Origin of the sequence: Micromonospora reichwaldensis (assembly GCF_031845925.1) — a bacterium.
Classification (GTDB): domain Bacteria; phylum Actinomycetota; class Actinomycetes; order Mycobacteriales; family Micromonosporaceae; genus Micromonospora; species Micromonospora reichwaldensis.
The window spans coordinates 55,891-171,233 of the sequence record NZ_JAVRFL010000013.1 but is presented as its reverse complement, the minus strand read 5'-3'; the positions used below and the strand labels follow the sequence as shown (position 1 = coordinate 171,233).

The window sequence follows — 115,343 nt, the reverse complement described above, 5'->3', positions numbered from 1 at the left end:
GCGGCTCGGGCACCACGACCACGGCCGCGCGGGCCGGGGCGCCGCAGGTCGTCATCCCGCAGGTCTACGACCAGCACTACTTCGCGCGACGCGTGTCCGCGCTCGGCATCGGCGGCGCGCACTCCGGCGCGGTGCCGACCGTCGAGTCGCTGACCGCGGCTCTCAGCGCCGCACTGCGGCCGGAGGTGGCCGACCGCGCCCGGGCGTTCGCCGCCGCCATCAGCACCGACGGAGCCCAGCTCGCCGCGGAGCGGTTGACCACCACCCTGCGGAGCTGAGCCCGGTCACCGGCGGGTCAGTCGCGACGACCCGCCGGCGGGGTGGGCACTGCCGTCCGGGCGGCATCGGGGAGTGGTCAGGGCGGCGGCCGAACCAGCCGCCACCCTGACCACCGACCCTCGAGCGCGGGCGCGCCGACGACACCCGGCACAGGGTCCGGCGGGGCGCACGGCCGCGGGTACCGTGGTGTGACGCGACGACGGTGGAGGTAGCTCGTGGTGCGGTTCGGGTTGTTCGGCACCGGTCACTGGGCGGCCGAGACGCACGCCGCGGCGCTGCACGCGCACCCTGGGGTCGCGTTCGCCGGCGTGTGGGGCCGGGACCCGCGCAAGGCCGCGGCCCTGGCAGAGCGCTACGGGGTACCGGCGTTCGACGACGCCGACGCGCTCATCGACGCCTGCGACGCGGTCGCCGTGGCCCTCCCGCCGGACGTCCAGGCCGGCATCGCGGTCCGCGCGGCCACCGCCGGCCGGCACCTGCTGCTGGACAAGCCGCTCGCGTTGACCGTCGCCGACGCCGACCGGGTGGTCGACGCCGCGCAGGCGGCGGGCGTCGCCTCGGTGGTCTTCTTCACCGGTCGCTACCGGCCCGACGTGGCCGCCTTCCTCGCCTCGACGGCCGCCGTCGGCGGGTGGCACACCGCCAGGGCGCTCTGGTTCGCGTCCATCTTCCATCCCGGCAGCCCCTACGGGGCCTCGTCCTGGCGCCGGGAGCACGGCGCGCTGTGGGACATCGGCCCACACGCGCTGTCGCTCGTCCTGCCGGTGCTCGGCCGGGTCACCCGCGTCGCCGCGATGGACGGGCCGAACGGGCTCGTCAACCTGCTCCTCACCCACGACGGGGGCGCCACCAGCACGGTGTCGCTGACCCTGGACGGCCCGCAGGAGGCGGTGGCCCGGGAGTTCGTCTTCTACGGCGAGAACGGCGTCGAGACCGCTCCGGCGGGCCAGGGCGACGCGGCGACCGCCCTCGGGGTGGCGATCGACCAGCTGCTGGAGGAGATCGGCTCGGGCACCCGGGACCACCGCTGCGACGTGCGCTTCGGCCGCGAGGTCGTGGCCGTGCTCGCCGCCGCCGAGACCGCCCGCGCCGAGGGCCGCACCGTCGACCTGGCGGGCTGAGGGCCGCACCGCGGAGGCGGAAAAGTGGTCGCCTCCCGGGGACGGGCGCGGCTAGGGTCGCCGCATGTCCGCACACGCTCTGATCGAGAGGGTCGGCACGCCGGCCGTCCTCGGGTCGCTTCTGGCGGCCCGTCTGCGAGTCCGGCGTCCGGCCCTGGCCGGCGCGACCCGCGACTGACCCCGCACCGCACCCGCGGCGCCACCGCCTGGGCATCCCCGGGCGATATGCCGCCCCCGCCACGCATCCGGGTGCCGTCCCGGGGCTGAGTGCCGCCCGTCGGCACCACTCCGGTCGTCCGCTCCGACGTGGCGCTTCGCCGTGCGCCGCCGATCCCGCGTTCCGCGTCACGCCCAGGGCCGTCCGAGTCCCCGAACCCTCGGACAGGCCCCGTTCGCGGCTGCCTGTCCGCTCCGTCGCCGCACGGCGACAGACAGGACGACGACCCGTGGCGCCCCGCCGTACCCGAGCAACCGAACGCGACCGGTCCCGTCGCGTACTCTCCCAGAACTTCCTCGCCGACCCGGCCGCGATCGCCCGGATGGTGCACGCCGCCCGCCCCCGGCCCGACCGGCTCCTGCTCGAGGTGGGCGCGGGCCGGGGCCAGCTCACCCGGCCGCTCGCGGCCCGCTGCCGGCACCTGACGGCGTACGAGGTGGACCCGGCCGCTGGCGCCGAGCTGGCGAGGGTCTGCGCGGCTCTGCCGAACGTGACGCACCGGCAGGTCGACTTCCTCACCGTCACCCCACCGCCGGAGGAGTTCGATGTGGTCGGCAACATTCCCTGGTCGCTGACCTCGGCCGTGGTGCGCTGGTGCCTGGCCGCGCCCAACCTGCGCGCGGCCACCCTGCTCACCCAGGTGGAGTACGCCCGCCGCCGCAGCGGCGACTACGGCCGGTGGTCCAGGCTGACCGTGCTGACCTGGCCGGAGTTCGGCTGGCGGCTCGCCGGGCGGGTGCCCCGCACCTCGTTCCGCCCGGTGCCGGGGGTGGACGCCGGCATCCTGCGCGTCGAGCGGCGGCCGGAGCCGCTGCTGGCCGCGTCGGCGCTGCCCGCGTACCGCCGGATGGTGGAGATCGGCTTCGACGGGGTCGGCGGCTCGCTCGCGGCCTCGCTGGCCCGGCACCACCCGCGGGCGCGGCTGGCGGCGGCGCTGCGGGCGATCCGGCTCGACCCGGCCACCCCGGTCGGGCACGTCTGGCCCGAGCAGTGGCTGGTGCTGTTCCGGCTGCTGCACGCCCGCTGAGGACTCAGGCCAGCGGGTTGAGGGCCTCGTTCAGCTCGGCGGGGGAGTCGAACTCCTCCGCCGGCAGGGCCCGGAGCGTCTGGAGCATCGCCGTGCTGACCCCGTTCTCCTGGCCCCAACGGATCAGGTCCTCCCGGGAGACCGGGTAGTCGAGCCCGGCCAGGTACTCCTGCAACTGCACGCCGGTGACGGTCATGCCGGCGGCCTACCCGCTCAGGCCGCCGGCACACGCCCGCCGATCGACGTCCGGCGGTTTGCCCCGGCGGCGCGCCGGGTAGCCGCCGGCATGCTGGTTCAGCGGCTCGGCGCGCCGAGCGACTTCGACCCGTTGCTGGAGCGCGTCCGGGACGCCCGGATCGTGTTGATCGGCGAGGCGACGCACGGCAACTACGACTACTACCGCCTGCGCGAACAGCTCACCCGCCGGCTGATCGCCGAGTGCGGGTTCTCCTTCGTGGCCGTGGAGGGGGACTGGCCCGACTGCGACCGGGTGCACCGCTCGGTGACCGCCGCCCCGGGCGGGGCCGCCGACCCGCGCGTCGCGCTGGAGCGCTTCGAGCGCTGGCCGACCTGGATGTGGGCGAACGCCGAGGTGGCCCGCTTCTGCTCCTGGTTGCGGGCGTGGAACGTGGAGCGGCCCCAGGACGCCCGGGCCGGCTTCCACGGCCTGGACGTCTACAGCCTGTGGGAGTCCATGCAGGCGATCTTCGACTATCTCGGCGAGGAGGACCCGGGTTCGCTGGAGGCGGCGCAGGACGCGTACCGCTGCTTCGAGCCGTACGGCAAGCGGGTCGAGGAGTACGGCATGGCGAGCCGGTTCGTCTCCGCCCGCTGCGAGGAGGAGGTCGTGCGCCTGCTGGCGCGTACCCGCGAACAGGCCGCCGCGGACGGCCCGGACAGCTTCTCGGCCTGGCAGAACGCGGAGGTGGTGGCCGGCGCGGAGCGCTACTACCGGTCGATGGTGGGCGGCGGGCCGGAGTCGTGGAACATCCGGGACACGCACATGACGGACACCCTGGACCGGCTGCTGGAGCGCTACGGCCCGGGCGCGCGGGGTGTCGTCTGGGCGCACAACACGCACGTCGGCGACGCCCGGGCCACCGACATGGCCGCCGACGGGATGGTCAACATCGGCCAGCTGGCCCGCGAGCGGCACGGCGCCGACGAGGTGGTCCTGGTCGGCTTCGGTGGCTACCGGGGCACGGTGATCGCCGCGCCCCGCTGGGGTTCGCCGGCCGAGGCGATGGTGGTGCCGCCGGCCCGTCCCGGCTCGGTCGAGCACCGGCTGCACGAGCTGATGCCCGAGCGGGCCGTGCTGGTCTTCGGCGGCGACGACCAGCCCGGCTGGGTCACCGGAACCGCCGACCACCGGGCGATCGGGGTGGTCTACGACCCGTCCTTCGAGTCGTGGGGCAACTACGTGCCGACCCGGCTGGGGGAGCGCTACGACGCCCTGATCTGGTGCGACGAGACCACGGCCCTGCACCCCCTCCCGGCCCTGACCACCCCGGGCGAGATGGAGACCTACCCGGCCGGCGTCTGACCGAGACCCACCCAGGTCCCGGCGATCATGCAGTCGTGGTGCCCGTTCCAACCGGGTTCGCCGGTTGTGCGGGGCACCACGACTGCATGATCGACCGAAGCGGTGGTGGGTCAGGGGTGGGCGGGGGACCTTTCGTCCAGGTGGGCGCGGAGGCCCTCGCCCTCGATGTCGACGTTGGGCAGGATCTTGTCCAGCCAACGGGGGAGCCACCAGGCCCGCTTACCGAGCAGCGACATCACGGCCGGCACGATGGTCATCCGGACCACGAACGCGTCGATGGCGACGCCGATGGCGAGCGCGAAGCCCATCGACTTGATGACCGGGTCGTCGAGGAAGACGAAGCCGCCGAACACCGAGATCATGATCAGCGCGGCGGCGGTCACCACCCGGGCGCCGTGCCCCATCCCGTTGATGGTCGCCTGCTGCGCGGTGTCGCCGTGCACGAAGTCCTCCCGCATCCGGGAGACCAGGAAGACCTCGTAGTCCATCGCCAGGCCGAACAGGATGCCGATCAGCAGGATCGGCAGGAAGCTGACCAGCGGACCGGGCGTGTCCAGGCCGACCAGGTCGGCGAGGTGGCCCTGCTGGAACACCGCCACGGTGATGCCGAAGGTGGCGGCGACGGTGAGCAGGAAGCCCAGCGCGGCCTTGACCGGCACCAGCAGCGAGCGGAAGACCAGCATCAGCAGCAGCACCGACAGGCCCACCACCAGCAGCAGGTACACCGGCAGGGCGTCGGAGAGCTTCTCGGAGACGTCGATGCCGATCGCGGTCGCCCCGGTCAGCAGCACGTCGACGTCGCGGAACCCGCCCACCTCCGCACGGACGTCGTTGACCAGGGTCTCGGTGGCCTCGTCGGTCGGGCCGGTCTTCGGCACCACCCCGAGCAGCGCGGTGCGGCCGTCCGGGCTGAGCTGCGGCGGGGCCACCGCGAGGACGTTCTCGGTGCGCTGGATCAGCGCGGTGACCTGCGGAATGGCGGCCGAGGTCGCCTGCGGGGTGTCACCGGCGACCACCACCGCGAGCCGGCCGGTGAAGCCGGGCCCGAAGCCCTCGGTGATCACGTCGTTCGACTCCCGCGCGGCCGAGCCGACCGGTGCGGTGCCCGCGTCGGGCAGCGCCAGCCGCATGTCGGGCGCGGGCAGGGCGAGCAGCCCCAACCCGATCAGCCCGACCAGGATGACCGGCACCCGGAACCGGGTGACGAGGCGCGCCCAGCGGAACCCGAAGCCCGACCGGTCCTCGGCCGGCGGAGTGACCGCGTCGGCGGCGTCGGCGGCCCGGTCCCCGGCCGCGGAGTCCCCGGCCGGCACCGTCGAGCGCAGCTTGCGGGGCAGCACCCGGCGGCCGGCGAAGCCGAGCAGGGCCGGCTGGAGAGTGATCGCGACCAGCACCGCGATGGTGACCGTGCCGGCGGCGGCCAGACCCATCACCGTCAGGAACGGGATGTTCACCACGGCCAGCCCGGCCAGCGCGATGACGACGGTGGCGCCGGCGAAGACCACGGCCGAGCCGGCGGTGCCGACCGCGCGGCCCACCGCCTCGTCCGGTGGCAGCCCCTCCATCAGGTTCTGCCGGTAGCGGGAGGTGATGAAGAGCGAGTAGTCGATGCCGACCGCGAGGCCGAGCATCAGGGCGAGGATCGGCGCGGTGCTGCTCAGGTCGACCACGCTGCTGATCGCGAACAGACCCGCCATGCCGACGCCCACGCCGATGAGCGCGTTGAGCATCGTCATCCCGGCCGCCACCAGCGAACCGAAGGTGACCACCAGGACGATCGCGGCGACCGCCACGCCGATGGCCTCGGTCGAGCCGACCTCCGGCACGCTGCTGAGCACCTCGCCGCCGGGCGCGACCTCCCAGCCCTGGGCCTCGGCCCGCTCGCCGACCTTCTCGTACGCGTCGCGCTGGGCGTCGGTCACCTCGTCGGCGCCGGTGGCGAACTGGACCTGGACCAGCGCGTACCGGCCGTCGGGGGAGACCGCCCCCACCTGGAACGGATCGACGGCGCCGACGACGCCGGGCAGCGTGGCGGCCTCCTGGGTGAGTTCCTTCACCACGGCCTGCCCCTGCGGGCTGGCGAGCGCGCCGTCGGCCGGCGCCCTGACCGCGATCGTGCCGGTCGCGCCGCTCGCCGCCGGGAACTGCTCGGCGAGCAGGTCCAGGGCGCGCTGCGACTCGGTGCCGGGCATGGTGAAGTTGTCGGCTATCGGGCCGCGCAGGGTCGCGGCGGCGAGGCCGAGACCGACGAGTACGACGAGCCAGATCGCCGCGACGAGTCGCCGCCGGCGCATCGAGCCCCGGCCGAGCCGGTAGAGCAGGGTGGCCATGAGTTCCTTGTCCTCGGTCGTGGATGGTTGGGTACGGATCAGTCGACGGGCTCCAGTGCCCGCCGGGCGAGTGCCAGCAGGGCGGCGCGCAGCTCCTCGTCGGGCACGTCGGCGAACTCCCCGCAGGTCTCGGAGATGCCGGCGAGCAGCACCAGCGCCACGATCCGGGCGGACGGGCGTTCCGGGTGCCCGGCGAGCGCGTCGACCAGTCGCTCGGACATCCGCTGGATGTGCGCGAAGGCGGGCTGCTTGAGCAGCTCCGGGAACTCGCCCCGCAGCAGGGCGATCTCGCGGCGGAAACGGACCGCGAGGTCGACGAAGCCCTCGGCGGCGACCCGTTGGGCGTCCGCGCCGCGATGCGCGCGGATCCGCTCGTCAAGCGCCTGGAGGACGTCGATCGCCGGGGCCATCAGCTCGGTGAGGATGGCCTCCTTGTTGGCGAAGTGGTAGAGCACCGCCGCCTTGGAGCAGCCCACCTCGCGGGCGATGTCCTGCAACGAGGTGCCCCGGTAGCCGGTCGTCGCGAAGCGTCGGGCCGCCGCCGCAAGGATCTCGTCGTGCGTCTCCGGAACCATCCGCGCCATGCCGGTCCACCTCCCCGACCAGCATGCCTGACCGATCGGTCAGACCCTGACCGATCGGTCAGATCGAGGGCGTGGCGTTTCCCACACGCGGCCGAGGTTTACCCCTGCGGGACGGGCGGAAGGTCCCCGCCGTGCGCCCGGTCGTACGCGGTCCGGGCGGCGGCGATCGCGCTGCGGTGCCGTTCCGCCCAGTGGGTCAGGGCTACCAGCGACTCGTGGAGTTCCAGCGCGATCGGGGTGGCGGTGTACTCCACCTTCGGCGGGACGGTCGGGTGGACCTTCCGGTTCAGCAGCCCGTCGCGCTCGAGGTTGCGCAGGGTCAGGGTGAGCATCCGGCGGCTGATCCCCTCCACGCGGCGTTCCAGCTCCGTGAAGCGCACCGGGCCCTGGGAGGCGGCCACGAGGATGCCGATGCTCCACTTGCCGCCCACCCGGTCGAGCACCTCGCGGACCGTGCAGGCCGTGGCCTGGCCGGGGGCGAAGGACCCGTCGACCGCCCCGCACGCCTCGGACGCCCGCCCGCCGGTACCGTCGCTGTTCCCCTGCGACATGCCCATGCCTCCTCGCTCCGCCCTCATGGTCACAGAGGGTGTTCCCCGCCGACAAACCGCGTCGCCCGTGCGCCGTCGGCGGCGGGAGCGGCGAGGTCCATCGACACGGAGTCGGGGCTGCGCCCCGGGCGCCGGTCCGCCGAGAATCGGCGTATGACCGACGACCTCGCCGTCCGGGCGGCGGCGCTGCGCACGCTGCACCGGCCCGGTGACCCGCTGATCCTGCCCAACGCCTGGGACGCCAGCTCCGCCCGCCAGGTCGCCGCCGCCGGCTTCCCGGCCGTGGCCACCAGCAGCAGCGCCGTCGCCGAGGCGCTCGGCCACGCCGACGGCGAGGCCACCCCGCCGGGGGAGATGTTCGCCGCCGTGGCCCGCCTCGCCCGCGCCGTCGCCGTCCCCGTCACCGCCGACCTGGAGCGGGGGTACGGGCTGCGCCCCGCCGAGCTGGTGGAGCGCCTGCTCGACGCCGGTGCGGTCGGGCTCAACCTGGAGGACTCCGACCCGCGTACCGGCCGGTCGGTCGACGCCGGGGAGCAGGCCGACCTGCTCGCCGAGGTCCGGGCGGCGGCCGACGCGGCCGGGGTGCCGGTGGTGCTCAACGCCCGCGTCGACGTCTTCCTCGCCGGCGCCGGCGACCCCGCCGCCCTGCTCCCGGAGGCGGTCCGCCGGGCCACCCGCTACCTCGCGGCCGGCGCGGACTGCGTCTACCCGATCCTGCTCGCCGACCCGGCGATCCTGTCCGAGCTGGTGGCCGCCGTGCCCGGGGCGGTGAACGCGCTCGCCCGCCCCGGCGCCCCCACGGTGCCGGAGCTGGCCGCGATCGGCGTGGCACGGGTCAGCTACGGCGGTGGCCTGTACGCCGCCGCCCGCGGGCACACGCAGCGGATGCTCGACGTCGTCCGGGCCGGCGGCGATCCGTTCGCGGCGGTTCGCCCCGCCGCGTCCGGTTGACCGCCGGCCCCCGGCCCGCGAAGGTGGTCGGATGAGTGGCGCTGACGAGACCCGGGACGGGGTGTCGCTGACCAACCTCGACCAGCCGTTGTTCGACGGCGCCGACGCGACCAAGCGGGACCTGGTCGACTACCTCGACGCGGTGCACGAGCGGATCCTGCCGCAGCTGCGCGGCCGGCCGCTGTCGGTGATCCGGGTCCGGCCGGGGCAGCCACCGTTCATGCAGAAGAACCTGCCGAAGTACACGCCGGACTGGGTGGCCCGCACGCCGGTCTGGGCCGAGGCGTCGCACCGCGAGATCTCGTACGCGCTCTGCGACGACCGGCGCACCCTGCTCTGGTTCGCCAACCAGCGCGCGGTGGAGTACCACCCCACCCTGGCCACGGTCGACGACCTGCACCGCCCCACCCACCTGGTGCTGGACCTCGATCCGCCGGAGGGGGACTCCTTCGCGCTGGCGGTCGCCGCGGCGCGGCTGGTCCGGCAGGCGCTCGCGGACGCGGGGCTCGCCGGCGCGGTCAAGACCAGCGGGGCCAAGGGCGTGCACGTCTTCGTACCGGTGGCGCAGGGCGCCACGGTGGAGGACATGGCCGCCGCGACCCGGGCGGTGGCGGCCCGCGCCGAACGGCTCGACCCGGCGCTGGCCACCACCGCCTTCATCCGCGAGGACCGGGGCGGCAAGGTGTTCGTCGACTCGACGCGGGCCGGCGGGGCGACAGTGGTGGCCGCCTACAGTCCCCGGCTGCGGCCGGGCGTGCCGGTCTCCTTCCCGGTCGACTGGGCCGACCTGGGCGATGTGACCCCGGCCGACTTCACCATCCGCACCGCCCCGGCGCTGACCGCCGGACGCGACCCCTGGGCCGAGCGTCTGCCCGCGCCGCAGCGGCTCCCGGCGGACCTGGTCGCGGAGGGGCACACCATCCCGGTCGCCCGGGTGCAGGCCATGCACGAGGGCAAGCGCCGGGCCCGCGCCCGCCGCGCCGCCGGCTGACGTACGCGCACCAGCCCCGCCCGTCACCGGCGGCCCTGCCGGTGCCCGCCGCTGTCGCTCGCCCCGTCGCCCGTTGCCCGCCGCCGTCGCTCGTCCGTCGCCCGCCGCCGTCGCCCGTCCCGTCGCCTGTCGCCCGTCGCCCGCCCGGGCTACGTCGGGAGGCGACGCCCGGCCGCGCGGACGGGCGACCGGGCCGCGCCGCCGTACGTCCACAGGCGACCACGCCTTCACGCCGTCAGGCGGCAGACGGGCCGCGGCGGCCGACCTAGCGTCGACGGCGACCCAGCGGACGGCGCCGGGACGACCCGGCCGACCGCGCCGGGACGGCGTCGACGGATCGGCAGGAGGACCCATGACCCGCGACAGGCTCACCTGGACGGTGCTCGTCGTTCTGGTGTGGACGGCGATGATGTCGTTCGGCGGCGTCGCCGCCGAGACCGTGATGCTCTACCCGAACATCTTCGGGGACCCACCGGCGTCGCTGGACCGGGCCCGCGAGTTCCTGGTGGCGGGCGGCCCGAGTGACTACTTCCCGCCGCTCGGCGCGACCGTCGTGCTCGCCTGCCTCGCCGCGGCGGTGCTGACCTGGCGCGACCGCCGGCTGCGCTGGTGGATCGCCGGCGCGGCCGTGGTCTTCGTCGCCTGCGAGTTCCTGTTCTCCGTGTTCTTCTTCTGGCCGCGCAACGAGATCATGTTCGTCGACCCGGTCGGCACGCACTCACCGGAGTACCTGCGTCAGGTCGCGGCCGAGTTCGTCGCCGGGCACCGGGTGCGCCTGGTGGGCGGGGCGGTGACCGCCGCGCTGGCGTTCGTCGCGCTGCTGCGCTGGGCGGGGCGGCCCGGCACGGACCCGGCCGACCGGGCGGGACGGCGCGCCACGGACCCGGCCGACCAGGCGGCGTGACCCCGGCCCTGCAAGGAAACCCGGGCGGTGCTGGACATCCCGATCGCCGGCCCGCGTACCGCCGCCGCGCAGCGACCCCAGGCGGTCTCGCTCGACCCGGCGGGCGCTGCGCTGGCGGTGTCCGTGCGGCTCGCCCCGCACGCCCGCACCGCCAACGTGAAGGCCCGGCTCTATCCGCAGCACACCTACGGGCTCAAGGGCGACGGCCAGTGGCGCAACCTGGCCCCCGACGGGGCCGGCCGCCGCTACACCGGCGGGCTGGACCTCACGTCGCCAGGTCGTCGACGCGCGCACGGGCGAACCGGTGTGGCGGGTGGCCGGGAAGGGCATGTTCGCCGGGCGTGCCGCCAGCGACGGCACCCGGGTCTACGCCGGCGACGGCAACGTCTACGCCCACGACGCCCGCACCGGCGCCGTGCTCTGGTCGTTCTCCACCACCACCTACAGCCGCCTCATCTACGGCCCCTGGGCGGACAACCTGGAGGTGCTGCCCAACGGGCTGGTCCTGGTGTCCACCGTGGCCAGCGCGTTCGCGCTGGACCCCGCGACGGGGGAAACCCGCTGGTCGGTGGCCGGCTCCTACGTCTACGCCTCGAAGCTCGTGCTGGACGGCGGCGACGTGCTGATGTTCGACGACGGCGGTCGCACCGCCTCCCGGGTGGACCCGGCCACCGGCCAGGCCCGCTGGACAGGCGGGCTGGGCGCCCGCCCGGTCAGCACCGGCGCGGCGATCCACGACGGCGTCGCCTGGACCCCGACGACCACGGGACTGCTGGTCGGGCTCGACGTGGCCACCGGGGCCGTCCGCTCCCGGTTGCAACTGACGACCAGCGCCTACTGCTACAGCCCGCCGGTCGTCATCGGCGACCTGTTGCTGGTCGGCGACCAGGACGGTTTCCTGCATGGCCTCGCCGCCGACTGACCCCCGTGGCGGTGCGGCACCGCCGCCTGCTCGACGCGGTGCCGCCCGCACTGCTTCCGGCCGGGTGTCCGCGCGGCCGGCGGCTGTGGGCGCGAGGGCGGCCCGGGTGACACCGCACCCGGGCCGCAGCAGTGCATGGCTGCGGGGACCGGCCTCGCCGCAGCCCTCGACACGGGGACGCCCGACGACACCTGTCGTCGGGCGTTTGCGTGGTGGTCGTCGTTCGAAGATCGACGGAGGGAACGGTCAACCTCGGACGAGCGAGGTGTTGACTGGTGTGGTGTGGTGCCCCCGGCAGGATTCGAACCTGCGCCCCCGCCTCCGGAGGGCGGTGCTCTATCCCCTGAGCTACGGGGGCTCAGCGACTGGAGAAGACTAGCAAACGTCTCCCCGGAACGCCGAATCGGTATCCGACGCGCGCCCTCGTGTCGCCCCGCCCTGCTGGTGTCGTTCGCCGGAGGACCGGCGACGGGTGCCGCCCTGTCCCACCTGCGCCGGACGCCGCTGCCGGAAAGCCTTCCGGCCGGCACGAGTGGAACCTCACGGGTGTATCCGGGCACCGGATACACCCCTGACGTTCCACTCGCCGATGCGCGCCGGCTGGCGCGGGGGTCAGGCGGCGACGGCGCGGCCGCAGCTCGGCAGCGGGTGCAGCACGATGCGGCGGGGCAGGCGGCGGGGCCACTCGCTGCGGGGCCAGGAACCGTCGACGATCAGGTGCACGGTCCGCTGTTCCTCGCCGCTGAGCCGCAGCACGAAGTCGCGCGGGAGCGGCGGGTCGACCGACGGGGTGGTGATCATGAAGCGCACCCGGCCGCGGGAGGAGACGGCGGAGATGACGTCCGCCGCCGGCATCGTGCCCCGCAGGCGTACGCGGCCGATCCAGTAGACCTCGGCGAGGTGTTCCTGCGCCGCCCGGGTGATGGCCGGGTACTCGCTGCGCACCCAGCGTTCCACCGCGCCGACGCAGAGGCCGCAGGCCCGTTCCCGGGGCTCCCGCGGGCCCAGCCCCCAGGCCCGCAGGTACGCACCCACCGCTCCGGCGTCCATGGACGGCTCGAAGCGGTGCTGGATGAGGGCGTGCAGGCTCTGCCGCGTCCACAGCTCCTCGTCCAGGCCCAGCTCGTCGGGATGGACGCCCCGCAGGACGTCGATGAGTTCGAGCTCCTGTTCGCGGCTGAGCGTTCCCGGCTCGCCCTGCCGCTGTCCGCGACGGACGGCTGCCACCGCCCCGTCACCGCCGATGGTGTGGCGCCGGCACCAGCTGGTGACCGAACGCCGCGCGTCTCTCAGTGCAACCCCCACGTCCTGCGCAACGAGCCCGAATCGCAACTGGTCACGATATGTGTGGAGAAAACTCTCTTAGTGTCGCAATGGGGTAGATCATCCACAACGTCGCTTACCACTCAAAGCGGACAGGGGTCGTGGGGTGGCCGGCTCCCTGAAGGGGGCCGGGATGGCGAGAGGTCCGCGTCGGCCGGCTGACGCGGCGGCGCCGCGGACCTCTCGACGGGGCGACGGTGCGGTGGCGGCGGGGTCAGCCGCCCACCCGCTTCAGCGCGTTCTGGAGATTGGTGAGGTCGTTGCGCTGGGTGTTCTTCATGGTCTGCGCGGTCCTGACGACGTCGGGCTCGTCGCTGACGTCGAGGATGCCGTCGATCATGTGGATGCCGCCCAGGTGATGCTTGATCATCAGTTGCAGGAAGAGGACGTCCAGCTCCCGGCCCTCGGCCGCGTGCAGCTTCGCCATCTCCTCGGGGGTGGCCATGCCCGGCATGAGGCCGTTCCTGACCAGGCCGGCGCCGTCGGACATCCACGACATCGGCGGCTCGCTGCCCGCCGGGTCGAGCCCCCACGAGCGCAGCCACGTGTGCATGGTGCCGATCTCGCCCTGCTGGGAGGTGGCGATGTCGCCGCCGATGCTGCGGACCTCCGGGTCGCTGCCCTCGTCGAAGGCGATCAGGCCCATCTCCACCGCCTGCGCGTGGTGGGTCAGCATGTCCCGGGCGAAGCCCGCCTCCGCCGAGGCGTCGCCCGGCCGGGTGAGCCGGGGGGTCAGCATGCCACCGGCGTACCCGAGGAGCAGCCCGACCACGACGGCCAGGGCCAGCGCGGCGGTGCCCCAACGGGCCGGCGACCGCCGCTCCTCCGGAGCCGGGCTGGCCGGCTCGCTGGTCGCGGTCATGGTCGGGATGCTCATCGCTCTCCTCAGCCCTGCGGCATCTGCTGGGCGTCGTCGCGCGGCGTGGTGCCGGTGGCGGTGATGCCCTGGCTGCACAGCGCGGTCGGCCCCTCGATCGAGGCGTTGACCCGCAGCGTCTTGATGAACTCGTCGATGCGGCCGTCGTCGGCGTTGTCGACCTTGAGCTGGTAGCCCCACGCCTGGAGCGAGATCGGCTTGTCCAGCCCCTCGAACGGGCTGAGCATCAGCTTCTCCTTGCCCCGCACCTTGTCGGCGAGCTTCGTCACCTGGTCGGCGGGCAGGTCCGGGCGGTAGGTGATCCAGACCGTGCCGTGCTCCAGGCTGTGCACCGCGTGCTCGTTGGCGATCTGGGCGGGGTAGACGTCGCCCATGCAGTTCTGCCAGGCCGCGTTGTGCGGGCCGGCCACCGGCGGGAGCACCGTGTAGGTGAGGGGTCCCGTCTTGTGGTTGCCGCCGGACACGAGGTCCTTGTCCTTCTCGCGGTAGTTGACGATGCCGTCGATCGCGTCCGCCCGGTCCTCCCAGGGCTTGGCGCCCTGGAACGTCGCCCAGGCGCCGTAGCCGATGATCGCCACGGCCAGCACACCCACGGCGACGAAGAGCGCGATCGGGCCCCACGAGCGGCCCTGGCTCACCTTCACCGGGGCGATGGGCTTGCGGCCCTTGCCCCCGGCGCCGGGGCGGGTGCCCGTCGGCTTGCCGGCCCCGGGCTTGGCGCCGGTGGAACCGGTCTTCGCGCCGGTGGAACCGGGCTTGGCGCCGCCGGACCCGGTCTTGGCGCCTGCTGCCGGCCGGCCCGCTGCCGGCTTCTTGCCGGTGCTGACCACGTTCGGGCGCCGCTCGGGGCCGCCACCCGGTGTGCTGATGCTCATCGTGCCTCGTCAGGTCGGTCGGTCAGGGGATCCGGCGGGCCGGTCTCACACACTGGGTCGCCGCCGCGGGTGCCGAGTCTACCCCCGATAACATGGATCAGTGACTCCCGCAGAACTCGCCGAGGTCGTCCTATCCGCAGCCCACGCCGTCTTCACCGAGCGTGGCCTGGACCGCTCCGCCCTGCCGGAGCGGACGACGGTCGAGCGACCCCGCAGCCCCGAGCACGGCGACTACGCCTCCACGCTGGCCCTCCAGCTCAGCAAGAAGGTGGGCGTCCCGCCGCGCGAGCTGGCCACGGCCCTCGCCGAGCAGCTCGGCCGGGCCCCGGGGGTCAAGTCGGTGGAGATCGCCGGCCCGGGCTTCCTCAACATCCGGCTCGACGCGGCCGCCGCCGGCCAGCTCGCCCGCACGATCGTCGAGGCGGGTGAGGCGTACGGGCGCAGCGACCGGCTCGCCGGGCAGCGGATGAACCTGGAGTTCGTCTCGGCGAACCCGACCGGCCCGGTGCACATCGGCGGCGTCCGCTGGGCGGCCGTCGGCGACGCGCTGAGCCGGCTCCTGCGCGTCACCGGCGCCGAGGTCGGGACGGAATACTACTTCAACGACGCGGGCTCCCAGATCGACCGGTTCGCCCGGTCGCTGCTCGCCGCCGCCAAGGGCGAGCCGGCCCCCGAGGACGGGTACGCCGGGGCGTACATCACCGAGATCGCCGACGCCGTCCGGGGCGTCCGCCCCGACGTGCTGGAGCTGGACGACGCCGCCGCCCAGGAGGTCTTCCGGGTCGAGGGCGTGCAGCTCATGTTCGCCGAGATCAAGTCCTCGCTGCGCGGCTTCGGGGTGGAGTTCGACACCTACTTCAACGAGAAGGACCTGCACGACCGGGGGGAGCTGGACCTGGCCCTCCAGCGGCTGCGCGACCAGGGCCACCTCTACGAGTCGGACGGCGCGACCTGGCTGCGCACCACCGACTTCGGCGACGACAAGGACCGGGTGCTGCGCAAGTCCAACGGCGAGTGGACCTACTTCGCCGCCGACTGCGCCTACTACCTCGACAAGCGGGAGCGCGGCTTCGACCGCGTCGTGATCATGCTGGGCGCCGACCACCACGGCTACGTCGGCCGGATGAAGGCGATGGCCGCCTGCTTCGGTGACGACCCGGAGCGCAGCCTGGAGATCCTGATCGGCCAGCTGGTCAACCTGGTCCGCGACGGGGCCCCGGTCCGGATGAGCAAGCGGGCCGGCACGGTGGTGACCCTGGAGGACCTGGTCGACGCGATCGGCGTGGACGCCTCCCGCTACGCGCTCGCCCGCTACTCCAGCGACTCCCCGATCGACATCGACGTGGAGCTGTGGACCCGGGCCACCCGCGACAACCCGGTCTACTACGTGCAGTACGTGGCGGCCCGGACTGCCAGCGTGGGCCGCAACGCCGCCGAGGTGGGGCTGACCCGGGGCGACGCCGAGGCGTTCCGCCCCGATCTGCTCGGCCACGAGAAGGAGAACGAGCTGCTCAAGGCGCTCGCCGAGTTCCCCGCCGTGGTCGCTGCGGCGGCCGAGCTGCGCGGCCCGCACCGGGTGGCCCGCTACCTGGAGGAGCTGGCCGGGGCATACCACCGGTTCTACGACGAGTGCCGGATCCTGCCGCGCGGCGACGAGGAGACCACCGACCTGCACCGGGCCCGGCTCTGGCTGAACGACGCCACCCGCACCGTGATCGCCAACGGCCTGCGCCTGCTGGGCGTCTCGGCCCCGGAAAGGATGTAGGAGCGGTAATGCGTGCTCACGAGGCCGGTGCGCTGCACGGTGACATCGGCAGCCGGGGGCCGTCCTGGCTGCGTACCCCGGTCGACGTCAACGCCCTGGTGCCGGCGCTGTGGCCGCGCAACGTCACCCGCGACGGCGACGGCGTGCTCACCGTGGCCGGCCTCAACGTCCGCGACGTCGCGGACGAGTTCGGCACCCCGGTCTACGTCCTCGACGAGGACGACCTGCGGTCCCGCGCCCGGGACTTCCGCACCGCCTTCGACGGCGTCGACGTCTACTACGCCGGCAAGGCGTTCCTCTGCCGGGCCGTGGTCCGGATGATCGCCGAGGAGGGCCTGCACCTCGACGTGTGCACCGGGGGCGAGCTGGCCACCGCGCTGTCGGCCGGGATGCCGCCCGAGCGGATCGGCTTCCACGGCAACAACAAGTCGGTGACCGAGCTGACCCGGGCGCTCGACGCCGGGGTGGGCCGGATCATCCTCGACTCGTTCGACGAGATCGGCCGCCTCACCGCGCTCGCCCGCGAGCGGGGCGTCCGCCCCCGGGTGCTGATCCGGGTCACGGTCGGCGTCGAGGCGCACACCCACGAGTTCATCGCCACCGCGCACGAGGACCAGAAGTTCGGCTTCTCCCTCGCGGGCGGGGCGGCGGCCGAGGCGGCCTTCCGGGTGCTCGACGAGGGCGTGCTGGAGCTGCGCGGCCTGCACTCGCACATCGGCTCGCAGATCTTCGACGCCAGCGGCTTCGAGGTCTCCGCCCGCCGGGTGCTCGGCCTCCAGGCGCAGATCCGCGACGCGCGCGGGGTGGAGCTGCCCGAGCTGGACCTCGGCGGTGGCTTCGGCATCGCGTACACGACGCAGGACGACCCGGCCGCCCCGCAGGACCTCGCGAAGCGGCTGCGCCGGATCGTCGAGGCCGAGTGCGCCGCCGAGCGGCTGGCGGTCCCGCACCTGTCGATCGAGCCGGGCCGGGCGATCGTCGGGCCGGCCGTGTTCACCCTCTACGAGGTCGGCACGGTCAAGTCCGTGCCGGTAGGCACTGGTAGTGACGCAGCGGACGGGCGTCGTGCCTACGTGAGCGTCGACGGCGGGATGAGCGACAACATCCGCACCGCGCTCTACGACGCGTCCTACTCCGCGACGCTGGCGTCCCGGGCGTCGGCGGCAGAGCCGATGCTCGCCCGCGTGGTGGGAAAGCATTGTGAGTCCGGGGACATCGTGGTGAAGGATGAATTCCTGCCCGCCGACGTGCAGCCCGGAGATCTTGTCGCGGTGCCGGGCACCGGCGCCTACTGCCGGAGCATGGCCAGCAACTACAACCACGTGCCCCGCCCCCCGGTGGTCGCGGTGCGCGACGGCCAGGCGCGCCTGATCGTCCGGCGGGAGACCGAAGAGGACCTGCTGGCATTGGACGTGGGATGACATCACCTGTGCGCCTGGCACTGCTCGGCTGCGGCACGGTCGGTAGCGAGGTGGTCCGGCTGCTGCACGAGCAGGCGACCGACCTCGCCGCCCGGATCGGCGCCCCGCTGGAGATCGCCGGCATCGCCGTACGCCGTCTCGGCCGCGACCGGGGTGACCTGCCCGTCGACCCGGCCCTGTTCACCACCGACGCGCTCGGCCTGATCAAACGCGACGACGTCGACGTGGTGATCGAGGTGGTCGGCGGCATCGAGCCGGCACGGGGCTGGCTGGTGGAGGCGCTGCGGGCCGGCAAGAGCGTGGTCACGGCCAACAAGGCGCTGCTCGCCGAGGACGGCGCCGCCCTGCACGACGCGGCGGCCGAGGGCGGCGGCGACCTCTACTACGAGGCGTCCGTGGCGGGGGCGATCCCGCTGCTGCGCCCGCTGCGCGAGTCGCTGCACGGCGACCGGATCAACCGGGTCACCGGCATCGTCAACGGCACCACCAACTTCATCCTCTCCGCCATGGACGCCACCGGCGCCGGCTTCGCGGAGGCGCTGGAGGAGGCCACCGAGCTGGGCTACGCCGAGGCCGACCCGACCGCCGACGTGGAGGGCTTCGACGCGGCGGCCAAGGCGGCCATCCTCGCCTCGCTGGCCTTCCACACCCGGGTCGGCGCGGCCGACGTGCACCGGGAGGGCATCACCGAGGTCACGGCGGCCGACGTGGCCAGCGCCAAGGCGATGGGGTGCACCATCAAGCTGCTCTGCATCGCCGCCCGGGGCGCCGACGCGGCCGGCCGGGAGACGGTCAGCGTGCGGGTGCACCCGGCGATGATCCCGCTGGGCCACCCGCTGGCCAGCGTCGGCGACGCGTTCAACGCGGTCTTCGTCGAGGCCGAGGCGGCCGGGCCGCTGATGTTCTACGGCCGGGGCGCGGGCGGCGCGCCGACGGCCAGCGCGGTGCTGGGCGACGTGGTGGCGGTCTCCCGCAACCGGCTCGCCGGGGTGCGGTCGGCCAGCGAGAGCGCGTACGCCGACCTGCCGGTGCGGCCCATGGGGGAGGCGCTGACCCGCTACCACATCAGCCTCGACGTGGCCGACCGGCCGGGTGTGCTGGAGGCGGTGGCCGGCGTGTTCGCCCGGCACGACGTGTCGATCGCCACCGTGCGGCAGGGCCCGGCGGGCGGCGGCGCGGCGGGCCGGGGCGAGGACGCCGACCTGGTGATCGTCACCCACGTGGCGCCGGACGCGGCGCTCGCCGCCACCGTGCGGGAGCTGCGCGGGCTGGACATCGTCCGCTCGGTGGCGAGCGTGCTGCGGGTCGAGGGCGGGCTCTGAGCGGGTCGGCCCGCGGGGCCCGGTGACGGGAGCGGGACGGGCCGCGACCGCCGGCGGTGCGGGCCGGGCGGGCCGGGTCCGTCCGCCGTCCCGGCCCGGCGGGGCGAGCGCTTCCGCGTCTCGCCTGATGGTTAACTGCGGGTGCGCCGGCCGGCACACGGCGAGACTGGTCCAGGCTGGAGGCGTACCCGACTCGGCGGGACGGTAGAGGCGAGGGAGAACGACATGTGGCGGGGTCTGATCGACGCGTACCGGGACCGGCTGCCGGTCACCGACGCCACCCCGGTCGTGACCCTGCACGAGGGGAACACCCCGCTGCTGCCCGCGCCGGTGCTCTCCGCCCGGCTCGGCTGCGACGTGCACCTGAAGGTGGAGGGCGCCAACCCGACCGGCTCGTTCAAGGACCGGGGCATGACCCTCGCGGTCTCCAAGGCGGTCGAGGCCGGCAACAAGGCGATCATCTGCGCCTCCACCGGCAACACCAGCGCCTCCGCGGCGGCGTACGCGGCCCGCGCCGGCCTGACCTGCGCGGTACTCGTGCCGCAGGGCAAGATCGCGCTGGGCAAGCTGGCCCAGGCGCTCGTGCACGGGGCGAAGCTGCTCCAGGTCACCGGCAACTTCGACGACTGCCTGTCGCTGGCCGCCAAGCTCGCGCAGGACTACCCGGTCGCCCTGGTCAACTCGGTCAACATCGACCGGCTGCACGGCCAGAAGACGGCCGCGTTCGAGATCGTCGAGGCGTTGGGCGACGCGCCCGACATCCACTGTCTGCCGGTCGGCAACGCCGGCAACATCTCGGCCTACTGGATGGGCTACTCGGAGGACCTGCGGGACGGCAACGCCACCCGGGCCCCGAAGATGTACGGCTTCCAGGCTGCCGGCGCCGCCCCGATCGTCACCGGGGAGGTGGTCCGCGAGCCGTCCACGATCGCCACCGCCATCCGGATCGGCAACCCGGCGAGCTGGACCAGGGCGCTCGACGCCCGGGACTCCTCGGGCGGGCTGATCGCCGCCGTCACCGACCGGGAGATCCTGGCCGCGTACCGGCTGCTGGCCCGCGAGGTCGGGGTCTTCGTCGAGCTGGGCAGCGCGGCCAGCGTGGCGGGCCTGCTCCAGCAGGCCGCCGCCGGTCGGGTCCCGGCCGGCTCGACGGTGGTCTGCACGGTCACCGGCCACGGCCTGAAGGACCCGGAGTGGGCCATCTCCACCGCGCCCGTGCCCACCACCATCGCCAACGACCCGCTGGCCGCCGCCCGCTGCCTCGACCTCGCCTGAGCCGCCGGCGGATCGGCCGCGCCTGGGCCGCCGGCGGATCGGCCTCGGTCGAGGTCGACGGAGGAAAACCGGGGCGGCGCATACGAGTCCTGTGCATCGGACTGGGGCAGGGCCGACCGGGGCCGGTCGGGCCGGGTGGGGGAGAATCCGTACCCCCGCCAATCGCCTTTTCCAGGAGTGAGTCACGCCGATGTCGCTGCTCGCCAGATTCAGCCTCGCCAACCGAGGGCTGATCGCCCTCATCGCGGTGGTGACCACGCTGTTCGGGGCGTTCGCCGTACCGTCACTGAAGCAGCAGCTCCTGCCGTCGCTGGAGTTCCCGGCGGCCTTCATCGTGGCGGTCTATCCCGGCGCCGGGCCCGAGGTCGTCGAGTCGCAGGTCACCGAGCCGATCGAGAACGCCCTCCAGGGCATCCCCGGGCTGGACCAGGTCACCTCGACCTCCCGCGAGGGCTCCACGACCGTCCAGGTCCAGTACGAGTTCGGCACCGACCTGGACGACGTGGTCAACAAGATGCAGACCGCGCTCAACCGGATCGACGCGCAGCTGCCCGAGGGAGTCGACCCGCAGGTCATCGCCGGCAGCACCGACGACCTGCCCGCGGTGGTGCTCGCCGCCTCCGGCGGTGACGACCAGCGCGTCCTCGCGGAGAAGCTGCGCGCCACGGTGGTGCCCGAGCTGGAGGCGATCGAGGGGGTGCGGACGGTCGACCTGACCGGCGCCCGCGACGACGTCGTGGTGGTCACCCCGGATCCGGCCAAGCTGGCGGCGAAGAAGCTCCAGCCGACGGCCCTCGGCGCGGCGTTGAAGACCAACGGCGTGACGGTGCCGGCCGGCGCGGTGACCGACGGCACCCGCGCGCTCCCGGTGCAGGTCGGCACCCGGCTCGCCACGCTGGACGATCTCCGGGGCATCGTGGTCGCGCCGGCGGCGGGCCGGGCGGCCCCGGTCCGCCTCGGCGACGTGGCCACCGTCGAGCAGCAGCTCGCCCCGGCCACCGCGATCACCCGCACCAACGGCAGGGACAGCCTGGGCATCGCGGTCACCGCCTCCCCGGACGGCAACGCGGTCGAGATCTCCCACGAGATCCGGGACCGCCTCGCCGACCTGCGGGAGGCCTCCGGCGCCGAGCTGACCGTCGTCTTCGACCAGGCGCCCTTCGTCGAGAAGTCGATCGAGAGCCTGACCACCGAGGGTCTGCTGGGCCTGGTCATGGCCGTCATCGTCATCCTGGTCTTCCTGCTGTCGGTCCGCTCCACCGTGGTGACCGCGGTCTCCATCCCGCTCTCGGTGGTGGTCGCCCTGATCGCCCTCTGGATCGGCGACTACTCGCTCAACCTGCTCACCCTCGGCGCGCTCACCATCGCGGTCGGCCGGGTGGTCGACGACTCGATCGTCGTGCTGGAGAACATCAAGAGACATCTGGAGTACGGCGAGCCGAAGCGGCAGGCGATCCTCGCCGCCGTCCGCGAGGTGGCCGGCGCGGTGACCGCGTCCACCCTCACCACGGTCGCCGTCTTCGCGCCGATCGCCCTGGTGGGCGGCTTCGTCGGGCAGCTCTTCGCGCCGTTCGCGATCACCGTCACGGTGGCCCTGCTCGCCTCGCTGCTGGTCTCGCTGACCGTCATCCCGGTGCTCGCGTACTGGTTCCTGAAGCCGCCGAGCGGCACGGCGGACGACGCCGCGGTGCGCCGGGCGGCCGAGGAGAAGGAGCTGCGCAACCCGTTGCAGCGGGCGTACCTGCCGGTGATCGGGTTCGCCACCCGCAAGCGGGCCACCCGGTGGATCACGCTGGGGCTCGGCGTGCTCGTGCTGTTCGGCACCTTCGGCCTGTCCCGCCAGCTGGAGACCAACTTCATCGACGACTCCGGCCAGGACACCCTGAGCATCACCCAGGAACTGCCGGCGGGCACCGGCCTGGTCGGCACCGACGCGGCGGCCAGGCAGATCGAGGCGGTGCTGGAGCGCACCGAGGACGTCGAGACGTACCAGGTCACGGCTGGCGGCGGGGACAACCCGTTCGGCGGCGGCGGCAACAACGTCGCCAACTGGTCGCTGGCCCTCGGTGACGGGACCGACGCCCAGGAGATGCGGGAGAAGCTGCGCCGGGAGTTCGACGCGCTGGGCCCGGCCATCGGTGAGGTCAGCTTCGGCGCGGGCCAGGGCGGGGCGGCGGCCAACCAGATCGAGGTGGTCGTCCAGGGCACCGACCCGGAGGCGCTGACCCGGGCCGCCGAGGAGGTCCGGTCGGCGATGGCCGGGCTGACGGGCGTCGAGGACGTCTCCACCAGCCTCGCCACGCGGGTGCCGCGCGTCGACGTCACCGTCGACCGGGTCGCCGCCGGCCGGGTCGGGCTCACCGAGGCCGCCGTCGGCCAGGTGGTGGCCCAGGCCTTCCGGGGTTCGCCCCTGGGGCAGGTCACGCTCGACGACGGGCAGCGGGACGTGGTGCTGCGGTTCGCGGGCAAGCCGCCGACCACGGTGGAGGAACTGCGCGCGATGCCGGTCGGGCCGGTGAAGCTCGACGACATCGCCGACGTCACCCAGACCGAGGGCCCGCAGCAGGTGAGCCGGATCGACGGCGAGCGCAGCGTCTCCGTCACCGGTACGGCCACCGGCTCGAACCTCGGCGCCATCACGCAGGAGTTGCAGAAGAAGCTGGACGGCATCGACGTGCCGGGGGCGACCTTCGCCATCGGCGGCGTCAGCGCCGACCAGGAGGAGGCCTTCGCCGACCTGGGCCTGGCCGTGCTCGCCGCCATCGCGATCGTCTTCCTGATCATGGTGGCGACGTTCCGGAGCCTGGTCCAGGCGCTGATCCTGCTGATCTCCATCCCGTTCGCGGCGACCGGCGCGATCGGCCTGCTGCTGGCCACCGGCACCCCGATGGGCGTGCCGGCGCTGATCGGCGTGCTCATGCTGGTCGGCATCGTGGTGACAAACGCGATCGTGCTGCTGGATCTCGTCAACCAGTACCGGGCCCAGGGCATGGGGGTCCAGGAGGCGGTGGTCGAGGGCGGCCGGCGCCGGCTGCGGCCGATCCTGATGACGGCGATCGCCACCATCTTCGCGCTGCTGCCGATGGCGCTCGGCCTCACCGGGGAGGGCGGCTTCATCTCCAAGCCGCTGGCGATCGTGGTGATCGGCGGGCTGCTCAGCTCGACGCTGCTCACCCTGATCCTGGTGCCGACGCTCTACGCCATGGCGGAGAACACCAAGGAGTCGTTCCGCGCCCGCCGGGCCCGCCGCTCCGGCGGGGTGGCCCCGGCCACCGGCACGGGCGACGGCGACCCGGCCGGCGACGACGCTGGGGCACCCGCCGCCGGGCCGGTCCCGGTGCCCGCCGCGGGCGCCCCGTCCACCGCCGGCGCGGAGGCCACCGACGCCCCGGCGTCCCGGCCGAAGCCGTCGGGCGCGCTGGTGGACGGCACCGACCAGTTCGAGGTGCTGCGGCTGCCGAAGAGCCGCACGTCCCCGCTGCCGCCGGCCGAGTAAGGACAGTGCGCGCACACCCCCGACGGGTCCCACCCGCCGGGGGTGTGCGCGTTCGGTCAGGTACCCGCCGTACGCCCGGCCCGCCGGTCACCGCCCGGTAGGGTCCCGAACGTGCCGTCCACCGTCTCGGTCCTCACCCACAACCGCAACTTCCGTAATCTGTTCCTCGCCGAGCTGGTGGTCTTCGGCGCCGACTGGTTCGTCATGGTGCCGCTGCTGGTGCTGCTGCCGGACCTGACCGGCAGCGGCGTGTGGGGCGCGCTGGTGCTCGCCGTCGACACCGGGATCGTGGCGCTGCTGCTGCCGTACACGGGCACGATCGCGGACCGGTTCGACCGGCGCAAGATCATGATCATTTCGAACGTCGCGGCCCTGCTCGGCGTGCTGCTGCTGCTCGGCGTCCGCAGCGCGGAAACCGCCTGGCTGGCGATGGCCGGGATCGGCGTGGTGGCGGTCGCCAAGGCGTTCTACTCCCCGGCGGCCCAGGCGGCCCTGCCCAACGTGCTCGACCCCGACGAGCTGGCCGCCGGCAACGCCGTCGCGGGGTCGACCTGGGGCACCATGACCGTCGTCGGCGCCTCGCTGGGCGGCGTGCTCAGCGCCGCCGTCGGCCCGTACGCCTGCTTCTGGGTGGCGGCGGTGGGCCTGGTGGTCGCCGCGGGCCTGGCCACGCTGATCCGCCGGCCGTTGCAGGCGCCCCGCGACGCGGAGCTGCCCGTGCAGCGGACCTGGCCGGCGATCCGGGAGGCGCTGGGCTACATCGGGCACCGGCCGAGGGTGCTGGCGCTGGTCACCGTGAAGTCGGCGGTGGGCCTCGGCAACGGCGTGCTGACGGTGTTCCCGCTGCTCGCGGCCGTGTACGGCGTGGGCCCCGTCGGCACCGGGCTGCTCTTCGCGGTCCGCGGGGCGGGGGCGCTCGTCGGGCCGATCCTGATGCGCCGGGTGCTGACCAACCGCGCCTGGCTGCTGCCCGGGCTGGCGCTGTCGATGTCCCTCTACGGCCTGGCCTACCTCGGCACCTCGGTCGCCAACTGGTTCCCGCTGGTGCTGGCCCTGGTCTTCGTCGCCCACTTCGCGGGCGGCAGCAACTGGGTGATGTCGAACTTCGCCCTGCAAGGGGAGGTGCCGGACCGGCTGCGGGGCCGCGTCTTCGCCACCGACATGATGCTGGCGACCCTCGCCGTCTCGGTCAGCCAGCTCGCCGTGGCCGCCGTGGTGGACACCGTGGACGAGCGGGTGGTGCTGGCCAGCTGCGGCCTGGTCACGGTGGTCTACGCGGTCGGCTGGCGGATCGCCACCCGCCGGCTCTCGCTCACGGACCCGGCCGCGCAACCGGCCCCGAGCGCCACCCGCTGACCCGGCGGCGGCCGGCCCCGGGGGCGCGCGCTCGCACTCGCTGCCCGCCGACCCGCCCGGCGGTCAGGGTTGGTCCGTCCCGGCGCCCGCCGGCGCGTCCGGCCGGGACCGACCGCCCCACTGCGCCGGCGCGTCGGCCCCGCCCTCCCCGGTCCACCCCGGGTCGGTCGGCGGCACCGGCTGGGCGGCGGGCACCGGCGCGGTGGTCGGCACCGGCCCGCCGCCGGCGAGCGGTCGTCCGCCGAACGGGCCGGCCTCCGCGCCGCCCGCCCGCCGCCCGACCAGCACCGCCGCGATCAGCAGACCCGTCCCGATCGGGTACGCCAGGGCCTGCACCCCGCCGTAGGCCAGGTTCATGAGCTGGAAGTTCGAGTAGCCCCAGTCGAAACTGAACGCGCGGGGCAGCAGCAGGATCCAGGCCACGTTGAGCAGTGCGCTGACCAGCAGCACGCCGAGCCCGGACATCGCCAGCAGCCGGGGCTTGCGGGGCAGCCGCCCCCCGGCCGTCGCGGCCAGTACGAGCCCGACCAGCAGCACCAGCACGGTGGGCGCCTCGAAGACGACCGCCCTCGCCAGGTACTCGAATTCGCGCATTCCCGCCTCCAGCCGCCGTCGGTCGGGCCAGGCTAACGGACCGGCGGAGCCACCACCGTCCGGTGACGAGGCCGTCCGGCCCGGTCCCATCCGGCGGGCGGCGATCCGCCCCGTCGGTCCGCAGCCCTACCATGAGCCCGTGCCGACGAACTTCATCTCCGGCCCGGTCCGGGTCCGGGTCCCCGCCACCAGCGCCAACCTGGGGCCGGGGTTCGACGCCCTGGGGCTCGCCCTGGCGCTGCACGACGACGTGGCCGCCGAGGTGACGGCGGGGGGCGTCACGGTGAGTGTGGCCGGGCAGGGCGCCGGGGAGTTGCCGGCCGACGACCGGCACCTGGTCGTCCGCGCCATGCGGGCGGCCTTCGACGGGCTCGGCGGGCAGCCGCCCGGGCTGGCGGTGGAGTGCGTCAACCGCATCCCGCAGGCCCGTGGGCTGGGTTCCTCGTCCGCGGCGATCGTCGCCGGCGTGCTGCTGGCCCGTGCGCTGGTCACCGACGGCGAGACCCGGCTCGACGACGCCGCCGCGCTGCGCCTCGCCGCCGAGATCGAGGGCCATCCGGACAACGTGGCGCCGTGCCTGCTCGGCGGCTTCACCCTGGCCTGGACGGAGCCCTCCGGCGCCCGGGCGGTGTCGCTGCCGGTCGCCGACGGCGTACGGCCGACGGTCTTCGTGCCGGCGGAGCGCGGCCTGACGGCCACCGCGCGGGCCGCGCTGCCGGCCACCGTGCCCCACGGCGACGCGGCGCTCAACGCGGGCCGCGCCGCGCTGCTGGTGCACGCGCTGACCGCCGACCCGGTTCTGCTGCTGCCGGCCACGGTCGACCGGCTGCACCAGGACTACCGCGCCGACGGCATGCCGGGCAGCGCCGCCCTGGTGAAAGCGCTGCGTGAGGCCGGTGTGGCCGCCGTGATCAGTGGTGCGGGCCCCACCGTCCTGGCCCTGACCGGCCCGCCCGAGGGCTTCGACCCGGGAACAGGCTGGGAGGTCTGGCGGTTGGATCCAGACGGGCGCGGAGCACAGGTTGCCCGGGGTAGACTGGGACACGCAGAGCGGGACCCTGTTGCCGCAGGTCGGAAGAGTTGATTACGCTCTAGACTTAGCACAGCCGCGAAGCATGCGATCTCCCTGCGGGTCGGCGCACCCCCGAAGCTTTCGGCGGTCAGCCCGTCACCCCTGCCTAGGCCCACGCCGCACCGCAGTCTTCACAGGTCGCCGCAGACGGCGAGACCTGCTCACCGACCTTTGGTGAGTCGGGAAACCGACCGGCTGCTGTGTCACAGACTCCCGCGACGCGTCCATGCGAGGCGGGTGCACCGAGGCCGCCCGGCCACCTTGTTTTTCGACTCCGGGCAGTCCCGGCCTATCGAGGGAAGGAATCCATTGAGCGACACCACCGACGTGACGTCGGATGTTTCCAACGTCGCTGGCGATGCCACCACCGCCGCCGCCCCCGCCCGTCGTCGGCGCAGCGGCACCGGCCTGTCGGCGATGCTGCTGCCGGAGCTGCAGAGCCTGGCCGCGTCGCTCGGCATCTCGGGCACGGCCCGCATGCGTAAGGGCGAGCTGATCAGCGCGATCTCCGAGCGGCAGGGCGGCGCCACCGCCGGGACCCCTCGACCGCGGGCCGAGGCCGCTGCCGCTCCCGCCCGTGAAGAGGCCCACGCCGAGGTCCGCGAGAGCACCGAGCGGCCAGCGGCCGGGCGGCGTACCGCGGAGCAGGCTCCGGCGGAGCCGGCGGCGGCCGAGACCGAGCCCCGTGGCCGGACCCGGCGCAGCCGGGCCGCCACCGCCGAGGCACGGGCCGCGGAGGCCCGTCCGGCGGAGGTTCGTGAGGCGGAGGCCGTCCGTCCGGCGGAGGCCGTCCGTCCGGCGGAGACGCGCGCGGACGAGGCCGAGGCCGGAGAGCGTGCCGACCGTGGCCGTGAGCGCGGTGACCGTGCCGAGCGCGGCGAGCGTGCCGAGCGGGGCGACCGTGCCGAGCGGGGCGACCGTGCCGAGCGGGGCGACCGTGCCGAGCGGGGCGAGCGTGCGGAGCGCGGTGACCGCAACGAGCGCGGTGACCGTGCCGACCGTGCCGACCGTGCGGAGCGGGGTGACCGCGGCGACCGCGCGGAGCGGAGTGACCGTGCCGAGCGCGGTGACCGTGCCGAGCGGGGCGAGCGCAACGAGCGGGGTGACCGCGGCGAGCGTGCGGAGCGCGGGGACCGCAACGAGCGGGGCGAGCGTGCCGATCGGGGCGACCGTGACCGCAACGAGCGCGGCGACCGGGGCCAGCGCGTCGAGCGTGACAACGACGGCGACGACGACGAGAGCGGTGGCCGGCGTGGCCGGCGCAGCCGGTTCCGGGACCGCCGCCGTGGCCGTGGTGAGCGCGCCGAGGGCGGCGACGGTGGCCGCGATGGCGGACGCGACGGCGGGCGCGAGCCGCAGGTCGGCGAGGACGACGTGCTCGTCCCGGTGGCCGGCATCATCGACGTGCTCGACAACTACGCGTTCGTACGGACCACCGGCTACCTGGCCGGCCCGAACGACGTCTACGTCTCCATGTCGCAGATCAAGAAGTACGGCCTGCGGCGCGGCGACGCCATCACCGGTGCGGTGCGCGCCTCGCGCGACGGCGAGCAGCGGCGGGACAAGTACAACCCGCTGGTGCGGCTGGACACCATCAACGGGATGGAGCCGGACGAGGCGAAGCGCCGGCCGGAGTTCTACAAGCTCACTCCGCTCTACCCGCAGGAGCGCCTGCGGCTGGAGACCGAGCCGCACATCCTCACCACCCGGGTCATCGACCTGGTCATGCCGCTCGGCAAGGGCCAGCGCGCGCTGATCGTGTCGCCGCCGAAGGCGGGTAAGACGATGGTGCTCCAGGCCATCGCGAACGCGATCACGCACAACAACCCGGAGTGCCACCTGATGGTGGTGCTGGTGGACGAGCGGCCCGAAGAGGTCACCGACATGCAGCGGTCGGTGAAGGGCGAGGTCATCGCGGCGACGTTCGACCGTCCGCCGCAGGACCACACCACGGTGGCCGAGCTGGCGATCGAGCGGGCGAAGCGCCTGGTCGAGCTGGGCCACGACGTGGTCGTGCTGCTCGACTCGGTGACCCGCCTGGGTCGCTCGTACAACCTGGCGGCGCCGGCCAGCGGCCGGATCATGTCGGGTGGTATCGACTCCACCGCGCTCTACCCGCCGAAGCGCTTCCTGGGCGCGGCCCGCAACATCGAGAACGGCGGCTCGCTGACCATCCTCGCCACCGCGCTGGTGGAGACCGGGTCCATGGCGGACACGGTCATCTTCGAGGAGTTCAAGGGCACCGGCAACGCGGAGCTGAAGCTGGACCGGAAGATCGCCGACAAGCGCATCTTCCCGGCCATCGACATCCACCCGTCCGGCACGCGCAAGGAGGAGATCCTGCTCGCGCCGGAGGAGCTGGCCATCATCCACAAGCTCCGGAAGGTCCTGCACTCGCTGGACTCGCAGGCGGCGCTGGACCTGCTGCTCGACAAGCTCAAGCAGACCCGCACCAACATCGAGTTCCTGATGCAGATCGCCAAGTCGACGCCGGGGGAGTGACCCTCCCCGGGTGAGACAGCGAGAAGGGCACGGCCACGAGGCCGTGCCCTTCTCGCGTCCCCGCCCGTCGGTGTCGTGAGTGAGCTTCGGTGCCGCATGCCGGGCCTCGGGTGCCGCATGCCGCAGCCGCATGCCGTAGCCGCGTGCCGCATGCGGGGGTGCCGGGCGTCCGGTGCTGCGTATTGCAGACGGGCAGCCGGGCGGTCCACCTTGCCGGCTCGCGTCCGTGACGATCGGTAACCTCCGCCTCGGAGAGCCTTCGTTGTGACTCTACGTGACCAATTTGGGGCGCGTGAAGGGCTTGCCGCCCTGGCCGTCGCTGCTGAGAGCCTGTGACCAGGAAATTCATCGTGAGGCGTGATCCGGCCGCACCATCCTCCAGTTCCCCTTTGCTCTGCATCCACATAGGCACCGCTTACAAAACGTGTCCGGTGCGGATATGGATGCAGAGCAAAGGGGCCGGATCGAGGGGTGGAGCGGCGCAGGGTCATCCACTCTCCGTGACCGAATGTGGATGGTCGTGCGTGCCCGGGCGCACGGCGCAGAGCGGCCGCTGAGCGCACGCCGCAGGGCGACCCCCGGGCGCCCGCGCGGTGTGGGTGGCCGTGCGGCCCCGAGCACACGCTGCGGTGTGGCCCTGAGCGCGCGCTGCGGGGGAGGCGCGGTGCGGGGAGGCGCGGTGCGGGGGTCCGCGCTCCGGAGGGCGGTACCGGCAATGGCGGGGACGACCGCCGGAAGGGTGGAGTTTTCCTTCGCTTTGGCCGGCAGCTATTGAAACTTCTATTCACCGTCCGGTTGACTGTCGCCCATGCGTACCCGCAGACGATCCGCCCGGCTCGCAGGCGTCCTGCTGCTGACGCCGCTGCTCACCCTGGCCGGCACTGTGCCGGCGAACGCCGGTGCGCCGGCTCCTGCCACCGACCCGTCCCTCACCGCCGCCGAGGACGCACCGCGCGCCTCCTCGTACTCCGCGGGCTCCGTGACGCTCGCCGGCGACCCGGCCTCGAGCATGTCGGCCACCGCGGCCCCGACCGGCGTCGAGCCGGCCGGCGGACTGGAAACGGCTAAGACCACCCGCCCGGTCGCCCCGGGCCTCAAGCTGACCTCCTTCGACCGGTACGACGCCGACGGCTGGCTGCGCGCGGACGCGCTCACCGCCGACCTGACCGGCGGCCTCACCGTGGACTACGTCAACTCCGGCGCGGTCAGCCGGGCCGAGCCGCTGCGCGGCGCCGTCGACGCGGCCCGTGCGGTCGCCGCCGTCAACGGCGACTTCTTCGACATCAACAACTCAGGTGCCGCCCAGGGCGTCGGCGTCCGCGACGGCCAGCTGGTCCAGTCCGCGGTCAGCGGGCACCGCAACGCCGTCGCGATCACCACCGAGGGGCTCGGCCGGGTCATCGAGGTGAACTTCGACGGCACCGCGACCCTGCCCACCGGTCCGGTGACGCTGACCCAGTTCAACAACATGATCCAGGCGAACGGGATCGGCGTGTTCACCGCGCTCTGGGGGTCGTACACCCGGCAACGTGCGGTCGAGGGCGCGGCCCGCGTCACGGAGGTCACGGTGGTCGACGGCCGCGTCGCCACCGTCGCCGGCACGGCCGGAAGCGGGGCGGTGCCGGCCGGCACCACCGTGCTGCTCGGCCGCGACGCCGGCGCGGACGCCCTCGCCGGGCTGCGTCCCGGCGACGCGGTGACGGTCGCCTACCGGCCCAAGCCGGCCGACGGCAGCAACCTGCACGCGGCCGTCGGCGGCGGCAACGTGCTGGTCCGCGACGGGGTGGTGCAGAGCATCGCCGACGCGTCGCTGGCCCCGCGCACGTCCGTCGGCTTCTCCGCCGACGGCCGGCGCATGATCATGCTGACGGTGGACGGCCGGCAGGTCGACAGCCGGGGCGTCACCCAGACCGAGATGGGCCGCATGATGGCCGAACTCGGCGCCCACCACGCGCTCAACCTCGACGGCGGCGGCTCCTCGACGCTGCTCGCCCGGGAGCCGGGCGCGGCGGCCGTGCAGGTGGAGAACAGCCCGTCCGACGGCAGCGAGCGGGCCGTGCCCAACGGTCTGGCCATCTACGCGCCCAAGGGCAGCGGCCGGCTCACCGGGTACTGGCTGGAGACCGCCAGCGACCCGACCACCGCCCCCGGCGTCGCGCCGGTGCGCGGCGGCCGGCCCGACCGCGTCTTCCCCGGCCTGACCCGCCAGCTCACCGCCGCCGGCCACGACGAGACGTACGGCCCGGCGGCCGGCGCGCCGACGTGGCGGGCCAACCCGGCGGCGCACGGCGTCGTCGACGGCAAGGGCCGCTTCCGGGCCCTCCTGCCCGGAAGCACCACGGTCACCGCCTCGCGGGGCGCGGCCCGTGGCACCCTCGACCTGACCGTGCTCGGGCCGCTGGCCCGGATCGACTCCACGGTGGAGCGGGTCGGCCTGACCGGCGCGCAGGGCAGCGCGCTGTTCGGCGTCGTCGGCTACGACGCCGAGGGCAACACCGCCCCCATCGAGCCGGCCGACCTGAAGCTCGACTACGACAAGGACCTGCTGAAGATCGCCCCGACCGCCGACGGCAACCTCGCCGTCACCGCCCTGCGGGACACCGGCTCGGCGCTGGTCACCGTCCACGTCGGCCGGAGCAGCACCGTCCTGCCGGTCACCGTCGGGCTGACCGACGTGCCGGTGGCCGGTTTCGACGACGCGGCGGCCTGGAAGTTCAGCCAGGCGCGGGCCAGCGGCGCGGTCGCGCCCGCGCCGGGCCGCACCGGCACGGGCCTGAAGATGACGTACGACTTCAGCCAGTCCACCGGCACCCGGGCCGCGTACGCGGACCCGCCCGCCTGGATCGCGGTGCCCGGCCAGCCGCAGGCGTTCGGCATGTGGATCCACGGCAACGGCACGGGGGAGTGGCCCAGCCTGCACCTGCACGACGCGCAGGACACCCAGCACGTGCTGCGCGGCCCGCTGATCACCTGGACGGGCTGGAAGTACGTCGAGTTCGCCGTGCCCGCCGGGGTGCAGTACCCGGTGCGGGTCCGCCGGTTCTACGTGGCGGAGACCAACGCCGCCGCGCAGTACCGCAGCGAGGTCATCATCGACGACCTGGTGGCGAAGGTGCCGCCGACGGTCGACGTGCCGGCCGAGAAGCCGCGCACCGACCGGGTGGTGCTGCGCGACGGCACGGTGGACGGGGCGCCCTGGCGCTTCGCCGTCCTGTCCGACGCGCAGTTCGTCGCGGCGAACCCGGACAGCGACCTGGTCGCCCAGGCCCGCCGTACGCTCCGCGAGGTCAAGGCCGCGAAGCCGGACTTCCTGGTGATCAACGGCGACTTCGTGGACACCGCCTACCCGGCGGACTTCGCGCTGGCCAAGCGGCTGCTGGACGAGGAACTCGGCGGCGAGGTGCCGTACTACTACGTGCCCGGTAACCACGAGATCATGGGCGCCCCGATCGCCAACTTCCGGGCCGCCTTCGGCGACACCGAGCGGACCTTCGACCACAAGGGCACCCGGTTCGTCACGCTGAACTCGTCGACGGGCTCGCTGCGCGGCGGCGGCTTCGACCAGGTGCGGATGCTGCGCGAGGCGCTCGACTCGGCGGCCGGTGACCCGGCCGTCGGCTCGGTGGTCGTGCTGCACCACCACCCGCCGCGCGACCCCAGCCCGGCCAAGGCCAGCCAGCTCGGCGACCGGAAGGAGGCGGCGCTGCTGGAGCAGTGGCTGGCCGACTTCCAGCACCGCACCGGCAAGGGCGCCGCGTTCGTCGGCGGGCACGTCGGCACCTTCCACGCCGACCGGGTCGACGGGGTGCCGTACCTGATCAACGGCAACTCGGGGAAGAACCCCTCCACCCCGGCCGACCAGGGCGGCTTCACCGGGTGGACCGAGTTCGGGGTGGACCCGGTGAGCCCGGCCGAGGCTGACCGGGCCCGGCGCAACCCCCTCGTCGAGGGCCCGCGCTGGGTCGCTGCCGAGATGCACGCGCACGTCGACGCGCTCACGCTGACCGCCCCGGCCAGCGTGGCGGTCGGTGCCCCGGCGACGGTCACCGCCGCGGTGACCCAGCCCGGCGGGCGTACGGTGCCGGTGGCGGCGCCGGTGAGCGCGGACTGGTCCGCCTCGCCGAACGTGCACGTCGGCTCGATCCTCGGGCTGAAGCCCTGGCACGTGGCCCGCTTCGACCCGGCCACCGGCAAGCTCACCGCCCTGCGCCCCGGCGCGCAGGTCAAGCTCGCCGTCGCGGTCAACGGGGCGCGGGCGGAGGCCACCGTCACCCTGACGGCCGCCGCCGCGGCTCCCGCCGCCTGAGGTGTAAGGAAGGGCACCTTCCTATCGCCCAGGCGATAGGAAGGTGCCCTTCCTTACACCCGCGACGACCTCAGAAGTCGCCCTCGGCGACCTGGAAGACGGTGAGGCCGAGGGCGCGCCACATCCGCACCACCTGCTGGCGGTCGTCGAAGACGCCGACCACCCGGTAGCGGTCGGCGATCTCGCGCTCGTAGATCTCCCGCTTGACCACGGAGTCCTTCCGGTTGTCGCCGACGGCGCGCAGGTGCAGCCCGAGGTAGGGGACCCGGACGTGCCGGGCCAGCCACGCCTCGGTGGCGGCGCGGGCGGTGGCGTCCCGGCCCGAGCAGAACACCACGCCGTACCCGGCGGCGTGCATCGCCCGGACCGCCGCGACCACCGCCGGGTTGGGCTCGTCCTCGGCGACCCGGGTCATGTCGTACGGGCTGCGCGAGACGTTCAGCGCGACCGTGCCGTCGATGTCGACAAGCACGATCTCCGGCGGCTCGGTCGACGGGGCGTGCACCGTGGCGGGCCGCCCCGTCCGGGCCTGCGGCACGGGCAGCGGCAGCGTACGGCCTTCCAGGTAGCGCTCGTGCAGCCGGCGGATCCACGCCTCGCCGACCCGGTCGGCCTCGGGGCGGGCGGCGTCGCGGCGCAGGCACTCGGCGAGCGGTACGTCGGTGAAGTCGTGCACCTCGAAGCCGGCGCCGTGCCGGGCGGCCAGGTCGGCCCAGTCGCGCAGGGTCCGTGAGCGCAGGTTGGTGTCGTCGACGCAGACGTCGGCGCGGGCCCGCAGCAGCGCCTCGACCTGCGCCCGCTGCACGACGGTGACCTGCCACTCCGCCCACTGGGTGAACAGCCGCTCGCCGTGCAACATGCGGCGCAGGTCGTCGCGGTTGACGCGGACCACGGAGGGCTGGAGGGTCCGGGCGAACGTGGTCTTGCCGGAGGCGGGCAGTCCCCGGGTGGCGATCAGGCGGGCCATCGGCTCCTCCGTGTCGTACGTCGTCGGCGGTCCCGCCGTCCGCGCCGCGTGCCCCGGCCGGGGCACGACGCCGACGGCGGCCGTGCCGGGACGAATGCCCGGCCAGGCGTCGGGAATGCGGGACGTGGGGCGTGCGTTGTCGATGCCGGACCAGCCGTGCGGCCCGACTGCCGGGTCGGCGTACGCCCATGGCACACTGGTCAATCGGCCACCGGTTCCGGTTCACGCCCGAGCCCGTCGCGCGCCGCGACGGACACCGACGGCGACCCGGCGACCATCCACGAGAGGACCGAGGCGAGATGAAGTCCAACATCCACCCGGAGTACGTGACCACCGAGGTCAGCTGCTCCTGCGGTAACACGTTCACCACCCGCAGCACCGCCAAGGGCGGCTCGATCCACGTCGAGACCTGCAGCGCCTGCCACCCGTTCTACACCGGCAAGCAGCGCGTCCTGGACACCGCAGGCCGGGTGGCGAAGTTCCAGCAGAAGTACGCCAAGGTTCAGGCCAAGAAGGCCAAGTAGCTCCTCGTTCGGCGCCCGCGTCCGGTTTCGTGCCGGACGCGGGCGCCGTCCGTATCTCCCCGGATCCCGCCCTCGTCGCCGAAGGAGCCTCCCCCGCATGAGCAGCGAGCGCCTGGCCGCCCTCCTCGACGAGTACGCCGAGCTGGAGAAGCGGCTGGCGGATCCGGCCATCCACGCCGACCAGGGCACCGCCCGCCGGGTCGGCCGCCGGTACGCCGAGCTGGTCCCGCTGCACAAGGCGGCAGGGGAGCTGGAGCAGGCCCGCGCCGACCTGGCCGCCGCCCGGGAGCTGGTCGCCGAGGACGCGTCCTTCGCCGCCGAGGCCGAGTCGATCGCGGAGAGTCTGCCGGCGCTGGAGCAGCGGCTGGCGGAGTTGCTGATCCCGCGCGACCCGCACGACGCCAAGGACGTGATCGTCGAGATCAAGGCGGGCGAGGGCGGCGAGGAGTCCGCGCTGTTCGCCGGCGACCTGCTGCGGATGTACACCCGGTACGCCGAGCGGCGCGGCTGGCTCACCGAGGTGCTCGACGCCCAGGACTCGGACCTGGGCGGGGTGAAGGACGTCTCGCTGGCGATCAAGACCAAGGGCGTGCCCGAGGGCGGCAACGGCGTCTGGTCCCGGCTCAAGTGGGAGGGCGGCGTGCACCGGGTGCAGCGCGTACCGGTCACCGAGTCGCAGGGCCGCATCCACACGAGCGCCGCCGGGGTGCTGGTGCTGCCGGAGGCCGAGGACGTCGACGTCACCATCGACCCGAACGAGCTGCGCATCGACGTGTTCCGCTCGTCGGGGCCCGGCGGCCAGTCGGTGAACACCACCGACTCGGCGGTACGGATCACGCACGTGCCGACGGGCATCGTGGTCTCCTGCCAGAACGAGAAGTCCCAGTTGCAGAACCGGGAGCAGGCGATGCGGATCCTGCGCGCCCGGCTGCTGGCGGCGGCCCAGGAGCAGGCCGACGCGGCCGCCTCGGACGCCCGCAAGGCGCAGGTGCGCACCGTGGACCGTTCCGAGCGGATCCGCACGTACAACTTCCCGCAGAACCGGATCACCGACCACCGGATCGGCTACACCGCGTACAACCTGGACCTGGCGCTCGCCGGTGAGCTGGACGGGGTCCTCGACGCCCTCGTCGAGGCCGACCGCGCCGCCCGCCTGGCCGGCGACACCGAGCTGACCCGCCGCTGACCCCCGGGGCCCGACGGGGCGGCCGGGGTCAGGAGGCGCGGGGGCGGGTCTTCGCCGCCAGCATCGCGCGGTCGGCGGCCTCGAACGCAGTGCCGAGGGCGTCGCGCAGGCCGGGACCGGTGGCGCCCACCTCGGCGAAGCCGACGCTGACCCCGACCGGCGTGCCGGGGACCAGCGACTCCCAGTCCTCGGTGCGCACCGCGGCGTCGATGCGGCGGCCCACCTCGGCCGCCTCGGTCATCCCGGCGCCGGGCAGCACCACCACGAACTCGTCCCCGCCGTAGCGGGCCACGAAGTCGCCCCGGCGCATCACCCGGTTGATCACCCCGGCGATGCGCTGGAGCACCAGGTCGCCGGAGTGGTGCCCGTGCCGGGTGTTGACGGCCTTGAAGCCGTCCAGGTCGCAGACGCCGATGACGACCCGGTCGCCGTGGGCGACCAGGGTGGCGATGTAGCGCTCCAGCCGCCGCCGGTTGGGCAGCCCGGTCAGCGGGTCGGTCAACGCCTCGCCCTCGAAGCGGGCCGCCTCGCGGCGCATCTCCTCGTGGTCGATGCGGGCGGCGATGCCGTCGATGTAGACGTCGCGGAGCCGGTCGTTGCGCTGGGCGGCCAGCCGGAACGCCAGCCGGTCGGCCCGGTGCGCGCCGGCGTGGTCGCCGGCGCGGGCCAGGGCGATGCTGCGCAGCCGGGCCGGTTCGGCCGCGCCCAGCGTCTCCGTGGAGACCTGGACGGTGTCCAGCCGGGTGACGGCCTCGATCGGCCGTCCCTCGGCGACGGCCAGGCAGACCTGGCCGAGCTGGCGCATGTCGCGGGCGCGGGCGCTGTCGCCGCCGTGGCCGAGCAGCCGGGCCGGGCCGGCCTGCGGGTCGACGTCCCACCGGTCGCCGAGGGCCGCCCGCCGGGCGGCGGCGTAGCCGTACGCGGCCAGGCTGCTGGGGCGCAGCTTCCCGGCCCGCCCGCTGCCCAGGAACCGGTCCAGGTCGGCGGCGACGTCGCGCAGCACCCGCAGGCAGCCGTCGCTGTCGCCGTTGTGGTCCAAGGCGACGGCGTTGCGCAGCCGGATCCCGGGGGCGGCGAAGGTCTCCTCCGGGATCTCGGCGGCGCTGCCGAGCTGCCGCGCCCGTTCGATGGCGCCGAGGGCGTAGCCGTGGAAGCTGAGGTACGAGTAGGCCATCGCCAGGTCGTGCCAGCCCCACGCGGTGTCCCGGTCGGGGTCCGCCACGGCGCCCAACGCCCGGGCGGCCTTCACCAGGTGGGTGACGCAGCGGTCCAGCGCGCCCTGGTGGTGCGCGGCGAGGGCGGCCAGCGCGTTGAGGTGCCCGAGCAGGTAGGGCTCGGCGAGGTCGCGGACGGCGGTGGAGGCCTCCTCGACGGCCCGGGTGTACTCCGCCGTCCGCCCGAGGTTGATCACCGCGGAGAGGCGCTGCACCAGGGCGTCGGCCCGTGCGTACGGGTCGGTGGTGGTGGCGACGACCCGGTCGAGGATCGCGTACGCCTCGGCGGAGCGGCTGGACTCCTGGAGGGCCCGCGCCCGCGTCAGGGCGTCAACCTGGTCGGTGACCCGGTCGAGCCAACCCACCGCGACCTCCTGTCGGTGTGCGTCCGGACGCATCCGCTCGTGATGTCCAGCGCGACGCCCCATGATTATCTCGTGACCACCGTGCCGCAACACCCGTCCGAAGGGACGAGACGGCAGCGCCCTTCCGTGGCGTTGGCCCGGGCGTCCCGGGCCCTCGCCGACGCCGGTATCGCCTCGCCCCGCGCCGAGGCGGAGCAGTTGGCCGCGTACGTGCTGGCGGTGCCCCGGGGGCGGCTGGCGCTGGCCGACGACCTCACGGCCGAGCAGCTCGACCGGTTCGACGAGCTGGTCGCGCGGCGGGCCGGGCGGGAACCGTTGCAGCATCTCACCGGCAGCGCCGGCTTCCGGCACCTGGAACTGGCCGTCGGACCGGGCGTCTTCGTGCCCCGGCCCGAGACGGAACTGCTCGCCGGCTGGGGGATCGCGCAGGGCCGGCGCCTGGGCGCCGCGCTGGTGGTGGACCTGTGCAGCGGCTCGGGGGCGATCGCCCTCTCGGTGGCCCAGGAGCTGCCGGCGGCCCGGGTGGTGGCGGTGGAACGGTCAGCGGCGGCGCTGCCCTGGCTGCACCGCAACGCGGCGGCGCGGGCCGCCGCGGGGGACCGGCCGATCGAGGTGGTGGCGGCGGACGTCACCGCCGCCGACCTGCTCGCCGACCTGGTGGGCCGGGTCGACGTGCTGCTCTGCAACCCGCCGTACGTGCCGTCGGGGGTGGCCGTACCCCCGGAGGTGGGCCGACACGACCCGGCGAACGCGGTCTTCGGCGGTGGGGACGGCCTGGCAGTGATCCGCCCGGTGATCGCGCGGGCGGCGGCGCTGCTGCGCCCGGGCGGGGTGTTCGGCGTGGAGCACGACGACACGCACGGCACGGCGGTGCCCGACCTGCTCGCCGCGGACGGCCGGTTCGAGGCGGTCGCCGACCACCCGGACCTGACCGGACGGCCCCGGTTCGCGACCGCGTCCCGCCGGGCGGACGGCCAGCACGCCGCCGTCGCCGCGACGTGGCAGACTGACTCCTCGTGATGCTCTACGACTGCCGGTCGCCCGCCGACCGGGACCGCGGCATCGCCGCTGCCATCGAGGCGGTCAAGAACGGCGAGCTGGTCGTCCTGCCGACGGACACGGTCTACGGGATCGGCGCGGACGCGTTCACCCCGTACGCGGTCAAGGCCCTGCTGGACGCCAAGGGCGGCCGTCAGGTGCCGCCGCCCGTGCTGATCGGCTCCCGGCACACCCTCGACGGCCTGGTCTACTCGCTGCCCCAGGCGGCCCGGGACCTCGTCGAGGCGTTCTGGCCCGGGGCGCTGACCATCATCGTGACCCACTCGCCCAGCCTGCGCTGGGACCTCGGCGACTCCTCGGGGACGGTGGCGGTGCGGATGCCGCTGCACCCGGTGGCGCTGGAGGTGCTGCGCGAGACCGGCCCGATGGCGGTCGCCTCGGCCAACAAGACCGGCCAGCCGGCCGCCCTCACCGCCGAGGAGGCCCGCGACCAGCTCTCCTACTCGGTGCGGGCCTACCTGGAGGCCGGGCCCTGCCCGGATCCGGTGCCGAGCACGATCGTGGACCTCACCGGCGAGGTGCCGCAGGTCCTCCGCCAGGGCGCCGTCGGGTTGGAGAAGCTGCGCGACGTGGTGCCCGACATCCTCGTCGGCCAGGGGGTCTGAGTGCCTCCGTTCACCGTGCTGCACGTGTGCATGGGCAACATCTGCCGCTCCCCGATGGCCGAGCGGCTGCTGGCCCTCGCCGTCCGGGAACGGCTGGCCCGCCGCGAGGTCGACCCGGCGCGCGCCGATGAGCTGCTGCACAGCCACAGCGCCGGCACCGGTGGCTGGCACGCCGGCGAGGAGATGAACCCGCCGGCGTCGCGCCAGGTGACCTCCCGGGGCGGCAGCGTCGCCGGCTTCGCCGCGCGCAAGCTTCGCTCGGACCACATCGACGCCGCCGACCTCGTCCTGACCGCCACCGCCGACCAGCAGGAGTACGTGGTGGCGTTGCGCCCCGACGCCGAGTCGCGCACGTTCGTGCTGGGCGAGTTCGGCCGGCTGCTCGCCGGCGTGGACGCCGCCGCGCTGCCGGCGGCCGAGGCGACCCCCGACGCGGTGTACGCGCGCGGCGTGGCCCTGGTGGAGGCCGCCCACGCCGCCCGGCTGGGCACCACCTCGCTGCCCACCGACGATCTCGACGATCCGTGGGGGCGCGGCGACCAGTGCTTCAGCCGGGTCGCCGACGAGATCGAGGAGAGCGTCCACCCCCTCGCCGCAGTGCTCCTGCCGTAACCCGCCCGAGGTACCCGCCCGCGTGAGTTTCCTGCGGGTTTGGGGGAAAGGGGCGGTACAGAGGGGCTTTCGGGTCATTCTGAGTGGGTCCTGACCGGCTCCTGCGGGGAGAGCTGATGACCCGGGCACGCCTCGACAAAGTGTTCACGATCCTGCTCGCCGGCGTGCTGGCCGGGCTGGCGCTCGCGGTGGCGGCCCTCCCGGCCGCGCTGGTCTTCGGGATCGGGTTCTCGGCGCTCGCCGCGCCGTACTCGGAGTTGCCGAACACGCTGCGCACGCCGCCCACGCCCCAGCGCTCGAACCTCTACGCCAACGACGGCAAGACGCTGATCACCTCCTTCTACCAGGAGGACCGGGTGGACGTGCCGCTGGCCGAGGTGGCGCCGGTGATGCGGCAGGCGGTCATCGCCGCCGAGGACACCCGGTTCCACGAGCACAGCGGGGTCGACCTGCGTGGCGTGGCGCGGGCCTTCACCGTCAACCGGGGGGCCGGGGAGACCCGGCAGGGCGCGTCCACGCTGACCATGCAGTACGTCCGCAACGTGCTCAGCAACGACCCCCGGCTGAGCGAGCGGCAGCGGGCCGCCGCCACCGAGCTCAGCACCGCGCGCAAGATCCAGGAGATGCGGTACGCGCTGGCCCTGGAGCGGGAGCTGACCAAGGACGAGATCCTCGCCCGCTACCTCAACATCGCCTACTTCGGCGCGGGCGCGTACGGGGTGGGCGCCGCGAGCCGCCGCTACTTCTCGAAGCCGCCGGCGGACCTCACCCTTGCCGAGGCGGCGCTGCTGGCCGGCCTGGTCCGCTCCCCGCACACCGACGACCCGATCAACGGCGACGCGGACGCGGCGGTCGCCCGCCGGGCGTACGTGCTGGACCGGCTGGTGGAGTCCGGGCAGGTCCCCGCCGAGGCGGCGGACCGGGCCAGGGCGGAGCAGTTGAAGCTGCGCCCCAGCCAGACGCCGAACGACTGCACGGCGGTGCCGGCGGAGCACAACGACTGGGGCTTCTTCTGCGACTGGTTCACCCGCTGGTGGAACGCCCAGCCGGCGTTCGGCGCGACGGTCGACGAGCGGCAGCTCACGCTGCGCCGGGGCGGGTTCTCCATCGTCTCCTCGCTCGACCCGGCGGTGCAGCGCGCCACCACCGAGCAGGTGCGCCGGATCTACTCGGTGGACGACCGCCGGGCGGCGCCGACGGCGGTGGTCCAGCCCGGCACGGGCCGGGTCCTCGCGATGGCGGTGAACCGCAACTACGGCGTGGCCGCCAACCCGGCCGGGCAGAAGAACCACCCGAACACGGTCAACCAGTTGGTCGCCGGGGGCGGGGCGATCGAGGGCTACCAGGCCGGCTCCACGTTCAAGGTCTTCACGATGCTGGCCGCGCTGGAGTCCGGGCTGCCGCTGAGCACGGAGTTCGACGCGCCGGAGCGGATCGTGACCGACTACTCGGCGAGCGGGGCGGCGAGCTGCGACGGGTACTGGTGCCCGCGCAACGCCAGCGACCTGATGGACGGCCGGCACACCATGTGGACCGCCTTCGGCGAGTCGGTCAACACGTACTTCGCCTGGCTGACCGAGCGGGTCGGCGCGGACCGGGTGGTGGAGATGGCCGAGCGGCTCGGCATCGTCTTCCGTGCCGAGGAGGACGCGCGGCTGGCCCGCCACGGCGCGCGCGAGTGGGGGCCGTTCACCCTCGGGGTCTCCGCCACGACCCCGCTCGACCTGGCCGGCGCGTACGCCGCCGTGGCGGCCGAGGGCTCGTGGTGTGCGCCGCTGCCGGTCGTCTCGATCGCCGACGCCGCCGGCCGCCCGGTGGCCGCCGCGCGGACGCACTGCCGGCAGGCGGTGGATCCGGACGTGGCCCGGGCGGCGGCCGACGCGGCCCGTTGCGTGGTCGGCGACCAGTCGATGTACCGGGAGTGCGACGGCGGCACCGCGGAGGGGCTGCGTCGGCAGCTCGGCCGGCCGGTGGCGGGCAAGACGGGCAGCTCGGACGGGTACGCGACGGAGACCGTGGTCGCCTTCACCCCGCAGCTGGCGGTCGCCTCGATCGCCGCGAACCCCGACGACCCGCGCGACGCGGTGGGCCAGCGGGTGCAGGGGCAGCTGGTCGAGGCGGTGGGGGAGGTGCTCGCCTTCGCGCTGCGCGACGAGCCCGTCCGCGACTTCGTGCCGCCCAGCGAGGCGACCGCCTTCCAGCTCACCGGCGCCCGCGCCGGCAACTGAGACCGGCGGGCCGCAGGGGCACGGGCGTCTCAGCGGCGCGGGGACGCGGCCACGGGCCGGCGGGCCGCCTGCTCGGCCTGGCGGGCGATGTTGCGGGCCATCCCGCCGAAGACCACCGCGTGGAAGGGCGCCACCGCGCCCCAGTACGCGTGCCCGGGCAGCCCGCGCGGCAGGAACACCGCCCGCTGCTGGTAGCGGCTGCCCTCGCCGTCCACCCGGAGCACCCGCATCTCCAGCCAGGCCCGGCCCGGCAGCCGCATCTCGGCGCGCAGCCGCAGCAGCTCGCCGGGCACGATCTCCTCCACCCGCCAGAAGTCCAGCGCCTCGCCGACCTGGAGGCGGTGCGGGTCGCGCCGGCCCCGGCGCAGCCCCACGCCGCCGATCAGCCGGTCCAGCCAGCCCCGGACCGACCAGGCCAGCGGGAACGAGTACCAGCCGTGCTCCCCGCCGACGCCCTCGACGACCCGCCACAGCTCCTCCGGCGGTGCGTGCACCGCCCGCTCGCGGACGTCGGTGTAGGCGGTCCCGCCGGACCACTCCGGGTCGCTGGGCAGCGGCTCGGCCGGCGCGTCGGGGCCGCTCGCGGTCGACCAGCGGGTCGCCACCTCGCCGTCGCGGACCTTCGCCAGGGCCGCCGCGACCGCCTGGTCGAAGCCGGTCAGCCCCTCCGGCGGGTCGGGCACGTACGCGGCGATGTCGTGCTCGTGGGCGACGGCCTCGTGGACCAGGCTCTCCACCAGCGGTCGGGCGATCGCGTTCGGCACCGGCGTGACGAGCCCGACCCAGTGCGAGGAGAGCGACGGCGTCAGCGGTCGCACCGGCACGATGGTCCGCCGGCGCAGCCCGGCCACCCGCGCGTACCGCTGCATCATGTCCTGGAAGGTGAGGATGTCCGGCCCGCCGATGTCGAAGGCGCGGTTGACCTCCGGCGGCAGGTGCGCGCAGCCGGCCAGGTAGCGCAGCACGTCCCGGACGGCGATCGGCTGGATCCGGTTGCGGACCCAGCGGGGGGTGACCATGGCCGGCAGCCGCTCGGTCAGGTAGCGCAGCATCTCGAACGAGGCCGACCCGGACCCGATGATCACCGCGGCCCGCAGCACCGCCGTCGGCACCCCGCTGTCGAGCAGGATCCGCCCCACCTCGGCCCGGGAGCGCAGGTGCGCCGACGGGACCTCCCGGTCCGCCGCCGGCTCCGGCCCGCCCAGGTAGACGATCCGGCGTACGCCGGCGGCGCGCGCGGCCTCGGCGAACCGGGTGGCGGCCTCCCGGTCGGCGGCCTCGAAGCCGGCCTGGCCGAGCGAGTGCACCAGGTAGTAGGCGACGTCCACGCCCTCGAACGCGGCCGGCAGCGTCTCCGGCGCGCGCAGGTCGCCCTCGACGATCTCCGTCCGCGCCGCCCACGGCACGTCCCGCAGCCGTCCCGCCTTGCGGGCGAGGCAGCGCACCGTGTGCCCCTCGACCAGCAGCCGGGGCGCCAGCCGCCCGCCGATGTAACCCGTCGCTCCCGTGACCAGGCATCTCACGGTCTCCAGTGTGCGGCCCAATAGACTCTGGCGCTGTGGCTACTGAGACGAGCACCTTCTGGGGGCCGGATTTCGACCAGCTCCGCGCGACCGATCCGGAGATCGCCGGGGTGGTGCTCGGCGAGCTGGACCGGCTCCGGGGCGGCCTGCAACTGATCGCCAGCGAGAACCTCACCTCGCCGGCGGTGCTGGCCGCGCTCGGCTCGACCCTGACCAACAAGTACGCCGAGGGCTACCCGGGGCGGCGCTACTACGGCGGCTGCGCCGAGGTCGACCGGGCCGAGGAGATCGGCATCGCGCGGGCGAAGGAGCTCTTCGGCGCCGAGCACGCCAACCTCCAGCCGCACTCGGGGGCGAGCGCCAACCTGGCCGCGTACGCGGCGCTGGTCCAGCCGGGGGACACGGTGCTCGCCATGGACCTGCCGCACGGCGGCCACCTCACCCACGGCAGCCGGGTCAACTTTTCCGGCAAGTGGTTCCACACGGTCGGCTACACCGTCCGGCGCGACACCGAGCTGATCGACTACGACGAGGTACGCGACCTGGCCCTCGCGCACCGGCCCAAGATGATCATCTGTGGGGCGACGGCCTACCCGCGGTTGATCGACTTCGCGCGGTTCCGCGAGATCGCCGACGAGGTCGGGGCGTATCTGATGGTCGACGCCGCGCACTTCATCGGGCTGGTCGCCGGGAAGGCCGTCCCGTCGCCGGTGCCGCACGCCGACGTCGTCTGCCTCACCACGCACAAGGTGCTGCGCGGGCCGCGCGGCGGCATGATCCTGTGCCGGGAGTCGCTGGCCCAGCGCATCGACAAGGCGGTCTTCCCGTTCACCCAGGGCGGCCCGCTGATGCACGTCGTCGCCGCCAAGGCGGTCGCGCTGCGCGAGGCCGCCCAGCCCGAGTTCCGGGCCTACGCGGAGCGCGTGGTGGCGAACGCGCGGGCGCTCGCCGCCGGGCTGGACGACGAGGGGATGCGCCCGGTCTCCGGGGGCACCGACACCCACCTCGCCCTGGTCGACCTGCGCGAGGTCGGGGTCACCGGCGCGGACGCCGAGGCGCGCTGCGACGCCGCCGGCATCACCCTGAACAAGAACGCGATCCCGTACGACCCGCAGAAGCCGATGGTCGCCTCGGGCATCCGGGTGGGCACCCCGAGCGTCACCACCCAGGGCATGCGCGAGCCGGAGATGCGGCAGGTCGCCTCGCTGATCGCCCGCGCCGTGCGCACCGATCCGGCCGCCCCCGGGGGCGCCGACACCCTCGCCGGGCTCGCCGGCGAGGTCGCCGAGCTGGTCGCCGCCTTCCCGGCGTACCCCCGATGAGCGAGCCGCGCGCGGGCGAGCCGGGTGCCATCCGGTCCCGGCTGCCGCACCTGCGCCTGCCGCTGCTGGCCTGCGTGGTGCTCGCGCTGGTCGCGGTGCCGACCGCCGCCGTGCTGCGAGGCGGCACCGGCGCGGCCGGCGTGGCCGCCGGGATCGCGCTGGTCGTCGTCAGCTACCTGGTCTCCGGCGTCTCGGTGGCCTGGGCCGACGCCGTCAACCCCCGGATGATCATGTCGGTGGGGCTGGTCACCTACGCCACGAAGATCGTGGTGCTCGGGGTGGCGATGGCCGCCGTGGCGGCCACCGGCTGGCCCGGCCTGCCGGACATGGGGGTGGCGATCATCGCGGCCGTGGTGGTCTGGACGGGCGCCCACCTGGGCTGGGCCCTGCGTACGCCGCTGCCCACATTCGAGCGACGCGGTGAGTGAGCGTTCTGTCGGATCTGCGTCCGGCATTTCGGGCTGCCGCGGCGGGCCGCACGGGAGTAACCTGACCAACGACTTTCGCGCCCGCACCATGGCCCGCACGCTGTCCGCAGTGTGGGGGGTGCCGCACACTCCCGCGCGTCCCTGCTGATATTGTTCGCCACGTCATGGCCGAAGACCCACACCCCCGCAGGTCCGACGACCCTTCGTCGGAAGGCGCGGCAGGGGCCGTCCTGGGCTACCTACTCGCCGGCATCGTGGTGTGGGGCTTCCTCGGGTGGTTGGCGGAGCGACTTCTCGATCTGCGAACCGGCGTCGGGGTCGCCCTCGGCATGATCTTCGGCGCGGCCGGAGCGATTTACCTGATCATGAAGAGGCTCAGTGCTTGAGTGCCAGCACGCGCGGGTCTGTCGAGTGCGGAGGATGACACGGTGAGTGGACAGCTCGTCGCCGCCGAGGGGCTTCCCTGGCCCCCCAGCGTCGGAGATTTCTACCCGCCGGACGTGGCTGGCCCCTGGGTCACCAAGTTCGGGATCATGGTCTGGCTCGCGGTCGCGCTGCTGACCATCTTCTTCATGCTCGCCTACCGGAAGCCCAAGCTGGTCCCCGGTAAGGCCCAGTGGTACGCGGAGTCGATCTACGGCCTGGTCCGGGACAACATCGCCCGCGAGCAGATGGGCAACGCGGGCATCCGCTTCGCGCCCTACTTCACGGTGCTGTTCAGCTTCATCGTGCTGACCAACCTCTTCGCCATCGTGCCCGGGTTGCAGATCTCGCCGAACTCGCACATCGCGTTCCCCATCGTGCTCGCCGCGATCTCCTACGTGATGTACCTCTACATCGGCGCCCGCAAGCACGGCCTCGGCAAGTACCTCAAGATGAGCCTGATCATCCCGAACGTGCCGTGGCCCATGCACATCCTGCTGATCCCGATCGAGTTCATGCAGACGTTCATCGTCCGGCCCGTCACGCTGGCCCTGCGGCTCTTCGCGAACCTGTTCGCCGGCCACCTGCTGCTGCTGGTCTTCACCATCGGCGGCTTCGTGATGCTCAACTCGAGCAGCCTGTTCATCCAGGTGACCTCGGTCTTCTCCTTCCTGATGGCGATCGTGATGGCCTTCTTCGAGGTGCTGGTCGCCGTCCTGCAGGCCTACGTCTTCGTCACGCTGAGCGCGAACTACATCGGAAGTTCGCTCGCCGACGAGCACTGATCGGGCTCGGCGGGCCACCCGGCCCGACCAAGCTTCTGGTACCGACCCGCGTACGCGTGAGACCTCACGCGTCGAACAGGAGGAATACCCGCAATGACTGTTCTTGCCGAGATCGGCGGTAGCGTCAACACCATCGGCTACGGCCTCGCCGCCATCGGCCCCGGTATCGGTGTCGCCCTGGTCTTCGCGGCCTACATCCAGTCGAGCGCGCGTCAGCCGGAGTCCGCCGGCTACAACCGCACCTGGCTGATCCTGGGCTTCGCCCTCGTCGAGGCGCTCGCGCTGTTCGGCCTGGTGCTCGCCTTCGCCGTCGGCGGCTGACGAGAGTTCTCTCCCGACCCGGAGGTCTGACATGTTCATCGCCGCAGAAGGTGTGGAGCACAACCCGATCCTGCCCATCTGGCAGGAGATGGTCGTCGGGACCATCGCCTTCGCCCTGCTCTGCTTCGTCCTGCTGAAGTTCGTCATGCCCCGCATGGAGGCGATGTACCAGGCGCGGGTCGACGCGATCGAGGGTGGGCTCAAGCGGGCCGAGGCCGCCCAGGCCGAGGCGAACCAGGTGCTCGAGCAGTACCGGGCCCAGCTCGCCGAGGTGCGTACCGAGGCGGCCCGGATCCGGGACGACGCCCGGGCCGACGCCGAGGGCATCCGCCAGGACATCCTCGCCAAGGCGCGGGAGGAGTCCGACCGGATCATCGCCGCGGGCAAGGAGCAGCTCGCCGCCGAGCGCGCCACCATCGTGCGCGAGCTGCGCACCGAGGTCGGCACGATCGCGGTCGACCTGGCCAGCAAGATCGTCGGGGAGTCCCTCGCCGACGAGGCGCGCCGCAAGGGCACCGTCGACCGGTTCCTGAGCAACCTCGAGAGCGCGGGGGCCCGCTGATGCAGGCCGCCAGCCGGGAGTCGTACAAGGTCGCGGCCGAGCGCCTCGACGCGTACGTCCGCGGTGCGGAGCCGTCGGCGGTGGCCACCACCGCCGACGCCATCCTCTCCGTCGCCAACCTGCTGCGGCGCGAGCCGCGGCTGCGCCGGGCGCTGTCCGACCCGGCCCGCACCGGTGCCGACCGTGCCGGGCTGCTCGGCGAGCTGCTGCGCGGCAAGGTCGACGCCGAGGCGCTGGACCTGATCGCCTCGCTGGTCGCCGGCCGCTGGTCGGCGCCCTCGGAGCTGCTCGACGCCGCCGAGCGGCTGGGCGTCGACGCTCTCCTGGCGGGCGCCGACTCCGCGGGCGAGCTGGGCGAGGTCGAGGACGAGCTGTTCCGCTTCGGGCAGGTCGTCGCCGGTTCGCCGGGGCTGTCCAGCGCGCTCTCCGACCCGACCGTCCCGGCCGAGCGGCGGGCCACGCTGGTCGACCAGCTGCTCGCCGGCAAGGCCCGGCCGGTCACCGGCTACCTCGTCGGGGTCGCGCTCGCCGGGTTCGGTGGACGCAACTTCGCCGGGGCGCTCACCCGGCTGGTCGAGCTGGCCGCCGACCGGCGGGACCGGCAGGTGGCGTACGTGACCGCCGCGGCCCCGTTGAGTGAAGAGGACGAGCGCCGGCTGGGCGCGAGTCTCTCCGCGATATACGGTCGGGAGGTCTCCGTCAAGCAGACGGTGGACCCCTCGGTTCTCGGTGGCGTGAGCGTGCGGGTCGGTTCCGACCTGTACGACGGCACCGTCCTGCGCCGCCTCAACGAGAGCCGCAACGCGCTCGCGAAGCGCTGAGGCGGCACCCCCGCTCAGCGCCTGTGAATAGACGCCATTCGGACCGGTCGGTACTAGGTATCCCGGGCCCCTGATACTTAAGGAAGCAGAGGATGGCCGAGCTGACCATCTCGACGGAGGAGATCCGCGGCGCCCTGGAGCGCTACGTCTCCTCCTACTCGTCCGAACTCTCCCGCGAGGAGGTCGGCACCGTCGCCGACACCGGCGACGGCATCGCCCACGTCGAGGGCCTCCCCTCGACCATGACCAACGAGCTCCTGGAGTTCGAGGACGGCACGCTGGGTGTGGCGCTGAACCTCGACGTCCGGGAGATCGGTGTCGTCGTTCTCGGTGACTCCGCCAAGCTCGAAGAGGGGCAGCGCGTCAAGCGCACCGGCCGGGTGCTCTCCGTGCCGGTCGGCGACGCCTTCCTCGGCCGCGTGGTCAACGCGCTCGGCCAGCCGATCGACGGGCTCGGCGACATCGCCAACGAGGGCTTCCGCGAGCTGGAGCTCCAGGCCCCGAACGTGATGGCCCGGCAGTCGGTCGACGAGCCGCTGCAGACCGGCCTCAAGGCCGTCGACGCCATGACCCCGATCGGCCGTGGCCAGCGTCAGCTGATCATCGGCGACCGGAAGACCGGCAAGACCACCGTCGCGCTGGACACCATCCTCAACCAGCGGGACAACTGGCGCTCCGGCGACCCGAAGAAGCAGGTCCGCTGCATCTACGTCGCCATCGGCCAGAAGGCCTCCACGATCGCCTCGATCAAGGGCGTCCTGGAGGAGGCGGGCGCGATGGAGTACACCACCATCGTCGCCTCCCCGGCCTCCGACCCGGCCGGCTTCAAGTACCTCGCCCCCTACACCGGCTCGTCCATCGGGCAGCACTGGATGTACGGCGGCAAGCACGTCCTGATCGTCTTCGACGACCTGAGCAAGCAGGCCGAGGCGTACCGCGCCGTGTCCCTGCTGCTGCGTCGCCCGCCGGGCCGCGAGGCGTACCCGGGTGACGTCTTCTACCTGCACTCCCGCCTGCTGGAGCGCTGCGCGAAGCTCTCCGACGAGCTGGGCGGCGGCTCGATGACCGGCCTGCCGATCATCGAGACGAAGGCCAACGACATCTCGGCCTTCATCCCGACCAACGTCATCTCCATCACCGACGGCCAGATCTTCCTCGAGACCGACCTGTTCAACCAGGGCGTCCGGCCGGCCATCAACGTCGGCACCTCGGTCTCCCGGGTCGGTGGCGCCGCGCAGGTGAAGCCGATGAAGAAGGTCGCCGGCTCGCTGCGGCTCAACCTGGCCCAGTTCCGCGAGCTGGAGGCGTTCGCCGCCTTCGCCTCCGACCTGGACAAGACCTCCCGCGCCCAGCTGGACCGCGGTTCCCGCCTGGTCGAGCTGCTCAAGCAGGCGAACTACTCGCCGTACCCGGTGCAGGAGCAGGTCGTCTCGGTCTGGGCCGGCACCGAGGGCAAGCTGGACGACGTCCCGGTCGGCGAGATCCGGCGCTTCGAGTCGGAGTTCCTGCAGTACCTCCGGCACAAGCACGAGGGTGTCCTGGCGAGCATCGCCGACCACCAGTGGAACGACGACATCATCAACTCCCTGGACTCCGCCATCGCCGAGTTCAAGCAGGTCTTCCTCGGCAAGGAGGACGAGCGGCGGATCAACGACGCGCCGGCCGCGCCGCTCGAGGGCGAGCAGGACCGCGAGACGGTGAGCCGCTTCCGCGACGGCACGGGTGACCGCCCGGCCGAGAACCGGTAAGGGCTGATTCATGGCGGCCCAGGTTCGCGTTCTTCGTCAGCGGATCCGCTCGGCGAAGGGGATGAAGAAGATCACCAAGGCGATGGAGCTCGTGGCGACGAGCCGCATCGCCAAGGCCCAGGCCCGGGTGGCGGCGTCCCTGCCGTACGCCCAGGCGGTCACCGGCGTGCTCACGGCGCTGGCGTCCAACGCGCGGATCGACCACCCGCTGCTCACCCCGCGCGAGCGGGTGCGGCGGGCGGGCGTCCTGCTGGTCACCTCCGACCGCGGCCTCGCTGGCGGCTACAGCTCCAACGCCATCAAGATGGCCGAGTCGCTGATCGCCCGGCTGCGCGCCGACGGCAAGGAGCCGGTGCTCTACGTCATCGGGCGCAAGGGTGTCGGGTTCTTCCGGTTCCGTGACCGGCCGATCGAGGCCAACTGGACCGGGTTCTCGGAGCAGCCGACCTTCGCCGACGCCCGCGCCGTGGGCGAGACGCTGATCAAGGCGTTCACCGCCGGTGCGGACGACGTCGACGGCGGCGCCGGTGCGGACGGGGTGCTCGGCGTGGACGAGCTGCACATCGTCTACACCGAGTTCCACTCCCTGATGACCCAGACCCCGGTCGCCCGGATCATGGGCCCCATGCAGGTGGAGGACCGGCCCCGGTCCGAGGGCGCGCTGCCGGCCTACGAGTTCGAGCCGGACGCGGAGGCGCTGCTCGACGCGCTGCTGCCGAAATACATCAACACGCGGATCTACGCGGCGTTGCTGGAGTCGGCGGCGAGCGAGTCGGCGGCCCGTCGGCGGGCGATGAAGAGCGCCACCGACAACGCCGAAGAGATGATCGAGAAGTACACGCGTGAGATGAACTCGGCCCGCCAGGCCGGGATCACCCAGGAGATCAGCGAGATCGTCGGCGGCGCTAACGCGCTGGCCGCGTCGGGAAGTGAAGTGTGATGACTGCCCCAGTAGAGACCAAGACGGCCACGGGTCGCGTGGTCCGGGTCATCGGCCCGGTCGTCGACGCCGAGTTCCCGCGCGACGCCATGCCGGCCCTGTTCAACGCCCTGCACGTGGACGTGACGCTCTCCGGCGGCGAGAAGACGCTGACCCTGGAGGTCGCCCAGCACCTGGGTGACAACATGGTCCGCGCCATCTCGATGCAGCCGACCGACGGCCTGGTCCGTGGCACCGAGGTGCGCGACTCCGGCTCGCCGATCACCGTTCCGGTGGGCGACACGGTCAAGGGCCACGTGTTCAACGCGATCGGCGAGTGCCTCAACCTCACCGAGGGCGAGACGCTCCAGCCCGACGACCACTGGGGTATCCACCGCAAGGCCCCGGCCTTCGCGGACCTGGAGCCGAAGACCGAGATGCTGGAGACCGGCATCAAGGTCATCGACCTGCTCGCCCCGTACGTCAAGGGCGGCAAGATCGGCCTGTTCGGCGGTGCCGGCGTCGGCAAGACGGTGCTCATCCAGGAGATGATCACCCGTGTGGCCCGGAACTTCGGTGGTACCTCGGTCTTCGCCGGCGTGGGTGAGCGCACCCGCGAGGGCAACGACCTCATCGCCGAGATGACCGAGTCCGGCGTCATCGACAAGACCGCGCTGGTCTACGGCCAGATGGACGAGCCGCCGGGCACCCGGCTGCGGGTCGCCCTGTCGGCGCTGACGATGGCGGAGTACTTCCGCGACGTGAAGAAGCAGGAGGTGCTGCTCTTCATCGACAACATCTTCCGCTTCACCCAGGCCGGCTCCGAGGTCTCCACCCTGCTCGGCCGCATGCCGAGCGCGGTGGGCTACCAGCCGACCCTGGCCGACGAGATGGGCGAGCTCCAGGAGCGGATCACCTCCGTCCGGGGCCAGGCCATCACCTCGATGCAGGCGATCTACGTGCCGGCGGACGACTACACCGACCCCGCTCCGGCCACCACGTTCGCCCACCTCGACGCCACCACCAACCTGGAGCGGTCGATCTCCGACAAGGGCATCTACCCGGCGGTGGACCCGCTGGCGTCCTCGTCCCGGATCCTCGCCCCGGAGTTCGTCGGCGCCGAGCACTTCGCGGTCGCCACCGAGGTGAAGCGGATCCTGCAGAAGTACAAGGACCTGCAGGACATCATCGCCATCCTGGGTATCGAGGAGCTCTCCGAGGAAGACAAGATCACCGTGCAGCGCGCGCGGCGCATCGAGCGCTTCCTGTCGCAGAACACCTACGCGGCGGAGCAGTTCACCGGCGTGCCGGGCTCGACGGTCCCGATCCAGGAGACCATCGAGGCCTTCCGGAAGATCAGCGAGGGCGAGTACGACCACTTCCCCGAGCAGGCCTTCTTCATGTGCGGCGGTCTCGAGGACCTGGAGCGCAAGGCAGCCGAGCTCATGAAGAGCTGACCTGTCGGTCCTGACGAAAGGCCGCCCCGGTAACGCCGGGGCGGCCTTTCGTCCGTTTTCGTATCCGCTGGACGCCGCTGGCCGGCTCCGCGCGGTCGGCGATCATGTCATACGCGAGGTACCGTCGATCCGCCCACTCACCACGTGGGCGTCGATCCGCAACGAATCGGCCGCATGCGCCCGTCTCCTGATCGTGGGCGTGACGAACGGAGATGATCGTGGGGAAGGCCGACAAGGGCGGCGGCAAGCCGTCCAGGTGGTCGGGGGTGCCGCGCTGGGCCCGGGCCTGCACCGTGTTCGGTGCCGTCCTGATGCTGCTCAGCGGGGCCGTGCTGGTCGGTGCCGAGGCGCTGATGGCCCGTTACGAGGGCGCCGTCGGCAAGGCCGACCTCTTCGGCGACCAGGCCGCCGGGGCGAAGGAGCGCAAGAGCGACATCAAGGGGCCGCTCAACATCCTGCTGGTGGGCATCGACCCGCGCAACCCGGAGATGCCGCCGCTGGCCGACTCGGTCATGGTGCTGCACGTGCCGGCGGAGATGGACCGGGCCTACCTCTTCTCGATGCCGCGTGACCTCATCGTGGAGATCCCCGAGTTCAGCCGGGCGGAGTTCAACGGCGGCACCGACCGGCTCAACGCGGCGATGTCGTACGGCAGCCGGGTGCCCGGCGGCAACCCGGACGCGGCCCGCGGCTTCGAGCTGCTGGCGACGACGGTGCAGAACGTCACCGGCATCACGCGCTTCGACGCCGGCGCGATCATCAACTTCAACGGCTTCAAGAACATCGTCGACGCGATGGGCGGCGTCGACATGTACATCGAGCGCGAGGTGCGCTCCGAGCACCGCGAGCCGGACGGCAAGCACCGCAAGGGCAACCCCAACGGTGAGGGCTACGTCGGCCCGCAGGCGGTCTACAAGAAGGGCAACCAGCACCTCAGCGGCTGGCAGGCGCTCGACTACGTTCGCCAGCGCTACCCGAAGAACGGCGTCCCGGACGGCGACTACGGGCGGCAGCGGCACCAGCAGCAGTTCGTCAAGGCCATGGCCGGTCAGGCGCTCAGCGCCGACGTGGTCACCAACCCGGTCAAGCTGGACCGGGTGCTGCGCGCGGCCGGGCAGTCGCTGATCTTCAGTGGCCGGGGCCACGGCGTGGTCGACTTCGGCCTGGCGCTCAAGGACATCCGCCCGGAGACGATCCAGATGATCAAGTTGCCGGGTGGCTCGGTCATCCAGAACGGCGAATACCGGGGCGAGAAGTTCCAGCCCGCCGTGGACGACTTCTTCGCCGCCCTGCAGAAGGGGCAGCTCGACGCGTTCCTGGTGGAGCATCCCGACTTCCAGAACAAGGCGAAGTAGTCGTGGCGCAGGTCTCGCCACCCGCGTTGGGGGCGGGCCGGCGGCACGACTAGACTTTCGACAATCCGCCGCCGCAGCAAGGAGACAGCGTGGCAAAGCAGCTTCACGTCGAGCTCGTAGCCGTCGAGGAGAAGGTCTGGTCCGGCGAGGCCGAGATGGTCGTCGCCCGCACGACCGAGGGCGAGCTGGGTGTGCTGGCGGGGCACGCGCCCCTGCTCGGCCAGCTTGCCGAGCCCGGCGAGGTGCGCATCAAGCTTCCCGGCGGCGAGCAGGTCTCCTACGAGGTGGCCGGCGGCTTCCTGTCGGTGACCGCCGAGGGCGTCACCGTCCTGGCCGAGAGCGCCACCCCGGTCTCCGCCGCGCAGAGCCGCTGAGCCGAAACGTCGATGGAGATCGTCGAGGGGATCGGAATCGGCGTCGCCGTCATCCTCGGCGCACTCCTGATCCTCTTCGCCCGGCGGGCCGTCGTCACCCGTAGCGGTGGCATCATCCGGCTCGGCGTCCGGACCTCCACGATGCTCGACGGCCGAGGCTGGTCTCCCGGCTTCGGCCGCTTCGTCGGCGACGAACTCCGCTGGTACCGGTTGTTCAGCTTCGCCATCCGGCCCGCCCGGGTGCTCTTCCGCGAGGGGCTTGCGGTCGAGCGACGGCGGCTGCCCGAGGGGCAGGAGCGCCTGTCGATGCCCGCCGACTGGGTCATCCTCCGCTGTACGAGTGACCACGCCCCGGTGGAGATCGCCATGGCCCGGTCCACGGTCACCGGATTCCTCTCCTGGCTCGAGGCCGCCCCTCCGGGGGCGGTCTCGCCGCGTCTGGCCTCCCAGGACTGGCCCGCCGCCTGACGTCCCCTCGTCCTTGGGGGTTTCCGGGGAGCCCACCCGCTCCGGGCGGTCAGGCTTGATCCCTCCGCGGGCGGGCTCCCCGGAAACCCCGCCGTCGCACTGCCCGCGATCCGGCGCCCTCTTGCGCCACCTGCGCCGTTACCGGTCTCGTCAGGTGGACCGCTGAACTATCCGGGTGGTGAGCGACGAGTTCGACAGCTCGCCGAGCAGCCAGTCCCAGCTGCGTACGGCGGCGGCCAGATCGGGTACCCAGACCTCGACGTGGTGCAGCGTGCCCACCGGAACATCCGGTGGGCACTGACGACGGGTGGTCAGCGGTTGCCGCCCGGCACCCATAGCACATCTCCGTCCGGATTTGCCGTTCTTGACAGGATAAAGAGCAGATCCGATAGCCGGTTGAGATACTTTGCCGGGAGCGAGCTGGTCCGCTCGGGGTCGTGCGCGACCAGGGCCCACGCCGCCCGCTCGGCGCGTCGGGCGACCGTCCGCGCCACGTGCAGCAGCGCCGCACCCGCGGTGCCGCCGGGGAGGATGAAGGAGTCGAGCTTGCTCAGGCGTGCGTTGTACTCGTCGCACCAACCTTCCAGGCGCTCGACGTACGCCTCGGTGACCCGCAGCGGCGGGTACTTCGGGTCGGGTTCGACCGGGGTGGCCAAATCGGCGCCCACGTCGAACATGTCGTTCTGGATCGACGCCAGGACGGCCCGCAGCTCCTCGTCGAGCTGTCCCAGGGCGAGCGCCACGCCGATCGCGGCGTTGCACTCGTCGACGTCCGCGTACGCGGAGATGCGCGGATCGGTCTTCGGCACCTGCTCGTTGTTGCTCAGCCTGGTCATGCCGGCATCGCCGGCCTTGGTGTAGATGCGCGTGAGGTGGACGGCCATGACGCACAGCCTACGGATACCGGACCTGACGATCCCGGAGCGGCCGGGCGGCACCGCCGTCCGAGCGGCCGGGGGCCCCGGCGACGCCGGTGACCCGGCGGTCCACGACCTCGACGTCATCCGGGTACGCGGCGACGCGCGCCTGGCCGGCTCGGTGCACGTCGTGGGAGCCAAGAACTCGGCGCTGAAGCTGATGGCCGCCGCGCTGCTCGCGCCGGGCCGCAGCGTCATCACCAACGTGCCGCGCATCACCGACATCGCGATCATGGGCGAGGTGCTCCGCCGGCTCGGCTGCGGCGTCCGGTTCGACGCCGACGACCCGGTCGACCCGATGGTCGCGTACGGCGGGGTGGCCCGGTCCCGGTCGGTCGTCATCGACGTGCCCGAGCAGCCCGGCGCCGAGGCGGACTACGACCTCGTACGCCGGCTGCGCGCCTCGATCTGTGTGCTGGGCCCGCTGCTGGCCCGTCGGGGGCACGTCCGGGTGGCCCACCCGGGCGGCGACGCCATCGGCTCGCGGGGCCTGGACATGCACGTCTCCGGGCTGACCCGGATGGGCGCCGAGATCTCCGGGGAGCACGGCTTCGTGATCGCGTCGGCGCCGCACGGGCTGCACGGCGCGGAGATCGTGCTCGACTTCCCCAGCGTCGGGGCGACCGAGAACCTGGTCATGGCGGCGGTGCTGGCCCGGGGGCCGAGCGTCATCGACAACGCCGCCCGGGAGCCGGAGATCGTCGACATCTGCACGATGCTGAACCAGATGGGCGCCCGGATCTCCGGTGCCGGCACCTCCACCCTGCACATCGAGGGGGTGCCGGGGCTGCGGCCGGTGCGGCACGCGACGGTGGGGGACCGGATCGTCGCCGGTACCTGGGCGTTCGGCGCGGCGATGACCCGGGGGGACGTCACCGTGACCGGGGTGGAGCCGGCGTTCCTGGAGGTGGCGCTCGACAAGTTGGTCTCCGCCGGGGGCCTGGTGGAGACCCGGGGCGACGCGTTCCGGATCCGGATGGACGACCGGCCGAAGGCGGTGGACGTCGTGACGCTGCCGTACCCGGGCTTCGCCACCGATCTGCTGCCGATGGCGATCGGGCTGGCGGCGGTCAGCGACGGGGCCTCCCTGATCACCGAGAACATCTTCGACGGCCGGTTCATGTTCGCCAACGAGATGATGCGGCTGGGCGCGGACATCAAGACCGACGGCCACCACGCGGTGGTCCGGGGCCGGGACCGGCTCTCCGGCGCGCCGGTGCGCGCCACCGACATCCGGGCCGGCGCCGGGTTGATCATCGCCGGGCTCTGCGCCGAGGGGGTCACCGAGGTCTCCCACGTGCACCACGTGGACCGGGGCTACCCGGACTTCGCGGCCGACCTGCGCGCGCTCGGGGTCGAGGTGGAGCGGGGCACCGCACCGGAGGAACCGGACCTGAGTATCTGAGCCTGCCCGAGCGGCACCTCGCCCTGCGGGGCCGACGGCCCACGCCGGGGCCGCGCACGTGGGAGGGCGTGGGCCGGCACCTGGAGGGGCCACCCCGCCCGGCCGCCTTAGCATCCGTTCAGGCTCGCCGACTAGGGTGCTGGCAGACACTCAATCAGGCGAGGGAGAAGCAGATGGCGGGTCGACTCGCGGTCGTCGGGGCCGGGCTGATGGGCTCGGGCATCGCCCAGGTGGCGGCGCAGGCGGGCTGGCAGGTGACGCTGCGGGACCTGGACGACGCGGCCACCGGGCGGGGCATGGACGGCATCCGGAAGTCGCTGACCAAGTTCGCCGAGAAAGGCAGGATCGAGGCGTCCGAGGTCGAGGCGGCGCTGGGCCGGATCACCCCCACCACCGACCTGGAGGCGGCGGCCGACGCGGACATCGTGGTCGAGGCGGTCTTCGAACGGCTGGAGATCAAGCACGAGGTGTTCCGCGCGCTGGACAAGATCTGCAAGGCCGACGCGGTGCTCGCGACCAACACCTCGGCCATCCCGGTGACGCAGATCGCCGCGGTGACCGAGCGCCCGGAGGCGGTCGTCGGCACCCACTTCTTCTCGCCGGTGCCGATGATGAAGCTCTGTGAGCTGGTGCGCGGCTACAAGACCAGCGACGAGACCCTGGCCACGGCCAAGTCGTTCGCCGAGGAGATCGGCAAGACGGTCGTGGTGGTCAACCGGGACATCGCGGGCTTCGTCACCACCCGGCTGATCGCGGCCCTGGTCGTCGAGGCGGTCAAGCTCGTCGAGTCGGGCGTGGTGTCGGCCGAGGACCTGGACACCGCCTGCCGCCTCGGCTTCGGTCACGCCATGGGCCCGCTGGCCACCACGGACCTGACCGGCGTGGACGTGCTGCTGCACGCCTCGAAGAACATCTACACCGACACCGCGGACGAGAAGTTCTTCCCGCCGGAGCTGCTCCAGCGCATGGTCACCGCCGGCGACCTCGGGCGCAAGAGCGGCAAGGGCTTCTACACGTACTGACGGGCGGGTCGGCGGCGACGCGGTTGGCGTCGTCGACAGCCGGGGCGCGACGTTCCACGGCCGCTCAGCGGACCGCCTCCGCCGGCGCGGGGGCGGTCCGTCGCAGCCCGGCGGTGAGCACGAGCGTGGCCGCCAGCGCCGCCGTGGCGAGCAGCGCGACGGCCCAGCCCGCCGGGACCAGGTCCGCGACCGTGCCGGCGAGCACGGCACACAGCGCCTGCGCGGCCATCATCCCGTTGTGGTGCAGGCCCAGCACCTGGCCCCGGCTCTCCGCAGGCGAGTGGGCGACCAGCCGCTCCTGCAACGGCAGCCCGGCGGCGAAGCCCACCGAGGCGACGACCGCGACCAGCATGGCCAGCGGTAGCGCCGGCGACAGCGCGAAGACCAGGTAGGGCAGGGCGAGCAGCAGCCGCAGGGCGGGGACCAGCCGGTTGCGCCGGGACGGGGGCAGGAACCGTCCCACCACGATGTCGCCCGCCAGCATGCCGAGGGCCGCGGCGGCGTAGAGGAAGCCGGCCCGGTCCCCGGCGTACGGCACGAACAGCGCCTCGCAGCCGACGACCAGGCCGGGCGGCAGCCACAGGTTGAGCAGGAGCGAGCGGCGGCCGGGATCCGTCCACAGTTCCCGGTTCACCCGGAGCGTGCGCCCGACCGTCGTCCGGGCGGTGGTCCGGGCCGGGCGCTCCGAGATCCCGAACCACCCGATTGCCGCCGCCACCGCCCGCAGCACCGCCGCGAGCAGGAACACCTCGTACGGGTCCAGCCAGAACAACAGGACGCCGCCCAGCCCGAAGCCGGCGATCTGCATCGCCCCGACGCTCGTGTTCATGGTGGACCTGCCCAGCACGTAGGCGTCGGTCGGCAGGATGTCGGTGAGCAGCGCCCACCGGGCCCCGCCCGTGATCGACCCGACGTACGCACCGGTGAAGATGATCGCGAACCGGGCCCACAGCGGCAGGCCGGGCACCGCCTGGAGTGCCGCTCCGGCGGCGACCAGCACGGCGGCGAAGGTCAGCGCCCGGCGGGGCGGCAGGCTGTCCGCCGCCGACAGCAACGTCAGGCTGCCGAGCACGCCGGCGAGCGGCGCGCCGAACATGCTCAGCGCGGTGAGCAGCGCCGAGCCGGTCGACGCGTAGGTCAGCGAGCCCAGCGCCAGCGCCGACGTCGTGTGCGCCGCGATTCCCGCGCAGTTCGCCAGGAACAGGTTGCGGAACTCCCGGACCGCGAACAGATCTGCGTACGTTCTCACGGGCACGATCGTGTGGGGTGCCGGGTGGATCTCCTAGAGTTACGTCTGGAGGCGAAACATGGCCGTCTGGCAGGTGCCGTCGGATCTCCTCGCGCGCAGCCGCTTCACGGTCTCGCCGATGGTCGACACGGTCGCCGCGCTGCGCGCGCTGCACGACCCGCGTAACCCGTGGCAGCGGACCTGGCGGGAGCCGCACGTCACGGCGTTCCGGCGGATGCTGGCCGGTCGGCCGGTGGTCCGGGCACTGCTGCCCGCGTCGTTCCACCCCCGGTGGACCGCCGACTTCCTCACCGTCGCGCCCGCCTCGCCGGAACCGACGTTCGCGGCGGAGCTGGCGGCCGTCGGGCGGTTGTCCGACGAGCGGATCCGGGCCGACCTGCGCGCCACCCGCCCGGAACCGCTCGCCGCCGAACTGCTGGCGGAGGGTCTCACCGGGCAGGTGGTGGAGCTGCTCGACTGGGTCTGGACGCACACCGTCGAGCCGGAGTGGCCGGAGCGGGAACGCCGGCTCCGGGCGGACATCGTGGCCCGCACCGCCGCGTTGAGCGCGGGCGGCTGGGCCGGGGTGTTCGCCGACCTCAACCGCAACGTGTGCTGGCTGGGCGACGGTCGGCTCCAGGTCAACGACTACCCGGAGCCGCCGCTGTCGCTGGACGAGGCCGAGCAGTTGGTCTTCCTCCCGGCGCACTGCCGTCGCGGCTGGGTGGTCTGGGACAGGCCGACCCGGTTCGGGATGGTGTACCCGGTGCACGGGATCCTGGTCGATCCCACCTCACCGGCACCCGACGGGCTCGCCCGGCTGATCGGCGCCAACCGGGCCCACATCCTGGCCCGGCTGGACACGCCGCTGAGCACCTCGCAGCTCGTGGCGGTGACCGGGCTCTCCCTCGGGACGGTCAGCGACCACCTGCGGGTCCTGCTGGACGCGGGCGCCGTCGGCAAGCGGCGGTCCGGGCGCGAGGTGCTCTACTGGCGTACGCCGCTCGGCGTCGCGCTCACGACGTCCACGCGTTAGCAGGGGGCCCTTCCTCTACCGGAGACGTTAACGGGGGGCCCTTCCTTACACCTCAGCCGTCGCGCTTGGTCGTCCAGCGGAAGGTGGTCAGGCAGAGCACCAGGCCGATCACGCACCACGCGACGAGGACCAGGGCGACCCGGTCCAGCTCGAACGAGCCGCCGGGCTCGCGGGCGCCGAAGCCGTCCGGCAGGAAGACCGAGCGCAGGCCCTGGCACATCCACTTCAGCGGGAAGAGCGCCGCCACCTGCTGCATCCAGGTCGGCAGCTCGGTGAAGACGAAGAACACCCCGGAGATGAACTGGAGCACCAGCGCGACCGGGGTGACCACCGCCGAGCCGCTGCGGGCGGTGCGGGCCAGCGACGAGATGGCGATGCCGCACAACGTGCAGGCGGTGACGCCGAGCACCGACACCCAGCCGAAGGTCAACCACTTCGCGGCGGTCCCGGGCAGCTCCAGGTCGAACAGCGCCACCGAGACCGCGAGCAGCAGCACGGTCTCGGCGATGCCGATCGCCACGACCATGATCACCTTGCCGGCGAACCAGACCCACTTCGGCATCGGCGTGCCCCGGTAGCGCTTGAGCACCCCCCGGTCCCGCTCGATCGGGATCCAGATGCCCAGGTTCTGGAAGCTCACCGTCATCAGGCCGGTGGCGATCATGCCGGTGATGAAGTACTGGGTGTAGCTGACACCTGGGGCGATGTCGTCGTCGAAGATCGCTGCGAAGATCAGGATCATGATGACCGGGAAGCCCATCGTGAAGACGACGGACTCCCGGCTGCGCAGGAACTGGGTGATCTCCAGCCGGCTCTGCCGCAGGCTGAGGGCGACCGGACCGGGTCGCCGGGCCGGTGCCGTGGTGGCCGGCGCGGCCGGCTTCGTCGTGGTGGTCATCGGTGTCCGATCATGCGCAGGTAGATGTCCTCCAGGGTCGGCCGGGTCACCGTCAGGCCCGGGACCTCGCCGCCGAAGCGCGCCGCCAGTTCCGCCACCAGCGCCGTCGGCGTCGCGCTCTCCGCCGTCTCCCGCGCCCCCTCCGGCGTACGCCAGGAGACTGTCGCCAGGGCCTCGCGCCGGTTGCCGAGCTGGTCGGGCGTGGCCACCTCGACCACCCGGCCGCCCGCGATGACGCCGACCCGGTCGGCGAGGGACTCCGCCTCGTCGAGGTAGTGGGTGGTGAGCACGATGGTGGTGCCGGCGGCGGCCAGGTCGCGGATCAGCTCCCAGAACTCGCGGCGCGCCTCCGGGTCGAAGCCCGTGGTCGGCTCGTCCAGGAAGAGCAGCTCGGGGCGGCCCACGATGCCGAGCGCCACGTCGAGCCGGCGTTTCTGCCCGCCGGAGAGGGTGTGCGTACGCGCCTTCGCCTTGCCGGCCAGCCCCACCCGCTCGACGACCTTGTCGGGGTCGTCCGCGTCGGCGTAGAAGCCGGCGAAGTGGCGCACCACCTCGGCGACCGTCAACTCGTCGAACTCGCCGGTGCCCTGGAGCACGATGCCCACCCGGGAGCGCCAGTCGGCGGCCGGGCGGGCCGGGTCACTGCCGAGGACGTCGACGTCGCCGGCGTCGCGCCGCCGGTAGCCCTCCAGGATCTCCACGGTGGTCGTCTTGCCGGCGCCGTTGGGGCCGAGGAGGGCGAAGACCTCGCCGCGGTGGACGTCGAGATCCACGCCCGCCACGGCGACGTTGTCCCCGTACGCCTTGCGCAGCCCCCGCACGGAGATCGCCAGCTCGTCATGCATGTGTCAAGTGTGCGACCTGGCCGCGGCGGCGGGCCGGCCGGGGTGTGGTGGTCGCGCCCATGTCGGGCGCTTCGCACCCGGGTTTCCGCTCCATGGAGCTGTGTGGTTTTCCACAGCTCTGGTGACTGAACGGTAACTTAGACTCCCGCCATGGACGAGAAGGCTCTCCCCGGCCGGCTGCCCGAGCGCGACCGCCCCTGGGTGATGCGCACCTACGCCGGGCACAGCTCGGCCGCGGCGACGAACGCGCTCTTCCGCCGCAACCTCGCGAAGGGGCAGACCGGCCTGTCGGTCGCCTTCGACCTGCCGACCCAGACCGGCTACGACCCCGACCACGAGCTCGCGGCCGGCGAGGTGGGCCGGGTGGGCGTCCCGGTGGCGCACCTCGGCGACATGCGGGCCCTCTTCGACGGCATTCCGCTGGCCGAGATGAACACGTCCATGACCATCAACGCGCCGGCGATGTGGCTGCTCGCCCTCTACGGCACGGTCGGCGAGGAGCAGGGCGCGGAGCTGGCCCGCTGCGCCGGCACCACGCAGAACGACATCATCAAGGAGTACCTCTCCCGGGGCACCCACATCTTCCCGCCGGCGGCGTCGCTGCGGCTGACCGCCGACGTCGTCGCGTACACGCTGCGCGGGATGCCGCGCTGGAACCCGGTGAACATCTGCTCGTACCACCTCCAGGAGGCCGGCGCGACGCCGGTGCAGGAGGTCGGCTTCGCGCTCTCCACCGCCGTCGCGGTGCTCGACGCGGTCCGTGACTCGGGGCAGGTGCCCGCCGAGCGGATGGGCGACGTCGTGCAGCGGATCTCCTTCTTCGTCAACGCCGGGGTGCGCTTCGTCGAGGAGATCGCCAAGATGCGGGCCTTCGGCGCGCTCTGGGACGAGATCACCCGCGAGCGCTACGGGGTGGAGAACCCGAAGCAGCGGCGGTTCCGCTACGGCGTGCAGGTCAACTCGCTGGGCCTGACCGAGGCGCAGCCGGAGAACAACATCCAGCGCATCGTGCTGGAGATGCTCGGCGTGACGCTCTCCCGGGACGCCCGCGCCCGCGCCGTGCAGCTGCCCGCCTGGAACGAGGCGCTCGGCCTGCCCCGGCCGTGGGACCAGCAGTGGTCGCTGCGCATGCAGCAGGTGCTCGCGTACGAGTCGGACCTGCTGGAGTACCCGGACCTGTTCGAGGGCTCGCACGTGATGACGGCGCTGGTCGAGGAGATCGTCACCGGGGCCCGGGTCGAGCTGGAGAAGGTGCTGGAGATGGGCGGCGTCGTGGCGGCCGTCGAGACCGGCTACCTCAAGAGCGCGCTGGTCGCCTCGCTGGCCGAGCGGCGCCGCCGGATGGAGTCCGGCGCCGACGTGGTGGTCGGCGTCAACCGGTTCACCGAGACCGAGCCGTCGCCGCTGACCGCCGCCGGCGCCGAGTCCGTCGAGCAGGTCGACCCGGCCGTCGAGGCGGCGGCCACTGAGGCCGTACGCCGGTGGCGATCCGGGCGGGACGACGCGGCGGTCGACGCGGCACTGGCCCGGCTGCGCGCGGACGCCGCGACCACGACGAACCTGATGCCGGCGACGCTGGAGTGCGTGCGGGCCGGGGTGACCACCGGCGAGTGGGCCGGCGCGCTGCGCCAGGTCTTCGGCGAGTACCGGGCGCCCACCGGCCTGACCGGCGCCGCCGGGGCCGGCGGGGACGCCACCCTGGCCGCCGTCCGGCAGCGCGTCGCCGCCACCGCCCGCGAGCTGGGCAGCGGCCGGCTGCGGCTGCTCGTCGGCAAGCCCGGCCTCGACGGGCACTCCAACGGCGCGGAGCAGATCGCGGTACGCGCCCGCGACGCCGGCTTCGAGGTGGTCTACCAGGGCATCCGGCTGACCGCCGGGCAGATCGTCGCCGCCGCCGTCGAGGAGGACGTGGACCTGGTCGGCCTCTCGGTCCTCTCCGGCTCGCACCTGGCGGCGGTACCGGCGGTGCTGGACGGCCTGCGCGCCGCCGGCCGGCCGGACCTGCCGGTGGTGGTCGGCGGGATCATCCCCGCCGGCGACGCGGAGCAGCTCCGCGCCGCCGGGGTGGCCCGGGTCTTCACGCCGAAGGACTTCGCACTGACCGGGATCATCGACGAGCTGGTCACCGTGGTCCGGGAGGCCAACGGCCTGCGCTGAGGGAAGGCCCCCGGCGAGGGCACGCGTCGCCAGGGGCCTGTCCGTCGAGCGGTGCGCCTCGCCGGGGGTACGCGCCGACCCGGCGCGCCCCGGGCGCGGTCAGCGGCTGACGTAGGTCATGCAGTCGGCCATGTCGTTGTCGGGGCCGACCTTGATCGACGGCGCGTGGCACTCCAGCTGCTCGTTGTGCTGGCAGTCCGCGCGCTGGCAGGCGCCCACCTGGGCGGTCATGCCGCCGTCGACCCCGCCACGGACCGCCGGCATCTCGACGAAGGTGTGGCAGTGCGCGTGGTCCGGGCTGCCGATGGTGATGGCGAAGGCGTGGCAGTCGTTGGTGTGGTTGTACGAGCACGCCGCCACGACACATTCCTGGACGCGGGGCATCTCCACTGCTGCGGTCATGGTGACCTCCTATAGAGTCGTGCCCCAATTTTAGGCTTTTGTGGGTTTTGTCGAGCCTGGTTCAGCCCACTCCGAGCACCTCCGACAGCGGGGCCGGCACGAGACCGCGCTCGGCCAGCCCGGCCAGGATGTGCGGCAGCGCCTCGTCCGTCATCGGCGCGTTCGCCTCCGTCACGTGCAGGACGATCACCGATCCCGGACGCACCCCGTCCAGCGAGGCGCGGACCACCGGCCGCCAGGACTTCGCGAACGGGTCGCCGCTGACCACGTCGCCGTCCACCACCGTCACCCCCAGCGGCGCCAGCGCGGCCAGCGCCTTCCGGTCGTGGCACAGCCCGGGGAAGCGGAAGTACCGGGTCTGCCGCCCCCCGTACGCGGCCACCACGTCGAACGTACGGGCCACGTCGGCGGTCATCTCCCGCTCCGCGATGCGGGGCAGGCCGTAGCAGTCCGGGGTGAAGGCCAGGTGCCCGTACGTGTGGTTGGCCAGCTCGAAGCGCGGGTTCGCGGCGAGTCGGCGGGTCACGTCCGGGTACTGCTCCACCCACTTGCCGGTGAGGAAGAAGGTGGCCGGCACCCGCTCCCGTTCCAGCAGGTCGATGATTTTCAGGTTCGCGTACGACCGCACCGCGCCGCTGCGCAGTTGGTACCGCATCGCGTCCGTCATGTCGGCGTCGAAGGTGAGCGCCACCTTGTTCCCCGTACGCGGCCCGTGGTCGACGACGGGCGGCCTGGTTCCGACCGGCGTCGCGCCGGGGACCGTCGCCGCGGGCGCGGCGGGGGCCGTGGCCTCCGGGGCAGCCGGGGCCACCGTCCTTGCGGGCGCGGTGGGGGTCGTGGTCTCCGGGGCGGCCGGGGCGCGATCCGTTGCCGTGATGCGGACGATGGCGGCGTCGGCCGGCACGCGCAGCGGGCTGGGGAGGACGAGGAGAGCCGCGGCGGCGACGACGGCGGTGAGGGTCGCGACGAGCGGAACGCGGGGGATCTTCACGTGCACCGGGAGATGATGACAGCGCCTGACATTTCCTGCGTGCCCGCTGCCGGGCGTACTGCGTGAACTGAAGGGTCTGAAGCAGGTCGACGGGTGGCAGGACATGCCGCTGACGAAGGCCGCGCAGACGGTGCAGGTGTCGGCCTACCCCGACCACTACGCCCAGTGGGAGCAGATGGCCGCCGACCTGGTCGCCGAGCACTGGAACAGCTGACGACAGCAACTGAACGCCGCTCTGGCCGGCACCCCGAGGTGGGGTGCCGGCCAGACGCATGTCCTGGGGCGGGGCGGCGGTCGGGGCGTACGACGATCAGACGCGGAAGCCGGCGGCCCGCGCCGCCTGACGCTCCCGGCGGCGGTCGGACCGGCGGCGCACGAACCAGAAGACGAAGACGACCAGCCCGAGCAGGAACGCCAGCACCAGCACCGGCAGGATGATCGCCACCACCGACATGGCCGCGCTGGTGGCGTCCTCGGCGGTGCTGGCCACGGGTGCGCCGACGCCGGCCGTGGTCGCGTTGATGACCGGTCGGGCGGCGGACTTCAACAGGTGTACGCCGAGGGCGATCACCACCCCGGCCACCACGGGGACCCACTGGCTGGACGAGAAGAAGGTGTCAGGGTCGCTGACCGTCACCGTCTCCGAGGACGAGCCCGCGCCGAACGCCAGGCCGCCGGCGGTCGGTCGGACCACGGTCTGCACGACGTCGTTGACGTGGTCGACCACCGGGACCTTGTCGGCGACGACCTCGACGACCAGGAGCACCGCCAGGATCGCGATCACCCAGCCGTTGCCCAACCACTGCCACCCGCCGGGCAGGTCGATCAGGCTGGTGTAGCGGGCCAGGAGACCCATGGTGAGCAGGGGGATGTACGCGTTCAGCCCCGCCGAGGCGGCGAGACCGGTACCGGTGAGAACTTCGAGCACCGTCTCAGCATCGCACCGGCGCGCCAGTGCCGCTCGGTGGCGCGGGCCGGGGTCTCGGCTACCCTCGTCGGGTGCGGTTGGTCATTGCGAAGTGCTCGGTGGACTACGTCGGACGGCTCTCGGCCCACCTGCCGCTGGCGACCCGGTTGCTCATGGTGAAGGCGGACGGGTCGGTGTCGATCCACGCCGACGACCGGGCGTACAAGCCGTTGAACTGGATGAGCCCGCCCTGCCGGTTGGAGGAGGCCCCCGGCGTCTGGCGGGTGGTCAACAAGGCGGGGGAGGAGCTGCGGATCACCCTGGAGGAGATCTTCCAGGACACCTCGTACGAGCTGGGCGTCGATCCGGGCCTGCGCAAGGACGGCGTGGAGGCGCACCTCCAGGAGCTGCTGGCGGCCAACCCGGAGGCCCTCGGCGAGGGGTTCACGCTGGTCCGCCGGGAGTACATGACGGCGATCGGCCCGGTCGACCTGCTCTGCCGGGACGCCAACCAGGGCGCCGTGGCCGTGGAGGTGAAGCGCCGGGGCGAGATCGACGGCGTGGAGCAGCTGACCCGGTACCTGGAGCTGATGAACCGCGACCCGCTGCTCGCCCCGGTCGCCGGGGTCTTCGCGGCACAGGAGATCAAGCCGCAGGCCCGGGTGCTCGCCACGGACCGGGGCATCCGCTGCGTCGTCGTGAACTACGACAAGCTGCGCGGCATCGAGCGCGACGAGCTCACCCTGTTCTGACGGACGCCCCCGCGACATCGCGGGGACGCCCGGAGGCCGGGCCCGCCGCAACGTCAACGGGGCGGCTCCGGCGGGCCGTCCGCGCGGACGGCGATCAGCGACTTGGGCAGGCCGGCGACCCGCTCGACGAGGATCCGCGAGCCGGGGAAGTAGTGCCGCATCTGCGAGCGGTCCAGCAGCTCCGTCCAGAGCACCTGGTGGATGGCGGCCTCGTGGCTCCGGGTCGGCTTGTGCCCGAGCGGCCAGCGGCGGGCGAACGCGGTCCGCAGCCGCACGGGGAGGAACTGCATCCCCGGCGCGATCCAGTGCGGCTCGATGGGGAAGTAGCGGTAGGGCGTCTGCACCCAGTGCCGGTCGCCGAGGTTGCGCACGGCGTCCGCGAAGCGCAGTCGCCGCTCGTGCCCGCCGACGTGCTCCAGCACGGAGTTGGAGAAGACCAGGTCGTAGCGGCGCGCGGTGATCCGGGCCGGCAGGTCGCAGGCGTCGGCCCGGTCGACCTCCGCCCACTCCGGGACGTCCGTGGGCGGTCGCTCCAGGTTGACCACGTGTACGCGCGCCGGCCGCACGTCGGCCCGGGTCCAGGTGCCGAGCCGGCCACCCAGGTCGATGACGTGCATCTTCTCCAGGTCAGGGAACGTCTGGACCAGCCAGTCGGCGCGGCGACGCCGCTGCCGGGCACTCCACGACCGGTCACTGTCGACGAGGTGGAAGCGCAATCGATGGGGGCGCATTTAACGCAATGTACCGCTCCCACCACGTTGGACACATGTGAGGGTGTTCATGATCGGTTATCTGACAGTCACCTGCCGTACATGACCTTGATGGCCTTCACGAGCCGGGCGACGTCGGCCGGCGTCCGTTCGAAGGTCGTCGAGGGTAGCAGCGACCGGGCCCGCCGCCGGGTGATGGCCTTGGCGCGGCTGAACTCGCGCAGCCCGTCCTCGCCGTGGATGCGCCCGAAGCCGGAGTCGCCGACGCCGCCGAACGGCAGGGTGGACATCCCGGCGAAGGTCAGCGCCGAGTTCACCGACGCCATGCCCGAGCGCAGCCGCCGGGCGATCGCCACCGCGCGCCGCCGGCCGAAGACCGAACCCCCCAGGCCGTACGACAGGGCGTTGGCGCGGGCGACGGCCTCGTCGGCGTCGCGGACCCGGTTGATGGTCAGCGTCGGCCCGAACGTCTCCTCGCGTACGGCGGCGGAGTCCTCCGGGACGTCCACCAGCACGGTCGGCCGCACGTACGGCGGCTGCACCGCGTCCGCGCCGCCGAGCACGGCCCGGCCGCCCCGGGCCAGCGCGTCGTCGATGTGCCGGCGGATCACGTCGACCTGGCTCGGCATGGTGATCGGGCCGATGTCCGCGTCGTCCGGGCCGACGGTCAACCGGCCGGCCCGCTCGACGACCTTGCCGACGAAGGCGTCGAAGACCGGCTCGACCGCGTAGACCCGTTCGATGCCGATGCAGGTCTGGCCGGCGTTGGTCAGCGCGCCCCAGACGCACGCCTCGGCGGCGGCGTCCAGGTCGGCGTCGGCGTCGACGATCATCGCGTCCTTGCCGCCCGCCTCCAGCAGCACCGGCGTCAGCGACTCGGCGCAGGCCGCCATCACCTTCCGCGCGGTGGCCGACGAGCCGGTGAAGGCCACCTTGTCCACCCCGGAGCGGCAGAGCGCCGCACCGACGTCGCCGAGCCCGTGCACGGCGGTGAACACCGGCTGCTCCGGCACCACCTCGGCGAACGTGTCGACCAGCCACTGCCCGACGACGGGGGTGTACTCGCTGGGCTTCAGCACCACCGCGTTCCCCGCCGCCAGCGCGTACGCGGCGGAGCCGATCGGGGTGAAGACGGGGTAGTTCCACGGGCCGATCACGCCGACGACGCCGTACGGCTGGTATTCGAGGTGGGCGGAGAACTCGGCCAGGACGAGCCGCGAGCGGACCCGGCGGGGGCCCAGCACGCGGCCGGCGTTGCGGGCCGCCCAGTCGATGTGCTCGACGGCGCTGACGAGTTCGACGACGGCGTCGGCGACCGGCTTGCCGCCCTCGACGTGCACCAGCTCGGCGATCTCCTCGATCCGCCGGGCGAGGAGGCTGCGCCAGCGCAGCAGCCGCTCCCGGCGCCCGCCGAAGCCGAGCCCGGCCCACCACTCGCCGGCCGCCCGGGCCCGCTCGACCGCCCGCCCGACGTCCTCGGCGGTGGCGACCGGCAGGCGTCCGGCCTCCGCGCCGGTCGCCGGGCTCGTCGACACCAGCCGACCGTCCTCGATGACCGGGGTACCCGGGACACGCACAGCCGTCATGGCGGAAGTCTAGACCCGAGGATTACTCGCCGGTAGGGCCGCGACGGCCCGGTCCCGCCCGTCGGACCGGCCGGGGACGGCGGAACGGGGTGGACGGCGGTCGGCCGGACTTGTGATGATTCTTCCGCCGGAGGGCGCCGAATCGTCGAACGCGAGGTGTCCGGCCGGGGACGCGGAGGTGACCATGCGGGGGTGGAGGCGACTACCGTGTGGTGGCAGGCTGACGCGCGGGGTGACCACGCGGGGTGGAGGCTGACTTTCCATGGAGGACCATCCGGAACTGAGACCGTTGTTGACGGTGGCCGGTGGGTCGATGCGGGGGCTGAGCGTCCGGGTGGGCCCTGAGCGGCAGGTCATCGGCAGGGGGTCGACCGCCGACATCGTGGTGCACGACGCCCACCTGAGCCGCCGGCACGCCGAGGTCTGGCTGACGGGCGAGGGGGCGGCGCTGGCGGATCTGGGTTCCACCAACGGCACCTGGCTGAACGACCGGCGGATCACCGGCGTGGAGCGGCTGGCCGACGGGGACGTGATCCGGCTCGGCCGCACCGAGCTGCGCGTCTTCGACCCGGGCGTGGCGCGGACCGACCCGGTGGGCTTCAGCTTCGGCGAGCCGCGCCGGGACCGCCGCCCGACCCTGCCGCTGCCGATCGCGGCGCAGGCCACACCGGCCGTCGACGCGGTGACGCCGGTGGCGCTTCCGGCGGTGTCGTCCGCGCCGTCCTGACCGGCACCGACGGCGGATGCCGGCGCACACCTCCGGGCCGGGGAAGGTGGCGGGCCGGCCCATGGACGCGTCCGGCACCCTCGTGGCAGCATCCGGCGGATGGAGACCGGACAGCGGCAGGTGTCGGCGAACGGCATCACCCAGGCGATGCGGGTGGCCGGGCCGCCGGACGGCGTTCCCGTACTGCTGATCCACGGCAACTGCTCGTCGGCGGCCTTCTGGGAGCCGCTCGTGCGGGGACTGCCGGCCACCCTCCGGGTGGTCGCGCCCGACCTGCGCGGCTACGGGCTGACCGACACCGCCCCGGTGGACGCGACGCGGGGCCTGCGCGACTTCGCCGACGACGTCGCCGCGCTGCTCGACGACCCGTCCCTCTTCGCGCCCGGCGCGCGGCCGGTGGTGGTCGGCCACTCCCTCGGCGGCGGGGTGGCGATGCGACTGCTGGTCGACCATCCCGACCGGGTGGGCGCGCTGCTGCTCGCCGCTCCGGTCTCGCCGTACGGCTACGGCGGCACCCGGGACCTGGCGGGGACGCCGACCACCCCCGACTTCGCCGGCACCGGCGGCGGCACCGCCAACGGGGACTTCGTCAGGCGGCTGGCCGCCGGTGACCGGGGCGCGGACAGCCCGGCCAGCCCGCGCGCCGTGCTGCGGGCCACCTACGTGGCGGACCCGGCCTCGCTCGGCGACGACGAGGACCTGCTGCTGGACAGCCTCCTCTCCACCGCGACCGGTGACGACAACTACCCCGGTACGGCGGCGGCCTCGGCGAACTGGCCCGGCACCGCCCCGGGACGGCGCGGCGTGCTGAACGCCCTCTCCCCGGCGCACTTCCGGATCGCCGACGAACTGGTCGCCGTGGCCGGGAAGCCGCCGATCACCTGGATCCACGGGGACGCCGACGTGATCGTCTCGGACACCGCGATGATGGACCTGGCCCACCTGGGCTCGCTGGGCGTGGTGCCCGGCTGGCCGGGGGAGGCGGCCTGCCCGGCGCAGCCGATGGTGGCGCAGACCCGGGCGGTGCTGGAGCGTTACGCGGCGGCCGGCGGGGCGTACCGCGAGGTGCTGCTGCCCGGCTGCGGGCACAGCCCGCACCTGGAGCGGCCGGCCGAGTTCGTCGCCGAGCTGCTGGGGCTGGCCGACACGGTGGCCTGATCGACGGGCGAGCCCGACCGGCGCGGCGAGCCGACCGACCGCGACCCGACCCGCCCGGCCGGACGGCGCGCGCAGCCCCGCTGGGCTCGTGAAATTTCCCACGGCGCCTCGACAACGCAACGTCACGTGGCAGACTCGCGCGCATAACCTTAATGGTCGTTAACGCGGCTGTGCGGAGCATCGAGGAGGCTGGTCGTGGCGCGTGATTTCACCAGCGTGGGCGTTGTGGGTCTGGGCACCATGGGTGCCGGCATCGTCGAGGTATTCGCGCGCAACGGGGTCGACGTCGTCGCGGTGGAGGTCTCCGAGGACGCGCTGGAACGCGGCCGGGCCATCCTCACCGGGTCGACGGACCGGGCCGTGGCCAAGGGCAAGCTCGCCGAGGCCGACCGGGACGCGCTGCTGAGCCGCGTACGGTTCGCCGTCGGGCTGGACGCGCTGCACGCGGTGGACCTGGTCATCGAGGCGGTGCCCGAGCACCTGGACCTCAAGCAGCGGATCTTCGCCGAGCTGGACCGGGTCTGCAAGCCCGAGGCGATCCTGGCCACCAACACCTCGTCGCTGAGCGTCACCGAGATCTCCGTCGCCACCAGCCGTCCCAACCAGGTGATCGGCATCCACTTCTTCAACCCCGCCCCGGTGATGAAGCTGGTCGAGGTGGTCCGGACGGTGGTCACCTCCGCCGACGTGGTCGCCGACGTGGAGGCGCTCTGCAAGCGGCTCGGCAAGGTCGACGTCACCATCAGCGACCGGGCCGGCTTCATCGCCAACGCGCTGCTCTTCGGCTACCTCAACCACGCCGTCGGGATGTTCGAGGCGCACTACGCCACCCGCGAGGACATCGACGCGGCCATGAAGCTCGGCTGCGGCCTGCCCATGGGCCCGCTGGCGCTGATGGACCTGATCGGCCTGGACACCGCGTACGAGATCCTCGACACCATGTACCGGCGCGGCGGGCGGGACCGACGGCACGCCCCGGTGCCGCTGATCAAGCAGATGGTCACCGCCGGGCTGCTCGGCCGCAAGTCCGGCCGGGGCTTCTACACCTACGAGCGGCCGGGCTCCCCGGTCGTCGTACCCGACGAGCAGACGCCGGTGGCGGCGGAGGCCGCGCTCGCCGGCACCGCCGCGATCGCGAAGGTCGGCGTCGTCGGGTCCGGGACGATGGCCACCGGCATCATCGAGGTCTTCGCGAAGGCCGGCTACGAGGTCGTCTCGGTGACCCGGGGCGCGGAGAAGTCCGCAAAGGTCTTCGAGGCGGTCAAGACCTCGCTCAACAAGGGCGTGGTGCGCGGCAAGCTCAGCGAGGCGGACCGGGACGCCGCGCTCGGCCGGATCAACTGGTCGGCCACCCTGGACCACCTCGCCGACGTCGACCTCGTCGTCGAGGCCGTGGTCGAGGAGTTGAGCGTCAAGAAGGCCCTCTTCGCCAGCCTCGACGAGATCTGCAAGCCGGGCGTCGTGCTCGCCACCACCACCTCCTCGCTGCCGGTGATCGACGTCGCGATGGCCACCCAGCGGCCCGCCGACGTGATCGGGCTGCACTTCTTCAACCCGGCGCCGCTCATGCCGCTGGTCGAGGTCGTGGAGACCATCCGCACCTCGGCCGAGACCACCGCCACCGCCCGCGCGGTCTGTGCCGCGCTGGGCAAGACGGGCGTGGTCTGTGGCGACCGGTCCGGCTTCATCGTCAACGCGTTGCTCTTCCCGTACCTCAACGACGCGGTGAAGATGCTGGAGGCGAGCTACTCCACCGCCGACGACATCGACCACGCCATGAAGCTGGGCTGCGGCTACCCGATGGGCCCGTTCGAGCTGCTCGACGTGGTCGGCCTGGACGTCTCGCTGGCCATCCAGCGGGAGCTCTACCTGGAGCTGCGCGAGCCGGGCTTCGCCCCCGCGCCGCTGCTGGAGCACCTCGTCACGGCCGGCTACCTGGGGCGCAAGAGCGGCCGGGGCTTCCGCGACCACACCCGTCGCTGACCCGGTCAACACCGCCCGCCGGTGACGGCTGTCTGCATGGTGTGACCTTCGAGGAGTACGTCGGCAGCCGAGGCCCCGCCCTGATGCGGCTGGCCCGGCTGCTGACGGGTGACGAGCACCGGGCCGAGGACCTCACCCAGGACGTCCTGGCCCGTACGGCGGGCAACCGGACGATCGGCGACCGGTCCGCCTACCGCTACCCGCAGGGCGACCGGTTGGAGCTGCTCGGCATCCCCAAGGCCCACCTGATCGTCGAGTTCGGCTGGCCGTACGAGGGCTTCACCGAGGCGGACGCCGCCGTCCTGCTGGGCGGGGCGCGGGTGGCCGCCGATCCCGGTGACCCGGAGACCTGGGACTGACCAGCGGCGGGGCCGGCCCGCCCACCCCCGGGCCGGTCCCGCCGCCGGCCCGTACGCTTGGCAAGCGTGAGCCCCCGTCGCAACCGACCCCGCCGCGATGACGCCGCGCACCTCGACTCCGACCGGGCCCGGCAGGGCGTCGCCTCGGTGCAGCAGTGGCGCGACGGCGACTGGCAGGTACGCGGCATCAGCGGCGGCGCCTCCACCAAGACGTACCGCTGTCCGGGCTGTGACCAGGAGATCCGGCCCGGGGTGGCGCACCTGGTGGCGTGGCCGGCGGACGGGCGGGGCGACCTGACCGACCGGCGGCACTGGCACAGCGGGTGCTGGCGGGCCCGGGACCGGCGCGGGCCGGTCGTCCAGCGCGGTCGCGGTGCTCCCCGCTACGGCTGAGCGATCTGGATCACGCTGTTTCCGCCCCGCCCGGCGGTTCCCGGCCGCACCGGCGAGACTGGTGGGGTGAGCACACCGATCCGCGCGTCCTCCATCCTGCCCGGGCACCGCGAGGACATCGAGCTGCACACCGCGGACGGTCTGCGGCTGGTCGGCGAGTTGGCCCGCCCGCTGGACCGTGACCCGGTGGGCACCCTCGTCTGCCTGCACCCGCTGCCGACGCACGGCGGGATGATGGACAGCCACGTGTTCCGCAAGGCGGCGTGGCGGCTGCCGGCCCTGGCCGACCTGGCGGTGCTCCGCTTCAACACCCGGGGGACCACCAGCCTGCGCGGCACCAGCGAGGGGGCCTTCGACAACGCGGTCGGCGAGCGCTTCGACGTCGCCGCCGCCATCGAGTACGCCGAGTTCCACGAGCTGCCGAACGTCTGGCTGCTCGGCTGGTCGTTCGGCACGGACCTGACCCTGAAGTACGGCTGCGACCCGGCCGTCGTCGGGGCGATCCTGCTCTCCCCGCCGCTGCGCTTCTCCGACCCGGCGGACCTGGGGCACTGGACGGAGTCCGGCAAGCCGCTGACCGCGCTGGTGCCCGAGTTCGACGACTACCTGCGCCCCGACGAGGCCCGGGAGCGCTTCGCTGCGGTGCCGCAGGCCGAGGTGGTCGGCGTGCCCGGGGCGAAGCACCTCTGGGTCGGCGACGCCGAGACCGTGCTGGACGAGGTGGTCCGCCGGGTCAACCCGGCCGCCGCCGTGCCGCTGCCGACCACCTGGGACGGCCCGATGGAGACCGGCGACGTCAGCGCGTACGCCGACCGCACGGTGGCCTCCTTCGCGGACCGTCCGGTGCCCGGCCCGCCCGCCGGCCAGGCCGGCTGACCCGCCCTCCGCCGCGCCGCCTCGCGCCGCGGACCCGCCCTCCGCCGCGCGCTCGCGTCGTGGACCCGGCCGACCCGGTCCACCGTGGCCGCCCGGTCCGGCCGTCGCGGACCGGTCCACCCGTGGTCGACCGGTCCACCCGTGGCCGACCGGGCCGGGCCGGGCGGGGTCAGCGGGACTCCTGCCGGGGCAGGACCACCTCCCGCAGGATGAGCTGGAGCGCGGCCACCGCCGGGATCGCGATCAGTGCGCCGACCACGCCCAGCAGGGAGACCCCGAGCAGGGCGGCCACCAGGGCGGCCACCTCGTTGACCGACACCGACCGGCGCATGATCTTGGGATAGATCAGGTAGTTCTCCACCTGCTGGTAGATCAGGAAGAACACCGCACAGGCGATGCCGACCGGCAGGTCCGTGGCGAAACCGACCAGGCTGACGATCACCGCGCCCAGGGTCGCGCCGATCTGCGGGATCAGGTCCGTCACCGCGACCACCACGGCCAGCGCGAACGGGTACGGCAGACCGACGATCAACGCGAAGACGAAGGTGGACACCCCGGCCAGCACCGCGATGCTGAGCGCGCCGACCATGTACGCGCCCACCTTGGTCAGGATCTCGTCCCCGATCAGCCGTACCCGCTCCCGGCGCGAGCGGGGCACCAGCGAGTAGCCCAGGTCGCGGAGCCGGTCGAAGTAGGCCAGGAAGTAGATGGTCAGCACCAGCACGGTCAGCCCCCGGAAGACCGTGCCGAAGATCAGTTGGGCGCCGCCGAGCACCCCGCCGAGGGCCTGACCGACCGTGTCCGCGTTCGCCGCGCTCTGCACCCGCTCCATCAGGTCGTACCGCTCCACCAGGTCGTTGACCGTCTCGTTGCGGCGCAACGCCTCCAGGTAGCTCGGTAGCTGCTCGATGAACTGCCCGGTCTGCGTCACGATCGGTGGCACCAGGGCGAACAGGCCGCCGCAGAGGAGCAGCACGACCGTCAGCGCGACCACCGCCACGGCGAGCCCGTGCGGCAGCCCCCAGGACCGCAACCGGACCACCGCGGGGTGCAGGCCGACGGCCAGGAAGAGCGCGATGACCACCAGGACCAGGATGCCGGCCGCGTTGCGCAGGCCCAGATAGAGGGCGTACGCGAGCAGTACCCCGGCCGCGCCGGTGAAGCCGACCAGGAAGCTGCTGCGCTTCAGCGGCCGCCCCGGCGTACCGAACCGGCTCGACCCGTTCCCCGCCGGCTCGCCGTCGTCTGTCGTGCCCGTGGTGCCTGTCGGCCTGTCGGCGTGTTCGGGCGCGGTGGCGTGCTCCGGCTTCCGGTTCCTGTCGCCCGGTGCCGGGGCGCGGCCGGGCTCCCGGTCGCCGCTCGACGCCATCGGTCCGTCGTCCGCCATCGGACCTCCCTGGATCGATTCCCGCAGGACGGCCCGACCACGGCTCACGTCGGCGATCCCACCCGGGAGCGTACGCCGCAGGCCCGACCGTGCCACCCGCCCGAGCCGTGCCACCCGACCGAGCCGTGCCACCCGACCGAGCCGTGCCGTGCCGTGCCATCCGACCTGGCGGTGCGACCGGCCCGGGCGGTGCGACCGGCCCGGGCGGTGCGACCGGCCCGGGCGGTGTGACCCGCCGGGCGGTGCCACCGAGGCCAGCCAACACCACCTCTCCGCGCACCCTCCGGGTGCGGGCAGGACCGAAGTCCTGAGATCTTGGTACGGCACGGCCCCTATAGGGGCCGTGCCGTACCAAGATCCGCCCGACGCGCCCGAATCGTCGGGCGGTGGAGCGGTCAGGGGTTCCTCGCTGACCGCCCGCAGGGCGGGGGCGACCCTCGCGACGTCAGTCCTTCTCGACGACGACCTTGCTCGGCTTGGCGCTGCGCTCGTCGGTGGTCGGCTTCGCCGGGCGCTTGCCGTTCTCGCCCGTGCTGGTGATCTTCGTCGGGGTGGCCTCCCGACCTCCCTCGCCGGGCACCGCCGCCACGGTCGGCTCCCCGTCCACGCCGGCGCTGGCCGTGCCCCCGTCGACGGTGGTCACGGTGGCCTTGCCGTTGGCCGGCTGCCCGGCGTCGGCCGGCTCGATCCGGCCCTTGGCCGGCTGCCCGGCGTCCTCCGGCTCCACCTTGCCGGCGGCGGGCTTCCCGTCCGAGGAGGACGAGGCCGCTGCGGGGCCCGACGCCGCGCCCGCGACCGGAGCCTTGTCCGCGGAGCCCGCGCCCGCCGGGATCTTGTCGGCCGGCGTCTTGTCCGTGTCGGGGCGGGGCCTGCCGCCGTTCGCCGTGGCCGGCTTGCCGTCCGCCACCACCGGGGCGGCGGCGCCGTCCGTCCCGCCCGGCCGGTCGGCCGCGGCGAGCCGACCCAACCGCAGCTCCGCCACCTGTCGCTGGAGCTCGTCGGACTCCTGCCGGGACTTCCAGGTCTCCTGGCGCAGGTCGGCGAGCTCCTGCTGGGCCTGGGCGATCTCCAGCATCACCTGGGCGAGCTGCTGACGGCTGGCGGCGGCCTCCTGCTGCGTGGCGGCGAGGTGCTGCTGGGTCGTGGCCAGGTGCTGCTGCGTCGTGGCCGCGTACTCCTCGAACTGCCGCCGCGACGTCGCCACGTGCTCGTCGGCCTTGCGGCGCTTGTCGGCCGCCTCCGACTCGGCCCGGCCGAGCAGCGCCGCGGCCTCCTCCTCGGCCTGCCGGCGCATCGTCAGCGCGTCCTGCTCGGCGGCCTGGCGGACGGCGGCGGCACCCTGCTCGATCTCGTTCTTCCGGGCGGTGTACTCCGCCTCCAGCGTGGCGCGGCGCGACTCGAACCCGGACTCCAGCTCGTCGTGCCGGCTCGTGTGCTGCTTCTCCAGCTCGGCGAGCCGGGTCTTGTACTGCTTCTCCAGCTCGTCGCGGCGCTTGGTGAACTCCTGCTCGGCCGCCGCGCGGCGCTGGGTCAGCTCGCGGTCCGCGGCCTCGCGCCGGCTGTTGACCTCCTGCTCGACCCCGGCCCGCCAGGCGCCCAGCTCCTGCTGCGTCTGGGCCCGGGCGTGCTGCACGTACGCCTCGGTCTCGGTGCGCATCCGCTGCACGTACGCCTCGGTCTCGGCGCGGTTGCGCTTGGCCGTCTCGGCCGCCTGGGTGGTGAGCCGCTCGGCCTCCTGGCGGGCCTTCTCGCGGGTGGCCCGGCCGGCGCTCGCGGCGTCGTCGATGATCTGCTTGGCGTCCCGCTGCGCCTTGGCGTGGGTGGCCCGGCCCGCCTCGGTGGCCTGGTCGACCAGGCGCTTGGACTCCTGCTGTGCCTTGGCGTGCACCTCCTTGGCGGCCTCCCGCAGCTGGGTGGCCTCCTGCTGTGCCTTGGCGTGCACCTCCTTGGCGGCCTCGCGCAGCTTGGTCGCCTCCTGCTGGGCCCGCTGGTGGATCTCCTTGGCCGCGTCCCGCAGCTGGGTGGCCTCCTGCTGGGCCTTCGCGAGCGCCTCCTGGGCGGCCTTGCGCAGCCGGGCGGCCTCGTCCTTGGCGGTCCGGACGGCGGCGTCCGCCTCGGCCTTGCGGGCCGCGGTGTGCCGCTCCTCCTCCGTCCGGCGGGCGGCCAGCGCGATCTCGAAATCCTTGAGGGCGGTGGCGGCCTGCTCGCGGGCCTCGTCGACGATGTGCTCCGCGGCGGCCCGGCGAGCCTCGATCTCCTCGTTGGCGGAGGCCAGGATCGCGTCGGCCTGCTCCTCGGCGATGGTGAGGATCTGCTCCACGCGCGGGCCCAGGTGGCGGTAGGAGACGTTCTCCAGAGCCCCGGACGACTTGCGTGCCTGGGCGAGGTCACGCTGGAGCACCTCGACCTGGCCGGCCAGCTTGTGGATCTGTGTGTAGGCCTGTTCCCGCTCGGCCGCCAGGGCCGCGATCTCGTGCTCCGCGCGAGCGACGTACCGGTCGACCTGTCGTTTCTCGTACCCCCGCAGAGCGGACTCGAAGCTGGGCTCCGTGGTCACATCCCCGCCGAGAGCGAACAGTTCCTCGCCGTGCGACATGCCCCCATCCTCACACGCCTCCAGTCCGGCTGGGGCGATACGGACGCCCCGGATAGGACCTACTTCACTGCCGACACGCCCGGGCAATTCGGTTGGCGGGAAAAAGCGCACGGCGCGGGGCGCACCGGTCACCCGGTGTCACCCCGCGCCGTGGAATCATGCCCCGGTCGGGTGGGTCGGTCGGGTCAGTTGGCGGTCTCCGCGGCCACCCGTTCGTCGGCGTTGTCGGCCTTCTTCGCCTCCGGCTTGGCCGGCGCGGCCGGCGGCGTGGCGGGCACGCCCGGCACGATGCCGGCGAGGCCGGAGAGCATCTGGCCGAGCTGCGAGGTGACGGCGTCCTTCTGCCGGGTGAGGTCCTCGACCTCGCGGCGGGCCGCCTGGGTGGTCAGCTCGGCCTCGGTGCGCGCCTCGGTGAGCAGGCGCTTCGACTCGGCCTTCGCCTCGGTGAGCGTCTTGTCGGCCAGCGCCTTGGCCTTGTCGACCGTCTCGTTGGCGGTGCGCTCCGACTCGACCCGGCGGGCCTCGGCGCGCTGCTCGATCTCCTTGGCCCGCTCCTGCGCGGCGTGGGCCCGCTGCTCGGCCTCGCTGACCAGCTTCTGGGTCTGGGCCACCTGGGCGGCGTGCCGCTCGGACTCCTCGCGCTCGGCCTTCTCCCGGCGCTCGGCCAGCTGGAGCTCCAGGGCCTGGAGGTCCTTGTCGCGCTTGTCGCGGGCGTCGGTGAGCAGCTTGGTCGCCTCGGCGCGCTTCTCCTCGGCCTCGCGGGCCGCCTTCGCCCGCTGCTGGGTGATCTCCCGCTCGGCGGTGGCCCGCAGGGTGGCGACCTCGCGCTCGACGGTGGACTTCAGCTCGGCGACCTCGTGGGCGGTGACCGTGCGCAGCTGCTTGGTCTCCCGGTCGGCGTCGGCGCGCAGCGTGTCGGCCTCGCGCCGGGCCTGGACGCGGACCTCGGCGGCCTCGCGCTCGGCGGCGGTGCGGACGCTGCCCGCCTCCCGCTCGGCGTTGGCCTTCATGGCCGCCGCCTCGGCGCGCGCCTTGTCGGTGATCTCGCGCGCCTCGAGGCGGGCGGCGGAGAGGATGCCCTCCGACTCGCGCTTGGCCTCGTTGCGGTGGTCGTTGGCCTGCTCCTCGGCCAGCCGCAGGATCTGCTCGACGCGGGTGCCGAGGCCGGAGAGGGTGGGCCGGCTGTTCTCCTCGAGCTGCTTGTTGGTGTCGGCGAGCTTCTGCTCCAGCGCGCTCATCCGCTGCTCGGCCTGGCGGAGCCGTCGCTGGGCGTCGTTCATCCGCTGCTCGGCCTCGGCGCGGGCCTGCTCGGACTGGGTCAGCGCGGCCGTCATCCGGCCGATGAAGTCATCGACCTGGTGGGTGTTGTAGCCGCGCAGGCCAACGGTGAAATCGGGCTGCGAGTTCGCGTTATCGAAGAACGCAAGAGGGGAGGACTGCTGGGGCATTGGGACATACTCGCAGACCCCCCAGGGTGCTTCGCAAGAGCGGTGCCGAGCTTTCGTGTCCTCTTTACATGGTCAACTGAGGGTCCGCCGAGGACCGGGCAGATCGCCGATCTTGGCAGGTCCCGGGCGGGTCGGGCGGCACGGAGCGTGACAGGGGAGAGGGCACGGAGCGTGACATGGAAAAGGGCCGCGGGAGTACCCCGCGGCCCTTTGTCGCGCCATCGTCGGCATCGCTCGAATGAGCGTCCGACACTCGGCGGAAAGGCAATCGCCGTTCACCGCAATGGTCGACGGCGCCTCGTCCCTCGGGTCAGTGGCCGCGGAACCGGTTGATCGCGTCCTCGTGCCGGGAGCGCAGCTCGCGGTCGCGTACGCCGAGGCCGTCCGACGGGGCCAGGCAGCGGACGCCGACCTTGCCCTGGTGCGCGTTGCGGTGCACCTCGTACGCGGCCTGGCCGGTCTGCTCCAGCGCGTAGGTCCTGGACACGGTGGGGTGGACCTTGCCCAGTGCCACGAGCCGGTTGGCCTCCCACGCCTCACGGTAGTTGGCGAAGTGGCTGCCGATGATCCGCTTCAGGTGCATCCAGAGGTAGCGGTTGTCGTACTGGTGCAGGTAGCCGCTGGTGGAGGCGCAGGTGACGATGGTGCCGCCCTTCTTGGCCACGTAGACGCTGGCGCCGAAGGTCTCCCGGCCGGGGTGCTCGAAGACGATGTCCGGGTCGTCGCCGCCGGTCAGCTCGCGGATGCGCTCGCCGAAGCGGCGCCACTCGTCCTGGTCCTGGGTCTGCTCGTCCTTCCAGAAGCGGAAGCCCTCGGCGGTGCGGTCGATCACCAGCTCGGCGCCCATCTTCCGGCACAGCTCCGCCTTCTCCGGCGAGGAGACCACGCAGACCGGGATCGCGCCCCCGTTGAGCGCCATCTGGGTGGCGTAGCCGCCGAGGCCGCCGGAGGCGCCCCAGATCAGCACCACGTCGCCCTGCTTCATGTTCGCCCCGTGGTGCGACACCAGCTGCCGGTACGCCGTCGAGTTGACCAGCCCCGGGCTGGCCGCCTCCTCCCAGCTCAGGTGGCGCGGCTTGGGCATCAGCTGGTTGGCCTTGACCACGCACAGCTCGGCCAGGCCGCCGAAGTTGGTCTCGAAGCCCCAGATCCGCTGCTGCGGATCCAGCATGGTGTCGTCGTGCCCGGCCGCGTCCTCCAGCTCCACGGAGAGGCAGTGCGCGACGACCTCGTCGCCGGCCTTCCACTTCGTCACCCCGGGCCCGGTGCGCAGCACCACGCCGGCGGCGTCGGAGCCCACCACGTGGTACGGCAGGTCGTGCCGGCGGGTCAGCTCGGAGAGCCGGCCGTAGCGCTGGAGGAACTTGAAGGTCGGCAGCGGCTCGAAGATGCTGGTCCAGACCGTGTTGTAGTTGATCGCGCTGGCCATCACCGCGACCAGCGCCTCGCCCGGCCCCAGCTCCGGCGTCGGCACCTCCTGCACGTGCAGCGCCTTGCGCGGGTCCTTGTCCCGGGTGGCCAGGCCGTCGAACATCCGGGTCTCGTCGGCGCGCACCACCACGCCGCGGTACGTCTCGGGTACCGGCAGGCCGGCGATCCCGGCGAGCTCCCGTGCGGGTTGGTCGGATCCCTCCGCCGCCATGATCGCTTCGAGGATGTCCTGCACGTCGACCTCCCGTTCGTCCGCACCCCGCCCACGCGGGCCTGGGTGCTGCCATCGTCGGCGTCGGTGCGGCCCACCACCATGTCGGCATCCGACACATCCGGTACCGGCCGCGCTCCTGTGGGGCGGGACGTTACTGAACAGTAGGTAGGGCCGGAAGTCCTCTGTGAAAAACTGCATTGGCCGATGCGTGGAGGTGCCCGGGCGGCGGTGGAACCACGCACCGGCGCGCTCGGTGGGGCCCCCGGCCCCTCTCCCACCAGCCGGGGAGTGGCCTCCGGCCCCTTTTTCGCCAGACGGGGTGTGGCCTCCGGCTCCCGCCCGGTCGACGGGAGCCGGAGGTGGGGGATCAGTGCCCGGCGGCGGGCTCGACGAGTTCGACCAGCACCCCGCCGGCGTCCTTCGGGTGGACGAAGTTGACCCGCGAGTTGGCGGTGCCGCGCTTCGGGGTGTCGTAGAGCAGCTTCACGCCCCGCTCGCGCAGCTTCGCGCAGGCGGCGTCGATGTCCTCGACGGTGTACGCCACCTGCTGCACGCCCGGGCCCTTCTTGTCGAGGAACTTGGCGATGGTCGACTCCGGGGTCAGCGGGGCGAGCAACTGCACGCAGCCGCCCTCGGCGTCCGGGCCGACGGCCAGCATCGCCTCGCGTACGCCCTGCTCGGCGTTCACCTCGGTGTGCACGCAGCGCATCCCGAAGGTGCGCTGGTAGAAGTCGATCGCGGCGTCCAGGTCGGCGACGGCGACCCCGACGTGGTCGATGCGGCGCAGGCCGATGTCTGTGACATAGTCGGCAGCGGTCTCGACGGGGGAGTTCTCAGCCATGGCGCTAGTCTGACCGAACAATCGTTAAGGCGTACAGGTCGGCACCCCCTCGGAGGCAGGCATGGCTTCGGTGATCGTCAGCGGCGCGCGGACCCCGATGGGGCGCCTGCTGGGCAACCTCAAGGACCTCCCCGCGACCAGGCTCGGCGGCATCGCGATCAAGGCGGCGCTCGAGCGGGCCGGCGTCGCCCCCGAGCAGGTCCAGTACGTGATCATGGGGCAGGTGCTCCAGGCCGGCGCCGGACAGATCCCGGCCCGCCAGGCGGCGGTCGAGGCCGGCATCCCGATGTCCGTGCCGGCGCTGACCGTCAACAAGGTCTGCCTCTCCGGCCTGGACGCGATCGCCCTGGCCGACCAGCTGATCCGCGCCGGCGAGTTCGACATCGTCGTCGCCGGCGGCATGGAGTCCATGACCAACGCCCCGCACCTGCTGCTCGGCCAGCGCGGCGGCTACAAGTACGGCGACGTGGTGGTCAAGGACCACATGGCGCTCGACGGGCTCACCGACGCCTGGGACAACTGCGCGATGGGCGAGTCCACCGAGCGGCACAACGGGCGGCACGGCATCTCCCGCGAGGAGCAGGACGCGTTCGCCGCGACCAGCCACCAGCGGGCCGCCGCCGCGCAGAAGAACGGCCACTTCGCCGACGAGATCACCCCGGTGGTCATCCCGCAGCGCAAGGGCGACCCGCTGGTGATCAGCGAGGACGAGGGGATCCGCCCGGACACCACCGTCGAGTCGCTGGCGAAGCTGCGCCCGGCGTTCGCCAAGGACGGCACCATCACCGCCGGCAGCTCCTCGCCGATCTCCGACGGCGCCGCCGCGGTGGTCGTCATGAGCAAGGCCAAGGCCAAGGAGCTGGGGCTGACCTGGCTGGCCGAGATCGGCGCGCACGGCAACGTCGCCGGCCCGGACAACTCCCTGCACTCGCAGCCGTCCAACGCGATCCAGCACGCCCTCAAGAAGGGTGGGCTCGGCATCGAGGACCTGGACCTCATCGAGATCAACGAGGCGTTCGCCCAGGTGGGCATCCAGTCCACCCGTGACCTCGGGATCAGCCCGGACAAGGTCAACGTCAACGGCGGGGCGATCGCGCTGGGCCACCCGATCGGCATGTCCGGCGCCCGGCTGGTGCTCACCCTCGCGCTGGAGCTCAAGCGCCGGGGCGGCGGCACGGGCGCCGCGGCGCTCTGCGGCGGCGGCGGCCAGGGCGACGCTCTGATCATCCACGTCCCGGCCCCCGGCGAGAGCGGTCACTGACCGCCGGCCGGCCGATTCCGTAGAGGCAGCACAGTGAGCGAGATCGTCGACGGCGTCCCGGCGGCGGGCGCACCCCCGGTGCGCCGCAGCCGGGACGTGCCGATGCTGGTCGAGCGGGCCCGCGCGGGCGATCCGCGCGCGGTGGCCCGGCTGATCACCCTGGTCGAGTCGGGCGACGAGACGCTGCCGCGGATCGCGGCGGCCCTCGCGCCGTACGCCGGGCAGGCCCAGGTGGTCGGGCTGACCGGCTCGCCCGGGGTGGGCAAGTCGACCACCACCAACGAGCTGGTCCGGGCGCTGCGCGCCCGCGACCACCGGGTGGGCGTGCTGGCCATCGACCCGTCCAGCCCGTTCACGGGCGGGGCGATCCTCGGCGACCGGGTCCGGATGCAGGACCACGCCACCGACCCGGGCGTCTATATCCGGTCGATGTCGAGCCGGGGTCACCTGGGCGGGCTGTCGGCCGCCACGCCGCAGGCGGTGCGGGTGCTGGAGGGCGCCGGCTGCGACGTCGTGCTGGTGGAGACCGTGGGCGTCGGGCAGGCCGAGGTGGAGGTCGCCTCGCTGGCCGACACCACGCTGGTGCTGCTCGCCCCGGGCATGGGCGACGCGATCCAGGCGGTCAAGGCCGGCATCCTGGAGATCGCCGATGTCTTCGTGGTCAACAAGGCCGACCGGGACGGCGCCGACGCCACCTACCGCGACATCCAGGGCATGATCGCCCTGGGCGAGCGCGGCCCGGGCGACTGGAGGCCGCAGGTGGTGCGCGCGATCGCCTCCCGGGGCGAGGGGATCGACGACATCGCCGCCGCCATCGACAAGCACCGTGCCTGGCTGGTCGAGCACGGCGAGCTGCGTCGCCGCCAGGAGGCGCGGGCCGCCGCCGAGGTCGAGGCGATCGCGCTGGGCGTGCTCCGTGCCCGGATCGGTTCCCTGCGCGACGGTACGGAGCTGCCGGCGCTCGCCGCGAAGGTGGCCGAGGGTGCCCTCGACCCGTACGCGGCGGCCGACGAACTGCTCTCCCAACTCGGCTCCTGAGGGGCCCGTCGAGCTAGTACGCTCGCACCGCTCCACGGTCGGCGTGGGGCGGTGCGCGGTGGAGTGGGGAGACGATGGGCGACGAGGCGACGCAGGAGCTGTCGGTGACGCCGGACGCGGTGCCGGGCGGGACGACGCTCGTCTCCGACGAGGTGGTGGAGAAGATCGCGGTGGCCGCCGCGCGGTCCGTGCCCGGGGTGGTCGAGCTGGGCGGCGACGTGGCCCGGTTCTTCAACGCGGTGCTCGACAAGGTCGGGCTCGACCAGGTCGGCGACGCCCGGCGCGGCTGCTCGGCCCACGTCACGAACGGCGCGGCGGTGGTCAACCTGGTCATCGTGATCGAGGCCGGCCGCGCGGTGCCGCAGGTGACCGCCGAGGTCCGGGCGCAGGTCGCCGGGGCGGTCGAGGCGTACGGGCTGCGGGTCGACGAGGTCAACATCAGGGTCGACGACGTGGCCCTGGGCGGTCCCGCCGCGCCCGTCGCGTGACGCGTCCGGCGGCTCAGGTTACCTGCCGGTACGAACTTACTTAGCGATCGTTCAGGTCTGGGCTCTACACTCGCAGTGCAGTCGAGGACTCGAGGAGGAGCCCCGCCGATGAACGCCGACGAGATCGCCGCCGGACGGGCGCGCTGGCAGGCCCGCTACGACGCCGCGCGCAAGCGGGACGCCGACTTCACCACGCTCTCCGGGATGCCCGTCGACCCGGTCTACGGGCCGCCGGAGGGCGTGCCCTACCCGGGCTTCGAGCGCATCGGCTGGCCGGGCGAGTACCCGTACACCCGGGGCCTCTACCCGACCGGCTACCGCGGGCGGACCTGGACGATCCGGCAGTTCGCCGGGTTCGGCAACGCCCAGCAGACCAACGAGCGCTACAAGATGATCCTGGGCGCCGGCGGCGGCGGTCTCTCCGTCGCCTTCGACATGCCCACGCTGATGGGCCGGGACTCCGACGACCCGCAGGCGCTCGGCGAGGTGGGCCACTGCGGCGTCGCCATCGACACCGCCGCCGACATGGAGGCCCTCTTCGACGGCATCGACCTGGCCGGGGTCACCACGTCGATGACCATCTCCGGGCCGGCCGTGCCGGTGTTCTGCATGTACCTGGTGGCCGCCGAGCGGCAGGGCGCCGACCTGTCCACCCTGGACGGCACGTTGCAGACGGACATCTTCAAGGAGTACATCGCGCAGAAGGAGTGGCTCTTCGACCCGGAGCCGCACCTGCGCCTGATCGGCGACCTGATGGAGTACTGCGCCCGGGAGATCCCGCGCTACAAGCCGCTCTCGGTCTCCGGCTACCACATCCGCGAGGCCGGCTCGACCGCCGCGCAGGAGCTGGCGTACACCCTCGCCGACGGGTTCGGCTACGTCGAGCTGGGGCTCTCCCGGGGGCTCGACGTCAACGTCTTCGCGCCCGGCCTGAGCTTCTTCTTCGACTCGCACGTCGACTTCTTCGAGGAGATCGCCAAGTTCCGGGCCGCCCGCCGCATCTGGGCCCGCTGGCTGCGCGACGTCTACGGCGCGACCAGTGAGAAGGCGCTCTGGCTGCGGTTCCACACGCAGACCGCCGGGGTGTCGCTGACCGCCCAGCAGCCGGTCAACAACGTGGTGCGTACCGCCGTGGAGGCACTCGCCGCGGTGCTCGGCGGCACCAACTCGCTGCACACCAACGCCCTGGACGAGACCCTGGCGCTGCCCACCGACGAGTCCGCCGAGATCGCCCTGCGTACCCAGCAGGTGCTGATGGAGGAGACCGGGGTGACCAACGTGGCGGACCCGCTGGGCGGGTCCTGGTACGTCGAGGCGCTCACCGACAAGATCGAGGCCGAGGCGGAGGAGATCTTCGCCCGGATCCGGCAGCTCGGCGGGGAGGGTCCGCACCAGATCGGCCCGATGACCTCCGGCATCCTGCGCGGCATCGAGGACGGCTGGTTCACCGGCCACATCGCCGAATCCGCGTTCGTCTACCAGCAGGCGCTGGAGAAGGGCGACAAGCGGATCGTCGGGGTCAACTGCCACACCGGCACGGTCGCCAAGGACCTGGAGATCCTGCGCATCTCGCACGAGGTGGAGCTGGAGCAGCGCCGGGTGCTGGCGGAGCGGAAGGCCGGTCGCGACGAGGCCGCCGTGAAGGCCGCCATCGAGCGGATGGTCGCCGTCGGCCGGACCGACGGCAACATGATCCCGGCCATGCTGGACGCCGTCCGCGCGGAGGCCACCCTCGGCGAGATCTGCGACGCCCTGCGCGCCGAGTGGGGCGTCTACCGCGAACCCGCCCGCTTCTGACCCCGTCCCCCTCGACACCGCGATCCCGCTCCACCGCGATCCCGCACCCCGTGTCCCGGCAGTCGCCGGGCAGGCCTCGTACCGAGGACCGGAGGTGCGGGATCGCGCCATGCCGGGCGGGAGGTCGGGCAGGGGCACGGGGACAAGGTGGGGAAGGGCGGGAGCAGCCGTGACAGTCGCAACTGTCGCCGTCGCGGTTGATCTGAGTTCGGTGGGTCGCGTGCGAGACTAGGTAACCATGAGCGACCCACGGATCACCTCGTCGATCTTCACCCGCGGCGCGGTCGACCTCAGCGCGCTGCGCACCCCCGCACCGGCCCCTGCCCGCCCCGCCACCCCGGCACAGTCCGCCCCCTCCGCCGATTTCCCCGGCGCCGCCGGTGGCGGCGTCGCCGTCATCGACGTGAGCGAGGCGACATTCCAGTCCGAGGTTCTCGAGCGCTCGCTCACCACACCGGTGATCGTGGACTTCTGGGCCGAGTGGTGCGAGCCGTGCAAGCAGCTGAGCCCCGTGCTGGAGCGGCTGGCCGCCGAGGGCGGCGGCGCCTGGGTGCTCGCCAAGGTCGACGTGGACGCCAACCCCCGGATCGCCCAGATGTTCCGGGTGCAGGGCATCCCGATGGTCTACGCGGTGGTCGGCGGCCAGCCGATCGACGCCTTCTCCGGAGTGGTGCCCGAGGCGCAGCTGCGGCAGTGGATCCAGGCGGTGCTCAAGGCCGGTGGCGTGAGTGTCGCCGAGCCGGAGGACCCGCGCCTCGACGAGGCCGACGACGCCCTGATGAGCGGCGACCTCGACGCGGCCGAGCAGGCGTACCGCAAGATCCTCGCGGAGTCGCCCGCGGACGCCGCGGCGGAGGCGGGCCTCGCCCAGGTCGGGCTCGCCCGCCGGGTGGCCGGGGCCGACCCGGGCGCGGCGGTCGCCGCCGCCCAGGCGAACCCCGACGACGTCGAGGCCCAGCTCCTGGCCGCCGACATCGAGGTGCTCAGCGGTCAGGCCGAGGCGGCGTACGCCCGCCTGGTCGGCCTGGTCCGCCGCACCGCCGGTGAGGAGCGGGAGAAGGTACGCCAGCACCTGGTCAGCCTCTTCACGGTCGCCGGGCCGGAGGATCCCGCGGTCGCCGCGGCGCGCCGGGCCCTGGCCAGCGCCCTGTTCTGAGCACGCCCTGTCAGTGAGTACGTAGCACGCCAGCGCGGGCCGGCGTTCCGGCCGGCCCGCCCGACACCTCGAGGACGGGAGCCCATGATGCGCCGGATCGCCGTCCTCGACGCGCCCAGCAACCTCGGCCTGCGCCCACCCACGTCCACCTCGGTCCCCGGCTGCGGCAAGGCCCCGGGCGCGCTGCGCGACCAGGGGCTGCTCGCCCGGCTGCGGGCCCGCGACGCGGGCTGCCTCACCGCGCCCCGCTACGACCCCGGCGACTGGCGACCGGGCGACGGGGTCTGCCACGCCCGCGAGATCGCCGACTACTCGGTGGCGCTCGCGGAGCGGATCGGCGCCATTATCGACCGCAGTGAGTTCCCGCTGGTGCTCGGCGGCGACTGCTCCATCCTGCTCGGTTCGGCACTGGCCATGCACCGGCTCGGCGAGGCGGTCGGCGGGCGCATCGGGCTGGTCTTCGTCGACGGCCACTCCGACTTCCGGCACCCCGGCAACGCCTCCTACGTGGGCGCGGCGGCCGGCGAGGATCTCGCGCTGGTCACCGGGCGGGGGCAGGCCGACCTGGCCGCCATCGAGGGGCGCCGGCCGTACTTCCGCGACATCGACGTGGTGGTGCTCGGCATCCGGGCACAGGACGAGTACCGCCTGGACCTCCAGGCCGCCGGGATCACCACCCGGCCGGTGCCGGCGCTGCGCGCCGAGGGCGCCGCGCGTACCGCACAGTGGGCGCACGAGCAGCTCGCCGACTGCGCCGGCTACTGGGTGCACATCGACGTGGACGTGCTGGATCCGGCCGTGATGCCGGCGGTCGACGCCCCCGACCCGGGCGGGATCGCCTTCGCCGAGCTGGAGATCCTGCTCGCCGGCCTCGTCGACACCCCGCACTGCCTCGGCGTCGAGCTGACCGTCTTCGACCCCGACTACGACCCGGACGGCGCGTACGCGGCCGAGATCGTCAACACCGTGGTGGCCGGGCTGCGCCCGGTCTCGGCGCCGACGGCTTCGCCGCCCCGACTGCTGCCGGGCCCGTCGGCGTCCGCCGCCTCGTCCGCGCCGTCGCGCTCTGCCGCGCCCACCAGGCCCTCCGCCCCCGCCGCGCCCACCACGCCCTCTGCGTCCGCCGCGCCCACCACGCGCTCTGCGTCTGCTGGCTCGGCTGGGCCGTCGGCGTCTGGGGTCTCGGCCGGGCCGTCTGCGTCTGCCGGTTCGGCCGTGCCCTCCGCACAACGGCACAACGGTCGTCCCGAGGTGCCGATCATGCCTCCGTCGGCCTCCGCCCCGACGCTCGTTTCCGCCCCCGTGCCACGCAGCGGCGGTGACGACCGGCACCCGGGCGGCGCCTCCAAGGAGCGTGCTCAGGACGTTCCGCCAGCCCCGCTCCGGCCGCTCGGGCCGGTGGCCCCGGTTGCCGCCGCCTCCGACGGTCTCGCCGTGCCGGAACCAGTCGGCCCGCCCGCCTCCGCAGGCCCGGGCCTGCTGCGCCGGGCACCGCTCGCGGACCTCGACCCGGGCGACCCGCTGCCCACGCCCGAGGACGGCACCTCGCCGTCCGCCGCCGGCATCGCCTGACTCCCTGTCGAGCTGCCCCATCCGTGCGCCCACCTGCCGGGGTAGGTCGCGGTGGGGCGGTTGGTGGCGCGTGTGCGGGGCCGGTCGGCGGTGGGGCGGTTGGTGGCGCGTGTGCGGGGCCGGTCGGCGGTGGGGCGGTTGGTGGCGCGTGTGCGGGGCCGGTCGGCGGTGGGGCGGTTGGTGGCGCGTGTGCGGGGGAGGTTGCGGCCGGGCGGTTGATGGCACGTGCCCGAGACGGTCGAGGCGGGCACGGTTGAGGCAGACCGACTGAGCTACGGCCGGCGCGCCTGCCGAGCCCGGTCGCGGAGGCTGGTGGCACCCGAGGTGACGGGTGGAACGTCATGGGTGTCACCGAGGGTTTTTGACACCCATGACGTTCCACCGGTGGATCGCCGGACGTGCGCCTGGCGGCGTCGGCGCCTGCCCCGTCTGTAGGTGCAGCTCCACAGCGTCGCGCCGGTTGCGCGGGAGCGTCCGCCAGCAGTGGTGATCAGGACGCCGTGGACGTTAAAACCGCCCCGTAACGTCCATGGCGTCCTGATCACCAATGCTCGCTTCATGGCGGCAGGCAGGTGGGCTCCCGTTGCGGCCTCGCCGCCTCCACCAACCCCGGCACGCTCTCCTGCGCACCCAGGTTCGCGACCGGCCCTTTGGGCGGCTGGCCTGGGCCGCCGAGGGCTGCCGCAACTTCACGTCGCCGTCGCCGACACGTGACGGACGACGCCGACCAGGACGTGGGCGCGTGAACCGCGAAGCGGCGGTGCCGACGGGTGCCCGACGCCGCCGGTGCCGACGGGTGCCCGACGCCGGTGCCGAGACCGGTGCCGGTGAGGCTGGTCAGCGGGAGAGGGCGCGGAGGAAGCGCTCGGCGGCCGGGACGGCGGTGGCGGTGCTGGCTCCGCCCTTCTCGACGAAGACCGCGAACGCGACGTCGCCCTGCCAGCCGACGAACCAGGCGTGCGTGTGCGCCGGGTTGTCGTCGTACTCGGCGGTGCCCGTCTTGCCGTGCACCGGCGCGCCCGGCACGTCCCGCAACGCGCTGCCGGAGCCGGCCGTGACCACCTCCCGCATCATCGCCCGGACCCCCTCGACCGACTCCGGCTTGAGCTGCGGGCCGGGGGCGGCGGGCTGGGCCGGTACGGGGTCGAGGACCAGCTTCGGCTGCTCGAACCGACCCCGGGCGACCGCCGCGGTGGCCGACGCCATGGCCAGCGGGCTGACCAGCGTGGTGCCCTGGCCGATGGCGGCGGCGGCCTGCTCGGTCGCCCCGCCGTTCGCCGAGACCTTGCCGGTGAAGGCGTCGAGGCCGACGTCCCACTGTCCCTCCAGCCCGAGGGAACGACCGGTGACGGCCAGTCCGTCGGGGCCGAGCTTCGGCGCCAGCGCGGCGAACGCGGTGTTGCAGGACTTGGCGAAGTCGGTGCGGAAGGGCACCGGCCCCAGCACGAAGTTGTCGGAGTTCTTGAACGGCCTGCCGTCGACGGTGAACGTCTTCGGGCAGTCCACCGTCGCGTCCGGCGTGACCGCGCCCCGGTCGAGCAGGCCGAGCGCGCTGACCATCTTGAAGGTCGAGCCCGGCGGGACCTGGGCGGTGAAGGCCAGGTTCTCCCCGGCCGCGCCGGGACCGTTGGCCGCGGCGAGCACCGCGCCGTCGCTGATCCGCACCGCCACCAGCGCCGCCCGGCGCTTCTCGCCACGCAGGGCGGTGTCGGCCGCGTTCTGGGTGGCCACGTCGAGCGTGGTCCTGACCGGCTGCCCCGGCTTCGGCTCGCTGCGGAACACCTCGGTGCCGGTGGGCACCAGCGTGCCGTCCGGGCCGGGGCGCTCGGTGATCACGGTCAGCCCCGGCGCGCCGCGTAGCCGCTCGTCGTGGCGGCCCTGGAGGCCCCCGTGGCCGACCAGGTCGCCGGCCTCGTAGCGGTCGGGGTGCTGGGCGAGGTCGTCGGCCTGGGCCGGGTCGACGGAGCCGAGCACCGCCCGGGCGAACTCGCGGGTGGGGGCCAGGTCGAGCTTGTCGCTGCGGAACTTGGTGCCCGGCAGGTCGTAGATGCGTGGTTTGATCTGCCGGTACGCCTCCTCGCGCAGGGTCACCACCTCGACGAACGCGCCCGGATCCGCGTCGGCGAGCCGCTTGCGCAGCCCGGAGAGGTCCACCGGCGGGGTGATCGCCGGTCGGATCGCCCGGAAGGCCGCGTCCAGCTTCCGGGTCAGGCCCGCAAGGTCGGTGACCTCGCCCGGCTGGAGCCCGACCCGCACCACGGGCCGGGGCGCCACGATCGGCTGGCCGGCGGCGTCGAGCACCGCGGCCCGGGTGGCGGTGTCGCGGCGCAGCCCGAGCCGGTCGCCCCGGGTGAGCTGCTCCTGCACCACCTGCGGCTCCCAGATCACCCGCCACTCGTCGCCGCTGCGGGTGAGCCGCACCGGACGCTCGTACGCCCAACGGGTCCCGCCCGGGAGGGCCCAGTCGACCTTGACCACCGCGGTCGCGACCTCCTTGGTCACCTTCGCCTCGCCCCGGCGGGTCAGCGTCGGCGGTGTGGCCGCCAGCTCGCCGGAGAGCTCCTTGAGCTCGCGGGCGACGTCGGCCGCCGGCACCTTGGCGCCGGTCGGGTCGACGAAGCCGACGGCCTGGAGGTCGCCCGAGCGCCAGCCGGCCAGGAACGCGTCGACGCTGCGCTCCGGTCCGTCACCGCCCGAGCACGCGGTGAGGGCGCCGGCTGCGAGCGCGGTCGCGGCGAGCAGCGCCAGCGGCGGGCGGAGCCGGTTGCGGCGGGGGCGGCGGGGGTACGACAGGCGCATGGAAGCGGATCTCCGATCTCGGAACTGCCCTGCACGCTAGTACGGCGGCGCCGTCCGTACCGTCCCCCCGCACCGGGACGTGCGGAAAGAGAGGCCGCTGCCAGGGTGATGAACGACTGGTGGCGGGGTACTCCCGAACCGGCCAACCTCGTACCCGCAACGGGTGAAAGGACGAAGTCCGGAACCGGACGTCCGCACTGTGGTCCGCCGAGCAAGGGGCGGAACGGCAGGGCCTAGGCTGGGCGGCAGAGTGACCCACAATGCGGTGGGTCGAGGGGAGTGGCACCGATGGACCGGCGTCCGGCGATCAAACCGGGACCCGACCTCCGGCAGGATGACACCGGCCGGGACGACAGCTTCGATTCGGCGACCGACGGGGACGGCTTCGGCCGGCTCGACACAGGAGTGACCGGGATGACCGGTTCGAGTATCGACACCCTCTACGATCTGGGCCTGCCCGTCGACGCGCTGGCCGACGACGTGGAGGACAACGAGCTCGACGAGCCGGTTCCCAACGTGGAGCGCCTGGTCGCCCAGGCGGTCGCGCTCGCCGGCGACGACCACGACGCGGCGACCCTGGTCAGCCGCTTCTGGCGGTTCGCGCCGGACGAGGAGCTGATCGGCTTCACCGCCGAGGAGATGCTGGAGGCGGCCCGCGCCCACCGCGACCTCGCCCAGCAGCGCGTACCGGGCGAGTTGAAGCTGCGCATCCACGAGCCCGACGCCGAGCAGCACCACTCCGTCATCGAGATCGTCACCGACGACATGCCGTTCCTGGTCGACTCGGTGACCGCCCTGCTCAACTCGCACCACCTGGACGTGCACCTGCTGGTCCACCCGCTGGTGGTGGTCCGGCGCGAGCCGCTGGGCCAGCTGGTCGAGGTCTCCGCCGACGTCGAGCCCGACGACGCCATCGCCGGCGACCTGGTCGAGAGCTGGATGCACATCGAGATCGACCCGGTACGCGACGCCGCCGAGCGGGACCGGCTGCGCCGGGAGCTCCAGCGGGTGCTCACCGACGTGCGGGAGGCGGTGGAGGACTGGCCGAAGATGCGCCAGCGCGCCCTCGCCCTCGCCGACGAGCTGGCCGCCGCGCGGACGTCGGACAACCGGCCGCCGGTGCCGGAGAAGGACATCACGGACTCGGTGGAGCTGCTCCGCTGGCTCGCCCACGACCACTTCACGTTCCTGGGCTACCGGGAGTACCGGCTGGTCGACACCGGCGAGTCGGGTGCCGCGGACGGGGAGCGCGGCAGCGGCCAGGCCCTGGAGGCGGTGCTCGGCACCGGGCTGGGCATTCTGCGCCAGGACTCCCCGGAGGCCCGGCCGCTGTCGTCGATGACGCCCGAGGCGCACGACAAGGTCACTGAGAAGCGGCTGCTGATCATCACCAAGGCGAACTCGCGGGCCACCGTGCACCGCTCCGCCTACCTCGACTACATCGGCTTCAAGATCTTCAACGAGGCCGGCGAGGTGATCGGCGAGCGGCGTTTCCTGGGGCTGTTCTCCACGGCCGCGTACCGGACCAGCGTGCAGGAGCTGCCGGTGGTCCGCCGCAAGGTGGCCGAGGTGCTGGACCGCTCCGGCCTGAGCCAGCGCAGCCACTCCGGCAAGGACCTGCTCCAGATCCTGGAGACCTACCCGCGCGACGAGCTGTTCCAGATCAAGACCGAGGACCTCTACCACGCGGTCATCGGGGTGCTGCGGATGGCCGGCCGCCGGCAGCTGCGGGTGTTCCTGCGCCGGGACGCGTACGGGCGGTTCATCTCCTGCCTGATCTACCTGCCCCGGGACCGGTTCACCACCCAGAACCGCCTGCGGATGCAGGACATCCTGCTGCGCGAGCTGAACGGCGTCGGGGTCGACTACACGACCCGGGTCACCGAGTCGATGCTCGCCCGGGTGCACTTCATCGTCCGGACCGACCCGAGCAGGACTCCGGGCGACATCGACGCCGACCTGCTCGCCGAGGAGCTGGCCGACGCGACCCGGCTCTGGGACGACGACTACCGGCTGGTGCTGGAGCGCAAGCTCGGCGACGAGCAGGCCAAGCACCTGTTCACCCGCTACGCCGACGCCTTCCCGGAGGGCTACAAGGACGGCCACACGCCGTACGAGGCCATGAAGGACCTGGCGAAGCTGGAGCTGCTGGAGGAGCCCGGCCAGCTGGAGATGCACCTGTTCCGCAAGCAGCTCGCGCCGCGGGCCGGCGGGCGGGGGCCGGACGTCGACGAGGCGATGGACGTCCGCTTCAAGGTCTACCGCTACGGCGAGCCGATGATGCTCTCCGCCGTGCTGCCGGTGCTGCACTCGCTCGGCGTCAAGGTGGTCGACGAGCACCCGCACGAGGTGGACCGGATCGACGGTCGGGTCTACCTCTACGACTTCGGGCTGCGGCTGCCGGAGGTCCACCAGGAGCTGTCCGAGGTGCGCCCGCACGTGGAGAACGCCTTCGCGGCGGCGTGGCGGGGCGAGGCCGAGGTGGACGGCTTCAACGAGCTGGTGCTGCGCGCCGGCCTCACCTGGCGGCAGGTCGTGGTGCTGCGCGCGTACGCGAAGTACCTGCGTCAGGCCGGCACGGTCTTCTCCCAGGAGTACATGGAGCAGACCTTCATCGCGTACCCGAGGATCGCCGCCCTGCTGGTGGAGTTGTTCGAGGTGCGGTTCGCGCCCGGCGAGGACGGCCACGAGCAGCGGCAGCAGCGCAGCGCCGAGCTGGTGGGCGACATCCGGGCCGCGCTGGACGACGTCGCCAGCCTCGACCAGGACCGGATCCTGCGCGCCTACCTGACGATGATCCAGGCCACCCTGCGCACCAGCTTCTACCAGAAGCGCACCGACGGGCGGCCGAAGTCGTACGTGGCGCTCAAGCTGGACCCGCAGGCGATCCCGGACCTGCCGGCGCCGCGGCCGAAGTTCGAGATCTTCGTGTACTCGCCGCGCTTCGAGGGCGTGCATCTGCGGTTCGGGCCGGTCGCCCGGGGCGGGTTGCGCTGGTCCGACCGCCGGGAGGACTTCCGCACCGAGGTGCTCGGCCTGGTCAAGGCGCAGATGGTGAAGAACGCCGTCATCGTGCCGGTGGGCGCCAAGGGCGGCTTCGTGCTCAAGCAGAAGCCGGGGGACCGCGACGAGGCGGTCGTCTGCTACAAGGAGTTCATCTCGGCGCTGCTGGACGTGACGGACAACATCGTCAGCGGCGAGATCGTGCCGCCGGAGGACGTGGTCCGGCACGACGGCGACGACCCGTACATGGTGGTCGCGGCGGACAAGGGCACGGCGACGTTCTCGGACATCGCCAACGAGATCTCCACGGCGCACCAGTTCTGGCTCGGCGACGCGTTCGCCTCGGGCGGCTCGGCCGGCTACGACCACAAGAAGATGGGCATCACCGCCCGGGGCGCCTGGGAGTCGGTGAAGCGGCACTTCCGCGAGATGGGTCACGACACCCAGACCCAGGACTTCACCGTGGTCGGTGTCGGCGACATGTCCGGCGACGTGTTCGGCAACGGGATGCTGCTGTCGGAGCACATCCGGCTGGTGGCCGCGTTCGACCACCGGCACATCTTCCTCGACCCCGACCCGGACGCCGCCACCTCGTACGCCGAGCGGAAGCGGCTGTTCGACCTGCCCCGCTCGTCGTGGGAGGACTACGACCGGGGACTGATCTCGGCCGGCGGCGGGGTGTACCCGCGTACCGCCAAGTCGGTGCCGGTCTCGCCGCAGGTCCGCGCGGTGCTGGGCCTGGGCGACGACGTCACGCAGATGTCGCCGCAGGAGCTGATGAAGGCGATCCTGACGGCGCCGGTCGACCTGTTCTGGAACGGCGGCATCGGCACGTACGTGAAGGCCTCCAGCCAGACCAACGCGGAGGTGGGCGACAAGTCCAACGACGCGATCCGGGTGGACGGCAGGAACCTGCGCTGCCGGGTGGCCGGCGAGGGCGGCAACCTGGGCTGGACCCAGCTCGGCCGCATCGAGTACGCCCAGACCGGCGGCCGGATCTACACGGACTTCATCGACAACGCGGCCGGGGTGGACTGCTCCGACCACGAGGTGAACATCAAGATCCTGCTGAACACGGCGGTCGCCGACGGCGCGTTGACCGTCCCCGAGCGGGACGAGCTGCTCGCCGCGATGACCGACGAGGTCGCCGAGCTGGTGCTGCGGGACAACTACGACCAGGCCCGGGCGATCAACAACGCGCAGGCGCAGGCCGCCTCGCTGCTGCCGGTGCACCGGCGGATGATCACCGATCTGGAGCGCTCGGGGGCGCTGGACCGGTCCCTGGAGGCGCTGCCGCCGGACGACGAGATGGCGGTGCGGACCGAGTCCGGGCTGACCGCGCCGGAGTTCGCGGTGCTGCTCGCGTACGTCAAGATCGTCCTTGAGACGGAGATCCTGGCGGAGGGGCTCGCGGACGAGGAGTGGACGACCGAGGTCCTGGTCAACTACTTCCCGACGCCCATGCGCGAGCGGTTCGCCGACCGGATGGGCCAGCACCGGCTGCGCCGGGACATCGTGACGACGGTCCTGGTCAACGAGGCGATCAACCGGGGCGGTATCTCGTTCGTCTTCCGGGTGGTCGAGGAGACGGCCGCCTCGGCGGCGGACGTGATCCGGGCGTACGTGGTGGTCCGCGAGGTGTTCGGGCTGCGCGCGCTGTGGGACGCGGTGGAGGCCCTGGACAACAGGATCGACCCCGAGTTGCAGACCAGCGTCTACCTGGACACCCGGCGCCTGCTCGACCGGGCGGTGCGGTGGCTGGTGACCAACCGCCGTTCGCCGATCGACGTGCCGGCGGAGATCGCCCGGCTGCGCGACGGGGTGGCCCGGCTCCTGCCCGACCTGGAGGAGCGCTTCTACGGCAGCGAGCGGGACTCCCTCGCGGCGCACATCGACTCGCTCACCGAGCGAGGGCTGCCGCGTGACCTGGCCGAGCAGGCGACCCGGCTGATGTACAGCTTCGGCCTGCTCGACGTGGTGGAGACCGCGGCGAGCAGCGGGCGGGACGTCGGCGAGGTGGCCTCGGTCTACTTCGTGCTCTCCGACCGGTTCCGGGTCGACTCGCTGCTGTCGAAGATCTCCCTGCTGCCGCGTGAGGACCGCTGGCAGACGCTGGCCCGGATGGCGCTGCGCTACGACCTGTACGCCGCGCTGGCCGCGCTGACCGCGGAGGTTCTCGACTCCACGGCCGGCACCCTGTCGCCGCAGGAGCGGGTGCTCCAGTGGGAGCAGTCGAACGCCACGTCGATCCACCGCGCCGAGCGGGCGATGGGGGAGTTCGACGAGTCCCGGGCGGACCTCGCCGCCCTGTCGGTGCTGCTGCGCCAGATCCGCACCCTGGTGCGGACCTCCGCCGCCGCCTGACGCGTACGGCACGCGGCCCGGCCGGTCTCCCGACCGGCCGGGCCGCGTCGTGTCCCCCGGTGGAGGCTGCCGCGCGGGGGCCGGCTCACGCGGGCATGGAGGCGAAGACGACCACGTTGTCGGGGTAGCTGCCGGCGGCCTGGTCGAAGGTCCCGCCGCAGGTCACCACGCGCAGGCCGGGCCGGTCGCTGGGGCCGTAGACCTGCTCGGTCGGGAACTCCGTCTTCGGGTACGCCTTCACCGACTCGACGGTGAAGGTGGCCTGCTGCCCGTCCTCCCGGGTGACGGTGATGGTGTCGCCGGGTTGCAGGGCACCGAGGGAGAAGAAGACCGCCGGCCCGATCGCCGCGGAGTCGACGTGCCCGACGATGACCGCGTTGCCGATCTCCCCCGGGCTCGGCCCCGGCTCGTACCAGCCGGCCAGCTGCGCCTGCTCCAGCGGGGGCACCTGGACGGTGCCGTCCGGATTGGTGCCGAGCGACATGATCGAGGCGTCGACCCCGATCCGGGGGATGGCGATCGTGGTGGGGGCGGAGCGCGCCAGGCCCGTGCCGGCGACGTCCGGGTCCGCGTCGGTGTTCGGCACGTCGGCGTCCGCCGGCCCGGTGCTGGCGGGCGCGGCCAGGGGCTGCGGGGGGCGGGGAGCGGGCGCGGTCTTGACCGAGGCGCCGATCAGACCGGCGCCGACCATGGCGACCACGACGACGACGGCCGCGCCGGCGGCGCGCCACGGTGTCCCGTGACGGCCGCCGGCCGGTGTCGCCGTCATGTCAGACGAAGGACTCATCGGTCCGACGCCGGCGCATCAGCACGAGGCCGCCCAGGGCGGCCGCGCCGATCAGGCTCGCCCCACCGGCGGCCAGGCCCCGGTCGGTGCCGGCGCCGACGCCACCGTCACCACCGTCGACCCCGCCGCGCGGCAGCACGACCAGTTCGCCCTCGCCGCAGGAACCCTTGAGCTCGTAGCGGCCCGGCTTGGCGTCCTCGGAGACCTCGGCCTCGCCGTAGTAGATGAAGTCCCGCTTGTGCTCCCAGCGGTCCTCGTCCTTGCCGTTGCCGTTGCCCTCGGACTCCTCGTCCGACCAGCCGCTGTCGTGACCCTTCCGGTCGTACTCGTCCGAGCCGTTGCTGTCCGAGCCGTACCCGTCGTGGTCCTTGCGGTCCTCGCGGCCCTCACGGTCGCTCTTGTCGTGGCCCTTGTCGCGGCCTTCGCGGTCGCCCTCGGCGTCCTGGCCGTGCTCGTAGCCCTTCCAGTCGCGCTCGCCCTCGGCGCCGGCGTCGGCGGCGCCGCCACCCTGGCCGTTGGTCGGCGGCTTCGGCTGTCCGGTGGCGGTGGCGGTGGCGGACGGCTGCGGCTTGGGGGTCTCGCCCTTGCCGTTGTCGTCCTTGCCGTGGCCGCCCTTGTCGTGGTCGCCCTTGTCGTGGTCGCGGCCCTTGTCCTCGTGGTCGCGGCCCTTGTCGTGGTCGCGGGAGTCCTCCTCCCCGCTACGCCAGTCGTTGCGGCCCTCGGCCGGCTTGAGCTTGACCTTGCCGGTGACCTTCGACCACACGAAGGCGTGCTCCTGCCGGTCGGGGCAGACCTCGAGCAGCTTGACCGTCTCGCCCGCCCTGACGACGTGCGGCTTGGCGTAGACCTTGCCCTCGTCGTCGTGGTGGCCGTCCGCGAACGCGATCCCCGGCGTGAACACGAGCAAGGAGGCGCCACCGAGGGCCGCGCCAGCAACGACCTTCCCGAGCATCTTGTTTGCCATGACCTGCGTCACTCCATCCCTGTTGTCCTGAAGCCCGGTGACAACCGAGCTACGGACGACGTTAGACCGATTCACGAGCTATGCAGGGAAAGATTCGTGTTTTGGTATTTATGGAGGCTAAGGGCGGTAGGCGAGCTACGCCGCTTTGGCGACGTGTCCGGCTGGCTCGGGTGGTTCCCGCCCTCGCGGCACCCGGAGGGCCGGTCGCGCGGCGCGTGCCCGCGCCGGTGGGTGCGTCCCGTCCCGTCCGCCCCGCCGGCACCGGCCGTCCCCTCCGGCCGCTCCCCGCCGCATCGAGGCATTGCCATGGAAGCGCTCCCATGCAAGAATCGCTGCACGCGGTTCGGGGAGCCACACCGCGCAGGTAGGAGTCGAGGGCACCGGTCCGCCGGACGACATCCCGCCTCCCGACCGGCCCATCGTCGCCGGTCGGACCACCACCAAACGCCCGTCCGGGTCGGGCACCCCCCGAAGAACCCCGTGGTACCGGCGGACGTCCGCGCAGGACGCCCATCGGGCCGCATCGCCGGGCCGTTAGCGGATCCGGTCTCGCCCAAGGAGATCAGTGGCATGAATGTGTGGAGAAGGCTGTCCGGCCCCCGCCGGGCCCTCGCGCTCGGTGGCGCGGGCGCTCTGGTCGCGGGCGGACTGGTGACCCTGCCGGTCACCGTGGCGCACGCCGCCACCCAGTGCGACGTGTCGTACACGACCAGCGACTGGCAGGGCGGGTTCACCGCCTCCGTCAACATCAAGAACACCGGCGACGCCCTCAACGGCTGGACGCTGGGCTTCACCTTCCCCGACGGCAGCCAGCGGGTGCAGCAGGGCTGGTCGGCCCGCTGGTCGCAGAGCGGCCAGAACGTCACCGCGCAGAACGAGTCCTACAACGGCGTGGTGGCCAGCGGCGCCACGGTGAGCCTCGGCTTCAACGGCGCCTGGAGCGGCAGCAACCCGAAGCCGACGTCGTTCACGCTCAACGGCGTGACCTGCAACGGCGGTGGCACCAACCCCACCACCCCGCCGCCCAGCACCCCGCCGCCGTCGACGCCGCCGCCGACCACCCCGCCGCCCACGACCCCGCCGCCCACCACGCCGCCCCCCGGCCAGCGGGTGGACAACCCGTACCTCAACGCCAAGGGGTACGTGAACCCGGAGTGGAAGGCCAAGGCCGAGTCCGTGGCCGGCGGCAACCGGGTGTCGAACAACCCGACCGCCGTCTGGATCGACCGGATCGCCGCCATCAACGGCACCCCGGACAGCAGCTCCAACGGTGCGATGGGCGTCCGCGACCACCTGAACAAGGCGCTCGAGCAGGGGGCGAACTACATCCAGTTCGTCATCTACAACCTGCCCGGCCGCGACTGCGCCGCGCTGGCCTCGAACGGTGAGCTCCAGGCTCACGAGCTGCCCCGGTACAAGGCCGAGTACATCGACCCGATCGCCGCGATCCAGGGCGACCCGAAGTACGCCAGCCTGCGGATCGTCAACATCATCGAGATCGACTCGCTGCCGAACCTGGTGACCAACACCTCCGGCAACCCCGGCGGCACCGCGATGTGCGACACGGTGAAGGCCAACGGCGCCTACGTGAACGGTGTCGGCTACGCCCTGTCCAAGCTGGGCGCGATCGGCAACGTCTACAACTACATCGACGCCGCCCACCACGGCTGGATCGGCTGGGACAGCAACTTCAGCCCGACCGCGCAGATCCTGAAGGACGCCGCCGTGGCCTCCGGCAGCAACGTGAACAACGTGCACGGCTTCATCGTCAACACCGCCAACTACTCGGCGCTGCGCGAGCCGTACGTCAAGATCACTGACAACGTCAACGGCACCAGCGTGCGGCAGTCGAAGTGGATCGACTGGAACTTCTACGTGGACGAGCTCTCGTTCGCCCAGGCGTTCCGCAACGAGCTCGTCGCCAAGGGCTTCGACTCGAAGATCGGCATGCTGATCGACACGTCCCGCAACGGCTGGGGCGGCACGGCCCGGCCCACCGGCCCGGGCGCGACGACCAACGTGGACACGTACGTCAACGGCGGTCGGGTGGACCGTCGGATCCACGCCGGCAACTGGTGCAACCAGGCCGGGGCCGGCCTGGGCGAGCGCCCGAAGGCCGCGCCGGAGCCGGGCATCGACGCCTACGTCTGGGTGAAGCCCCCGGGCGAGTCGGACGGCTCCAGCAAGGAGATCCCGAACAACGAGGGCAAGGGCTTCGACCGGATGTGCGACCCGACCTACACCGGCAACGCCCGCAACGGCAACAGCATGAGCGGCGCCCTGCCGGACGCCCCGATCTCGGGCGCCTGGTTCCCGGCGCAGTTCACGCAGCTCATGCAGAACGCGTACCCGGCGCTCTGAGACTGGAGCCCACCCGCCGCTGGCAGTAGGTGAGGCGCTCCAGCGGCAGGTTCCCCGGGCCCCCGGCCCGACCGTCCGACGGTCGGGCCGGGGGCCCCCTCGCGTACGCCGGTCAGGGCACCGTCTTCTCGATCGCCGCGCGGCCCAGCTCGGCCAGGTCCCGGCGGGCCCGCTCGACGTTCTCCGGCGTGATGTCCTGCCCCCGGGCCGCGACCAGGTCCTCCGGCTCCCAGGGCTGCTCCGCCCCGGTACGGATGTCGTCCGGGGCCGCGCCCGTGCCGGTGCCGGTGGCGCCGGTGCCGGCGGCGTACGGGTCGCCGATCAGCTCGTCGCCGCCTGACCGGTCCCCGGTGAACGACGGAGTGTCGCGGTCGGCGCCACCGCCGGTCCTCAGCTGCGGGACGCCGGTGTCGTCCTCGACCGCCGCGGCCACCTCCGGGCTCTCCTCCAGCGGTCGGTCACGGTCACGATCCGTCATGTCGCTGCCCTCCTGTCGCCAGGTGGTCTCCTGATCCTGCTCGCGTACCCGGCGGGGCGGTGCCCATGCCGGTTGTCGGCGGGGCGGCTCAGCGCTCCTCGTCGGAGGTCTCCGGCGGTTCGACCGGATTGCGCCACTGCCAGAGCAGCATCAGCACGCCGAAGGCGAGCATGCCGACGCCCGCCCAGAGGTTGATCCGGACCCCCTGCGCCTTCTGCACGGCGGAATCGCCGTCGAAGACGCCGATCAGGGTGACGATCGCCCCGTACGCGGTGAAGAGGCCACCGATCACCCGGCGGATGTCGAACAGCCGGGCGGCGGCGGAGCGGCGGCGGGCCTCATCGGTGGCCTCGACCGACCGGTCGTGCCCGTGCGGGTTGAGGTTTTCCATGCTCATGGCCGAGCACCCCTTCCTAGAAGAACGGCACGTAGAGGAGGAGGGACAGCGCCACCGCGATCAGGCCGAGGAGCACCGGGGAGCGCCACCAGACGGCGTCCCCGGTCAGCACGTCGCCCTGCACGTCGACGGCGCCCATGCCGTAGACCAGCCCGCGCAGGTCCTCGTCCTGCTTCTTCGCGGTGAACGGGGTGACGACGGCGGCGACGACGGCCGCCGTGACGAACGCGATGCCGGCGCCCCAGAAGCTCTCCTCCAGGTCGGAGTTGAAGTGCACCACCCCGGCCTTGTAGAGCAGGTAGGTGGCCAGCGCCGCCAGGGTGCCCAGCAGCAGGGAGAGGAAGCCGGCCGCCGCGCTCATCCGCCGCCAGAACATGCCGATGATGAAGGTGGCGAAGAGCGGCGCGTTGAACAGCGAGAACAGCGCCTGGATGTAGTTCATGATGTTGCTGAACCCGGCGGCGATGAACGCCGTGCCGATGCCGACCAGCACGCCGCCGACCGTCGCCCACCGGCCGATGCGGATGTAGTAGTCGTCGGGGCGGTCCCGGCGCACGTACTGCTGCCAGATGTCGTAGGTGAACACGGTGTTGAAGCCGCTCACGTTCGCCGCCATGCCGGCCATGAACGACGCGACCAGACCGGTCACCGCGATCCCGAGCACGCCGTTGGGCAGCAGGTCACGCATCAGCAGCGGGATCGCGTTGTTGTAGACCAGGTCGCCGCTCTCCGCGCCGAGCCCCTGGACCGTCACCAGGGCGACCAGGCCGGGGATCACCGTGACCACCGGGATGAGCAGTTTCGGGTACGCGGCGATGATCGGCGTCCGCCGGGCGGCGCTCATGTTCTTGGCCGACAGCGCGCGCTGCACCTCGGCGAAGTTGGTCGTCCAGTAGCCGAAGGAGAGCACGAAGCCGAGCCCGAAGACGATGCCGATCCAGTGCGCGCCGAGCGGGTTGTCGGTGCCGCCGGTGTCCTGCCAGGTGTGCAGCCCCGCCTCGCCCAGCTTGGACTCGCGCACCGCGTCCATCAGGCCGGACACCCCGCCCACCTTGACCAGTCCCAGGATCGTGATCGGCAGCAGGCCCGCGATGATCACGAAGAACTGGAGCACCTCGTTGTAGATCGCCCCGGAGAGCCCGCCCACGGTGATGTACGCCAGCACGATCAGCGCGCCGATCACGATGGCGACCCAGAGCGGCCAGCCGAGCAGCGCCTGCATGATCAGTGCCAGGGCGTAGAGGTTCACCCCGGCGATGAGCACCTGGGCGACCGCGAAGCTGAGCGCGTTCAGCAGGTGGGTGGGTCGGTTGAAGCGCAGCCGCAGGTACTCGGGCACGCTGCGGACCTTGGAGCCGTAGTAGAACGGCATCATCACGATGCCGAGGAAGGCCATCGCCGGCACGGCGCCGATCCAGTAGTAGTGCAACGTCATCGCGCCGTACTGGGCGCCGTTGGCGGCCATGCCGATGATCTCCAACGCCCCGAGGTTGGCCGAGACGAAGGCCAGGCCGGTCACCCAGGCGGGCAGCGAGCGGCCGGAGAGGAAGAAGTCCACGCTGGTCCGGATGGCCCGCCGGGCGGCGAAACCGACACCGAGCACCGTGACGAAGTAGAGCGCCAGGATGCCGTAGTCCAGGACGTTCATGTTCAGCCGCAGGCCATCGCCGTCCATCCCGGTAACCCTTCGTCGACCATCCGTGTCCGGTGAGTGTGCGCGCTGGCAATTACCCCGAACGCGCAGTTTCACGCCTGCGGCGGCCAAACCTGCCCGCACCCCGTTTCCCTACCCGGGTGGGCACGGACGGGACGGCCCTCACCGGAGGCGTCGGAGGGCGGCCGCCGACAGCGGAGTCCGGACGCGGAAGCGCCCCCGGCCGATCGGCCGGGGGCGCCTGTGGGGAACCGGGGTCAGCGCCCGAGCACCCGGTCCAGGAAGTCGCGGTAGTGGCGGACGGCCATCCGGAGCTGTTCGGTGTCGGCGGAGCCGGCGTCCTGCCAGCCGCCCAGCTTGTTCTTCTGCGCGGACAGCGCCGAGGAGAGCGCCTGGATGGCCTCGTCGACCAGCGACTGGGCCTCCCCGGCCGCCGCGCGGGGATCGTCCACGAAGCGCAGCTGGACGTTGCGCCAGCGGTCCCGGAAGCCCTGCGCCGTCGCCGGGTCGAAGAGGCTGGCCGGTTCGGCGGCCACGGTCGCGCCCGCCGGCCGGTCGGTGCCGGCGGCCCCCAGTTCGCCGGTGGCCGGGCGCCCGGCCGGCGCGTGCTCGGCGTCCGGGTCGACCATCGTGGGCGTGGCGCTGCCGTACCCGGCAGCCCCGGCCGCGCCGCCCTCCGGGTCGCCGGCCCATCCGGTGACGTCGGCCCGGCGCTCGGGACGGCCGTCGGCGGCGTCCGGCGGCAGCACCCCGGCGCCGTCCCGGCGGGCCTGCCGGTCGTCGGAACGGTCGTCGCCGAGCCCGACGGAACGGTGGAACTCGGCGGTCGGGTCCGCCCGGCGGCCCTCCCGGGGGCCGCCCACGGCACCGTCGCCCGGCCGCGCGGTCGACTCCGTACGCGGGTCGGGCTCGTCCTCCGGCAGGGGACTGGCCAGTGCGGACGCGGCGACCGCGCCGCCGACGCTGGTGGCCCCGAAGGCGGTCGGCACCGGCCCCGGCTCGTGGAACCCGCCCTCGCGGTCGGCGTCCCGGTCGTCCGGTCGGGCCCGGCCGGTGTCCCGGCCGCGCGACGGCTCGTCGTCGCGACCGGTCCGGTCGCGGTCGGCGACCGCCGGATCGTCGAAGGTGCCCCGGTCGTCGAGGACGTCCTCGGGTACGTCGGCCCGGCCGGCCCGGTCGCCCGGAGGCGGCACCGGCACCGGCTCGGAGCGGACGGCCTCGGGGTGCTCGTTGCCCACCCGCTGCTCTTCCTGGCGCATGGTCATCCTCCTAGCGGCTCGTGACATCGTGCTGGCTGTCCGGGTCGTGCTGCTCGGACGGTCGGGCTCCGACCGGCTCCTCGCCGAGCAGGTCTGCGAAGAGGGCGCGGTAGTGGACGACGGCCTGGCGGAGCTCCTCGGTGCTCGCCTCGCCCCGGGAGTTGCGCAGGTGGATGTCGTGGGCGTCGCGGTAGTGGCCCAGCGTGCGGGCGTGCTCGACGGAGAGATGGGCGATCTGGTCGGAGAACTCGCCGGTGGGGTAACCACGTTCCGCGATGAGCCGGGTGACCAGTTCGTCCGCCTCGCCCACGGTCTCGGCGGGGGAGTCGACGAAGCGGACCTGGAGCTCCTCCCACGCGGCGGAGTACCGGGCCCGGGACTCGGGGGCGAGGGGGGTCAGCGTGAGCTCCGCGTGGCGGCGCTCCCGCTCCCGCAGCTCCCGCTCGGCGGCGGTCCGGCTGTCCTGCTCGGCGACGGCACGGTCGTACTCGGGACCGAACCGCGACCGCAGCGCGCGGCGGCGGGCGTACGACCGGGCGGCCACGGCTACGGCCGCGATCACCAGCACGACGAGAACGATGACGACTATCTGCGTGGGCGACATGGCTCCTCCTTCGTCAGGTGGTATTCCCTCCGCTCACTGCCCGCCAATCCCGTTCCGGTGCACTTTCCTGACGAACCCGACCCCGCTGCCCGACGGACCCGACCCACGTCGATTCCCCGCCACGGCATGACGAGTCACACAGCGTGATCGGCCGTCAAAACTTGACTCGTTCCAGAAAACGCGCTTGGGTGGGGTGATGCCGGTCGGATCATGCTGCGCCGGTTCGCCCCGGCCGGCGGGCCGGCCCGGTACGAGCTGGCCGGGGACGACCACGACCACAGGAGGAGAGCCATGAGCGACCCGCAGGCCAGCAGGCCGATCCTCACCACCCGTCAGGGTCACCCCGTGCACAACAACCAGCAGCAGCGGACGGTCGGTTCGCGCGGCCCGGCGACGCTGGAGAACTACCACTTCCTGGAGAAGATCAGCCACTTCGACCGGGAGCGCATCCCGGAGCGGGTGGTGCACGCCCGCGGCTTCGTCGCGCACGGCGAGTTCGAGGCGTACGGGACGATCGGCGACCAGCCGGCGTCGACGTACACCCGGGCCAAGCTGTTCCAGACCAGGGGCCGGAAGACCCCGGTCACCATCCGCTTCTCCACCGTCATCGGCGGCCGGGACTCCTCCGAGGCGGCGCGCGACCCGCGCGGCTTCGCCGTGAAGTTCCGCACCGAGGACGGCAACTGGGACATGGTGGGCAACAACCTCCAGGTCTTCTTCATCCGCGACGCGATCAAGTTCCCGGACGTGATCCACGCGCTGAAGCCGGACCCGGTCACCTTCCGTCAGGAGCCGAACCGGATCTTCGACTTCATGTCGAACACGCCCGAGTCGATGCACATGCTGACCTGGCTCTTCTCCCCGTACGGCATCCCGAAGAACTACCGGACGATGCGCGGCTCCGGGGTGAACACCTACCGCCTCGTCAACGCCGAGGGCGAGGGCGTGCTGGTCAAGTTCCACTGGCTGTCCCAGCAGGGTGAGCACAACCTCACCCAGGCCGAGGCGGACGCCATCCAGGCCACCGAGCTGGGTCACGCCTCGAAGGACCTCTACGAGGCGATCGAGCGCGGCGACCACCCGAAGTGGGAGCTCAACGTCCAGGTGATGAGCGACGACGAGCACCCGGAGCTGGACTTCGACCCGCTCGACGACACCAAGATCTGGCCGGAGGAGGACTTCCCCTACCTGCCGGTCGGCATGATGACGCTCAACCGCAACATCACCGACCACCACAACGAGAACGAGCAGATCGCCTTCGGCACCGGCGTGCTGGTCGACGGCATCGACTTCTCCGACGACAAGATGCTGATCGGCCGGACGTTCTCCTACTCGGACACCCAGCGTTACCGGGTCGGCCCGAACTACCTCCAGCTGCCGGTCAACCGGCCGCGCGAGGACGTGCGGGTCAGCACCAACCAGACCGGCGGCCAGATGTCGTACGGGGTGGACGACCGCGGCGCCAACCCGCACATCAACTTCGAGCCGTCCTCGGTCGCCGGTCTCCGGGAGGCCGACGAGTCCTACCGGGAGTACCGTCCGTTCGTCTCGGGCCAGGTCATGAAGGCCCCGATCGAGCGGCAGAACAACTACGCCCAGGCCGGCCGGCGCTACCGCGAGATGGCCGACTGGGAGCGGGACGACCTGATCCTCAACCTCACCACCCTGCTGGCCCAGTGCGACAAGCACATCCAGGAGAAGATGGTCTGGCACTTCAGCCAGTGCGCTGCCGACTACGGCCGCCGGGTCGCCGAGGGCCTCGGTATCTCCGTCGACGCCTGATCCGCACCACCCACGAACGCCCCGCCGGCCCGGCGGGGCGTTCGTCGATCATGGACGTTCGTCCGGTAGGCCCGGCGCGACGGACGGTAGTGCATCGGGCGAGGATTACGTATCCTGCCCAAGGCGTCAGCCGGACCTGCCCGGCACCGCGGGCCGGAACAGTCCGACCGCGACGCTGCCCGGCCGGCGCCGGCGCCCCCGCAGCCACACCTTTCGGGCGAGGTCTGATTGAACACCCGCGACTGGCCGATCCGCTCGAAGCTGACCGCATTGGTCGTCGTGCCGGTGACCGCGCTGCTGGCACTCTGGATCTTCGCCACCACGCTCACCTTCGGGCCCGCCCTCGATCTGCTCGCCGCCCGGACGCTCCTCTACGACCTCGGCCGTCCCGGTGAGACGGTGGTGGCCGAGCTGCAACGGGAACGACGGCTCTCGGTCGTGCAGTTGGCGGGCGACAGCGACGCGCCGGGGCTCGCCGAGCAGCGGCAGCGGACCGACCGGGCGATCGCGGAGCTGCGCCGGCGGGTCGGCGGGGAGGAGTTGCGCGACGCCGCCGACGACATCCTCGACGCCCGGCTCGACCAGCTGGTCACCGCGCTGGACGCGCTGCCCGCCGGGCGGGGGTTCATCGACCGGCGGGCGGTGGACCGGGCCGGCGCGGTCGGGCTCTACAGCGGAATGATCAATTCGGCCTTCCAGGCGTTCTCCGCGATGGCCAACCTGCCCGACCGGGACCTCAACCGGCAGGCCCTGGCCGTCACCGGGCTCGGCCGGTCCCGGGAGCTGCTCGGGCAGACCGACGCCCTGCTCGCCGGGGCGTTCACCGCCGGCCGGTTCGCCGACGGCGAGCACCTCCAGCTGGTGCAGACCGTCGGCAACCAGCGGTTCCTCGCCGAGACGGCGATCGCCGACCTGCCGGACGCCGAGCGCGCCGCGTTCCAGCGGCTGACCGAGGGGGCGGCCTTCGCCCGGTTGCGGGCGATGCAGGACGAGCTGGTGGGCGCCGGCTCCGCCACCCGGCCGACCGTGGACCCGAGGGCCTGGCAGGAGAACTACCAGGCGGCGCAGCAGGCGCTGCGGGAGTTCGAGCTGGCGCAGGCCGACGGGCTCGCCGAGCGGTCGGTGCCGTCGGCCGTACGCATCCTGGTCCGCCTCGGGGCCGCCGGGCTGCTGGGCCTGGCCGCCGTCGTGGTCTCGGTCCTCGTGTCGCTGCGGGTCGGCCGCAACCTCGCGCACCGGCTCTCCGGCGTACGCACAGCCGCGCTGGAGACGGCCGAGCACCGGCTGCCCGACGTGGTGGCCCGGCTGCGCCGGGGCGAGCAGGTCGACGTCGCCCGGGAGGCGCCCCCGCTGGAGTACGGCGGTGACGAGATCGGCCAGGTGGCGCGGGCGTTCACCGCGGTGCAGCGCACCGCCGTGCAGTCGGCCGTCGACGAGGTGACCCTGCGCCGGGGGCTCAACGAGGTGTTCCTCAACATCGCCCGGCGCAGCCAGGGGCTGGTGCACCGGCAGCTCGCGCTGCTCGACCGGATGGAGCGGCACACCGAGGACCCGGACGAGCTGGCGGAGCTGTTCCGCGTCGACCACCTCGCCACCCGGCTGCGGCGGCACGCCGAGGACCTGGTCATCCTGGCCGGCGCGGCCCCCGGGCGGGGCTGGCGCAACCCGGTCGCGACGGTCGACCTGGTCCGGGGCGCGATCTCCGAGGTCGAGTCGTACGACCGGGTCGACATCACCACGGTGGCACCCGCCGGCGTGCTGGGGCGGGCCGTCGGCGACGTGATCCACCTGCTCGCCGAGCTGATCGAGAACGCCACCGCGTTCTCGCCGCCGAAGACCCGGGTGGAGGTCTCCGGGCAGCACGTGGCGAACGGCTACGCGGTGGAGGTCACCGACCGGGGCCTGGGCATGTCCGCCGCCGCGCTGGAGGACACGAACCGGCGGCTGGCGCGCTCGCCCGACTTCGAGCCGTCCGAGACCGCCCGCCTCGGACACTTCGTGGTGGCCCGCCTCGCCGCCCGGCACGGGGTCCGGGTGCGGCTACGCCCGTCCGACGGCGGCGGGCTGACCGCCGTGGTGCTCATCCCCGCCGACCTGGTCACCGACGAGCCCGCCCTGCCCCCGACCGGCGGTCCGCCGGTGGCGCCCCGACCCGCCTCGACGCCGGAGGAGCGGCGGCTCACCCGGGCGAGCCGGCTGGGCACGCTGCCCCGCCCGGCCCGCTCCGGGCCCACCACGGCACGTTCCGCCGGGGCTCCGGCCTCCTCCCGCGCCGGGCACGCCGGCACCGGCCCCGCGCGGCCGGCCCCGGACGGCGCGGCCTCCGGTCCGGCCCCGGGCGGGGCGGCTGCCGGCGGTCCCGCCCCGGTCGACGCCGTCGGGGAGATCGACGGGCTGCCCCGTCGGGTACGCCGGCGGCCTCCGGCGGTCCGGCCCCGGCACCCGGGCCCGGACACGACCGGGGAGCACTCGTCCGCCGGGGACGCTCCGGGGCGGCGGTCCGCGCTGGACGGCCCGACGCTGCGGCAACCGCTGATCGCCGGCCCCGCCCCGCGCAGCCCGGAGGAGGCGCGGCGGATCATGTCCGCCCTCCAGGCCGGCACCGCCCGTGGCCGCGCGGCGGCCACCGGGACGACCCCGCGACAGGCCGCGCCCGCCGCCGACCCGCCGAGTGCGGACCCGAGCCCGACGCCGGCCGAGCAGCCGGTGGACACCGAACCCATGACCGCGACTGAGAGGGACGCCTGATGCATCCGACAAGGCAGAGCGCCGATCTCGACTGGTTGCTCGACGAGCTGGTGGAACGGGTGCCGCCCGCCCGACAGGCGGTGGTGCTCTCGGCGGACGGGCTGCTGATGGGCTCCTCCGCCGGGATGGACCGTGCCGACGCCGAGCACCTGTCCGCGCTGGCGTCCGGCTTCTCCAGCCTGGCCCGGGGCGCGAGCCGGCAGGTGGCCGGCGGGGCGGTCCGGCAGACCGTGGTGGAGATGGAGTCCGCGTACCTCTTCGTCACCGCTGCCGGGCAGGGCGCCTGCCTGGCCGTGGTCGCCGACGCGGACGCGGACATCGGCCTCGTGGCGTACGAGATGGCGATGCTCGTCACCCGGGTCGGGGAGTATCTCAGCGCCCCGGCCCGGACGACGGCGGGGACCGCCGATGCGGGCTGAGTCGCCCGGGCCGCAGCACGAGTGGCTGGACGACGACGCCGGCCCGGTCGTGCGGCCCTACACCCTCACCGGCGGCCGGGTCCGCTCGGGCGCGGTCGGCTTCGACCTGGTCGCGTACGTGCTGGCCGAGGCGGCCGCCGACCCGACCGTCCACCCGGAGCTGCACCCCGAGCACCGGCGCCTGGTGGCGCTGGCCGCCCGACCGGTCCCCGTCGCGGAGCTCGCGGTCGACCTCGACCTCGCGGTGGGCGTGGTCCGCGTGCTCCTCGGCGACCTGCTGTCGCGCGGGCTGGTCGCGGTGCACCAGCCGACGGCCGCCGCATACCTGCCCGACGACGACATCCTCAAGGCGGTGGTCAGTGGACTCCGTGCGCTATGACCGAACCGGATCCGACTCCCGGATCCCGCTCGCGTTGAAGATCCTGATCGCCGGGGGGTTCGGCGCCGGCAAGACGACGCTGGTGAGCGCGCTCAGCGAGGTCCGGCCGTTGCAGACCGAGGAGGTGCTGACCGGTGCCGGCATCGGCACCGACGACCTCTCCGGCGTCGAGGCGAAGTCGACCACCACGGTGGCGATGGACTTCGGCCGGATCACGATCAACGACGACCTCCAGGTCTACCTCTTCGGCACCCCGGGCCAGGACCGGTTCTGGTTCCTCTGGGACGAGCTGGCGTTCGGCGCGCTGGGGGCCGTGGTGCTCGCCGACACCCGCCGGCTGGCCGACTGCTTCCCGTCGATCGACTACTTCGAGCAGCGGGGCGTCCCGTTCGTGGTGGGGGTGAACTGCTTCGACGGCGCCCGCCGGTTCAGCCTGGAGTCCGTACGGCAGGCGCTGGACCTCGACCCCGACGTGCCGCTGGTGCTCTGCGACGCGCGGGACCGGCAGTCCGGCAAGGAGGTGCTGATCGCGCTGGTCGAGCACGTGGCCCGGCAGCGCGGCGAGCCCGTGCCGGCGGCCTGAGCCGGCGGCGGCCCGGCGGGCCGCCACGATTCGGTGGGGGTTTCGGGGCTAAGCGGGCGGCCCAGTGGGAACGCTGGTGGGATCGACGGAGGAATCGGCGGAAGGCGGACGCGGTGACAGGTCAGGGCGAGATCGTCCACATCGGCGGCTACACGACGCACAGCGGGGGCCGGGCCGCCGGCATCGTCGCGGCGCGGCGGGACCCCGTCTCCGGTGAGCTGACCCCGCTCGGCACCGTCGCGGTCACCCCCTCGCCCTCCTTCCTGGCCCGGCACCCGCGGCTGCCCGTGCTCTACGCGGTGAACGAGCTGCCCGAGGGACAGGTCAGCGCCTTCCGCGTCGGCGCCGACGGCGAGCTGACCCCGCTCGGCACCCGACCCACCGGGGGCGCGGAGCCCTGCCACCTGGCGGTCGTCCCGGACGGTGGCCACCTCGTGGTGGCCAACTACGGCGGCGGCAGTGTGACGGTGTTCCCGCTCGACCCCGACGGCGCGCCCGGCGAGCGCAGCGACCTGGTGCAGCACGAGGGGCACGGGCCGGACCGGGAGCGCCAGGAACGCGCGCACGCCCACATGGTGAACCCCGACCCGGGCCGGGGCCCGCTGCTCGCGGTCGACCTGGGCACCGACTCGATCTACCGCTACGACCTGGACGCGGCCTCCGGCCGGCTGGTACCCCGGGCACCCCGGGTACGCACGGCCGCCGGCGTCGGTCCCCGGCACCTGGCCCGGCATCCGGACGGGCGGCGCTGCTGGGTGGCGGGGGAGCTGGACGGTTCGGTCACCGCCTACGAGCTGACCGGCGACGGCGCGCTGCACCAGCGGGGCCGCGTCGAGGCCAGCGACCGCACCGGGCCCGTCCAGCCGTCGGAGATCGCGGTCGGCCCGGACGGACGCTTCCTCTACGTCGCCAACCGGGGAGTGGGCACCGTCGCGGTCTTCGCCGTCGCCGGCGAGCTGCCGGAGCTGGTCGCCGAGGTGGACACGGGCGGGGAGTGGCCGCGGCACTTCGCCCTGGCCGGGGAGCACCTCTACGTCGCCGACGAGCGGGCCGACATGATCCGGGTCTTCCGGGTGGACGCGGGCACCGGCGTCCCGGCTCCGGTCGGGGAGCCGGTGGCTGTGACGTCCCCCACCTGCGTGCTGCCCTGACCAGCCAACATGTCCGCGACATCGACGCGATGAGGCGGCATAATCACCCACCGTAGTAATTAGGTGATCAACTATTTCTTCTGCGTAACTTTCGTCCGAACGGCCCGTGGCAGTCGTCCCGACAGGTCCGCAAGATGGTCACCGTGTCAGCAGGCCGCCATCGCATGCGTACGAATTTCCACGCAGCCACCGCCGCCGCTGCCGTGGGCGTCCTCGCCGTCACGGCCGGCGGCTGGTTCGGCTACCAGCAGCTGGCGCAACCGAACTGCTCGGGCCGGACCGAGCTGTCCGTCGCGGTCGCGGCCGAGCTCGCCCCGGCGGTCGACGCCGCCGCCGCGCGCTGGGTGAAGGACGGTGCCGCGGTGGGTGGCACCTGCATCGCGGTGAACGTCACGGCGGCCGATCCGGTCGACGTGGCCGCGACGGTCGCCGCCAAGCACGGCGTCACCCTGGCCGGGGTGGGGCAGGCCAGCGGCACCTCGGTCAGCCCGGACGTCTGGGTGCCCGACTCCTCCACGTGGCTGCTGCGGCTCAAGACCGGTGGCGCCACCGCCTTCGAGCCGGGCAACGGGGCGTCCATCGCCCGCAGCCCGGTGGTCGTGGCGATGCCGGTGCCGATCGCCACCCGGCTCGGCTGGCCGCAGAAGAAGTTCAGCTGGACCCAGCTCCTGCAGCAGGTGCAGAGCGACAAGCCGTTGCGCACCGGGATCGTCGAGCCGACCCGCGACGCCGCCGGCCTGTCCGGCCTGCTCTCCCTGACGGCCGCCGCCAGCGCCTCCGGCGGCCCCGACGCGGAGAAGGAGAAGGTGGCCGCGCTGCGGGCGCTCGCCACCGACCGCTCGGCGCTGCGGCCGGACCTGCTCGCCCGGTTCCCCACCGCCTCGGATCCCACGACGATCGCGAGCAGCCTGGGTGCGGCGGCGCTCTCGGAAGAGGACGTGATCCAGTACAACAGCAAGAAGCCGCCGGTGCCGCTGGCCGCGCTCTACCTGGAGCCGGCGCCCGCGCCGCTGGACTACCCGTACGCGGTGCTGCCCGGCATCGAGCCGGCCAAGGCGGCGGCGGCGAGGGTGCTCTACGAGGTGCTCGTCACCGACGACTTCCGCGACCAGTTGGCGAGCCGGTCGCTGCGCGCGCCGGACGGCAACTGGGGCGAGGGC

At 73.2% G+C, this 115,343-nt stretch carries 93 protein-coding genes, 1 tRNA gene and 4 pseudogenes (2 of these 98 only partly in view); 62 read left to right on the top strand and 36 right to left on the bottom strand.

The features are described 5' to 3' along the window. The 3 genes from RM555_RS13680 to erm form a co-directional block, all read left to right on the top strand. Positions 1-278, top strand: the end of a protein-coding gene (locus tag RM555_RS13680) for a glycosyltransferase (protein WP_311412081.1). 949 nt of this gene lie to the left of the window's left edge; only the last 278 of its 1,227 coding nucleotides appear in the window; its start codon lies beyond the left edge, outside the window; its stop codon occupies positions 276-278. 216 nt (positions 279-494) lie between these two features. Then, positions 495-1,400, top strand: coding sequence for a Gfo/Idh/MocA family protein (locus RM555_RS13675; RefSeq protein WP_311412080.1), 906 nt, complete (start codon positions 495-497; stop codon positions 1,398-1,400). Positions 1,401-1,846: 446 nt separating this feature from the next. Beyond that, a complete protein-coding gene (gene erm, locus RM555_RS13670; protein WP_311412079.1) occupies positions 1,847-2,644 on the top strand; it encodes an ErmE/ErmH/ErmO/ErmR family 23S rRNA (adenine(2058)-N(6))-methyltransferase in 798 nt (265 codons plus the stop codon). A gap of 4 nt (positions 2,645-2,648) precedes the next feature. On the opposite strand, the gene RM555_RS13665 is transcribed toward erm, so the two are convergent. Continuing rightward, positions 2,649-2,840: a DUF2795 domain-containing protein gene (locus tag RM555_RS13665; protein ID WP_311412078.1), complete on the bottom strand. Its 192-nt coding sequence runs from the start codon at positions 2,838-2,840 to the stop codon at positions 2,649-2,651. 90 nt (positions 2,841-2,930) lie between these two features. Between RM555_RS13665 and RM555_RS13660 the strand changes: the two genes are divergently transcribed. Then, the gene (locus RM555_RS13660; protein WP_311412077.1) at positions 2,931-4,187 is read left to right on the top strand and encodes an erythromycin esterase family protein; all 1,257 of its coding nucleotides are present in this window, start codon (positions 2,931-2,933) and stop codon (positions 4,185-4,187) included. Positions 4,188-4,297: 110 nt separating this feature from the next. On the opposite strand, the pseudogene RM555_RS31020 reads toward RM555_RS13660, so the two are convergent. The 4 genes and pseudogenes from RM555_RS31020 to RM555_RS13645 form a co-directional block, all read right to left on the bottom strand. After that, a pseudogene (locus tag RM555_RS31020) lies at positions 4,298-5,434 on the bottom strand (MMPL family transporter); the annotation flags it as partial. A gap of 18 nt (positions 5,435-5,452) precedes the next feature. Continuing rightward, a pseudogene (locus RM555_RS31015) lies at positions 5,453-6,517 on the bottom strand (MMPL family transporter); the annotation flags it as partial. Between the two features lie 38 nt (positions 6,518-6,555). After that, positions 6,556-7,101 carry a TetR/AcrR family transcriptional regulator gene (locus tag RM555_RS13650; RefSeq protein ID WP_132231169.1) on the bottom strand — a complete coding sequence of 182 codons (546 nt, stop codon included), beginning with the start codon at positions 7,099-7,101 and terminating at the stop codon, positions 6,556-6,558. 98 nt (positions 7,102-7,199) lie between these two features. Further along, on the bottom strand, positions 7,200-7,652 hold the full coding sequence (locus tag RM555_RS13645; RefSeq protein ID WP_311412075.1) for a winged helix-turn-helix transcriptional regulator: 453 nt from the start codon (positions 7,650-7,652) through the stop codon (positions 7,200-7,202). 153 nt (positions 7,653-7,805) lie between these two features. Between RM555_RS13645 and RM555_RS13640 the strand changes: the two genes are divergently transcribed. The 4 genes from RM555_RS13640 (at position 7,806) to RM555_RS13625 (ending at position 11,420) form a co-directional block, all read left to right on the top strand. After that, positions 7,806-8,603, top strand: coding sequence for an isocitrate lyase/PEP mutase family protein (locus tag RM555_RS13640; protein WP_311412074.1), 798 nt, complete (start codon positions 7,806-7,808; stop codon positions 8,601-8,603). Between the two features lie 31 nt (positions 8,604-8,634). After that, the gene (gene ligD / locus RM555_RS13635; protein WP_311412073.1) at positions 8,635-9,594 is read left to right on the top strand and encodes a non-homologous end-joining DNA ligase; all 960 of its coding nucleotides are present in this window, start codon (positions 8,635-8,637) and stop codon (positions 9,592-9,594) included. A 352-nt stretch (positions 9,595-9,946) separates the two neighbouring features. Continuing rightward, entirely contained in the window at positions 9,947-10,498 is a 552-nt protein-coding gene (locus tag RM555_RS13630; RefSeq protein WP_311412072.1) for a DUF1772 domain-containing protein, read from the top strand. Positions 10,499-10,670: 172 nt separating this feature from the next. Then, the gene (locus RM555_RS13625) at positions 10,671-11,420 is read left to right on the top strand and encodes an outer membrane protein assembly factor BamB family protein (protein WP_311412097.1); all 750 of its coding nucleotides are present in this window, start codon (positions 10,671-10,673) and stop codon (positions 11,418-11,420) included. A gap of 283 nt (positions 11,421-11,703) precedes the next feature. On the opposite strand, the gene RM555_RS13620 is transcribed toward RM555_RS13625, so the two are convergent. The 4 genes from RM555_RS13620 to RM555_RS13605 all read right to left on the bottom strand — a co-directional run bounded on the left by RM555_RS13620 (position 11,704) and on the right by RM555_RS13605 (position 14,495). After that, a tRNA-Arg gene (locus tag RM555_RS13620) sits at positions 11,704-11,778 on the bottom strand. Positions 11,779-12,032: 254 nt separating this feature from the next. Further along, entirely contained in the window at positions 12,033-12,725 is a 693-nt protein-coding gene (locus RM555_RS13615) for a winged helix-turn-helix domain-containing protein (RefSeq protein ID WP_311412071.1), read from the bottom strand. Positions 12,726-12,957: 232 nt separating this feature from the next. After that, a complete protein-coding gene (locus RM555_RS13610; RefSeq protein ID WP_311412070.1) occupies positions 12,958-13,620 on the bottom strand; it encodes a DUF305 domain-containing protein in 663 nt (220 codons plus the stop codon). Between the two features lie 8 nt (positions 13,621-13,628). Continuing rightward, complete coding sequence (locus tag RM555_RS13605) at positions 13,629-14,495, bottom strand: DUF3105 domain-containing protein (protein ID WP_311412069.1); 867 nt, start codon at positions 14,493-14,495, stop codon at positions 13,629-13,631. A gap of 100 nt (positions 14,496-14,595) precedes the next feature. On the opposite strand from RM555_RS13605, the gene argS reads away from it, so the two are divergent. The 6 genes from argS (at position 14,596) to RM555_RS13575 (ending at position 25,130) form a co-directional block, all read left to right on the top strand. Beyond that, positions 14,596-16,260, top strand: a complete 1,665-nt coding sequence (argS, locus tag RM555_RS13600; protein ID WP_311412068.1) for an arginine--tRNA ligase — start codon at positions 14,596-14,598, stop codon at positions 16,258-16,260. Between the two features lie 8 nt (positions 16,261-16,268). Then, positions 16,269-17,681, top strand: a complete 1,413-nt coding sequence (lysA, locus tag RM555_RS13595) for a diaminopimelate decarboxylase (RefSeq protein WP_311412067.1) — start codon at positions 16,269-16,271, stop codon at positions 17,679-17,681. Positions 17,682-17,689: 8 nt separating this feature from the next. Continuing rightward, positions 17,690-19,003 (top strand): homoserine dehydrogenase, encoded by a 1,314-nt coding sequence (locus tag RM555_RS13590; protein ID WP_311412096.1) that lies wholly within the window; start codon positions 17,690-17,692, stop codon positions 19,001-19,003. Positions 19,004-19,228: 225 nt separating this feature from the next. Further along, positions 19,229-20,278, top strand: coding sequence for a threonine synthase (thrC, locus tag RM555_RS13585; RefSeq protein WP_311412066.1), 1,050 nt, complete (start codon positions 19,229-19,231; stop codon positions 20,276-20,278). Between the two features lie 190 nt (positions 20,279-20,468). Beyond that, positions 20,469-23,774: an efflux RND transporter permease subunit gene (locus tag RM555_RS13580; RefSeq protein ID WP_311412065.1), complete on the top strand. Its 3,306-nt coding sequence runs from the start codon at positions 20,469-20,471 to the stop codon at positions 23,772-23,774. Between the two features lie 111 nt (positions 23,775-23,885). Further along, complete coding sequence (locus RM555_RS13575; protein WP_311412064.1) at positions 23,886-25,130, top strand: MFS transporter; 1,245 nt, start codon at positions 23,886-23,888, stop codon at positions 25,128-25,130. A 63-nt stretch (positions 25,131-25,193) separates the two neighbouring features. On the opposite strand, the gene RM555_RS13570 is transcribed toward RM555_RS13575, so the two are convergent. After that, on the bottom strand, positions 25,194-25,724 hold the full coding sequence (locus tag RM555_RS13570) for a hypothetical protein (protein WP_311412063.1): 531 nt from the start codon (positions 25,722-25,724) through the stop codon (positions 25,194-25,196). Positions 25,725-25,863: 139 nt separating this feature from the next. On the opposite strand from RM555_RS13570, the gene thrB reads away from it, so the two are divergent. The 3 genes from thrB (at position 25,864) to RM555_RS13555 (ending at position 33,604) form a co-directional block, all read left to right on the top strand. Further along, a complete protein-coding gene (thrB, locus tag RM555_RS13565) occupies positions 25,864-26,808 on the top strand; it encodes a homoserine kinase (protein ID WP_311412062.1) in 945 nt (314 codons plus the stop codon). A gap of 297 nt (positions 26,809-27,105) precedes the next feature. After that, positions 27,106-29,298: a transcription termination factor Rho gene (gene rho / locus RM555_RS13560; protein WP_311412061.1), complete on the top strand. Its 2,193-nt coding sequence runs from the start codon at positions 27,106-27,108 to the stop codon at positions 29,296-29,298. 808 nt (positions 29,299-30,106) lie between these two features. Next, the gene (locus tag RM555_RS13555) at positions 30,107-33,604 is read left to right on the top strand and encodes a phosphodiester glycosidase family protein (protein ID WP_311412060.1); all 3,498 of its coding nucleotides are present in this window, start codon (positions 30,107-30,109) and stop codon (positions 33,602-33,604) included. A gap of 70 nt (positions 33,605-33,674) precedes the next feature. Here RM555_RS13555 and RM555_RS13550 read toward each other — a convergent pair whose 3' ends face one another. After that, positions 33,675-34,571, bottom strand: coding sequence for a phosphatase domain-containing protein (locus RM555_RS13550; RefSeq protein ID WP_449560143.1), 897 nt, complete (start codon positions 34,569-34,571; stop codon positions 33,675-33,677). Positions 34,572-34,870: 299 nt separating this feature from the next. On the opposite strand from RM555_RS13550, the gene rpmE reads away from it, so the two are divergent. Continuing rightward, positions 34,871-35,095 carry a 50S ribosomal protein L31 gene (rpmE, locus tag RM555_RS13545; RefSeq protein ID WP_088998650.1) on the top strand — a complete coding sequence of 75 codons (225 nt, stop codon included), beginning with the start codon at positions 34,871-34,873 and terminating at the stop codon, positions 35,093-35,095. Positions 35,096-35,192: 97 nt separating this feature from the next. Further along, positions 35,193-36,281: a peptide chain release factor 1 gene (gene prfA / locus RM555_RS13540; RefSeq protein WP_311412059.1), complete on the top strand. Its 1,089-nt coding sequence runs from the start codon at positions 35,193-35,195 to the stop codon at positions 36,279-36,281. A gap of 28 nt (positions 36,282-36,309) precedes the next feature. Here prfA and RM555_RS13535 read toward each other — a convergent pair whose 3' ends face one another. Then, on the bottom strand, positions 36,310-37,860 hold the full coding sequence (locus RM555_RS13535) for a GGDEF domain-containing protein (protein WP_311412058.1): 1,551 nt from the start codon (positions 37,858-37,860) through the stop codon (positions 36,310-36,312). Between the two features lie 81 nt (positions 37,861-37,941). On the opposite strand from RM555_RS13535, the gene prmC reads away from it, so the two are divergent. The 4 genes from prmC to RM555_RS13515 all read left to right on the top strand — a co-directional run bounded on the left by prmC (position 37,942) and on the right by RM555_RS13515 (position 42,364). Further along, positions 37,942-38,880 carry a peptide chain release factor N(5)-glutamine methyltransferase gene (prmC, locus tag RM555_RS13530; protein ID WP_396888766.1) on the top strand — a complete coding sequence of 313 codons (939 nt, stop codon included), beginning with the start codon at positions 37,942-37,944 and terminating at the stop codon, positions 38,878-38,880. Further along, complete coding sequence (locus RM555_RS13525; RefSeq protein WP_132231392.1) at positions 38,880-39,524, top strand: L-threonylcarbamoyladenylate synthase; 645 nt, start codon at positions 38,880-38,882, stop codon at positions 39,522-39,524. Before prmC ends, RM555_RS13525 begins: the two co-directional genes overlap by 1 nt. Further along, entirely contained in the window at positions 39,525-40,136 is a 612-nt protein-coding gene (locus RM555_RS13520) for an arsenate reductase/protein-tyrosine-phosphatase family protein (protein WP_311412056.1), read from the top strand. Between the two features lie 116 nt (positions 40,137-40,252). Beyond that, positions 40,253-42,364, top strand: coding sequence for a transglycosylase domain-containing protein (locus RM555_RS13515; RefSeq protein WP_311412055.1), 2,112 nt, complete (start codon positions 40,253-40,255; stop codon positions 42,362-42,364). Between the two features lie 29 nt (positions 42,365-42,393). Here RM555_RS13515 and RM555_RS13510 read toward each other — a convergent pair whose 3' ends face one another. Beyond that, a complete protein-coding gene (locus RM555_RS13510) occupies positions 42,394-43,887 on the bottom strand; it encodes an SDR family oxidoreductase (RefSeq protein ID WP_311412054.1) in 1,494 nt (497 codons plus the stop codon). Between the two features lie 35 nt (positions 43,888-43,922). On the opposite strand from RM555_RS13510, the gene RM555_RS13505 reads away from it, so the two are divergent. From RM555_RS13505 to RM555_RS13445, 13 genes are all read left to right on the top strand, one after another. After that, on the top strand, positions 43,923-45,209 hold the full coding sequence (locus tag RM555_RS13505) for a serine hydroxymethyltransferase (protein WP_311412053.1): 1,287 nt from the start codon (positions 43,923-43,925) through the stop codon (positions 45,207-45,209). Continuing rightward, positions 45,206-45,637 (top strand): hypothetical protein, encoded by a 432-nt coding sequence (locus tag RM555_RS13500; RefSeq protein ID WP_311412052.1) that lies wholly within the window; start codon positions 45,206-45,208, stop codon positions 45,635-45,637. Before RM555_RS13505 ends, RM555_RS13500 begins: the two co-directional genes overlap by 4 nt. 164 nt (positions 45,638-45,801) lie before the next feature. After that, positions 45,802-46,023, top strand: coding sequence for a hypothetical protein (locus RM555_RS13495; protein WP_088998658.1), 222 nt, complete (start codon positions 45,802-45,804; stop codon positions 46,021-46,023). Next, positions 46,024-46,845 (top strand): F0F1 ATP synthase subunit A, encoded by an 822-nt coding sequence (gene atpB, locus RM555_RS13490; protein WP_311412051.1) that lies wholly within the window; start codon positions 46,024-46,026, stop codon positions 46,843-46,845. It begins immediately after the preceding gene. A gap of 93 nt (positions 46,846-46,938) precedes the next feature. Further along, entirely contained in the window at positions 46,939-47,166 is a 228-nt protein-coding gene (gene atpE, locus RM555_RS13485; protein ID WP_088998660.1) for an ATP synthase F0 subunit C, read from the top strand. Positions 47,167-47,197: 31 nt separating this feature from the next. Further along, a complete protein-coding gene (locus RM555_RS13480; protein ID WP_088998661.1) occupies positions 47,198-47,728 on the top strand; it encodes a F0F1 ATP synthase subunit B in 531 nt (176 codons plus the stop codon). After that, positions 47,728-48,549: a F0F1 ATP synthase subunit delta gene (locus RM555_RS13475; protein ID WP_311412050.1), complete on the top strand. Its 822-nt coding sequence runs from the start codon at positions 47,728-47,730 to the stop codon at positions 48,547-48,549. Before RM555_RS13480 ends, RM555_RS13475 begins: the two co-directional genes overlap by 1 nt. A 92-nt stretch (positions 48,550-48,641) precedes the next feature. After that, on the top strand, positions 48,642-50,297 hold the full coding sequence (gene atpA, locus RM555_RS13470) for a F0F1 ATP synthase subunit alpha (protein ID WP_311412049.1): 1,656 nt from the start codon (positions 48,642-48,644) through the stop codon (positions 50,295-50,297). A 10-nt stretch (positions 50,298-50,307) separates the two neighbouring features. Further along, positions 50,308-51,237 (top strand): F0F1 ATP synthase subunit gamma, encoded by a 930-nt coding sequence (locus RM555_RS13465; protein ID WP_151452879.1) that lies wholly within the window; start codon positions 50,308-50,310, stop codon positions 51,235-51,237. Further along, a complete protein-coding gene (atpD, locus tag RM555_RS13460) occupies positions 51,237-52,673 on the top strand; it encodes a F0F1 ATP synthase subunit beta (RefSeq protein WP_311412048.1) in 1,437 nt (478 codons plus the stop codon). Before RM555_RS13465 ends, atpD begins: the two co-directional genes overlap by 1 nt. A gap of 212 nt (positions 52,674-52,885) precedes the next feature. Next, positions 52,886-54,028 (top strand): LCP family protein, encoded by a 1,143-nt coding sequence (locus RM555_RS13455; protein WP_311412047.1) that lies wholly within the window; start codon positions 52,886-52,888, stop codon positions 54,026-54,028. A gap of 89 nt (positions 54,029-54,117) precedes the next feature. After that, positions 54,118-54,402 carry a F0F1 ATP synthase subunit epsilon gene (locus tag RM555_RS13450; RefSeq protein WP_132231208.1) on the top strand — a complete coding sequence of 95 codons (285 nt, stop codon included), beginning with the start codon at positions 54,118-54,120 and terminating at the stop codon, positions 54,400-54,402. Positions 54,403-54,414: 12 nt separating this feature from the next. Next, entirely contained in the window at positions 54,415-54,870 is a 456-nt protein-coding gene (locus RM555_RS13445) for a DUF2550 domain-containing protein (RefSeq protein WP_311412046.1), read from the top strand. 150 nt (positions 54,871-55,020) lie between these two features. On the opposite strand, the gene RM555_RS13440 is transcribed toward RM555_RS13445, so the two are convergent. Both RM555_RS13440 and RM555_RS13435 read right to left on the bottom strand, forming a co-directional pair. Further along, positions 55,021-55,149 carry a hypothetical protein gene (locus tag RM555_RS13440; protein WP_311412045.1) on the bottom strand — a complete coding sequence of 43 codons (129 nt, stop codon included), beginning with the start codon at positions 55,147-55,149 and terminating at the stop codon, positions 55,021-55,023. Positions 55,150-55,181: 32 nt separating this feature from the next. Next, a complete protein-coding gene (locus RM555_RS13435) occupies positions 55,182-55,754 on the bottom strand; it encodes a cob(I)yrinic acid a,c-diamide adenosyltransferase (protein ID WP_132231212.1) in 573 nt (190 codons plus the stop codon). Here RM555_RS13435 and murA point away from each other — a divergent pair. Next, complete coding sequence (gene murA, locus RM555_RS13430) at positions 55,753-57,192, top strand: UDP-N-acetylglucosamine 1-carboxyvinyltransferase (RefSeq protein WP_132231214.1); 1,440 nt, start codon at positions 55,753-55,755, stop codon at positions 57,190-57,192. The genes RM555_RS13435 and murA overlap by 2 nt on opposite strands. 173 nt (positions 57,193-57,365) lie before the next feature. Then, positions 57,366-58,214 carry a 3-hydroxyacyl-CoA dehydrogenase family protein gene (locus RM555_RS13425; RefSeq protein ID WP_121399583.1) on the top strand — a complete coding sequence of 283 codons (849 nt, stop codon included), beginning with the start codon at positions 57,366-57,368 and terminating at the stop codon, positions 58,212-58,214. Positions 58,215-58,278: 64 nt separating this feature from the next. Here RM555_RS13425 and RM555_RS13420 read toward each other — a convergent pair whose 3' ends face one another. After that, positions 58,279-59,463 (bottom strand): MFS transporter, encoded by a 1,185-nt coding sequence (locus RM555_RS13420; RefSeq protein WP_311412044.1) that lies wholly within the window; start codon positions 59,461-59,463, stop codon positions 58,279-58,281. Between the two features lie 58 nt (positions 59,464-59,521). Between RM555_RS13420 and RM555_RS13415 the strand changes: the two genes are divergently transcribed. Next, positions 59,522-60,478 (top strand): ArsR/SmtB family transcription factor, encoded by a 957-nt coding sequence (locus RM555_RS13415; RefSeq protein ID WP_311412043.1) that lies wholly within the window; start codon positions 59,522-59,524, stop codon positions 60,476-60,478. Positions 60,479-60,530: 52 nt separating this feature from the next. Here RM555_RS13415 and RM555_RS13410 read toward each other — a convergent pair whose 3' ends face one another. Next, positions 60,531-61,376: an ABC transporter permease gene (locus tag RM555_RS13410; protein ID WP_311412042.1), complete on the bottom strand. Its 846-nt coding sequence runs from the start codon at positions 61,374-61,376 to the stop codon at positions 60,531-60,533. Beyond that, positions 61,373-62,221 (bottom strand): ABC transporter ATP-binding protein, encoded by an 849-nt coding sequence (locus RM555_RS13405; protein ID WP_151454879.1) that lies wholly within the window; start codon positions 62,219-62,221, stop codon positions 61,373-61,375. Before RM555_RS13405 ends, RM555_RS13410 begins: the two co-directional genes overlap by 4 nt. A 150-nt stretch (positions 62,222-62,371) precedes the next feature. On the opposite strand from RM555_RS13405, the gene RM555_RS13400 reads away from it, so the two are divergent. Continuing rightward, on the top strand, positions 62,372-64,378 hold the full coding sequence (locus tag RM555_RS13400) for a protein meaA (RefSeq protein WP_311412041.1): 2,007 nt from the start codon (positions 62,372-62,374) through the stop codon (positions 64,376-64,378). Positions 64,379-64,477: 99 nt separating this feature from the next. Here the strand turns inward: RM555_RS13400 and RM555_RS13395 are convergent, their stop codons facing one another. The 3 genes from RM555_RS13395 to RM555_RS13385 form a co-directional block, all read right to left on the bottom strand. Beyond that, positions 64,478-64,780, bottom strand: coding sequence for a DUF1540 domain-containing protein (locus RM555_RS13395; protein ID WP_151454877.1), 303 nt, complete (start codon positions 64,778-64,780; stop codon positions 64,478-64,480). 61 nt (positions 64,781-64,841) lie between these two features. Beyond that, a complete protein-coding gene (locus tag RM555_RS13390; protein WP_311412040.1) occupies positions 64,842-65,777 on the bottom strand; it encodes a polysaccharide deacetylase family protein in 936 nt (311 codons plus the stop codon). 304 nt (positions 65,778-66,081) lie between these two features. Beyond that, on the bottom strand, positions 66,082-66,699 hold the full coding sequence (locus tag RM555_RS13385; protein WP_311412039.1) for a DUF4126 domain-containing protein: 618 nt from the start codon (positions 66,697-66,699) through the stop codon (positions 66,082-66,084). Positions 66,700-66,770: 71 nt separating this feature from the next. On the opposite strand from RM555_RS13385, the gene nucS reads away from it, so the two are divergent. Then, complete coding sequence (gene nucS, locus RM555_RS13380) at positions 66,771-67,430, top strand: endonuclease NucS (RefSeq protein WP_311412038.1); 660 nt, start codon at positions 66,771-66,773, stop codon at positions 67,428-67,430. A 53-nt stretch (positions 67,431-67,483) separates the two neighbouring features. Here nucS and RM555_RS13375 read toward each other — a convergent pair whose 3' ends face one another. Together RM555_RS13375 and RM555_RS13370 are read right to left on the bottom strand one after the other, a co-directional pair. Then, positions 67,484-68,161, bottom strand: coding sequence for a methyltransferase domain-containing protein (locus RM555_RS13375; protein WP_311412037.1), 678 nt, complete (start codon positions 68,159-68,161; stop codon positions 67,484-67,486). 68 nt (positions 68,162-68,229) lie between these two features. Beyond that, positions 68,230-69,726 carry an aldehyde dehydrogenase family protein gene (locus tag RM555_RS13370; RefSeq protein ID WP_311412036.1) on the bottom strand — a complete coding sequence of 499 codons (1,497 nt, stop codon included), beginning with the start codon at positions 69,724-69,726 and terminating at the stop codon, positions 68,230-68,232. 262 nt (positions 69,727-69,988) lie between these two features. Between RM555_RS13370 and RM555_RS13365 the strand changes: the two genes are divergently transcribed. From RM555_RS13365 to RM555_RS13340, 6 genes and pseudogenes are all read left to right on the top strand, one after another. Then, positions 69,989-70,453 (top strand): FHA domain-containing protein, encoded by a 465-nt coding sequence (locus RM555_RS13365; RefSeq protein WP_311412035.1) that lies wholly within the window; start codon positions 69,989-69,991, stop codon positions 70,451-70,453. 99 nt (positions 70,454-70,552) lie between these two features. After that, positions 70,553-71,611: an alpha/beta fold hydrolase gene (locus RM555_RS13360; RefSeq protein WP_311412034.1), complete on the top strand. Its 1,059-nt coding sequence runs from the start codon at positions 70,553-70,555 to the stop codon at positions 71,609-71,611. A gap of 195 nt (positions 71,612-71,806) precedes the next feature. Further along, complete coding sequence (locus tag RM555_RS13355) at positions 71,807-73,594, top strand: 3-hydroxyacyl-CoA dehydrogenase family protein (protein WP_311412033.1); 1,788 nt, start codon at positions 71,807-71,809, stop codon at positions 73,592-73,594. A gap of 41 nt (positions 73,595-73,635) precedes the next feature. Beyond that, positions 73,636-73,749, top strand: a pseudogene (locus tag RM555_RS13350) (sigma factor); the annotation flags it as partial. Between the two features lie 270 nt (positions 73,750-74,019). Next, positions 74,020-74,346: a hypothetical protein gene (locus RM555_RS13345; protein ID WP_172896372.1), complete on the top strand. Its 327-nt coding sequence runs from the start codon at positions 74,020-74,022 to the stop codon at positions 74,344-74,346. Between the two features lie 66 nt (positions 74,347-74,412). Continuing rightward, complete coding sequence (locus RM555_RS13340) at positions 74,413-75,222, top strand: alpha/beta hydrolase (RefSeq protein WP_311412032.1); 810 nt, start codon at positions 74,413-74,415, stop codon at positions 75,220-75,222. 169 nt (positions 75,223-75,391) lie between these two features. Here RM555_RS13340 and RM555_RS13335 read toward each other — a convergent pair whose 3' ends face one another. The 5 genes from RM555_RS13335 to mce form a co-directional block, all read right to left on the bottom strand. Next, positions 75,392-76,609, bottom strand: coding sequence for an AI-2E family transporter (locus RM555_RS13335; RefSeq protein WP_311412031.1), 1,218 nt, complete (start codon positions 76,607-76,609; stop codon positions 75,392-75,394). 445 nt (positions 76,610-77,054) lie between these two features. Further along, complete coding sequence (locus tag RM555_RS13330; protein WP_311412030.1) at positions 77,055-79,205, bottom strand: coiled-coil domain-containing protein; 2,151 nt, start codon at positions 79,203-79,205, stop codon at positions 77,055-77,057. 185 nt (positions 79,206-79,390) lie between these two features. Continuing rightward, positions 79,391-80,653: a coiled-coil domain-containing protein gene (locus RM555_RS13325; RefSeq protein ID WP_132231256.1), complete on the bottom strand. Its 1,263-nt coding sequence runs from the start codon at positions 80,651-80,653 to the stop codon at positions 79,391-79,393. A 310-nt stretch (positions 80,654-80,963) separates the two neighbouring features. Further along, a complete protein-coding gene (ccrA, locus tag RM555_RS13320; RefSeq protein ID WP_311412029.1) occupies positions 80,964-82,319 on the bottom strand; it encodes a crotonyl-CoA carboxylase/reductase in 1,356 nt (451 codons plus the stop codon). A gap of 346 nt (positions 82,320-82,665) precedes the next feature. Then, the gene (mce, locus tag RM555_RS13315) at positions 82,666-83,139 is read right to left on the bottom strand and encodes a methylmalonyl-CoA epimerase (protein ID WP_121399562.1); all 474 of its coding nucleotides are present in this window, start codon (positions 83,137-83,139) and stop codon (positions 82,666-82,668) included. 61 nt (positions 83,140-83,200) lie between these two features. Between mce and RM555_RS13310 the strand changes: the two genes are divergently transcribed. From RM555_RS13310 to RM555_RS13285, 6 genes and pseudogenes are all read left to right on the top strand, one after another. Next, positions 83,201-84,400 carry an acetyl-CoA C-acetyltransferase gene (locus RM555_RS13310; protein WP_311412028.1) on the top strand — a complete coding sequence of 400 codons (1,200 nt, stop codon included), beginning with the start codon at positions 83,201-83,203 and terminating at the stop codon, positions 84,398-84,400. A gap of 102 nt (positions 84,401-84,502) precedes the next feature. Continuing rightward, positions 84,503-85,438 (top strand): methylmalonyl Co-A mutase-associated GTPase MeaB, encoded by a 936-nt coding sequence (gene meaB, locus RM555_RS13305; protein ID WP_396888765.1) that lies wholly within the window; start codon positions 84,503-84,505, stop codon positions 85,436-85,438. Between the two features lie 74 nt (positions 85,439-85,512). Beyond that, positions 85,513-85,926 (top strand): Asp23/Gls24 family envelope stress response protein, encoded by a 414-nt coding sequence (locus RM555_RS13300; protein ID WP_311412026.1) that lies wholly within the window; start codon positions 85,513-85,515, stop codon positions 85,924-85,926. A 108-nt stretch (positions 85,927-86,034) separates the two neighbouring features. Beyond that, on the top strand, positions 86,035-87,723 hold the full coding sequence (locus RM555_RS13295; RefSeq protein ID WP_311412025.1) for an acyl-CoA mutase large subunit family protein: 1,689 nt from the start codon (positions 86,035-86,037) through the stop codon (positions 87,721-87,723). A gap of 238 nt (positions 87,724-87,961) precedes the next feature. After that, positions 87,962-88,879: a tetratricopeptide repeat protein gene (locus RM555_RS13290; protein WP_311412024.1), complete on the top strand. Its 918-nt coding sequence runs from the start codon at positions 87,962-87,964 to the stop codon at positions 88,877-88,879. Between the two features lie 84 nt (positions 88,880-88,963). Next, positions 88,964-89,879 (top strand): annotated as a pseudogene (locus tag RM555_RS13285) (arginase family protein); the annotation flags it as partial. A gap of 1,409 nt (positions 89,880-91,288) precedes the next feature. Here the strand turns inward: RM555_RS13285 and RM555_RS13280 are convergent. Next, positions 91,289-93,250 (bottom strand): penicillin-binding transpeptidase domain-containing protein, encoded by a 1,962-nt coding sequence (locus tag RM555_RS13280; RefSeq protein WP_311412023.1) that lies wholly within the window; start codon positions 93,248-93,250, stop codon positions 91,289-91,291. A 288-nt stretch (positions 93,251-93,538) separates the two neighbouring features. On the opposite strand from RM555_RS13280, the gene RM555_RS13275 reads away from it, so the two are divergent. Further along, the gene (locus RM555_RS13275; protein ID WP_311412022.1) at positions 93,539-98,617 is read left to right on the top strand and encodes an NAD-glutamate dehydrogenase; all 5,079 of its coding nucleotides are present in this window, start codon (positions 93,539-93,541) and stop codon (positions 98,615-98,617) included. 85 nt (positions 98,618-98,702) lie between these two features. Here RM555_RS13275 and RM555_RS13270 read toward each other — a convergent pair whose 3' ends face one another. Together RM555_RS13270 and RM555_RS13265 are read right to left on the bottom strand one after the other, a co-directional pair. Continuing rightward, entirely contained in the window at positions 98,703-99,386 is a 684-nt protein-coding gene (locus tag RM555_RS13270; RefSeq protein ID WP_311412021.1) for a class F sortase, read from the bottom strand. Position 99,387: 1 nt separating this feature from the next. Then, on the bottom strand, positions 99,388-100,368 hold the full coding sequence (locus tag RM555_RS13265; protein ID WP_311412020.1) for a hypothetical protein: 981 nt from the start codon (positions 100,366-100,368) through the stop codon (positions 99,388-99,390). A 570-nt stretch (positions 100,369-100,938) separates the two neighbouring features. On the opposite strand from RM555_RS13265, the gene RM555_RS13260 reads away from it, so the two are divergent. Then, a complete protein-coding gene (locus tag RM555_RS13260; protein ID WP_311412019.1) occupies positions 100,939-102,729 on the top strand; it encodes a glycoside hydrolase family 6 protein in 1,791 nt (596 codons plus the stop codon). Between the two features lie 112 nt (positions 102,730-102,841). Here RM555_RS13260 and RM555_RS13255 read toward each other — a convergent pair whose 3' ends face one another. From RM555_RS13255 to RM555_RS13235, 5 genes are all read right to left on the bottom strand, one after another. Continuing rightward, a complete protein-coding gene (locus RM555_RS13255) occupies positions 102,842-103,207 on the bottom strand; it encodes a hypothetical protein (protein ID WP_311412018.1) in 366 nt (121 codons plus the stop codon). An 88-nt stretch (positions 103,208-103,295) separates the two neighbouring features. Continuing rightward, on the bottom strand, positions 103,296-103,604 hold the full coding sequence (locus RM555_RS13250) for a hypothetical protein (RefSeq protein ID WP_311412017.1): 309 nt from the start codon (positions 103,602-103,604) through the stop codon (positions 103,296-103,298). Positions 103,605-103,620: 16 nt separating this feature from the next. Next, positions 103,621-105,279 (bottom strand): sodium:solute symporter family protein, encoded by a 1,659-nt coding sequence (locus RM555_RS13245; RefSeq protein WP_311412016.1) that lies wholly within the window; start codon positions 105,277-105,279, stop codon positions 103,621-103,623. A gap of 236 nt (positions 105,280-105,515) precedes the next feature. Then, the gene (locus RM555_RS13240; protein ID WP_311412015.1) at positions 105,516-106,517 is read right to left on the bottom strand and encodes a hypothetical protein; all 1,002 of its coding nucleotides are present in this window, start codon (positions 106,515-106,517) and stop codon (positions 105,516-105,518) included. A 10-nt stretch (positions 106,518-106,527) separates the two neighbouring features. After that, entirely contained in the window at positions 106,528-107,121 is a 594-nt protein-coding gene (locus RM555_RS13235) for a hypothetical protein (protein ID WP_151453310.1), read from the bottom strand. A 291-nt stretch (positions 107,122-107,412) separates the two neighbouring features. Between RM555_RS13235 and RM555_RS13230 the strand changes: the two genes are divergently transcribed. The 7 genes from RM555_RS13230 to RM555_RS13200 form a co-directional block, all read left to right on the top strand. Continuing rightward, entirely contained in the window at positions 107,413-108,903 is a 1,491-nt protein-coding gene (locus tag RM555_RS13230; RefSeq protein WP_311412014.1) for a catalase, read from the top strand. A gap of 228 nt (positions 108,904-109,131) precedes the next feature. Then, the gene (locus RM555_RS13225) at positions 109,132-111,651 is read left to right on the top strand and encodes a sensor histidine kinase (protein WP_311412013.1); all 2,520 of its coding nucleotides are present in this window, start codon (positions 109,132-109,134) and stop codon (positions 111,649-111,651) included. Continuing rightward, positions 111,651-112,070 (top strand): roadblock/LC7 domain-containing protein, encoded by a 420-nt coding sequence (locus RM555_RS13220; protein WP_311412012.1) that lies wholly within the window; start codon positions 111,651-111,653, stop codon positions 112,068-112,070. The genes RM555_RS13225 and RM555_RS13220 overlap by 1 nt, the downstream gene beginning before the upstream one ends. Then, positions 112,060-112,449, top strand: a complete 390-nt coding sequence (locus tag RM555_RS13215) for a DUF742 domain-containing protein (protein ID WP_311412011.1) — start codon at positions 112,060-112,062, stop codon at positions 112,447-112,449. The genes RM555_RS13220 and RM555_RS13215 overlap by 11 nt, the downstream gene beginning before the upstream one ends. Further along, the gene (locus tag RM555_RS13210; protein WP_311412010.1) at positions 112,430-113,032 is read left to right on the top strand and encodes a GTP-binding protein; all 603 of its coding nucleotides are present in this window, start codon (positions 112,430-112,432) and stop codon (positions 113,030-113,032) included. Before RM555_RS13215 ends, RM555_RS13210 begins: the two co-directional genes overlap by 20 nt. 113 nt (positions 113,033-113,145) lie before the next feature. Continuing rightward, the gene (locus RM555_RS13205; protein ID WP_311412009.1) at positions 113,146-114,183 is read left to right on the top strand and encodes a lactonase family protein; all 1,038 of its coding nucleotides are present in this window, start codon (positions 113,146-113,148) and stop codon (positions 114,181-114,183) included. A 143-nt stretch (positions 114,184-114,326) separates the two neighbouring features. Beyond that, a protein-coding gene (locus tag RM555_RS13200) for a substrate-binding domain-containing protein (protein WP_311412008.1) crosses the window boundary here: on the top strand, positions 114,327-115,343 show its 5' portion. It continues 744 nt past the right edge of the window; 1,017 of the gene's 1,761 nt are visible here — the first part of the coding sequence; the start codon lies at positions 114,327-114,329; its stop codon lies off the right edge, out of view.

Excerpts from the sequence above, each read along its gene's own strand:
- RM555_RS13665 (WP_311412078.1), bottom strand. The coding sequence starts at position 2,840 with ATGACCGTCACCGGCGTGCAGTTGCAGGAGTACCTGGCCGGGCTCGAC.
- RM555_RS13660 (WP_311412077.1), top strand. The coding sequence starts at position 2,931 with ATGCTGGTTCAGCGGCTCGGCGCGCCGAGCGACTTCGACCCGTTGCTG.
- RM555_RS13650 (WP_132231169.1), bottom strand. The coding sequence starts at position 7,101 with ATGGCGCGGATGGTTCCGGAGACGCACGACGAGATCCTTGCGGCGGCG.
- RM555_RS13645 (WP_311412075.1), bottom strand. The coding sequence starts at position 7,652 with ATGTCGCAGGGGAACAGCGACGGTACCGGCGGGCGGGCGTCCGAGGCG.
- RM555_RS13640 (WP_311412074.1), top strand. The coding sequence starts at position 7,806 with ATGACCGACGACCTCGCCGTCCGGGCGGCGGCGCTGCGCACGCTGCAC.
- ligD (WP_311412073.1), top strand. The coding sequence starts at position 8,635 with ATGAGTGGCGCTGACGAGACCCGGGACGGGGTGTCGCTGACCAACCTC.
- RM555_RS13630 (WP_311412072.1), top strand. The coding sequence starts at position 9,947 with ATGACCCGCGACAGGCTCACCTGGACGGTGCTCGTCGTTCTGGTGTGG.
- RM555_RS13610 (WP_311412070.1), bottom strand. The coding sequence starts at position 13,620 with ATGAGCATCCCGACCATGACCGCGACCAGCGAGCCGGCCAGCCCGGCT.
- RM555_RS13605 (WP_311412069.1), bottom strand. The coding sequence starts at position 14,495 with ATGAGCATCAGCACACCGGGTGGCGGCCCCGAGCGGCGCCCGAACGTG.
- lysA (WP_311412067.1), top strand. The coding sequence starts at position 16,269 with ATGCGTGCTCACGAGGCCGGTGCGCTGCACGGTGACATCGGCAGCCGG.
- thrC (WP_311412066.1), top strand. The coding sequence starts at position 19,229 with ATGTGGCGGGGTCTGATCGACGCGTACCGGGACCGGCTGCCGGTCACC.
- RM555_RS13580 (WP_311412065.1), top strand. The coding sequence starts at position 20,469 with ATGTCGCTGCTCGCCAGATTCAGCCTCGCCAACCGAGGGCTGATCGCC.
- RM555_RS13570 (WP_311412063.1), bottom strand. The coding sequence starts at position 25,724 with ATGCGCGAATTCGAGTACCTGGCGAGGGCGGTCGTCTTCGAGGCGCCC.
- RM555_RS13555 (WP_311412060.1), top strand. The coding sequence starts at position 30,107 with ATGCGTACCCGCAGACGATCCGCCCGGCTCGCAGGCGTCCTGCTGCTG.
- RM555_RS13550 (WP_449560143.1), bottom strand. The coding sequence starts at position 34,571 with ATGGCCCGCCTGATCGCCACCCGGGGACTGCCCGCCTCCGGCAAGACC.
- rpmE (WP_088998650.1), top strand. The coding sequence starts at position 34,871 with ATGAAGTCCAACATCCACCCGGAGTACGTGACCACCGAGGTCAGCTGC.
- prfA (WP_311412059.1), top strand. The coding sequence starts at position 35,193 with ATGAGCAGCGAGCGCCTGGCCGCCCTCCTCGACGAGTACGCCGAGCTG.
- RM555_RS13525 (WP_132231392.1), top strand. The coding sequence starts at position 38,880 with ATGCTCTACGACTGCCGGTCGCCCGCCGACCGGGACCGCGGCATCGCC.
- RM555_RS13515 (WP_311412055.1), top strand. The coding sequence starts at position 40,253 with ATGACCCGGGCACGCCTCGACAAAGTGTTCACGATCCTGCTCGCCGGC.
- RM555_RS13500 (WP_311412052.1), top strand. The coding sequence starts at position 45,206 with ATGAGCGAGCCGCGCGCGGGCGAGCCGGGTGCCATCCGGTCCCGGCTG.
- RM555_RS13495 (WP_088998658.1), top strand. The coding sequence starts at position 45,802 with ATGGCCGAAGACCCACACCCCCGCAGGTCCGACGACCCTTCGTCGGAA.
- atpE (WP_088998660.1), top strand. The coding sequence starts at position 46,939 with ATGACTGTTCTTGCCGAGATCGGCGGTAGCGTCAACACCATCGGCTAC.
- RM555_RS13480 (WP_088998661.1), top strand. The coding sequence starts at position 47,198 with ATGTTCATCGCCGCAGAAGGTGTGGAGCACAACCCGATCCTGCCCATC.
- RM555_RS13475 (WP_311412050.1), top strand. The coding sequence starts at position 47,728 with ATGCAGGCCGCCAGCCGGGAGTCGTACAAGGTCGCGGCCGAGCGCCTC.
- atpA (WP_311412049.1), top strand. The coding sequence starts at position 48,642 with ATGGCCGAGCTGACCATCTCGACGGAGGAGATCCGCGGCGCCCTGGAG.
- RM555_RS13465 (WP_151452879.1), top strand. The coding sequence starts at position 50,308 with ATGGCGGCCCAGGTTCGCGTTCTTCGTCAGCGGATCCGCTCGGCGAAG.
- atpD (WP_311412048.1), top strand. The coding sequence starts at position 51,237 with ATGACTGCCCCAGTAGAGACCAAGACGGCCACGGGTCGCGTGGTCCGG.
- RM555_RS13455 (WP_311412047.1), top strand. The coding sequence starts at position 52,886 with ATGATCGTGGGGAAGGCCGACAAGGGCGGCGGCAAGCCGTCCAGGTGG.
- RM555_RS13445 (WP_311412046.1), top strand. The coding sequence starts at position 54,415 with ATGGAGATCGTCGAGGGGATCGGAATCGGCGTCGCCGTCATCCTCGGC.
- murA (WP_132231214.1), top strand. The coding sequence starts at position 55,753 with ATGACGCACAGCCTACGGATACCGGACCTGACGATCCCGGAGCGGCCG.
- RM555_RS13435 (WP_132231212.1), bottom strand. The coding sequence starts at position 55,754 with ATGGCCGTCCACCTCACGCGCATCTACACCAAGGCCGGCGATGCCGGC.
- RM555_RS13425 (WP_121399583.1), top strand. The coding sequence starts at position 57,366 with ATGGCGGGTCGACTCGCGGTCGTCGGGGCCGGGCTGATGGGCTCGGGC.
- RM555_RS13415 (WP_311412043.1), top strand. The coding sequence starts at position 59,522 with ATGGCCGTCTGGCAGGTGCCGTCGGATCTCCTCGCGCGCAGCCGCTTC.
- RM555_RS13410 (WP_311412042.1), bottom strand. The coding sequence starts at position 61,376 with ATGACCACCACGACGAAGCCGGCCGCGCCGGCCACCACGGCACCGGCC.
- RM555_RS13405 (WP_151454879.1), bottom strand. The coding sequence starts at position 62,221 with ATGCATGACGAGCTGGCGATCTCCGTGCGGGGGCTGCGCAAGGCGTAC.
- RM555_RS13400 (WP_311412041.1), top strand. The coding sequence starts at position 62,372 with ATGGACGAGAAGGCTCTCCCCGGCCGGCTGCCCGAGCGCGACCGCCCC.
- RM555_RS13395 (WP_151454877.1), bottom strand. The coding sequence starts at position 64,780 with ATGACCGCAGCAGTGGAGATGCCCCGCGTCCAGGAATGTGTCGTGGCG.
- RM555_RS13375 (WP_311412037.1), bottom strand. The coding sequence starts at position 68,161 with ATGCGCCCCCATCGATTGCGCTTCCACCTCGTCGACAGTGACCGGTCG.
- RM555_RS13370 (WP_311412036.1), bottom strand. The coding sequence starts at position 69,726 with ATGACGGCTGTGCGTGTCCCGGGTACCCCGGTCATCGAGGACGGTCGG.
- RM555_RS13365 (WP_311412035.1), top strand. The coding sequence starts at position 69,989 with ATGGAGGACCATCCGGAACTGAGACCGTTGTTGACGGTGGCCGGTGGG.
- RM555_RS13360 (WP_311412034.1), top strand. The coding sequence starts at position 70,553 with ATGGAGACCGGACAGCGGCAGGTGTCGGCGAACGGCATCACCCAGGCG.
- RM555_RS13335 (WP_311412031.1), bottom strand. The coding sequence starts at position 76,609 with ATGGCGGACGACGGACCGATGGCGTCGAGCGGCGACCGGGAGCCCGGC.
- RM555_RS13330 (WP_311412030.1), bottom strand. The coding sequence starts at position 79,205 with ATGTCGCACGGCGAGGAACTGTTCGCTCTCGGCGGGGATGTGACCACG.
- RM555_RS13325 (WP_132231256.1), bottom strand. The coding sequence starts at position 80,653 with ATGCCCCAGCAGTCCTCCCCTCTTGCGTTCTTCGATAACGCGAACTCG.
- mce (WP_121399562.1), bottom strand. The coding sequence starts at position 83,139 with ATGGCTGAGAACTCCCCCGTCGAGACCGCTGCCGACTATGTCACAGAC.
- RM555_RS13310 (WP_311412028.1), top strand. The coding sequence starts at position 83,201 with ATGGCTTCGGTGATCGTCAGCGGCGCGCGGACCCCGATGGGGCGCCTG.
- meaB (WP_396888765.1), top strand. The coding sequence starts at position 84,503 with ATGCTGGTCGAGCGGGCCCGCGCGGGCGATCCGCGCGCGGTGGCCCGG.
- RM555_RS13300 (WP_311412026.1), top strand. The coding sequence starts at position 85,513 with ATGGGCGACGAGGCGACGCAGGAGCTGTCGGTGACGCCGGACGCGGTG.
- RM555_RS13295 (WP_311412025.1), top strand. The coding sequence starts at position 86,035 with ATGAACGCCGACGAGATCGCCGCCGGACGGGCGCGCTGGCAGGCCCGC.
- RM555_RS13290 (WP_311412024.1), top strand. The coding sequence starts at position 87,962 with ATGAGCGACCCACGGATCACCTCGTCGATCTTCACCCGCGGCGCGGTC.
- RM555_RS13280 (WP_311412023.1), bottom strand. The coding sequence starts at position 93,250 with ATGCGCCTGTCGTACCCCCGCCGCCCCCGCCGCAACCGGCTCCGCCCG.
- RM555_RS13275 (WP_311412022.1), top strand. The coding sequence starts at position 93,539 with ATGGACCGGCGTCCGGCGATCAAACCGGGACCCGACCTCCGGCAGGAT.
- RM555_RS13270 (WP_311412021.1), bottom strand. The coding sequence starts at position 99,386 with ATGACGGCGACACCGGCCGGCGGCCGTCACGGGACACCGTGGCGCGCC.
- RM555_RS13265 (WP_311412020.1), bottom strand. The coding sequence starts at position 100,368 with ATGGCAAACAAGATGCTCGGGAAGGTCGTTGCTGGCGCGGCCCTCGGT.
- RM555_RS13260 (WP_311412019.1), top strand. The coding sequence starts at position 100,939 with ATGAATGTGTGGAGAAGGCTGTCCGGCCCCCGCCGGGCCCTCGCGCTC.
- RM555_RS13255 (WP_311412018.1), bottom strand. The coding sequence starts at position 103,207 with ATGACGGATCGTGACCGTGACCGACCGCTGGAGGAGAGCCCGGAGGTG.
- RM555_RS13250 (WP_311412017.1), bottom strand. The coding sequence starts at position 103,604 with ATGAGCATGGAAAACCTCAACCCGCACGGGCACGACCGGTCGGTCGAG.
- RM555_RS13245 (WP_311412016.1), bottom strand. The coding sequence starts at position 105,279 with ATGGACGGCGATGGCCTGCGGCTGAACATGAACGTCCTGGACTACGGC.
- RM555_RS13240 (WP_311412015.1), bottom strand. The coding sequence starts at position 106,517 with ATGCGCCAGGAAGAGCAGCGGGTGGGCAACGAGCACCCCGAGGCCGTC.
- RM555_RS13235 (WP_151453310.1), bottom strand. The coding sequence starts at position 107,121 with ATGTCGCCCACGCAGATAGTCGTCATCGTTCTCGTCGTGCTGGTGATC.
- RM555_RS13230 (WP_311412014.1), top strand. The coding sequence starts at position 107,413 with ATGAGCGACCCGCAGGCCAGCAGGCCGATCCTCACCACCCGTCAGGGT.
- RM555_RS13220 (WP_311412012.1), top strand. The coding sequence starts at position 111,651 with ATGCATCCGACAAGGCAGAGCGCCGATCTCGACTGGTTGCTCGACGAG.
- RM555_RS13215 (WP_311412011.1), top strand. The coding sequence starts at position 112,060 with ATGCGGGCTGAGTCGCCCGGGCCGCAGCACGAGTGGCTGGACGACGAC.